Source organism: Paeniglutamicibacter selenitireducens, assembly GCF_051550675.1.
Classification (GTDB): Bacteria; Actinomycetota; Actinomycetes; order Actinomycetales; family Micrococcaceae; genus Paeniglutamicibacter.
In genome coordinates, this window is record NZ_JBPULF010000005.1 from 114,347 (window position 1) to 229,689 (window position 115,343).

Annotated in this window: 95 protein-coding genes and 3 tRNA genes (2 of these 98 running past the window's edge); 69 read left to right on the forward strand and 29 right to left on the reverse strand. The window is 66.2% G+C overall.

Features of this window, described 5'->3' with window-relative positions:
- A protein-coding gene (locus ACSYDW_RS10895; RefSeq protein ID WP_438338760.1) for a GNAT family N-acetyltransferase crosses the window boundary here: on the forward strand, window positions 1–848 show its 3' portion. Its footprint begins 70 nt before the window's first position; the window shows 848 of its 918 coding nt (coding positions 71–918); the start codon falls outside the window, past its left edge; its stop codon occupies window positions 846–848.
- Between the two features lie 218 nt (window positions 849–1,066).
- Here ACSYDW_RS10895 and ACSYDW_RS10900 read toward each other — a convergent pair whose 3' ends face one another.
- The 5 genes from ACSYDW_RS10900 to ACSYDW_RS10920 form a co-directional block, all read right to left on the reverse strand.
- The gene (locus tag ACSYDW_RS10900; protein WP_438338761.1) at window positions 1,067–4,930 is read right to left on the reverse strand and encodes an endo-alpha-N-acetylgalactosaminidase family protein; all 3,864 of its coding nucleotides are present in this window, start codon (window positions 4,928–4,930) and stop codon (window positions 1,067–1,069) included.
- Window positions 4,931–5,342: 412 nt separating this feature from the next.
- On the reverse strand, window positions 5,343–6,971 hold the full coding sequence (locus tag ACSYDW_RS10905) for a DUF5671 domain-containing protein (RefSeq protein WP_438338762.1): 1,629 nt from the start codon (window positions 6,969–6,971) through the stop codon (window positions 5,343–5,345).
- 1 nt (window position 6,972) lies between these two features.
- Complete coding sequence (locus tag ACSYDW_RS10910; protein WP_438338763.1) at window positions 6,973–7,434, reverse strand: hypothetical protein; 462 nt, start codon at window positions 7,432–7,434, stop codon at window positions 6,973–6,975.
- Window positions 7,435–7,512: 78 nt separating this feature from the next.
- Window positions 7,513–7,884, reverse strand: a complete 372-nt coding sequence (locus ACSYDW_RS10915) for a nuclear transport factor 2 family protein (RefSeq protein ID WP_438338764.1) — start codon at window positions 7,882–7,884, stop codon at window positions 7,513–7,515.
- A gap of 71 nt (window positions 7,885–7,955) precedes the next feature.
- The gene (locus ACSYDW_RS10920) at window positions 7,956–8,981 is read right to left on the reverse strand and encodes an LLM class flavin-dependent oxidoreductase (protein WP_438338868.1); all 1,026 of its coding nucleotides are present in this window, start codon (window positions 8,979–8,981) and stop codon (window positions 7,956–7,958) included.
- Between the two features lie 226 nt (window positions 8,982–9,207).
- Here ACSYDW_RS10920 and ACSYDW_RS10925 point away from each other — a divergent pair, with 226 nt between their 5' ends.
- The 14 genes from ACSYDW_RS10925 to ACSYDW_RS10990 all read left to right on the forward strand — a co-directional run bounded on the left by ACSYDW_RS10925 (window position 9,208) and on the right by ACSYDW_RS10990 (window position 23,407).
- The gene (locus tag ACSYDW_RS10925) at window positions 9,208–9,759 is read left to right on the forward strand and encodes a YceI family protein (RefSeq protein ID WP_438338765.1); all 552 of its coding nucleotides are present in this window, start codon (window positions 9,208–9,210) and stop codon (window positions 9,757–9,759) included.
- Window positions 9,760–9,885: 126 nt separating this feature from the next.
- The gene (gene dusB / locus ACSYDW_RS10930) at window positions 9,886–11,082 is read left to right on the forward strand and encodes a tRNA dihydrouridine synthase DusB (RefSeq protein ID WP_438338766.1); all 1,197 of its coding nucleotides are present in this window, start codon (window positions 9,886–9,888) and stop codon (window positions 11,080–11,082) included.
- 8 nt (window positions 11,083–11,090) lie between these two features.
- Entirely contained in the window at window positions 11,091–12,374 is a 1,284-nt protein-coding gene (locus ACSYDW_RS10935; RefSeq protein ID WP_438338767.1) for a deoxyguanosinetriphosphate triphosphohydrolase, read from the forward strand.
- Between the two features lie 140 nt (window positions 12,375–12,514).
- A complete protein-coding gene (dnaG, locus tag ACSYDW_RS10940) occupies window positions 12,515–14,389 on the forward strand; it encodes a DNA primase (RefSeq protein WP_438338768.1) in 1,875 nt (624 codons plus the stop codon).
- 64 nt (window positions 14,390–14,453) lie between these two features.
- Window positions 14,454–14,526, forward strand: a tRNA-Asn gene (locus tag ACSYDW_RS10945).
- Between the two features lie 111 nt (window positions 14,527–14,637).
- On the forward strand, window positions 14,638–16,062 hold the full coding sequence (locus ACSYDW_RS10950) for a lipase maturation factor family protein (protein WP_438338769.1): 1,425 nt from the start codon (window positions 14,638–14,640) through the stop codon (window positions 16,060–16,062).
- A 125-nt stretch (window positions 16,063–16,187) separates the two neighbouring features.
- Window positions 16,188–17,870: an ABC-F family ATP-binding cassette domain-containing protein gene (locus ACSYDW_RS10955; RefSeq protein ID WP_438338770.1), complete on the forward strand. Its 1,683-nt coding sequence runs from the start codon at window positions 16,188–16,190 to the stop codon at window positions 17,868–17,870.
- A 58-nt stretch (window positions 17,871–17,928) separates the two neighbouring features.
- Complete coding sequence (locus ACSYDW_RS10960) at window positions 17,929–19,002, forward strand: glycosyltransferase family 4 protein (RefSeq protein WP_438338771.1); 1,074 nt, start codon at window positions 17,929–17,931, stop codon at window positions 19,000–19,002.
- 168 nt (window positions 19,003–19,170) lie between these two features.
- Window positions 19,171–19,243: transfer RNA gene (locus ACSYDW_RS10965), tRNA-Asn, on the forward strand.
- A gap of 163 nt (window positions 19,244–19,406) precedes the next feature.
- On the forward strand, window positions 19,407–20,291 hold the full coding sequence (locus ACSYDW_RS10970; RefSeq protein ID WP_438338772.1) for a phage holin family protein: 885 nt from the start codon (window positions 19,407–19,409) through the stop codon (window positions 20,289–20,291).
- Between the two features lie 127 nt (window positions 20,292–20,418).
- On the forward strand, window positions 20,419–21,039 hold the full coding sequence (locus ACSYDW_RS10975) for a CDP-alcohol phosphatidyltransferase family protein (RefSeq protein ID WP_438338773.1): 621 nt from the start codon (window positions 20,419–20,421) through the stop codon (window positions 21,037–21,039).
- Entirely contained in the window at window positions 21,027–21,938 is a 912-nt protein-coding gene (locus ACSYDW_RS10980; protein ID WP_438338774.1) for a DMT family transporter, read from the forward strand. Before ACSYDW_RS10975 ends, ACSYDW_RS10980 begins: the two co-directional genes overlap by 13 nt.
- A gap of 108 nt (window positions 21,939–22,046) precedes the next feature.
- Window positions 22,047–23,216 (forward strand): glycosyltransferase, encoded by a 1,170-nt coding sequence (locus ACSYDW_RS10985; RefSeq protein ID WP_438338775.1) that lies wholly within the window; start codon window positions 22,047–22,049, stop codon window positions 23,214–23,216.
- A 117-nt stretch (window positions 23,217–23,333) separates the two neighbouring features.
- Window positions 23,334–23,407: transfer RNA gene (locus ACSYDW_RS10990), tRNA-Ile, on the forward strand.
- A 93-nt stretch (window positions 23,408–23,500) separates the two neighbouring features.
- Here the strand turns inward: ACSYDW_RS10990 and ACSYDW_RS10995 are convergent.
- On the reverse strand, window positions 23,501–24,019 hold the full coding sequence (locus ACSYDW_RS10995) for a M23 family metallopeptidase (RefSeq protein WP_438338776.1): 519 nt from the start codon (window positions 24,017–24,019) through the stop codon (window positions 23,501–23,503).
- A gap of 407 nt (window positions 24,020–24,426) precedes the next feature.
- Here ACSYDW_RS10995 and rpsB point away from each other — a divergent pair, with 407 nt between their 5' ends.
- The 6 genes from rpsB to ACSYDW_RS11025 all read left to right on the forward strand — a co-directional run bounded on the left by rpsB (window position 24,427) and on the right by ACSYDW_RS11025 (window position 29,460).
- A complete protein-coding gene (rpsB, locus tag ACSYDW_RS11000) occupies window positions 24,427–25,260 on the forward strand; it encodes a 30S ribosomal protein S2 (protein ID WP_438338777.1) in 834 nt (277 codons plus the stop codon).
- Window positions 25,261–25,389: 129 nt separating this feature from the next.
- Window positions 25,390–26,229, forward strand: a complete 840-nt coding sequence (gene tsf, locus ACSYDW_RS11005; RefSeq protein ID WP_438338778.1) for a translation elongation factor Ts — start codon at window positions 25,390–25,392, stop codon at window positions 26,227–26,229.
- 174 nt (window positions 26,230–26,403) lie between these two features.
- The gene (pyrH, locus tag ACSYDW_RS11010; protein ID WP_438338779.1) at window positions 26,404–27,147 is read left to right on the forward strand and encodes a UMP kinase; all 744 of its coding nucleotides are present in this window, start codon (window positions 26,404–26,406) and stop codon (window positions 27,145–27,147) included.
- A gap of 97 nt (window positions 27,148–27,244) precedes the next feature.
- On the forward strand, window positions 27,245–27,802 hold the full coding sequence (gene frr / locus ACSYDW_RS11015; RefSeq protein WP_438338780.1) for a ribosome recycling factor: 558 nt from the start codon (window positions 27,245–27,247) through the stop codon (window positions 27,800–27,802).
- A complete protein-coding gene (locus ACSYDW_RS11020; protein ID WP_438338781.1) occupies window positions 27,802–28,734 on the forward strand; it encodes a phosphatidate cytidylyltransferase in 933 nt (310 codons plus the stop codon). Before frr ends, ACSYDW_RS11020 begins: the two co-directional genes overlap by 1 nt.
- A 141-nt stretch (window positions 28,735–28,875) precedes the next feature.
- Complete coding sequence (locus ACSYDW_RS11025) at window positions 28,876–29,460, forward strand: DivIVA domain-containing protein (RefSeq protein ID WP_438338782.1); 585 nt, start codon at window positions 28,876–28,878, stop codon at window positions 29,458–29,460.
- A gap of 90 nt (window positions 29,461–29,550) precedes the next feature.
- Here ACSYDW_RS11025 and ACSYDW_RS11030 read toward each other — a convergent pair whose 3' ends face one another.
- The 7 genes from ACSYDW_RS11030 to ACSYDW_RS11060 all read right to left on the reverse strand — a co-directional run bounded on the left by ACSYDW_RS11030 (window position 29,551) and on the right by ACSYDW_RS11060 (window position 38,020).
- Complete coding sequence (locus ACSYDW_RS11030) at window positions 29,551–31,056, reverse strand: SGNH/GDSL hydrolase family protein (RefSeq protein ID WP_438338783.1); 1,506 nt, start codon at window positions 31,054–31,056, stop codon at window positions 29,551–29,553.
- 101 nt (window positions 31,057–31,157) lie between these two features.
- Window positions 31,158–32,681, reverse strand: a complete 1,524-nt coding sequence (locus tag ACSYDW_RS11035) for a hypothetical protein (RefSeq protein WP_438338784.1) — start codon at window positions 32,679–32,681, stop codon at window positions 31,158–31,160.
- Window positions 32,682–32,843: 162 nt separating this feature from the next.
- The gene (locus ACSYDW_RS11040; protein WP_438338785.1) at window positions 32,844–34,325 is read right to left on the reverse strand and encodes a sodium/solute symporter; all 1,482 of its coding nucleotides are present in this window, start codon (window positions 34,323–34,325) and stop codon (window positions 32,844–32,846) included.
- Window positions 34,322–34,723: a hypothetical protein gene (locus ACSYDW_RS11045; protein ID WP_438338786.1), complete on the reverse strand. Its 402-nt coding sequence runs from the start codon at window positions 34,721–34,723 to the stop codon at window positions 34,322–34,324. Before ACSYDW_RS11045 ends, ACSYDW_RS11040 begins: the two co-directional genes overlap by 4 nt.
- Window positions 34,720–35,436, reverse strand: a complete 717-nt coding sequence (locus ACSYDW_RS11050) for a LytR/AlgR family response regulator transcription factor (protein WP_438338787.1) — start codon at window positions 35,434–35,436, stop codon at window positions 34,720–34,722. Before ACSYDW_RS11050 ends, ACSYDW_RS11045 begins: the two co-directional genes overlap by 4 nt.
- 85 nt (window positions 35,437–35,521) lie before the next feature.
- Entirely contained in the window at window positions 35,522–36,532 is a 1,011-nt protein-coding gene (locus ACSYDW_RS11055) for a GGDEF domain-containing protein (RefSeq protein ID WP_438338788.1), read from the reverse strand.
- A 294-nt stretch (window positions 36,533–36,826) separates the two neighbouring features.
- Window positions 36,827–38,020, reverse strand: coding sequence for a sensor histidine kinase (locus ACSYDW_RS11060; RefSeq protein ID WP_438338789.1), 1,194 nt, complete (start codon window positions 38,018–38,020; stop codon window positions 36,827–36,829).
- Window positions 38,021–38,256: 236 nt separating this feature from the next.
- Between ACSYDW_RS11060 and ACSYDW_RS11065 the strand changes: the two genes are divergently transcribed.
- Both ACSYDW_RS11065 and ACSYDW_RS11070 read left to right on the forward strand, forming a co-directional pair.
- Window positions 38,257–38,622 (forward strand): DUF485 domain-containing protein, encoded by a 366-nt coding sequence (locus ACSYDW_RS11065; RefSeq protein ID WP_438338790.1) that lies wholly within the window; start codon window positions 38,257–38,259, stop codon window positions 38,620–38,622.
- A gap of 3 nt (window positions 38,623–38,625) precedes the next feature.
- On the forward strand, window positions 38,626–40,260 hold the full coding sequence (locus ACSYDW_RS11070; RefSeq protein ID WP_438338791.1) for a monocarboxylic acid transporter: 1,635 nt from the start codon (window positions 38,626–38,628) through the stop codon (window positions 40,258–40,260).
- A gap of 119 nt (window positions 40,261–40,379) precedes the next feature.
- Here the strand turns inward: ACSYDW_RS11070 and ACSYDW_RS11075 are convergent, their stop codons facing one another.
- Window positions 40,380–40,883, reverse strand: coding sequence for an Lrp/AsnC family transcriptional regulator (locus tag ACSYDW_RS11075; RefSeq protein WP_438338792.1), 504 nt, complete (start codon window positions 40,881–40,883; stop codon window positions 40,380–40,382).
- 185 nt (window positions 40,884–41,068) lie between these two features.
- Here ACSYDW_RS11075 and ACSYDW_RS11080 point away from each other — a divergent pair, with 185 nt between their 5' ends.
- The 11 genes from ACSYDW_RS11080 to ACSYDW_RS11130 all read left to right on the forward strand — a co-directional run bounded on the left by ACSYDW_RS11080 (window position 41,069) and on the right by ACSYDW_RS11130 (window position 57,101).
- Entirely contained in the window at window positions 41,069–42,199 is a 1,131-nt protein-coding gene (locus ACSYDW_RS11080; protein ID WP_438338793.1) for a thiamine pyrophosphate-dependent dehydrogenase E1 component subunit alpha, read from the forward strand.
- The gene (locus ACSYDW_RS11085; protein ID WP_438338794.1) at window positions 42,196–43,203 is read left to right on the forward strand and encodes an alpha-ketoacid dehydrogenase subunit beta; all 1,008 of its coding nucleotides are present in this window, start codon (window positions 42,196–42,198) and stop codon (window positions 43,201–43,203) included. The genes ACSYDW_RS11080 and ACSYDW_RS11085 overlap by 4 nt, the downstream gene beginning before the upstream one ends.
- The gene (locus ACSYDW_RS11090; RefSeq protein ID WP_438338795.1) at window positions 43,200–44,582 is read left to right on the forward strand and encodes a dihydrolipoamide acetyltransferase family protein; all 1,383 of its coding nucleotides are present in this window, start codon (window positions 43,200–43,202) and stop codon (window positions 44,580–44,582) included. Before ACSYDW_RS11085 ends, ACSYDW_RS11090 begins: the two co-directional genes overlap by 4 nt.
- 264 nt (window positions 44,583–44,846) lie before the next feature.
- Window positions 44,847–46,490 (forward strand): peptide ABC transporter substrate-binding protein, encoded by a 1,644-nt coding sequence (locus tag ACSYDW_RS11095; RefSeq protein ID WP_438338796.1) that lies wholly within the window; start codon window positions 44,847–44,849, stop codon window positions 46,488–46,490.
- Between the two features lie 183 nt (window positions 46,491–46,673).
- Window positions 46,674–47,600 (forward strand): ABC transporter permease, encoded by a 927-nt coding sequence (locus ACSYDW_RS11100; protein WP_438338797.1) that lies wholly within the window; start codon window positions 46,674–46,676, stop codon window positions 47,598–47,600.
- Entirely contained in the window at window positions 47,593–48,618 is a 1,026-nt protein-coding gene (locus ACSYDW_RS11105; RefSeq protein WP_438338798.1) for an ABC transporter permease, read from the forward strand. Before ACSYDW_RS11100 ends, ACSYDW_RS11105 begins: the two co-directional genes overlap by 8 nt.
- Before the next feature lie 5 nt (window positions 48,619–48,623).
- Entirely contained in the window at window positions 48,624–50,321 is a 1,698-nt protein-coding gene (locus ACSYDW_RS11110; RefSeq protein ID WP_438338799.1) for an ABC transporter ATP-binding protein, read from the forward strand.
- Window positions 50,322–50,884: 563 nt separating this feature from the next.
- Window positions 50,885–52,693 (forward strand): ABC transporter family substrate-binding protein, encoded by a 1,809-nt coding sequence (locus ACSYDW_RS11115; protein ID WP_438338800.1) that lies wholly within the window; start codon window positions 50,885–50,887, stop codon window positions 52,691–52,693.
- 117 nt (window positions 52,694–52,810) lie between these two features.
- Complete coding sequence (locus tag ACSYDW_RS11120) at window positions 52,811–54,328, forward strand: ABC transporter permease (protein WP_438338801.1); 1,518 nt, start codon at window positions 52,811–52,813, stop codon at window positions 54,326–54,328.
- Window positions 54,325–55,404, forward strand: a complete 1,080-nt coding sequence (locus ACSYDW_RS11125; RefSeq protein ID WP_438338802.1) for an ABC transporter permease — start codon at window positions 54,325–54,327, stop codon at window positions 55,402–55,404. Before ACSYDW_RS11120 ends, ACSYDW_RS11125 begins: the two co-directional genes overlap by 4 nt.
- Complete coding sequence (locus ACSYDW_RS11130) at window positions 55,401–57,101, forward strand: ABC transporter ATP-binding protein (protein ID WP_438338803.1); 1,701 nt, start codon at window positions 55,401–55,403, stop codon at window positions 57,099–57,101. Before ACSYDW_RS11125 ends, ACSYDW_RS11130 begins: the two co-directional genes overlap by 4 nt.
- 122 nt (window positions 57,102–57,223) lie before the next feature.
- On the opposite strand, the gene ACSYDW_RS11135 is transcribed toward ACSYDW_RS11130, so the two are convergent.
- Together ACSYDW_RS11135 and ACSYDW_RS11140 are read right to left on the reverse strand one after the other, a co-directional pair.
- Entirely contained in the window at window positions 57,224–57,688 is a 465-nt protein-coding gene (locus ACSYDW_RS11135) for a GNAT family N-acetyltransferase (protein ID WP_438338804.1), read from the reverse strand.
- Window positions 57,689–57,725: 37 nt separating this feature from the next.
- Complete coding sequence (locus tag ACSYDW_RS11140; protein ID WP_438338805.1) at window positions 57,726–58,340, reverse strand: TetR/AcrR family transcriptional regulator; 615 nt, start codon at window positions 58,338–58,340, stop codon at window positions 57,726–57,728.
- 240 nt (window positions 58,341–58,580) lie between these two features.
- Here ACSYDW_RS11140 and ACSYDW_RS11145 point away from each other — a divergent pair, with 240 nt between their 5' ends.
- Together ACSYDW_RS11145 and ACSYDW_RS11150 are read left to right on the forward strand one after the other, a co-directional pair.
- A complete protein-coding gene (locus ACSYDW_RS11145) occupies window positions 58,581–59,744 on the forward strand; it encodes an acyl-CoA dehydrogenase family protein (RefSeq protein ID WP_438338806.1) in 1,164 nt (387 codons plus the stop codon).
- A gap of 95 nt (window positions 59,745–59,839) precedes the next feature.
- The gene (locus ACSYDW_RS11150; RefSeq protein WP_438338807.1) at window positions 59,840–60,370 is read left to right on the forward strand and encodes a MaoC family dehydratase; all 531 of its coding nucleotides are present in this window, start codon (window positions 59,840–59,842) and stop codon (window positions 60,368–60,370) included.
- Between the two features lie 57 nt (window positions 60,371–60,427).
- Here ACSYDW_RS11150 and ACSYDW_RS11155 read toward each other — a convergent pair whose 3' ends face one another.
- Window positions 60,428–61,183 (reverse strand): response regulator, encoded by a 756-nt coding sequence (locus tag ACSYDW_RS11155; protein WP_438338808.1) that lies wholly within the window; start codon window positions 61,181–61,183, stop codon window positions 60,428–60,430.
- Window positions 61,180–62,859 carry an ATP-binding protein gene (locus ACSYDW_RS11160; protein WP_438338809.1) on the reverse strand — a complete coding sequence of 560 codons (1,680 nt, stop codon included), beginning with the start codon at window positions 62,857–62,859 and terminating at the stop codon, window positions 61,180–61,182. The genes ACSYDW_RS11155 and ACSYDW_RS11160 overlap by 4 nt, the downstream gene beginning before the upstream one ends.
- Before the next feature lie 181 nt (window positions 62,860–63,040).
- Between ACSYDW_RS11160 and ACSYDW_RS11165 the strand changes: the two genes are divergently transcribed.
- From ACSYDW_RS11165 to ACSYDW_RS11235, 15 genes are all read left to right on the forward strand, one after another.
- The gene (locus ACSYDW_RS11165) at window positions 63,041–64,042 is read left to right on the forward strand and encodes a Bug family tripartite tricarboxylate transporter substrate binding protein (protein ID WP_438338810.1); all 1,002 of its coding nucleotides are present in this window, start codon (window positions 63,041–63,043) and stop codon (window positions 64,040–64,042) included.
- 2 nt (window positions 64,043–64,044) lie between these two features.
- The gene (locus ACSYDW_RS11170; protein WP_438338811.1) at window positions 64,045–64,551 is read left to right on the forward strand and encodes a tripartite tricarboxylate transporter TctB family protein; all 507 of its coding nucleotides are present in this window, start codon (window positions 64,045–64,047) and stop codon (window positions 64,549–64,551) included.
- Entirely contained in the window at window positions 64,544–66,091 is a 1,548-nt protein-coding gene (locus tag ACSYDW_RS11175; protein ID WP_438338812.1) for a tripartite tricarboxylate transporter permease, read from the forward strand. The genes ACSYDW_RS11170 and ACSYDW_RS11175 overlap by 8 nt, the downstream gene beginning before the upstream one ends.
- A complete protein-coding gene (locus ACSYDW_RS11180) occupies window positions 66,088–66,537 on the forward strand; it encodes a universal stress protein (protein ID WP_438338813.1) in 450 nt (149 codons plus the stop codon). The genes ACSYDW_RS11175 and ACSYDW_RS11180 overlap by 4 nt, the downstream gene beginning before the upstream one ends.
- 210 nt (window positions 66,538–66,747) lie before the next feature.
- Window positions 66,748–67,923 (forward strand): 1-deoxy-D-xylulose-5-phosphate reductoisomerase, encoded by a 1,176-nt coding sequence (dxr, locus tag ACSYDW_RS11185; RefSeq protein WP_438338869.1) that lies wholly within the window; start codon window positions 66,748–66,750, stop codon window positions 67,921–67,923.
- A gap of 32 nt (window positions 67,924–67,955) precedes the next feature.
- The gene (locus ACSYDW_RS11190) at window positions 67,956–69,299 is read left to right on the forward strand and encodes a M50 family metallopeptidase (protein WP_438338870.1); all 1,344 of its coding nucleotides are present in this window, start codon (window positions 67,956–67,958) and stop codon (window positions 69,297–69,299) included.
- A gap of 207 nt (window positions 69,300–69,506) precedes the next feature.
- The gene (locus ACSYDW_RS11195) at window positions 69,507–69,869 is read left to right on the forward strand and encodes a cupin domain-containing protein (protein WP_438338814.1); all 363 of its coding nucleotides are present in this window, start codon (window positions 69,507–69,509) and stop codon (window positions 69,867–69,869) included.
- 231 nt (window positions 69,870–70,100) lie between these two features.
- The gene (locus ACSYDW_RS11200) at window positions 70,101–70,400 is read left to right on the forward strand and encodes a YciI family protein (protein WP_438338815.1); all 300 of its coding nucleotides are present in this window, start codon (window positions 70,101–70,103) and stop codon (window positions 70,398–70,400) included.
- Between the two features lie 138 nt (window positions 70,401–70,538).
- Complete coding sequence (gene ispG / locus ACSYDW_RS11205) at window positions 70,539–71,705, forward strand: flavodoxin-dependent (E)-4-hydroxy-3-methylbut-2-enyl-diphosphate synthase (protein ID WP_438338816.1); 1,167 nt, start codon at window positions 70,539–70,541, stop codon at window positions 71,703–71,705.
- A 43-nt stretch (window positions 71,706–71,748) separates the two neighbouring features.
- The gene (locus ACSYDW_RS11210) at window positions 71,749–72,567 is read left to right on the forward strand and encodes a GNAT family N-acetyltransferase (protein ID WP_438338817.1); all 819 of its coding nucleotides are present in this window, start codon (window positions 71,749–71,751) and stop codon (window positions 72,565–72,567) included.
- Window positions 72,568–72,682: 115 nt separating this feature from the next.
- Window positions 72,683–73,483, forward strand: a complete 801-nt coding sequence (locus tag ACSYDW_RS11215) for a hypothetical protein (protein WP_438338818.1) — start codon at window positions 72,683–72,685, stop codon at window positions 73,481–73,483.
- Window positions 73,484–73,576: 93 nt separating this feature from the next.
- On the forward strand, window positions 73,577–74,338 hold the full coding sequence (locus ACSYDW_RS11220; protein ID WP_438338819.1) for a sensor domain-containing protein: 762 nt from the start codon (window positions 73,577–73,579) through the stop codon (window positions 74,336–74,338).
- A 152-nt stretch (window positions 74,339–74,490) separates the two neighbouring features.
- Window positions 74,491–75,240, forward strand: coding sequence for a hypothetical protein (locus ACSYDW_RS11225; protein WP_438338820.1), 750 nt, complete (start codon window positions 74,491–74,493; stop codon window positions 75,238–75,240).
- 281 nt (window positions 75,241–75,521) lie between these two features.
- Complete coding sequence (locus tag ACSYDW_RS11230; RefSeq protein ID WP_438338821.1) at window positions 75,522–77,321, forward strand: proline--tRNA ligase; 1,800 nt, start codon at window positions 75,522–75,524, stop codon at window positions 77,319–77,321.
- A gap of 2 nt (window positions 77,322–77,323) precedes the next feature.
- Window positions 77,324–78,139 (forward strand): sulfite exporter TauE/SafE family protein, encoded by an 816-nt coding sequence (locus ACSYDW_RS11235; RefSeq protein ID WP_438338822.1) that lies wholly within the window; start codon window positions 77,324–77,326, stop codon window positions 78,137–78,139.
- A gap of 133 nt (window positions 78,140–78,272) precedes the next feature.
- Here ACSYDW_RS11235 and ACSYDW_RS11240 read toward each other — a convergent pair whose 3' ends face one another.
- Entirely contained in the window at window positions 78,273–79,544 is a 1,272-nt protein-coding gene (locus tag ACSYDW_RS11240) for a hypothetical protein (protein WP_438338823.1), read from the reverse strand.
- A 116-nt stretch (window positions 79,545–79,660) separates the two neighbouring features.
- Here ACSYDW_RS11240 and rimP point away from each other — a divergent pair, with 116 nt between their 5' ends.
- From rimP to ACSYDW_RS11280, 8 genes are all read left to right on the forward strand, one after another.
- A complete protein-coding gene (rimP, locus tag ACSYDW_RS11245; protein ID WP_438338824.1) occupies window positions 79,661–80,242 on the forward strand; it encodes a ribosome maturation factor RimP in 582 nt (193 codons plus the stop codon).
- A gap of 1 nt (window position 80,243) precedes the next feature.
- Window positions 80,244–81,215 (forward strand): transcription termination factor NusA, encoded by a 972-nt coding sequence (gene nusA / locus ACSYDW_RS11250; RefSeq protein WP_438338825.1) that lies wholly within the window; start codon window positions 80,244–80,246, stop codon window positions 81,213–81,215.
- Between the two features lie 205 nt (window positions 81,216–81,420).
- Entirely contained in the window at window positions 81,421–81,750 is a 330-nt protein-coding gene (locus tag ACSYDW_RS11255) for a YlxR family protein (protein ID WP_438338826.1), read from the forward strand.
- Between the two features lie 162 nt (window positions 81,751–81,912).
- Complete coding sequence (gene infB, locus ACSYDW_RS11260) at window positions 81,913–84,780, forward strand: translation initiation factor IF-2 (protein ID WP_438338827.1); 2,868 nt, start codon at window positions 81,913–81,915, stop codon at window positions 84,778–84,780.
- Between the two features lie 116 nt (window positions 84,781–84,896).
- On the forward strand, window positions 84,897–85,334 hold the full coding sequence (rbfA, locus tag ACSYDW_RS11265) for a 30S ribosome-binding factor RbfA (protein ID WP_438338828.1): 438 nt from the start codon (window positions 84,897–84,899) through the stop codon (window positions 85,332–85,334).
- Window positions 85,335–86,565: 1,231 nt separating this feature from the next.
- The gene (gene truB, locus ACSYDW_RS11270) at window positions 86,566–87,444 is read left to right on the forward strand and encodes a tRNA pseudouridine(55) synthase TruB (protein WP_438338871.1); all 879 of its coding nucleotides are present in this window, start codon (window positions 86,566–86,568) and stop codon (window positions 87,442–87,444) included.
- A gap of 70 nt (window positions 87,445–87,514) precedes the next feature.
- Entirely contained in the window at window positions 87,515–87,889 is a 375-nt protein-coding gene (locus ACSYDW_RS11275) for a hypothetical protein (RefSeq protein ID WP_438338829.1), read from the forward strand.
- The gene (locus tag ACSYDW_RS11280) at window positions 87,886–88,383 is read left to right on the forward strand and encodes a hypothetical protein (RefSeq protein WP_438338830.1); all 498 of its coding nucleotides are present in this window, start codon (window positions 87,886–87,888) and stop codon (window positions 88,381–88,383) included. The genes ACSYDW_RS11275 and ACSYDW_RS11280 overlap by 4 nt, the downstream gene beginning before the upstream one ends.
- A gap of 150 nt (window positions 88,384–88,533) precedes the next feature.
- Here the strand turns inward: ACSYDW_RS11280 and ACSYDW_RS11285 are convergent, their stop codons facing one another.
- A complete protein-coding gene (locus ACSYDW_RS11285) occupies window positions 88,534–89,154 on the reverse strand; it encodes a DUF937 domain-containing protein (RefSeq protein ID WP_438338831.1) in 621 nt (206 codons plus the stop codon).
- Window positions 89,155–89,317: 163 nt separating this feature from the next.
- On the opposite strand from ACSYDW_RS11285, the gene ACSYDW_RS11290 reads away from it, so the two are divergent.
- The 4 genes from ACSYDW_RS11290 to ACSYDW_RS11305 all read left to right on the forward strand — a co-directional run bounded on the left by ACSYDW_RS11290 (window position 89,318) and on the right by ACSYDW_RS11305 (window position 92,565).
- Window positions 89,318–90,265, forward strand: a complete 948-nt coding sequence (locus ACSYDW_RS11290) for a bifunctional riboflavin kinase/FAD synthetase (protein WP_438338832.1) — start codon at window positions 89,318–89,320, stop codon at window positions 90,263–90,265.
- Window positions 90,258–91,070 (forward strand): class I SAM-dependent methyltransferase, encoded by an 813-nt coding sequence (locus tag ACSYDW_RS11295; RefSeq protein WP_438338833.1) that lies wholly within the window; start codon window positions 90,258–90,260, stop codon window positions 91,068–91,070. Before ACSYDW_RS11290 ends, ACSYDW_RS11295 begins: the two co-directional genes overlap by 8 nt.
- 163 nt (window positions 91,071–91,233) lie before the next feature.
- Window positions 91,234–91,503, forward strand: a complete 270-nt coding sequence (gene rpsO / locus ACSYDW_RS11300; RefSeq protein WP_387533345.1) for a 30S ribosomal protein S15 — start codon at window positions 91,234–91,236, stop codon at window positions 91,501–91,503.
- 324 nt (window positions 91,504–91,827) lie between these two features.
- Window positions 91,828–92,565 (forward strand): YceI family protein, encoded by a 738-nt coding sequence (locus tag ACSYDW_RS11305; protein WP_438338834.1) that lies wholly within the window; start codon window positions 91,828–91,830, stop codon window positions 92,563–92,565.
- Between the two features lie 157 nt (window positions 92,566–92,722).
- Here ACSYDW_RS11305 and ACSYDW_RS11310 read toward each other — a convergent pair whose 3' ends face one another.
- On the reverse strand, window positions 92,723–93,517 hold the full coding sequence (locus tag ACSYDW_RS11310) for an isocitrate lyase/PEP mutase family protein (protein ID WP_438338835.1): 795 nt from the start codon (window positions 93,515–93,517) through the stop codon (window positions 92,723–92,725).
- A gap of 186 nt (window positions 93,518–93,703) precedes the next feature.
- Here ACSYDW_RS11310 and ACSYDW_RS11315 point away from each other — a divergent pair, with 186 nt between their 5' ends.
- From ACSYDW_RS11315 to ACSYDW_RS11330, 4 genes are all read left to right on the forward strand, one after another.
- Window positions 93,704–94,135: an ester cyclase gene (locus tag ACSYDW_RS11315; RefSeq protein ID WP_438338836.1), complete on the forward strand. Its 432-nt coding sequence runs from the start codon at window positions 93,704–93,706 to the stop codon at window positions 94,133–94,135.
- Between the two features lie 192 nt (window positions 94,136–94,327).
- Complete coding sequence (locus ACSYDW_RS11320; RefSeq protein ID WP_438338837.1) at window positions 94,328–95,746, forward strand: 3' terminal RNA ribose 2'-O-methyltransferase Hen1; 1,419 nt, start codon at window positions 94,328–94,330, stop codon at window positions 95,744–95,746.
- On the forward strand, window positions 95,743–98,265 hold the full coding sequence (locus tag ACSYDW_RS11325) for a polynucleotide kinase-phosphatase (protein WP_438338838.1): 2,523 nt from the start codon (window positions 95,743–95,745) through the stop codon (window positions 98,263–98,265). Before ACSYDW_RS11320 ends, ACSYDW_RS11325 begins: the two co-directional genes overlap by 4 nt.
- A 142-nt stretch (window positions 98,266–98,407) precedes the next feature.
- Window positions 98,408–100,738: an FdhF/YdeP family oxidoreductase gene (locus ACSYDW_RS11330; protein WP_438338839.1), complete on the forward strand. Its 2,331-nt coding sequence runs from the start codon at window positions 98,408–98,410 to the stop codon at window positions 100,736–100,738.
- A gap of 145 nt (window positions 100,739–100,883) precedes the next feature.
- Here the strand turns inward: ACSYDW_RS11330 and ACSYDW_RS11335 are convergent, their stop codons facing one another.
- The 8 genes from ACSYDW_RS11335 to ACSYDW_RS11370 form a co-directional block, all read right to left on the reverse strand.
- Window positions 100,884–101,996 carry a hypothetical protein gene (locus ACSYDW_RS11335; RefSeq protein WP_438338840.1) on the reverse strand — a complete coding sequence of 371 codons (1,113 nt, stop codon included), beginning with the start codon at window positions 101,994–101,996 and terminating at the stop codon, window positions 100,884–100,886.
- Window positions 101,997–102,211: 215 nt separating this feature from the next.
- Entirely contained in the window at window positions 102,212–102,436 is a 225-nt protein-coding gene (locus ACSYDW_RS11340) for a helix-turn-helix domain-containing protein (protein ID WP_438338841.1), read from the reverse strand.
- Window positions 102,437–102,903: 467 nt separating this feature from the next.
- On the reverse strand, window positions 102,904–104,379 hold the full coding sequence (locus tag ACSYDW_RS11345) for an amidase (RefSeq protein WP_438338842.1): 1,476 nt from the start codon (window positions 104,377–104,379) through the stop codon (window positions 102,904–102,906).
- A gap of 314 nt (window positions 104,380–104,693) precedes the next feature.
- On the reverse strand, window positions 104,694–106,187 hold the full coding sequence (locus tag ACSYDW_RS11350; RefSeq protein WP_438338843.1) for an APC family permease: 1,494 nt from the start codon (window positions 106,185–106,187) through the stop codon (window positions 104,694–104,696).
- A 961-nt stretch (window positions 106,188–107,148) separates the two neighbouring features.
- A complete protein-coding gene (locus ACSYDW_RS11355) occupies window positions 107,149–108,846 on the reverse strand; it encodes a thiamine pyrophosphate-binding protein (RefSeq protein WP_438338844.1) in 1,698 nt (565 codons plus the stop codon).
- 150 nt (window positions 108,847–108,996) lie between these two features.
- The gene (locus ACSYDW_RS11360) at window positions 108,997–109,680 is read right to left on the reverse strand and encodes a DUF2848 domain-containing protein (RefSeq protein ID WP_438338845.1); all 684 of its coding nucleotides are present in this window, start codon (window positions 109,678–109,680) and stop codon (window positions 108,997–108,999) included.
- Window positions 109,681–109,950: 270 nt separating this feature from the next.
- Window positions 109,951–110,748, reverse strand: coding sequence for a 2-keto-4-pentenoate hydratase (locus tag ACSYDW_RS11365; RefSeq protein ID WP_438338846.1), 798 nt, complete (start codon window positions 110,746–110,748; stop codon window positions 109,951–109,953).
- An 81-nt stretch (window positions 110,749–110,829) separates the two neighbouring features.
- Complete coding sequence (locus ACSYDW_RS11370; protein WP_438338847.1) at window positions 110,830–112,149, reverse strand: MFS transporter; 1,320 nt, start codon at window positions 112,147–112,149, stop codon at window positions 110,830–110,832.
- A gap of 854 nt (window positions 112,150–113,003) precedes the next feature.
- Between ACSYDW_RS11370 and ACSYDW_RS11375 the strand changes: the two genes are divergently transcribed.
- Window positions 113,004–114,491 (forward strand): PucR family transcriptional regulator, encoded by a 1,488-nt coding sequence (locus ACSYDW_RS11375; RefSeq protein WP_438338848.1) that lies wholly within the window; start codon window positions 113,004–113,006, stop codon window positions 114,489–114,491.
- Between the two features lie 120 nt (window positions 114,492–114,611).
- On the forward strand, window positions 114,612–115,343 hold the 5' portion of the coding sequence (locus ACSYDW_RS11380) for an NAD-dependent succinate-semialdehyde dehydrogenase (RefSeq protein ID WP_438338849.1). It continues 660 nt past the right edge of the window; the window shows 732 of its 1,392 coding nt (coding positions 1–732); its start codon is at window positions 114,612–114,614; its stop codon lies off the right edge, out of view.

Genomic DNA, 115,343 nt, shown 5'->3' on the forward strand with positions numbered 1-115,343 from the left:
CGGCGTCCCCGCACGCCCACCAGGACCGCACCATGTTCCGTGCCGACTCCAACGAGCCGTTCGGCCGCTGCCTGGTGGCCACGGACCAGGGCATCCCGGTGGCGGCGGGCGTCGTCTTCGCCTCCACGCTGCACCCGCAGCGCCTGTGGCTCTACGTGGAAGTGGCCCGCGAACACCGCCGCACCGGCGTGGGAACCGAGCTGGTGGGGCGCCTGCGCGCAGGCATCCCGGCCGGCACCACCACGGAGCTGAAGGCCCGCTACACGCGGACCGCCGGGACCGACGCCGCCGCGGCGGCCGGGTTCTGCGCGTCGCTGGGCATGGCGCAGATCCAGGAGGCGCGCGACGTCGTGGTGGAACCCGGGGGCCTGGCGCTTCCGGTCTTCGACGACGACGGGCTGACCCTTGAGGACATCGCGACCGGTTCGGTGGAGCTGACGCGGCTGGTCGTGGAGTTCTACAACGCGACCCACGCGTGGGACAGGGCCGAGATGACGCTGGGCAGCGCCCAGAAGATGCTGCTCGACGACGCCACCGGCGCACAGGGCGCGATCGTGTTCCGCGACAAGCCCAAGGCGCGCGGCGGGAAGATCCTCTCCTTCGCGATTAGCTACACCCCGGCCCGCGTGGATGCGCCGGCCGACGTGCTGCTGGGCTGGAACCCGGAGCTGTCCGAGGAGGAATCGGCCGAGCCGATCCGCGGGATGCTGGCCATGCTGGCGCACCAGTACCCGGTGAAGCTGGAGGTCGACGGGTCGATGGCCGTGCTGTCCTCGCTGGTCGATGTGCTGGCCATGGCTGGCCAGGCGACGGTCATCTCCACCACCACCATCGTGGCCACCGCATAGCCGGCAGGCACCAACGCCGATGGCGCCGGATGTTCCCCTGCGGGAGAGCCATCCGGAGCCATCGTTGTTTCTGGGCGGTGTAGTTTCCGGGCGGTGTTGTTCTCGGGGGAGGGCCAGGGAAGCGGCCGCCCGTGGCAAGGTCCCCGATATGCGAAGGGGCCCTGGCGCCCGGGATGGGTTCCCGGGCGCCAGGGCCCCGACCGAACTGCCTCGATCGCCTACTTGCAGGTGAACTTGGCGTCGGCCCAGTCCGCGTGGTCGTTGCCGTTGCCGTCCCCGGCGACGTCGGCCACCAGGTCCACGTACTCGGCGCCGGTGATGTCCGCCGCAAGGGTGAAGGTCGGGCTGGTTGCCCGCATCACCGGCGAGCCGGCGACGGTCTTGCCGTCGGCGCGCACGGTGAAGCCGACGGAGCCCAGTGTCTTCTGGACGTCGTCGATGCCGACCTGTGCGGTGAAGGTGCTGCACTTGCCGCCGGTGTAGTAGCGCACGGTGCTCGGTGCGTGTGCGCCGAGACCCTTGGGGTAGACGACCCCGTTCAGGGTGATGGCCGGACCGTCGCCTTCCCCGTTTTCGCCGTTGGCCCTGTCCTTCTCCACGGGGCCCCAGCCGTTCTCGGCGCTGACCCACTGGTGGTCGCTGGCGTAGACGGTGCCGCTTGGCGGTGCCGGCAGCGTGTACACGGCCACGTCGCCGGACACCGTGCGTTCGCCCGCCGGGTCGGCGGTGGTGGTGTAGGACGCGGTGGTGCCCACCGTGTAGTCGCCGTCGGCGGACGCCGGCGGGACCACGCTCCAGGTGGTTTCCAGCGTGGCACCGGGTGCCAGCGTGGCCGCGGTGTGTGCGGTCTTCGCCGTGGCGCTCCAGCCCTCGGGGAGATCGAGGGCTACCTCGAGGTCCTTGATCTCCGCGGGTTCGTCGCTGGTGAACGTGGTGGTGAACGTGTTGTCCTGGTCCTGCTTGATGACGTCTCCCTCAAGTGCGACGGAGACCTGTCCGCAGGCGGGAATGCTCTCCGCCTTGCCGAGGTCCTCGACCAGCAGGTTGTCCAGCGAGAAATCGGCGGCCTCCGAAGAGCCCACGCGTTCGAGTCCCACCCAGGTGTCGCCGCAGCCGCCGGCCACGATGGTGTCAGTGAAGCGGGCCGTTTCCAGCTGGCGCGGCAGCGCCTTGGCTTGGGTCTTGCGGGTGCCGTTGGCCGAGGCGTAGCCGCCGACCCAGTTGTATTCGCCCGCGAGGGCGTTTTGGTAGTCGAAGCTGACCCGGTACTCGTGGCCCGGCGTCAGGGGGACCGTGTAGTTGGAGGTGCGGTACACCAGTCCGGGGCCGCCGTTGGGTCCCTTGTTTTCCGCGTGGGACTTCAGGGACCAGGTGCCGTCGATGACGTCGTCGGTCTTCTGGCCGTTCCAGCCGGACTGCGTGTAGGGTGCGTTCAGTTCCGCCAGGTGCGTGCGGGGGTCGGTGGACCCGCCGGCGTCGCCCTTTTCGAAGGGCCCCCAGCCCTGGTCGATGTCCTCGAAGTCCTCCGAGATGACGCCGGTGGTGGGGACCTTCGAGGTGGCCACGACCCGCACGTCGTCGATCCGGACCTTGGCCGTGCCCTCGCCGGCGGCGATGCGCAGCGTGGGGGTTGCGTTCTCCTTCACGTCGACCAGCACGCGCAGGCGCTGGAAGTTGGTGCCGTGCTTCTCGTCGGCCGCCACGTAGTTGGTGGACGACGAGCTGCGGATCGTCCTGGCTGCGGATTCAACGCCCTTGCCCGACACCGACAGGGTCGTCTCCCGGGTCTTCCCCGGTTCCACCTCGACCCAGGCGCTTACCGAGTAGGTTCCCGGTTCAAGCTTGCCCAGCCGCTGGGTGATGGCCGAACGGCCTTCGCCCAGGACAGCGACGGTGTGGCCCTTGGCGGTGCGCTCGGTGGTTGCTGTGCCGGAGGGGGCCCAGGCCTTGAGGGAGCCTGCGTTGAATCCGGGATCTGAGAGGGGGGTTCCCTCGCCGAACGCGGGCTTCTGGGGCAGCGCCGGCCGGGCGTCGCCCACCAGCACGTAGGGCTGGCCGGCCTCGGCGTCCAGCGTGATCTTGCCCTGCTTCGCCCGCGGCTGGGCGACAAGTTCGCGGCCGGAGTCGGTGAGTTTGTACAGCTTGTAGCCGCCGTTCTGCCGGAAGCGTTCCGGCAGGGTCCAGGTGGAGGTTCCGCCCGTGGCGCTGTAGTGGTAGAGCTTGCTGGCTTCCTTGCCGCTGGCGTCGAAGGTGCCGTCGGCGGCCCAGGGCAGCAGGTAGGTGTCGCCGCGCAGCACCTCGGCGCCGCCGTCGGTGATGACGCGGTCCGCGGCCGAGGTTCCGGTGACGGAAATGCCGCCCGTGAAGTCGATCCGGTTCTCCTGCCAGTTCATGATCTCCTGCTGCTGCAGGTACTTGGCCGGGAGGTTCTTTTTCCAGATGTTCTCGTAGAAGGCGTTGTAGTCGGTCTGGCCGGTCCAGCCTTCCCATTCGACGATGTTGGCGTTGCCCAGCAGCGGGTGCGGGTTCCAGGTGTCCTTCTGGGAGTTCAGCGCGAAACGGATGATGTCCGAGTTGACGCCCTTGTTGTTGGAGCCGCCGTACTTTTCGTCGGTGGCCCAGTGGGACCAGGTGTTGTTGCGGTCTAGCGAGTGGGCCCACTCGGAGCTGACGCGGAAGCCGTTCTTGACGAGCTCCTTCTGCAGGCGGTCGGCCAGCCAGCCGTACTGGTAGTAGACGTCGACGTAGACCATGTCCAGGTTCCCGTCGGTCTGCTCGCGGAACTTCTTGACGCGGTCGGCGAGGTTTCCGGTGAGGATGTCCTTGCGCTGGTTGATGTAGTAGGACTGGTCCAGCCAGCTCCACCCCTTGGCCTTCGGGTCCACGAGGTCCTCGGAGAAGAACTTGGACTCCGGGTAGGCCTCGGTCTGGTTGATGTGGACGCCGTAGGAGGCGTTCCACTTCTTGCTGGCCTCCAGGAGCTGGTTGAGGTCCTTGAGGCCGCCGGCGCGGGTGTTGTAGTTATCCGCGAAGTCGGTGTTGGCGGAGTCGTGCCCCTCGCTGCCGAAGCCTTTGAGGATGGCCGACTGGCCGAGCCCGTCGGTGGCCAGCGCGATGCGCTTGGTGTCGTCGAGGGTGCGCAGGAACGGGTGGGTTGCCTGGGACGCGAAGTTGAAGGGGATGCGCTGGACGACCTTGTCTTTGACGTCGCCGCCCCGGTTGGGGAGCACCGCGATGTCCCGCAGGGCGATGGCCGCGTCCTGCCAGGTGACGGAGTCGTCCCCGTTGGCGTCCGCGGTGATCTTCACCTTGGACCACGGCAGCTCCTCGGTCTCGTTCGACTCGTTGGCGCGGTAGAGCCAGTCCCCGCTGGCGACGCCGACGCGCACGTGCGCGCCGTCCTTCACGGCCTGGCGCTTGAAGCGGCCCTGGCTCCGGTAGCCCGAGCCCGACGACGTGTCGTACAGGGAGTTCGACTCCAGCGCGGCTGCAAGCTTTCCCGTGGTGGCCAACGCGAATGCCGACTCCTTGGGTGCTGCGTCCACCGGGGTGGAATCCGTGACGTTCGTGAAGGTGTCGCCGGACTTCGCACGGTCGACGGAGAGATTGGCCGTGGCAACCTGTGCGCCGGTGCCGGCGGAGGAAACGCTGACCAAGTTGTTTCCCGGGATGCCGAGGGTGCGGATCTTGGTGGAGGTGCCGTCGGTAATGGAAGTGACGCGGAACGTCATCACGGAGTCCTCGACGCTGATGCGGGCCTCAATGACAGCGCCCGGGATCCCGGGAACGGTGATCCGGTAGTCCATCGCCGAATCGCCCGAAGGGGTCGAGGTCACATCGACCTTGTGCGTCTCGCCGTTGACCTTGATCTCGTCGATGGGGGCGGTGCTGCCGTCGATGGAAGCCGCGGTTGCCGCTTCGGTGTACTTCAGGACCTGCGGGAAATCGCGTGAGACCGTGACCTTGAGTTCCCGGGAGGCGATGGTGCCCGTCGAGCCACCCGACACCTGGGGCAGGGCGTTTGCCCCGGTCATGCCTAGGGGGACCAGCGCGGACGCTGTGATGGCACCGATGGCCGTCAAGCCGACGGCCTTTCGGAACTTCCGTGGTGAACTTCGCATCTTGCTCCTCGTGGATTGCGAACGACCCCGGCCGATGCGACGTCCCCACCCAACGCATGGCCGATCCGTATAGTGATGTTATGGATAACACGTTGAGTGTGGCATGGCTCACGGTGCGGAGTAAAGAACTTTTGAAGAAATGCCTGATTTCGGTACTTTTGTACACATTGGCCACATTGTGATCGATATCAACTGCTCGTTGGGTGATGCCGTGGCGAACTTGCCGGGATACAGGCGCCCGACGGTCCGGTGCGCGTCCGGCAGCGGGGCGGGCTCGATGCATCGCCCGACGCAAGGCGGCGCCGCCCGGGATTCCCCGAAACGGGGATCCGGACGGCGCCGAGGGGTCTGCGCGTGGTCGGTGCGGGTGCTGCTAGTCCAACTCGATGACCTGCACCGAGCCGGGACCGTCCACGAGCAGCATGATCCGGGGGCCGGATGCCCCCGACGCGGCGATCGCCGCGCTGAGTTGCTCCTCCGTGGCCGTGTGGCCACCCCCGGTGCGGGCGAGGACCCGGACCCGGGCTCCTGTCGATTTCGCGAGTGCGGAACGCAGGGAACCCTCAACCCCGCCTGCAACCAGGAGAATCGATTCCAGGGCAGCGGGCTGTCCAGCCTCCGCGGCTTCAAGCACGTTGCGGTCCGCACGCCAGATCGCGAAGTGGTAGAGCGAAACCAGGGCCGTGGCTGTGAGCAGGCCGAGCGGGGCGCGGACCGATTCGAGCAGGCCGGAGGCTAGCCGTCCGGGCTCCAACAGGAACTCGACAAGCCGATACCCGGCCACCAGCAGTGCCACCAGTGCCACCACGGCGCTGACGCCGAAGACCGCCACCAGGTAGACGCGGCGGGCGCGCGGGTCCGCGGGTCGCCCCGGCGCCCAGGCCCGCCACCACGCCAGGGCGCCGAGCAGCAGCCAGACGACCCCGGCCAGCATCAGGTTTCCGGTGGTGTTCCCGGCCAGCGGCGGGACCAGCGCGGCGAGCATGGCATTGACGCAGACCCCGAGACCGGAGGCGCCGGCGGCCAACCCGATGCCCGAGGCCACCTGGCGTCCGGCCTCCCGGGTCCCCGCCGAGCGGCCGGCGAACCAGGACGGAGCACGGCTGCAGACCAGGGCCCCGGCCAAGGCGGTGCCCAGCGCGAGAGGCGCCGGGGCCAGCAGCTGCGCCGAGGCTCCGTGAAGTGCGGCCTTGCCGAGCAGGTAGAGCAGATACCCGGTGCCGCCCAGGGCTGCAGCGCCGGCGGCCAGGACGCCCACGAGCACCAGGGCGACGTCGGCGAACCCGCCGCGCACCCGCCAAGCGCACCGGTGAACCCAGTGCCACCACCACACCGCCAGTCCGCCGGCGATCCAGGGCAGCTGCGCCGCCAGGCCCCGCCACCAGGGGCTGCCGACGGTGGGCACGGGGAATAGCGCGTCGAGCGCGGCGGCACCGATCACGGACAGCGCCGTGGCAAGTGCCGCGGCCGCCACCAGCACCCCGTACCAGCTGCCCAGGATCCCGGGCAGGTTCGGCAGGGCCCTCGGCGTGCGCGCGGTGTCGCGCCACATCTGCTGGTGCCACCACCAGGTCCCGCCCCAGGCCAGTGCGCCGGCAAGGTTGTGGGCCCAGTCGTCGGTGCGTCCGGAGGCCAGGTTTCCCGCCAGGGAAAACAGTGCGGTGCTTGCCGCGATGAGCGAGGTGGCGTACATGGCCGCGAGGTAGAGGCCCCAGGCCGGCGCCCCGGATTCGGCGGGCAGCAGCAGCCGCCGCGCCAGCCACCGCCACAGCAACAGCGCCAGCGGGCCGGCGACCGCCAGGAAGGCGATCGACCGGGCCAGGGCCGAGGTGCGTTCGGTTCCTGTCGGTTCGGCCGGGTCCAGGAGCAGAGCAAGCAGCCCCGCGGCTCCCGCGGTCGCGACAGCCACGAGCGTGAAGAAGAGGATGTAGAGCACCAGGCGCCGCACGGTGGGAAGCGCGCCGGCGGCCCGTGCCTCGGTGGTGTGCGTGGGGGTTGCCATCTCACTTCACCGCCGTGGAGCTGCAGGCCAGCAACGGCCACGGAGCGTAGTCGATGGCCCAGCCACCGTCGCGGGGGACCAGCACGAACGAGTCCTCGTAGCCCTGCTCTCCGAGCCCGAACGGGCCGCGGACCCGGGTCTCGGTGATTGAGACGAGCACCGTGGCGCCGGTGCCGGCCATCGTGGTGGATTGCAGGGCAACACGCAGGTCGCCGGTGTCCTGGATGGCCCCGTCGGGGCAGTCCTTGAGGGCCTTGGGCGTCAGCAGCTCCGCGGCCTGCTCCCGGTCGCCCGCCAGCACGGCCGTGACGTAGCTCTGCACGACGCCGGCGGGGGAGCCCGGGTCCACCGGGGCGCCGGCCCCTCGGGTCAGCACCAACACGAACGCCATGGCCACCAGCAGCACCGTGGCTCCCAGCAACGCCAGCGTGGTGCGGTTCCCGGCCTTGGGTAGGCTTTTCATGCCTCAATTATGCAGCGGAAAACCCCGGTGGGATGCCCTGCGCGGTCCTCGGTCCGGCACCTCGCGTCCCGCCGTGCGTCAGGGCGCCGGAGGCCGGATCGGGGTCCCTTGGTGGAAGAGGCAGCGAGCCGATTTCCCGCTGCGCCGCCAGAGCGAGGAACGCAGGCTCTGCCTCCCGCCGAACAGCAGGCGGTAGGTCAACAGCACGGTGTCGGGGGAGAGGGGAAGCGCCGCGCGGTCGCCCAGCCGCGCGGCTTCGGGTGCGGTTCCCCCGGCGGTGTCCTCCACGAGGGCCGCAACGATCTCCGTCCGGTGCCACAGCCTGCCGGATTGCCCGATCTCGCGGAAGCCGGGGTCAAGCAGTTCCAGCAGCAGGGCCGGGTTCCCGCGCACCCGGGGAGTGAGCAGTTCTTCCTCTCCGCGCCAGGCCAGGGCAATCAGGTCGTCCATGGGATCGACTCTACGGCCGATCCCATGGCGCGTGGGGAGCCCGGCCTCCCATGCGCTTTCCTTCCCGCCCCCTATCGGGTGTCCTTCCAGCCCAGTTCGCGTGCGATCTTCGCGATCTCTGTCATGACGTGCGCGTTGTAGTCCACGCCGAGCTGGTTGGGTAGGGCGAAGAGCACGTAGTCGGCCTCGGTGATGGCCTCGTCGTCCATGAACTGGCGCGCCACCTCCTCCGGGGACCCCGAATAGGTGGGCCCGGAGCGGGCCACTGAGCCGTCGAGGTAGCCCACCGAGTCGCCGCGTTCGCGGCGGCCGAAGTAGAGCTCGTCCATGTCGGTGGTGATCGGGAATGCGCTGCGGGTCACCGCCGTCAAGCCGCCGGTGGTGTGGCCGCTGGCGGCGTACGCCTCCTTGTACTGGCGCAGTTGGTCGGCCTGCAGCACGTGGAAGGGCCGTCCGTCGTCCTCCAGCAGCAGCGTGGAGGACAGCAGGTTCATGCCCACCGAGGCGGTCCACAGGCCCGAGTCGATCGTTGCGGCGCCCCACCAGATCCTGTTTTCCAGGCCCGGGGAGATCGGGTTGATCGGCAGCAGTTCGTCCTGGTCATCGTGGTGTCCGCCCGGCACGGGGTGCGCGATGCCTTCCCCGGCAATGGCCCGGCGGAAGAGGGCGGTGCGTTCGCGCGTCTCGTTGGCCCAGCTGTTTCCCGGTTCCAGGTCGTAGCCGAACTGGTGCTGGCCGTCGCGCGCCGGCTCGGGTGACCCTCGGCTGACGCCCAACTGCAACCGCCCGCCGCTGATGGCATCGACGGCCCCGGCCTGCTCCGCCATGTAAAGGGGGTTTTCGTAGCGCATGTCGACGACCCCGGTGCCGACCTCCAGCGTGGTGGTCTTCGCGGCCATGGCGGCCATCAGCGGGAACGGCGTGGAGATCGAGTTGCCGAAGTGGTGCACCCGGAGCCACGCGCCGTCGAAGCCCGATTCCTCGGCGGCAACGGCCAGGTCGACCATCTGGCGCACGGCGTCGGCGCCCGTGGGCACCGGGGAGCTGCCGGAGCCGCCCGAATGGCCAAAGGTCAGAAATCCGATTTTCTTCACGATCCACCCTTCATGCATGCAAAACTATGTACTTTGCCTACAGCGCATCCGGGGCCGCAGGTATTCCCGCAGGTCCGCCGGGGCCCGCCGGACGGGCCGCGACATGCCCCCGCGGGCGCCGCCGGCCGCGCAAAAGTTTTTCAACCTTGCGGACGAGCGCGGCGTGTTTTGTGTAGTCTGAACATCTATTGGGGACCTATCGGCCCGCATGACAACCTGAGGGGAAACAATGACCAAGCTCGAACCGTCATACGCCGGTACGTGGCGTCTTGACCCGACGCACACGCGTATTGGATTCAGTGCGCGCCATGCCATGGTGACAAAGGTGCGGGGCGCCTTCAACGAGGTCGAGGGCACGATCAACGTCGACGTCCAGGACGTCTCAAAGTCCGGCGTCGACATCACGATCAAGGTGGCGAGCGTCGACACCCGCAACGAGGACCGCGACAAGCACCTGCGCACCAACGACTTCTTCGACGCGCCCACGTACCCGAACATCGTTTTCCGTTCGACCCGCATCGACCAGGTGGAAGAGAACAGCTTCATCGTCAACGGCGAGCTGACCATCAAGGAAACGACGCGCGAGATCGCCGTGCCGATCGAGTTCACCGGCGTCGAAACCGATCCCTACGGGAACCTGCGCGCCGGTTTCGAGGGAAGCCGCCGCATCGACCGCCGCGAGTACGGCGTGAACTGGAACCAGCTGCTCGACTCCGGCGGCGTTCTGGTTTCCGAGCGCGTGCTTCTCGAATTCGAGATCTCGGCCGTCAAGGAAGCCTGACTGCGCGACGCGTCGGTGGCGGGGGCACCGCCGCCGACGCGCCTTCGGGCACCCGGCATCCCGGACGTGATGCACAACCCACGGCGCACCGGTACCCGATTTGCACAAGTTTGAGAGAATGGGTTAGTGACTGTAACTGCCGATTCCCCAGTAAGCCCCGCGCCCTCCGGCGCCAAGCTCGAGCTGCCCCCGCTGCAGCTGGGCAAGCACACCGTGAAAACCCCGGTGATCCTTGCACCCATGGCGGGCATCACCAACAAGGCCTTCCGGCGCCTGTGCCGCGAGTACGGCGGCGGCGTCTACGTGACCGAGATGGTCACCTCGCGCGCCCTGGTGGAACGCAACCACGAGTCGATGCGCATCATCTCCCACGATCCGGACGAGGAACTGCGCTCGGTCCAGCTCTACGGCGTGGACCCCAAGACCGTCGGCGCCGCGGTGCGCATGATCGTCGAAGAAGACCGCGCCGACCACATCGACCTGAACTTCGGCTGCCCGGTGCCCAAGGTCACGCGCAAGGGCGGCGGCTCCGCCCTGCCCTGGAAGACCGACCTGTTCACCGCCATCATCAAGGCGGCGACCACCGAGGCCGCCCGCGGCGAGGTGCCGCTGACCATCAAGATGCGCAAGGGCATCAACGAGGAGCACCTCACCTACATCGAATCGGGCAAGATCGCCCGGGACCACGGCGTCGCCGCCGTGGCGCTGCACGGCCGTACGGCCAGCCAGTACTACTCGGGCAAGGCGGACTGGGACTCGATCGCGCGCCTGCGCGAATCCCTTCCCGACATGCCGGTGCTGGGCAACGGCGACATCTGGAGCGCCGAGGACGCCGTGGCCATGGTCCAGCAGACCGGAGTCGACGGAATCGTCGTCGGCCGCGGCTGCATGGGCCGCCCGTGGCTCTTCGGGGACCTGCAGGCCGCCTTCGACGGCACCGACACGCGCTTCCGGCCGGGCCTGGCCAAGGTCGCCGAGACCGTGTACCGCCACGCGGAGCTGCTCACCGAGTACTTCGAGGACGAGTTCAAGGGCCTGCGCGACATCCGCAAGCACATGGCCTGGTACTTCAAGGGCTACCCCGTCGGCGGGGACATCCGCTCGGCCCTGGCCCAGGTGCCCACCCTCGAGGTGCTGCGCGGGCTGCTGGACCAGCTGGACCTGGAGATGCCCTACCCGGGCAAGGACGCCGAGGGCCAGCGCGGCCGGGCCGGCTCGCCCAAGAAGACCCACCTGCCCGACGGCTGGCTCGAGACCCGCGAGCTCAACGACAAGCACAAGGCCATGATCTCGGCCGCCGAACTCGACATCTCCGGAGGCTAAGCCAGTCCATGTCGCAGATCCCCGGATACACGGCGGCGGACGAGGAACGCTGGGTTCCCGAACCGCCGAAGAAGGCCTACCGCACGGCGTTCGAACGCGACCGCGCGCGGGTGCTGCATTCCTCGGCGCTGCGCCGTCTGGGCGCCAAGACCCAGGTCGTGGCGCCGTCCTCGGACGACTTCGTGCGCACCAGGCTCACCCATTCGTTGGAGGTCGCACAGGTCGGCCGCGAGCTCGGCGCCACGCTGGGGTGCGACCCTGACGTCGTCGACACCGCCTGCCTGTCCCACGACCTGGGCCACCCGCCCTTCGGGCACAACGGCGAGACAGCGCTCAACGAGATGGCCCGGGAGATCGGCGGGTTCGAGGGCAACGCGCAGACCCTGCGCCTGCTGACCCGGATCGAGACAAAGACCTTCCGGCATAACGGCGCCTCCGCCGGGCTGAACCTGACCCGCGCCTCGCTCGACGCGGCCTGCAAATACCCGTGGCTGCGGGCCGATGCCCCGGAAAAGAACGGCAAGACCACCTCGAAGTTCGGCGTGTACGCGGACGACGCCCCCGTATTCGACTGGCTGCGGGCCGGTTCCGGCGCCGCACCGCGCCAGACCTGCATCGAAGCCCAGGTCATGGACCTTGCCGACGACATCTCCTACTCCGTGCACGACGTCGAGGACGCGATCAACGCCGGCCGCTTCCAGCTGCGCTGGATCAAGGACCCCGAGCAGCGCGCCAGGGTCATCAAGTTCACCCGCCAGTGGTACCTGCCGCAGGTGGAGGAGGACGTCATCGATGCCGCCATCGGGCGTCTGGAGGCGACCACCGAATGGGTGCCGCACACCGACGGTTCGCGCCGCTCCATGGCGGCGCTCAAGGACATGACAAGCCAATTCATCGGGCGCTTCTGCCAGTCCGCGATCGACGCCACCCGCCAGCAGTACGGCGACGGCGCGCTCACCCGCTTCAACGCGAAGCTGATCGTCCCCGAGGCCACCGAGCACGAGATCGCTGCCATGAAGGGCCTGGCGACCGCCTACGTGATGACAAGCGACGAGCGCAAGCCCATCTACGCGCGGCAGAGCGAGATCCTCACGGAACTCGTCACGCTGCTGCACGAGACGGGGGACAAGTACCTGGACCCGCTCTTCGCCGCCGACTGGCGCGAGGCCAGGGACGACGCGGACCGCCTGCGCACGGTGATCGACCAGGTGGCATCCCTCACCGACGCCTCGGCCATCGAATGGCACGCCACCCTGGTGGAAGGCAAGAGCTTCAACGAGCGGCTTTTCTGACCCCGGAGGTCCCGGCGCGCTGTGGCGGATTCCGCGGGATCCGGCCGCTGCGCACGGCGTCCGGCCGGGTGCCGGCGCGCCAGTCCACACCGCCGAGCCCGCTGGCGGCCGGACCCCTCGGCGGTCACTAGACTAGGGGTATGGCCGGCCTGATTAAACGTGAAGACATCGAAGAAGTTCGCAACCGTACTGACATCAAGGAAGTCATCGACGGGTATGTGACGCTGAAGTCTGCCGGCGTTGGCTCCTGGAAGGGCCTGTGCCCGTTCCACGACGAGCGTTCCCCCTCTTTCCACGTGCGCCCGCAGGTCGGCACGTTCCACTGCTTCGGCTGCGGCGAATCAGGCGACGTGATCGCCTTCATCCAGAAGATGGACCACAGCACCTTCTCCGAAACCGTCGAGACGCTCGCCGCGCGCGTCGGCATCGAACTGCACTACGAGGACGGCGGCTCGGGCCCGCGCCGCGAAGAGGTCGGCCGCCGCCAGCGACTGCTCGATGCACACAAGGTCGCCGAGGAATACTTCCGCGAACAGCTTGCCACCCCGGGGGCCGCGGCCGGCCAGGAGTTCCTCACCGGGCGCGGCTTCGACCAGGAGGCAGCCGCCCGGTTCGGTGTCGGCTATGCGCCCCAGGGCTGGGACGCCCTGCTCAAGCACCTGCACGGGCGCGGTTTCCAGGACGAGGAACTCAAGCTCACCGGGCTGTTCTCCGAGGGCAACCGGGGCATCTACGACCGTTTTCGCGGCCGCCTGATCTGGCCGATCCGCGACCTGTCGGGAGCCACCATTGGATTCGGCGCCCGCAAGCTGTACGAGGACGACCAGGGCCCGAAGTACCTCAACACCCCCGAAACCCAGCTCTACAAGAAATCCCAGGTGCTCTACGGCGTGGACCTCGCCAAGCGCGAGATCACCAAGGAACGCCAGATCGTGGTCGTCGAGGGCTACACCGACGTGATGGCCTGCCACCTGTCGGGCATCGGCACGGCGGTGGCCACCTGCGGCACCGCCTTCGGCGCCGACCACATCAAGATCGCACGCCGGCTGCTGCGCGACGACGGATCCGGCGGCGAGGTCGTGTTCACCTTCGACGGCGACGCGGCCGGCCAGAAGGCGGCACTTCGCGCCTTCGAGGAAGACCAGAAATTCATCGCCCAGACCTACGTCGCGGTAGAACCCACGGGCGCCGACCCGTGCGACCTGCGGCAGACGCGCGGCCCGGAAGCGGTGCGCGAACTTATCGATTCCAAGCGCCCGCTCTTCGAGTTCGCCATCAAGGCGGGCCTGAAGAAGTTCAACCTCAACACCGTGGAAGGCCGCGTCCAGGCACTGCGTGTCAGCGCGCCGATCGTCGCCGGGATCCGGGACGCGGCCATTCGGCCCGCGTATGCGCGCGAGCTCGCCGGGTGGCTCGGCATGGACGTCGAGGACGTCAACCGCTCGGTGGGCGCCGCCGTGCGCCGAAACAGGATGCCCAAGGCCGAAGCGACGCACGAGCACCATGTCGAGGCAGCCCCCGAGCAGCCCGCTGCGCAGGTCTTCACCAGGCCCGACCCGAGGGACCCGGTATCGCGCATGGAACGAGAGGCGCTCGAGGTGGTGCTGCAGCAGCCAGCGCAGTTGACCCCCGAGCAATGGCAGGCCTTCTACGACGCACGTTTCATGGCCCCCGCCCATGCCGCGGTCCACGACGGGGTGCGTGCCGCGGGCCTTTCCGGCGCGACTCCCGCCCAGTGGGTCGAGGCGATCCGCCAGGAAGTACCGGAACCGCTGCGCTCCTTCGTTTCCGAGCTGGCCGTCACGCCGCTTCCGGCCAGCAGCAACGAGGCATTGCTGCGCTACTGCAACGACATCATCAACAGGCTTTTTGAACTCCAGATCACCCACCTCAAGGCGGAAAAGATGGGGGAGCTCCAGCGCATGGATCCGGCCGGCGATCCAGAGGGGTTCCAGCGGATCAACCGCGAGCTGCTCGAGCTGGAATTGCGCCGCAGGGCCCTGCGCCAGGAGTGATCCGGGCGGGGAAGCCCCGATTTTTGTTTTCACGCAAACGTGTGTAGACTATTTCTCGTTGCATTCCTCCGTAGCTCAATTGGCAGAGCATTCGACTGTTAATCGAAGGGTTACTGGTTCAAGTCCAGTCGGAGGAGCTCAAATAAAGAATCCGTATTCTCATTCGTGGGAATACGGATTCTTTTTTCATTAAAGGGTCGGTGCCCGACACCATGGCCGACCCGCCCCGGCAAACCTAAAATGGCGCCATGGAATGGTTGGCGGCGTACGACTACGTCATGGCCCGGGAGATCCTGCAGCGCGGCGTCGCGTTGGTCTACCTGGTTGCCTTCATTTCCACGCTGAACCAGTTTCGTGCACTCCTGGGCGAGCGCGGATTGCTGCCCGCACCCCGGTTGCTCGGCGGGCCCGGCGCGCGAGGCCCCTCGCTGTTCAGCATGATCGGGTACTCGGACCGGAAGCTGGCTGTCGTGTGCACCGTCGGGATCGCCGTTTCGGTGGTCCTGGCAGCTGGGATTCCCCAGGCCGGACCCCCGTGGCTGCCACTGGCCGCCTTCCTGCTGCTGTGGGGCCTGTACATGTCGATAGTGAACATCGGCCAGGTCTTTTACGGATTCGGCTGGGAAATGCTGCTGCTGGAGGCGGGGTTCACCGTGGGGCTGCTCGGCTCCCGCGAGGTCCCTCCGCCGCACACGATCCTGCTGTTGGTCGCCTGGCTGGTGTTCCGGTTGGAATTCGGTGCCGGCATGATCAAGTGGCGCGGGGACCCCGCCTGGCGAAACCTTACGGCCATGTTTTACCACCACCAGTCGCAACCGATGCCGGGGCCTCTCAGTCGGCGGGCGCACCTTGCCCCGAAGTGGTGGCACCGCTGCGAGGCGGCGGGCAACCACGTGGCCCAACTCGCTGTACCGTTCCTGCTCTTTGTTCCCCAGCCCCTGGCCTCGATCGCAGCCGGCACCATCATCGCCACCCAGTTGTGGCTGGTGGCCACCGGCAACTTCGCCTGGCTTAACTGGCTCACCATCATCCTGGCCTGCGGACGGATCAGCGACCCGGCGCTGCGCAGGATCCTTCCTGCGCTTCCGGCAGAAACCGGTCCGCGGGCCGAAGCGCCCATCTGGTGGACGGTCCTCACGCTTGCGGCGACGCTGATGCTGGTGGTGCTCTCCGTCCCGGCGCTGCGCAACCTGTTCTCCTCCCGCCAGCTGATGAACGCCTCCTTCAACCGGTGGCAGCTGGGCAACGCCTACGGGGCCTTCGGTTCGGTGACCCGGGAACGGATCGAGGTGGTCATCGAGGGTACCGAGGACGGGTCCCCGGATTCCGCGACGTGGTGCGAGTACGGGTTCAAGGGCAAACCGGGGGAGCCGACCCGGCGGCCGCGCCAGTTCGCGCCCTACCACCTGCGCCTGGACTGGATGATGTGGTTCCTGCCGCTGAACGGGTTGCACCAGCGCTGGTTCCACGCCCTGCTGGCCAAGCTGCTGCAGGCGGACGCCGCAACGCTCAAGCTGCTGGACCGGGATCCCTTTGCCGGCCGGCGTCCGAGCTTCGTCAGGGTGCTTGCCTACCGCTACCGCTTCGCGACGGCGGCCCAGCGGCGGGACACTGGGGAATATTGGGTGCGCGACGAGAGGGTCGTGGTGTTCGGGCCCCTCGCGCTGACCTGAGACGAGCGCAATGGACCCGGCCGGGCCGGGTGCCAGCCGCCCGGGAGACCAACCACACGCCACGGGCGCGTCATGCCCGCCGCAGGGCGATCCGGCATGGGGCCGGGGGTCAGTAGGATGGGAACGTGGCTCATATCGACGTATCCGACATCCAGTACTTCCTCTCCGACGGCACGCAGCTGCTTGGCGGCGTGACCTTCAAGGTCACTGCGGGGTCCAAGACCGCGCTTATCGGACCCAACGGCGCCGGCAAGACGACGCTCTTCAAGATCATTGCCGGGGACCTGAAGGCAGACGAAGGGGCGGTCAGCCGTTCCGGAAGCATGGGCATCATGCGCCAGTTCGTCGGCCAGGTCCGCGACGAATCAACGGTCCGCGACCTCCTGGTGTCCACCGCTTCGGCCGACCTCGCAGCGGCGGCGAAGGCCGTGGACGAGACCGAGGCGTTGATGCTGGAATCGGACGACGAGAAGGTCCAGATGCGCTACGCCCAGGCCATCATCGACTGGGGGGACGCCGGCGGCTACGAGCTGGAAACCGCCTGGGACAAGGTCTGCATGGCTGCCCTGGGCATCCCCTTCGACAGGGCGCAGTACCGGCTTGCCTCGACCCTCTCGGGCGGCGAGCAGAAGCGACTGGTGCTCGAGGCGCTCTTCGAGGGCCCGGACGAGCTCCTGCTGCTCGACGAACCCGACAACTACCTGGATGTCCCGGGCAAGCGGTGGCTCGAGGCAACGCTCAACGAGTCGCCCAAGACCGTGTTCTTCATCAGCCACGACCGCGAGCTGCTGAACAACGCGGCAACTCGCATCGTCACCCTGGAGCCGGGGCTCTCCGGAGCCACCGCCTGGATCCACGGCGGGGCCTTCGGGTCCTATGTCGATGCCCGCCGTGAACGCAACGAGCGCTTCGAGGAACTGCGCAAGCGCTGGGACGAGGAACATGCCAAGCTCAAGGAGCTTGTGAACATGTACAAGAACAAGGCGGCATTCCGCTCGGACATGGCCAACCGCTACCAAGCCGCCCAGACGCGCCTTGCCAAGTTCCTGGAGGTGGGCCCGCCCCAGGCCATCCCGCTGGAACAGAACGTGAACATGCGGCTCAAGGGCGGCCGCACGGCCAAACGCGCGGTCGTTGCGGAGAAGCTCGAGCTCACGGGCCTGATGAAGCCGTTCAGCAACGAGATCTGGTTCGGTGACCGCGTGGCGATCCTCGGCTCCAACGGGTCGGGCAAGTCGCACTTCCTGCGCTTGCTTGCAGCCGGTGGCACCGACCCGGAGCGCGAGCACCTGCCGGTCTCGGACTTCGAGATCGCCCCCGTACCGCACACCGGCACCGTGAAGCTCGGGGCACGCATCCGCCCCGGGTTCTTCGCCCAGACCCACAGCCGCCCGGACCTGTTCGGTCGCACGCTGCTAGACATCCTGCACCGCGGCGACGAACACCGCTCGGGCCTGGCCCGCGAAGCGGCCTCCGGCGCGTTGGACAACTACGGGCTGGCCGGGCAGGCCGAGCAGAAGTACGATTCCCTCTCCGGCGGCCAGCAGGCCCGGTTCCAGATCCTGCTCCTGCAGCTCTCCGGAGCCACGTTGCTGCTGCTCGACGAGCCCACCGACAACCTCGACCTGCACTCGGGGGAGGCGCTGGAACGGGCCATCGACGCCTTCGAGGGAACGGTCCTCGCCGTGACCCACGACCGCTGGTTCGCCAAGTCCTTCGACCGCTTCCTGGTCTTCGGTTCCGACGGCAAGGTCTACGAGTCAGTCGACCCCGTGTGGGACGAAAAGCGCGTCGACAGGGCCCGCTGAGGCACGCACCCCGCGCACCGCCCCGCCCGCCGGACCCACCACCGAAAGCAAGACCACTGTGAAATTGATTATCGACGCGCGCTTCACCCGGACCACGCACCACGACGGCATCAGCCGATTCACCTCGTGCCTGATCGAGGAAACGGCAAAGATCGCGGACGTCACGATGCTCATCAACGACCCCGCCCAGCTGAAACTGCTGCCGGATGTGCCCCATGTGCTTGTCAACTCACCGTTGTCCCCGCTTGAGCCGTTCGTTGCGCTCAAGGTCAACAAGCTCAAGCCGGACGTGGTGTTCTCCCCGATGCAGACCATGGGCAGCCTGGGCCGGAAGTACGGGCTCATCCTGACCCTGCACGACCTGATCTACTATGCACACCCCAAAGCCCCGGGCTTCCTGCCGCTTCCGGTGCGCATCGGCTGGTACCTCTTCCACCAGGTGTACTGGCCGCAGCGCTTCCTGCTCAACCGCCCCGACGCGGTGGCCACCGTCAGCCAGACGACCAAGGACCTCATCAAGAAGCACCGGCTCTCCCGCAAACCGGTGGAGATCGTCTCCAACGCACCGGCCCCCGGTGCCGTGCCGCGCGACGCATCGCTGGCGCCGGAGCCGACGCTCCTCTACATGGGCTCGTTCATGCCGTACAAGAACGTCGAGACGCTGATCCGGGCCATGGAATACCTGCCTGACTTCTCCCTGCACCTGCTGAGCAACATCGCCCCGCAGCGCGAGGCCGAGCTCGCGGCGCTGGTCCCTGAGGGCAGCACCGTGGTCTTCCACCACGGCGTCACCGACGAGGAATACCAGGAGCTGCTCAAGCGCACGACGGCACTGGTGTCGCTGTCGAGGGCCGAGGGCTACGGGCTGCCCCTGGTCGAGGCGATGAGCGTCGGAACGCCTGTGGTTGCCACGGACATGCCCATCTTCCGCGAAGTCGGTGCAGACGCCGTCTCCTACGTCGACCCCGCGAACCCGGGAGATTTTGCCGCCGCAGTCAAGGCACTGGCGGAACCTGCGGCATGGAAGGCGGCATCCGCCGCAGCCTTGGAACGCGCAGGAAGCTATTCGTGGGAGACGTCGGCCCGACAGCTGCTGGAACTGGCCGAAGCGGTGGCCAAGCAACGGCAGTAGCCCGCAACACGTCGGGGTCGATCGGCCGGAGTGATCTTCGGCATGCCGCCATGTCGTGAATCACAGCACGCCACGTGCCGATTTTCCCCGAAATCCCGGTGAAGTCGGCGGGGGTGGGTCCCGTTTTTGCATTGCCCGGGAACTCTGATATTGTTTTACCTGCTTCCTTCCTCCGTAGCTCAATTGGCAGAGCATTCGACTGTTAATCGAAGGGTTACTGGTTCAAGTCCAGTCGGAGGAGCGCAACTAAGAAATCCCCGTCCTCGTTCGCGAGGACGGGGATTTCTTGTGTCCGGGCCAACTCATACCCTGGGTGTACATCTTGAGGTTGAGTGGTTTGGGAACGTCCGAGTGATAGTTTGGTTTGAGTTGGCCAGGCCATGGCCACGCGAAATGGAGACACCATGTCTGGAACGGAATCGACAGGTACGCAGGGGTCGTACTCGTCCACGCCACGAACCATCAAGGGGCAGGTCGACGGACTGCGACACCTGATTCCAAGCCAGCTGGCTGACGAGGCGCGCATCGCCGCGACCGTCCTCAAGTCAAAGGGCATCCATGTCGGCGTCGCCGCAGGCGCCGGTATCGTCGCGCTTGCGCTGCTGGGCTTCATGGTCATCGCCCTGGTGGTGGCCCTCATCATGGGACTTGGCACCGTGATGGCACCGTGGCTTGCAGCACTGGTCGTCGCCGCGGGGTTCCTGGTGCTGGCACTGATCCTTGTGGGCTTTGCCGTGTGGAGGGTCAAGAGCACCATGCCGTTGACCCCCGACGCCGCCATCCGCGGCTTCCGCCACGACTTCGGCGTCATCAAGGACGGCAGCAGCTTCGACGTCTCGACCCTGGACGAGCCGTTGAACAAGAAGGCCGACGACCACGAAGCCGACGACGCGACGTCCGCCGAGAAGAAGCCGAAGGCCGCAAAGCCCACGCTCGACGAACTGATCATCCGCACCCGCGAGCGCCGCGAGCAGATCGCCTTGCACCGCGACGGGCTGGGACGGAAGCTCGAGGGGCCGATCCAGGTCGGCGAAAAGATTTCCGATGCCACCCACGCCGCCGGCGACGGCATCACCAAGGCAGCGGCCCAGGCACGCCACTTTGCCAGCACCGCCACGGAGAAGTTGAACGACGGCGTCGAAGCCGCGACAGGGAAACTTGCCGAGTTCAGCGGGCTCGAGGGCGAAAACGCCAAGGAAGCCCTGCGTGAGCGCTGGCAGCCCCTGGCCGTCATGGCCGGGTCGATGGCCATGTTCTTCGTTTTCCTGCGCAAGCTTCTGCGCAAGTAGGCACATGACGCGGATCCCACGGCCGGACCGAGGGGCACCGCGGTTGGGAAACCAACCAAACACCAAAATCTAGGCGGTGGCCGCAAGGACGGCGAACCGGCACCGGACAGCAACGAAGGGGGAGACAATGCGCATCATCGGAGCGGGTACACGAGACAACTTCGAGTACCGCGAACTCACCACCTTCTGGACTGTCCCGAACATCATCACCGTGCTGCGCTTCCTGCTCGTCCCGCTCTTCGTCTGGCAGACAGCCACGCTGCACTACGGCTGGGCGACGCTGACCCTCGTGCTCCTCGGAAGCAGCGACTGGATCGACGGGTACGCGGCGCGGAAGCTCGACCAGATTTCCACGGTCGGGAAGTGGCTGGACCCCGTCGCGGACCGGGTGGCACTCATCGTCATCGCCAGCACCTTTGTGGCGACGAAGATCGCACCCGCCTGGCTCGTTTTCGCCATCGTGATCCCCGACATCATCCTGATCATCAACGCCCTGGTGCTCTTCAGGGGAAGCCCCAACCTGCCGGTGAGCAACCTGGGCAAGATCCGCACGGCGCTCCTGCTCGCGGGCACCCCGCTGCTGCTGCTGGGCAACACCAACTGGGGCACCAGCACCATCCTCGGACACATCTCGACGTGGATCCTGGCCCTTGCCTGCGTGCTCCACGTTGTTGCGGCGGTGGGCTACTTCATCCAAGCCCGGCGAAAGGCCACGGCGCTGAAGAGTGGAACCGAATGGTCTGGCTAGCGGTTTTCGCGGCCCTCGCCGGGGCGTTCTTCCTGGCGATCGGCACCCAGCGCCAGTCCAGTGCTGTCCGGGCCAGTGCCGGCGGCCTCAACGTCAACGGCCTGGGCCTGCTGCGCCTGTTCAGGACCCCGCGCTGGGTCTTCGGCCTGGTGCTGCTCGGGGTCGGCATGAGCCTGAACGTGTACGCCCTGGCAAGCGCTCCGCTCACGGTCGTCCAGCCGATCGGGGCCATCGCCCTGGTGATCACGACCGTGGTGAACTCGCGCGAGCACGACATCAAGCTGAACCGCCCGACGATCCTGGCGATCATCGCGTGCATGGTCGGAAGCATCGGCTTCGTCCTGCTGGCCATCCAGGTCACGGGCGAGGAACACCAGATCACCCGGCCACAGGAAATGGTCACGCTCGTGCTGCTGGCAGTGGTCGTGGCGTTCTTCGGCGGCGTCGTGGCACTGATGCCGCACCGGGCCAACGCCTTCTTCTACATCCTCGGCGCCGGTGTGCTCTTCGGCTTTGTGGCCGTCCTGGTGCGCACGATCTCCGTGTCCCTGTTGTACCCCAACGGGTTGTTCCTGGCGAACGTATCCTGGTACTCCGTTGTCGGCGTGACGGTGGCCGGGCTGCTCGGCTCGTACTTTGTGCAGAACGCCTACTCGAAGGGCCCGCCGGATTTGGTGATCGCCGGGTTGACGGTCATCGACCCCATGGTCGGGATCGGGATCGGGATCGGCATCTTTGGCGAGCTGGATCCCAACGTCCAACCCGCGGTGGCCCTGGGCATGGTCGGTTTCGGGTGTATCGCGGTCATCGGCGTGATACTCCTGTCACGGCACCACCCCGACGTGCTGGACCGTAAGATCGAGGCCAAGCGCCGCATGAAGACTTCCGAAAGAAACTAGTTCTCAAAACCATCCTGCAATGCGCGAGACACGCCATTGCAACGACAACCGCGGCCGCCGGGCGGCCGCGTCGAGGAGTGAAACACCCCTGTGACGGGCGAGAAACCTTTGAAAATTGTGATTGCGGCGGACACCTATCCGCCGGACGTAAACGGCGCCGCCGTCTTCTGCTACCGGTTGGCCACGGCCATGACCGAGCGCGGGCACGAAGTCCACGTCATTGCGACCCGACCCGAAAAGGGCCCCACGATCACGGAGAAGCGGCCCGAAGCGACAGTGCACCGGCTGCGTTCGCACTCGGTTCCGACGCACGAGTACTTCCGGATCTGCCTGCCGTGGGAGATCAACCCGGAGATCAAGAAGCTGATCGACCAGATCAAGCCCGACGTCGTGCACGCCCAGTGCCACTACATGATCGGCCAGGGTGTCCTGGCGGTGGCCGCGAAGCGGGGAATCCGCATGATCGCCACCAACCACTTCATGCCCGAGAACCTTGACCCGTTCCTGCCCTTCCCGCAGTGGTTCAAGCGGATCGTCGCCACGAACTCCTGGCGGGACATGGGAAAGATCATGGGCAAAGCGCACGTGGTCACCACTCCGACGCCCCTTGCGGCGCGGGCCATGCGTGACTTCGCCCGCCTGGAGAAGGTGCTGCCCCTCTCCAACGGCATCAACGCGAGCAACTACGAGCTGGCCGACGGCGAGGTGATCGAGCGCAACCCGTACCCGACCATCCTGTTCGCGGGCCGCCTGGCGGTTGAGAAGAACGTCAATGAAATCATCGATGCACTGACCCTGATGAAGTCCGTGCCCGACGCGCACCTCGAGGTCGTCGGCGACGGCGAGCAGCGCACCTTCCTGGCCAAGCTGGCCAAGGAGAAGGGCGTCGAATCCCGCGTCCACCTGTTGGGGCATGTCGACGACGCGGAACTGCGCGCCGCCTACCTGCGCGCCGACGTGTTCTGCCAGCCCGGCACCGCCGAATTGCAGTCCTTGGTGACCCTCGAAGCGCTCTCGGCCTCCAGGCCCGTGGTGCTGGCCAACGCGATGGCGCTGCCGCACCTGGTGGAGAACGGGGTCAACGGATACCTCTTCGAACCGGGGAACCGCAACGACCTGGCAGGCAAGCTGGACGCGATCCTTTCCGCCAGCCCGGAGGAACGGGCGGCCATGGGCGAAGCGGGACACGCCAAGGCCGCGAAGCACAGCCACGTCAAGACCATGGACACCTTCGAGGCGCTGTACCGCGGTGCACCGGCCGAAGCCTACCTGGCCTGATCCCGGCACACCCGCCACGGATGCCCGTGATGCGAAAACAACGGCAGGCATCCACTAGGATGATTCTGGATGTTTCCGCTGGCCCCTTCGGGAGCGCCGCGCAAGCATCCCGGCCATGGGGCGGTAGCTCAGTTGGTTAGAGCAGAGGACTCATAATCCTTTTGTCGTGGGTTCAAGCCCCACCCGCCCTACAGGAAACGCCCTGGAGGCCCCCCACACGACGGGGCCCTCCGGGGCGTTTGCCGTCTCGCCACGCGGCACCCCCACAGTTGCCGCCGGGCCGGTCACTGCTTCGGCAGCAGGATGGACGGGCGCGTGTCCCTGATGGTCAGCAGCGGATCGATGTATTCCTCGAACAATCGCAAGCCCCAGTGCATGCACAGCCTCGAGCAGTGGGAACCCGTGGCGACCATCCCGATTTCATCCCCCGCGTCGACGATCGCCCCGACCCCGAGGGTGCTGCGCACGGGCTCGAAGCTGGAGCGCAGTCCGCCGCCATGGTCGAGAACCACCACGGGGCGGTCAACCACGACACCGACAAACGATACGACGCCCCCGGCGGGGGCCAGCACCGGTGCCCCGGGACCGGCCGCAAGGTCGGCGCCCCGGTGGCCGCTCAGCCAGCGCTGCGCCGGAGGGTCGAAGGGGCGGACAACCTTCGGGGCAGGGTCCACCGGCCAGTTCCACCCGCCTGCACGGTTCCCGGGCAACTGCCGCGCCGGGGAACCCGTGACGCCGAACAGGAGCGAGACCCCGAGGGTGGCGGCTGCGAGCATTGGGGAAACCTTCATGACATCGAGCATGGGACAGCAGCCTCGGAAAGTGCCGGAAGATTTCCGGCCGGGGGAGGGCCGACGATGTGATGCATCTGGCCTCCTGCTGTGCGGGGCAGTCCCGAGGGGCGCCCCGTGCTGTAGTACACTGGAACACGCGGTTCTGTGTGCCCTCAAGACCATTTGGTCCCGCGGGGTGCATGAAGCCGACTTCGCGCATGAGACATCCACAGATGAACCGCCTTCAAGGTGGCGCATCGTGCTGGGCGCCCGGCTCCGCGGTCCGACTCACGTCGGTAGGGGCCATGCGGGCCGATTTCGGCCTGTTCATGCCAGGGGTCACATCCAAATCCGGATGCGCACCATCAACCGATATCTAAGGCAGTTACCGCGGTCCAGCGATGGATCGGCCAGCTACTGCCGGAAGGAGTTGCGACATGCCAGTCGTAACCATGCGCCAGCTGCTCGACAGCGGCGTTCACTTTGGACACCAGACCCGTCGCTGGAACCCGAAGATGAAGCGTTTCATCTTCACCGAGCGCAACGGCATCTACATCATTGACCTGCAGCAGTCGCTGTCCTACATCGACCGCGCTTACGAGTTCGTCAAGCAGACCGTTGCCCACGGCGGCACCGTTCTGTTCGTCGGCACCAAGAAGCAGGCTCAGGAAGCAATTTCGGAGCAGGCTACCCGCGTTGGCCAGCCGTTCGTCAACCAGCGTTGGCTCGGCGGCATGCTCACCAACTTCCAGACCGTCTCCAAGCGCATCTCGCGCATGAAGGAACTGGAAGAGATCAACTTCGAGGATGTTGCCGGTTCGGGCCACACCAAGAAGGAGCTGCTGCTTCTCAAGCGCGAGCTGACCAAGCTCCAGACCAACCTTGGCGGTATCCGCAACCTGACGAAGACCCCTTCGGTCCTCTGGGTTGTCGACACCAAGAAGGAGCACCTGGCAATCGATGAGGCACGCAAGCTGGGTATCCCGGTTGTCGCCATCCTCGACACCAACTGCGACCCGGACGAAGTCCAGTTCCCGATCCCGGGCAACGACGACGCCATCCGCTCCGTCAACCTGCTCACCCGCGTTGTTGCCGACGCCGTTGCCGCTGGCCTGATCGCCCGCAACAACAAGGCTGCAGGCAACACCGAAGCTCCGGCCGAACCGCTGGCCGAGTGGGAGCGCGAACTGCTCGAGGCCGGCAAGGCCGAGGCTCCGGCTGCTGAAGAAGCACCGGCCGCTGAAGAAGCTCCGGCCGCTTCCGCCGAGTAGTCACCAAAAACAAAATCCCGGCGTGGATCCCCGATCGGTGATCCACGCCAGGAAAAACCGTAGGACGGGCCTGAAGCGGCCCGTCCTTCGGCGAAAAAGCTCAAAAACCACTTATGAATGGGGTTGCACGTGGCAAACTACACCGCTGCTGACATTAAGGCTCTGCGCGAGCGCACCGGCGCTGGCATGATGGACGTCAAGAAGGCTCTCGACGAGGCCAACGGCGACGCCGAGAAGGCCATGGAGCTCATCCGCATCAAGGGCCTGAAGGGCGCTACCAAGCGCGAAGGCCGCGCGACCTCGGAAGGCCTCGTTGCCGCCAAGGTCGTCGACGGCACCGTTGGCGTCATGATCGAGCTGAGCTGCGAAACCGACTTCGTTGCAAAGAACGAGAAGTTCATCGCACTGGCCGCCAAGGTCCTGGAAGTTGCCGTTTCCTCGGCAGCCTCCGACCTGGAAACCCTTCTGGCCGTTGACGTCGATGGCAAGGCACTTGCCGACGTCGTCACCGAAGAAGGCGCAGTACTGGGCGAAAAGGTTATCGTCCGCAAGCTGGCTCGTGTCGAGGGCGCATCGGTTGATGCCTACCTGCACAAGACCTCCAAGGACCTCCCGGCCCAGGTCGGCGTTCTGGTTGCAGTTGACGGCACCGGCGAAGCCGCTGCCGAGGTTGCACACGACGTTGCAGTCCACACCGCCGCAATGGCACCGACCGTGCTGTCCCGCGACGACATCGACGCCGAGGTTGTCGAGTCCGAGCGCCGCATCGCCATGGAGACCGCAGTCGCCGAGGGCAAGCCGGAAGCCGCACTGCCGAAGATCGTTGAAGGACGCCTGACCGGCTTCTTCAAGGAGCAGGTCCTCGTTGACCAGGCATTCGCCAAGGACTCGAAGAAGACCGTGGGCAAGGTGCTTGAGGAAGCAGGCGTAGCCGCTACCGCCTTCGCACGTTTCCGCGTAGGCTCCTAACTAAGTACACAGGCACGGCCGACTTGCGTTGAGCCTTGCCAACCAAGGTAAAGGGGGTGGCCACCATCTGGTGGCCGCCCCTTTTCCCTGCCAGCCAAGGGACACATCCGCAGGTGTGCCCCCAGTAAACGCATCAAAGCGGGCCATGCTGACCCGCAAGCAGGAGGAACACCCATGGACGCAACACTCGAGCAGAACGAAACCAGCACCCCGGCCCGCCGCCGGCGCGTATTGCTGAAGCTTTCCGGCGAAGTTTTCGGCGGGGGCAAGCTCGGTGTTGACCCGGTCACCGTGCGCGGCATCGCAGAGCAGATCGCCGCAACCGTCGGCAAGGTCGAGGTCGCGATCGTCGTCGGTGGCGGCAACTTCTTCCGCGGAGCCGAGCTTTCCGCGTCCGGCATGGACCGCTCCCGCGCAGACTACATGGGCATGCTCGGCACAGTCATGAACTGCCTGGCCCTGCAGGACTTCCTGGAACAGGCTGGCGTCGACACCCGCGTGCAGTCCGCCATCTCCATGGCACAGGTCGCAGAGACCTACATCCCACGCCGCGCCATCCGCCACATGGAAAAGGACCGCGTTGTCATCTTCGGCGCCGGTGCGGGCCTCCCGTACTTCTCCACCGACACCGTTGCCGCCCAGCGCGCACTCGAGGTCGACGCCGACGTGGTCCTGATGGCCAAGAGCGGTGTCGACGGCGTCTACACCGCCGACCCGAAGGCCGACCCGACCGCCACGAAGCTCGAGCACCTCACCTACGAAGAGGCGCTGATCAAGGACATCCGCGTGATGGACCAGACCGCGATGACCATGTGCAAGGACAACAACCTGGAAATGATGGTCTTCGGCATGGAGGGTGACGGAAACGTGACCCGCGCCATCCTCGGGGAAAAGATCGGCACCCGCGTCACCATCTAGTGCCCGCCGGGATCTCCCGGCGTGGCATAGGATTGTTCACAAGCCAAGAAATTACCGGTCACCGCACACGAGCTGGCCGAACTCAAAGGAGCAGAACGTGATTGAGGATATCCTCGTCGAGGCAGGCGAAAAGATGGACAGCACCATCGAAAACGCGAAGGAAGACTTCTCCGCGATTCGCACCGGCCGAGCCCACCCGGGCATGTACGCCAAGGTCATGGTGGACTACTACGGTTCCCCGACCCCGCTGCAGCAGCTGGCGTCCTTCGCCACCCCGGATGCGCGCACCATCCTGATCACCCCGTACGACGTGACCGCACTGCGCGAAATCGAAAAGGCCCTGGGCGATTCCGAGGTCGGGGCGAACCCGTCGAACGACGGTAAGACCATCCGCGTGATCATGCCGGTGCTGACCGAGGAACGCCGCAAGGAATACGTCAAGGTCGTTCGCGGCAAGGGCGAAGATGCCAAGGTTGCCCTGCGCAACCTGCGCCGCAAGGCCAAGGACGGAATCGACAAGCTCGTCAAGGACGGCGAGGTTGGCGAGGACGAGGGTTCCCGCGGCGAAAAGGAACTCGACGCACTGACCAAGTCGCACACCGACAGCATCGACGATCTGCTTAAGCGCAAGGAAGCCGAGCTGCTGGAAGTCTAATGTCCAATCCCACCGAGCCGAGCGAAGGAACCTCCGGGGCCCTTCCGGAGCCGTCGCCGGAAACCGGCGGGCTTGAACCCCTGACCCGACGTTCCGCTGGCGCCAAACGTGCCAAGGGGTCCAAGGCCGGGCGGGACCTGCCCGCGGCAATCGCCGTGGGTCTGGTCCTGCTGGCCTTGGTCCTCACCGGACTGTTCTGGTTGCCCGTTGCCTTCGTGGCGACGGTCGCAGCCTTCGCAGGCATAGGCTGCTGGGAAGTATCCCGGGCACTTGACCATGCCGGGGTCCACACGCCTTTGGTGCCGTTGGCGGTCGCCAGTCTTTCGTTGCCGTTCGCGGCGTACTACGGAGGACTGGAGGCGCTGAGCCTGGCCTTTGCGGCAAGTGCGCTCCTGGTCTTCCTCTGGAGGATCTTCGAGGGACCGGCCAAGTCGGTTGCCTCGATCATGGCCGGAATCCTGGTCCTGGTCTGGGTACCGTTGCTGCTGAGCTTTGCGGTGCTGGTGTTCAACGAGGACAAGGGCTACCTGAAGGTCACCACGGTCCTGTTGCTCGTCGTGGCAAACGACACCTTCGGCTACCTCGTCGGTGTGCTCTTTGGCAAGCATCCGCTGGCACCGAAAATCAGCCCCAAGAAATCCTGGGAAGGATTTGCCGGGTCAGTGGGTGGCGCTACGGTCGTCGGTATCCTTGCCTCGGTCTTCCTGCTTGATGTGCCGTGGTGGGTGGGCATTCCGCTGGCGGTCGCCACCGTTGCTGCGTCGACGGCAGGGGACTTGTCGGAGTCCATGGTCAAGCGCGAACTTGGCATCAAGGACATGAGCAATATCCTGCCGGGACACGGTGGTGTGATGGACAGGCTCGATTCAGTGCTTTTCGCCATTCCCGTCGCATACGTTCTGACAATTTTCCTCATGCCCGGTGTGCTGTAAGCGCCAGCGCCAAAGAATCCCTAGAATGTAATGGGGATACACAAACACGAAGACGTTGCCATGTATTGCCCGTGCACCCCAGCACAAGCATCGAAGTGCCGGCAAATTCCGGCACGCATTACCAAGATCAAGGAAAGCATTGTGAGTCAGGACAAGGCACAGCCGGCCTCCACCCCCTTTGAGCATGTGGCGGAGAAGGAATTCGGCTACAACACCAAACAGGTGGATGTGTTCCTCGCCCGCGCCCGCGCCACCTTCAACGGGGATGGGGACGACGATTCGATCGTCACCAGCCACATGGTCCGGCGGACCGTTTTCCCGGCCCAGCGGGGCGGCTACAGCGCCCGCGAGGTTGATGCTGCGCTGGACCGTCTCGAGGACGTGTTTGCCCAGCGTGAGCGCGATGCCCTGATCCAGACCAACGGCGAAGAGGCTTGGCTGCAGCAGGTCGGCCGGCTTTCGGCGATCCTCCGCGGGCGCCTGCACCGCAGCCCGGGGGAGCGCTTCCGCCGCCCGTCGCGGGCCAATGCCTCCAGCTACAACGTCCAGGACGTTGACATGCTCTGCTCACAGCTCATCGACTACTTCGAGAAGGACGTGCCGATGAGCGTCGATGCCGTGCGCCGCGCGGAGTTCCGCCGTGCCGAAGGCGACAACGGCTACGAGGAATCGCAGGTCGATGCATTCCTGGACCGCGTTGTGGAACTCATGGCCTCGATCGACTAGTTCAATCCAGCTTCACCGAGAACGCCGGGACCCCGCAAGGGGCCCGGCGTTTTTAGTGTCCCGGCGAGCATGCCCGCGGGGAGCGGCCCGTCAGGCTTCGCGCACGATCACCCTGCGGAAGGACACGGCCGGCGTGGCCGCGCCGCAGCCGAAGCCGACCCCGGTGTTTCCGGCCAGGGCCGCCGCCCCGGCAGGCAGGGACACGGCTTTCACCAGTGATCCGTCCAGATAGGCGATGCACGTGTTCCCGGTGGCCACCAGTCGGACTTCGTGCTCGCCGGGGGCAACGCCCCGCGGCTCGCCCCAGATCTCAAGATCCGACCCCGCACCCAAGAGGCGGAGGGAAAGCCGCTGCCCGGTTCCCGCAGTGAGGAACAGTCCGATGCCGGTGCCGCTTGACGGGTCGGCCCGCACCACGACCCCCGCCGCATGATCCTCGACCCCGGTGTGCGTGACGCGCAGCGCGGCGTCGACGTTCGAGGCAGAGGATTCGGCTACGGCATAACCACCGCCGGAAACGGAAACCCCCTGTTCGGAGACCGAGAACGCCGAACCGGGCGTTGTGATCCACCGCTGCCCCGAATCGGCGGTTCCCAGTGGTCCTGCGGCGCGGGCGAAGGAATCGGTGAGCGGGGTCCTGGTGCTGCGCGCCGTCGCCATGAGCGCCTGGGCCAGCAGGCGGGCGGCGAAATCGTGGCCCGCGGGTGTCAGGTGGATGCGGTCCTCCTTGAGGAAGTTCAGCGGGTCGCCCTTCGGGAACTCGACAGCTTCGAAGTCGCGGGAGAGGTCGACGAAGACGGCGGTGCGTTGGCGCTCCCGGGCGATGCCTTCCAGGACCGCACGGTACTCGTTCCAGAGGGCCGACAGGTTGCTGTCGCTGCGCTCGTGCGCGTGGATCAGGATGTGGACATGGGGCTGCGGCAGCACCGCGTCCAAGGCGTCGAGCCAGCGGACCATGTTTGCCCGGTACACGGCTGCCGGGGTGCGGTCCCGTGCGTCGTTCGATCCCACCATGTGCGTGAGGACGCTCGGCGCCAGCGACCCGACAAGGTCGAGCCGCGCGGCATCCAGGTAGGTGCTGGATCGAGCGCCCGGCAGGCCGCCGTTGTGGAAGTGGATCCCGGGCAGCGTGTTGCGGGGGCCGGACAGGTTCCCCGTCGTGGAGTCGCGGCCCGGGCCGGAGGCGTACCTCGACTGCATGGCGGAACAGAGCCTGTTGACCCACCGGTTCGCGGGAACCTGGTCGGCGCCGGCGGTGCTCGAGGAGCCCAGCGACACGACGGTGACCGGCTCGGCGGGTGCCCGCGTGTAGGCGGCGAGCAGGACACCGAGCGCCGGGTGCTTCGTGGGATCCAGGGGTTCGGCCAGTGTTTCGGCCAGGGCGGCCTGTCCCCAGGGGGTCGGCAGGCCCGCCGAAGCAGCGTCGGGGAGCCGGCCCTGTCCGGCGGTGCTTCCGGCCACCGGCGACGCCGTTGCCACCCCCAGCGCCGCGAGCAAGGGAACGGCCAGGACCGTTCGGCGCGCCGTGCCCGCCGCGAAAGGCGCCGGCTGGCGCTGGCCGGCCGGAGTCTCTCGTTTTCCTGGGTTCCCGCCCACTGTGCCACCACCTATCCTTTGATCGAGATTACACGTTGCACCTGGTGCTTCGGGCCGGCGGGGTCACGTCCCCGGGGGTCCGGCCGTGTTGGCCGTGTCCATCAGTCCCTCATCTGGATCGCTGTCCACTGCAGCGTGGAGCGTCCGGAAGCCGCACCCGTCCAGTTGGCTCCCCTGAGCGTGCAGCCTGCCTTGGAGATCCCGGTGGCGCCGGGGTTGACGCGGCCGTTGTCCGAGGTGGCCGTGACGGTCGGGCGCCGGGTGAAAAGGCCCGGCGGAAACGAGATGTGCTTCTCGGCGGAGCCGCCGTTGCCCGGCACCGAGCCGAGCCTCACGTTCCCCGCCGCCGTCGCGTAGGGCGTCCCTCCGTCGCGCTGCATCAGTCGGGTGCGCAGGATCGACCAGACAAACGGCGGGCCGTTGAGCCGTGCGGAGTACCAGACGTCGATGCCCTGGGCGGTGCGGATGAACGTCGAGGCGTAGAGGTTGTCGTGGTGCGGGCCCTTGCGCGGGATGATGGATTTCGAGCTGCGCTTCCAGGTTTCGCCGTCGTCGGAGGTGATCAGGTACAGCTCGCCCTTCCGGGCGCCCTTGCCCCCGACGAGGGTGTCGTTCAGCAAGCCCACGTACTGGCCCCCGATGCGCTTGATGTGCACGTGCCACGGCGTCTTGCGCGGCTTGACGGGTACCTGGCAGGCTGCGGGCTCGGTCCACGGGCCGGTGGGCCCGGGGGACGTCAGGTGCACCAGCGGCTTGTGCGCCGGGACGATGTCCACCGCCCACATGTGCCACGCGCCGTCCACGAACTGGAAGGAGGGGGAGACGAGCCTGCGCACCTTCCTGTCCGATCCGTAGACCTTGACCTTGGGCGTCCACTCCACGCCGTCGGCGCTGGTGCGCAGGAACATGTTTTCCTCGCGCCCGGCGGCCTTCTTGTCCAGGTAGCGCCAGAAGAGGTGGAGCCTGCCGTCGTGGAAGACGAGGTTGGGGTCCGAGTTGTAGCGGGGGCGGCCCGGCGCGTTGTCCAGCGGATTCGCCAGCCCCCGGGGAACCACCCACTTGTCCCCGTCGTGCGAGGCCAGGATGCACGGGTCCTCGTACCTGTCATGGCCGCCGGCATAGGGGGTGACCCCCATCCAGTAGCGGTACCCGTTCCACTTCTGGGGAAAGCACAGCACCGAGGGGTGCACGGCCTGCCCGGCCTTGGTGAAGGGATCGGGGGTGGGGATGGCGAGCCGGGCCCCGACGCGCCCGACCCAGTCGTTGGCGCGGACGGGTTCGGTCTCCCCGGGGTCGGCGGCCGCGGAATCGGCGGGCTCGTCCCGGTCGGAAAGGCCGGAGACAGCCTCGGACAGGGCGGCGCGGGTCAGCGACCCGGGGTCGGCGATGAAGGCGGCCGTGCCGGAATCGGAGGACTCCGCCACCAGGATCTCCCCGGTCTTGCCGTTGATGGAGGTGACGATCCGCTTCGGATCCACGGTGCTTGCCGAGGCCGGCGACACGACGGCGCCGCCGATGGCCGCGATGAGCGGGGCGGCGAGCAAGGCCCGCCGGGTCGTGCGGGAGGGCGCAGGACCCCTTCGGTCCAGATCTTCCGGGTGCGGGTTGCTACGTCGATGTCCCATGTACGGCCCCAAGCTGGTTCTCGAAATCTACCGCTGAATCACCGCCCGCGCCGTGTCCCGTTGGCGCCGGCGAACCACTCCGAATTTCTACCTACATTTAGGGCCACGCCGCACCCAGGATCAAGAGGACGGCGCGAAAACTTTCCGCGCGGCCGTGCATCGCTAGGCGAAGGGCCGGGGCGAGTCTTCCGGGACGTGGAGGCGGGCCAGGACGGCGTCCACGCGGGCCGGGATGCGGTCCTTGGTTGCCACCGACACCCCGACCATGACGATGAACGCCAGCGGCACCGTCCAGGCGGCGGGCTGGGAGACCAGGTCGTGCAGGGAACCGGGTTCGTTGGGCAGCACCGCGGCCAGCAGCAGGGCCACCCCGCAGCTCAGCGCCCCGGCGAACATGCCGGAGATCGCCCCCGCGACGGTCAGGCCCCGCCACCAGATTCCCAGCAGCAGCAGCGGGCAGACGGTGGAGGCGGTGAAGGCGAACACCGAGCCGACGGCCCCGGCCAACGCGAAACTGCCCGTTCCCAGCGCCAGCAGCAGGGGAACCACTGTGGCGATCACCGTGGAGATGCGGAAGCCGCGCACCGTCCCGCGGAACAGGTCCTGGGAGATGGCCCCGGCCAGGGAGACCACCAGCCCCGAGGAAGTGGAGAGGAACGCAGCGAAGGCACCGCCGATGATGACCGCGGTGAGAGCGTCCCCGGCCATGCCGCCGATGATGCGCCCCGGCAGCAGCAGCACCGTGGCGTCGGCATTTCCGGATCCCGCGAGTTCCGGGGTGTAGGCGCGGCCGAGGATCCCCAGGATCGTCGGGAACAGGTAGAACAGCGAGAGCAGCCCCAGGACGATCGCCGTGGTCTTGCGCGCCGAGGGGCCGTCCGGGTTGGTGTAGAAGCGGACCAGCACGTGCGGCAGGCCCAGGGTGCCGCAGAGCAGTGCCACCAGCAGCGAGAAGTTGTAGTAGAAGCCCTGGGCGGCGCCGGACCGGGCCTCGGGGTCGAAGACCGCGCCGCCCAGTGTCGCCGATTCGCCGGCCAGGTCCAGGTGCAGCAGCAGGAACACCGTGGGGACTGCCAGCGCGGCGAGTTTGAGCCAGAACTGGAAGGCTTGGACGAAGGTGATCGAGCGCATGCCGCCGGCGAGCACCGTCACGCACACGATGCCCATGACCAGCACGGAGCCCAGCCATCCCGGCAGCCCGGTGCTGATGCCCAGGGTCAGTGCGGCGCCGTGTAGCTGCGGGACGATGTAGAGCCAGCAGATCACCACCACCAGGAAGCTGGTGAGCCGGCGCAGGGGGCGCGAGCCGAAGCGTATCTGGGCGAAGTCGGGGATGGTGTAGGCCCGCGAGCGTCGCAGCGGCGCCGCGACGAAAAGCAGCAGCATCAGGTAGCCGGCCGTGTACCCGATGGGGAACCACAGGGCGTCCTGCCCGGAGGCGACGATGAGCCCGGCGATGCCCAGGAAGGACGCGGCGGAGAGGTATTCCCCGCCGATCGCGCTGGCGTTCCACCAGGGCCGCACGGTGCGCGAGGCGACGTAGAAGTCCCCGGTGGTGCGCGAGAGGCGCAGCCCGTGGATCGCGATGGTCACCGTGGCGACGGACACCAGCGCCACGGCGATGAGGGACACCGTGGGGTTCATGGCTCTACGATGCTCCGGTAGCGGGCCTCGTTGCGGGCTGCCGCCCTGTTGAAGAGGAAGGCGGAGACCAGGATCAGCGGGTAGACGCCGACCCCGAGCATCCACCAGGGCAGCGGGATGGTGGCCAGCCGGATGTCGTGGATCTGCGGCCAGGCGGCGCCCATGACGGCAAGGCCCACCAGCAGCAGCAGGAAGCCCAACGCCACGGAGGCGGAGAGCCGCAGCTGGGAGCGGATGAGAGACCTGACGTAGAAGGCGTCGGCGGCACCGGGTTCGGGGCGGCGGGGGATCGCCGGCCTCGAGCCGGCCGGGGCGCTGACCCGCACCCGGTTTCCGGCGGGCGGGGGCAGCGGGGCGGCGCTGCCGGGTTCCGCCGGGCCGGTGCCCGGGGAACTCACAGCGGCCGGACCCGGTTGGCGGCCAGGCGTTCGCGCAGGTACGGCAGGGCGCGTCGGGAGACGGGCAGTTCCGTCCCGCCGATCACCACCGCCGCCTTGCCGGTCTGCAGCTTCACGGTGTCGATCCTGTCCATGGAGACCAGGAAGGAGCGGTGGATGCGGATGTAGCCGGCGGAGGCCCACTGCTGCTCCAAGTCGTTCAGCGGCACCCGGATCAGGTAGCTGGCGTCCTTGGTGTGGAGCCGGGCGTAGTCGCCCTGCGCCTGCACGTAGCGGATCTCGTCGCGGCGGATCATCTTGGTGATGCCGCCCTGGTCGACGGTGACGACCTCCGGTTTGGCGGTTTCCTCCTCGGCCAGCTCGCACACGCGGCGCACGGATTCGGCGAGCCGCTCGGGGCGCACCGGCTTGAGTACGTAGTCGAGGGCGGCAAGGTCGAAGGCCTCGAGCGCCTGGTCCTCGTCGGCGGTGACGAAGACGACGGCCGGCGGGCGCGAGAAGCGGGAAATGACCCGGGCGATGTCCAGCCCGGAGAGCGCCGGCATGTGGATGTCCAGGAAGAGCGCGTCGATCTCGAACTCCTCGAGGGCCTTCAGCGCCTCGGCGCCGGAGTTTGCTCGGTGGATCCGGCCCACGCGCGCATCGAGCGAGAGCAGGTAGGCCAGTTCCTCGACGGCCGGCAGTTCGTCGTCGGCGACGACCACATTAATCATGCAGGCAATTTTACCCGGCGGGGCGCGGGAAGGACCCTCCGGCGCGCGACCGGGGGCACGGGCGCGGGTGCGGACCCCGGGCGGCTCAGGCGTCCGAAGCGCCGGCCTTCCCGGCACGCTTGTTGCCGTACATCATCCGGTCCGCGGCCTCGAGGGCCTCCAGCAGGCTCGTCCGCCCGGGTTCCGCGGCGGCGAACCCCAGCGAGGCCCGCACGCCTGCCTCGGCGAGGGCGCGGGCGAAGACCCCGAAGTCTTCCTCGGCACGTGCCGGCACCACGCCGTTGGACAGGACGACGAATTCGTCCCCGCCGTAGCGGGCCACGTGGCTGGCGGCGGTGCAGGCGCCCTGCAGGGCCTCGGCGGCGCGCTTGATCAGGGAGTCACCCGCCGCGTGCCCCTGCGCGTCGTTGACGGCCTTGAGGCCGTCGAGGTCGATCACGGCGACCCCCACGGAGTCCCCGAAGCCGGAGAGCCGTTCCTGGGCGTCGGCAACGATCCTGTCCCAGCCGCGCCGGTTCAGCACCCCGGTGAGCGCATCGGTGTGCGCCGCCGCCTCGGTGAGTTCGATGGTCCGGCGCTCGCGGTCGATGCCGCGGGAGAGCACCAGCTGCGTCGAGAGCAGGTCGCTGAGCAGGTGCACGAGCCGTTCGTCGACCTCCTCGTCCTCCGCCAACGGGCTCGGGCGGACGCCGCAGAGCACGCCAAAAAGCTCCCCGCGGTCATCGCCGATGGTGTAGCCCGCGTAGGCGCCCACCCGTTCGGAGGCCGCCAGGTCGGAGTAGTCGGGGTCGGCGCGCGAGTCCCTGACCACGTGGGCGGCGCCGCCGGCCATCCTGCTGCAGAAGGACTCGTCCCAGTCGACGCGGGTGCCCACGGTGAGCACCTGCTCGTGGTGCACGTGCACGTGGACCTGCTCGCCGCGGGCCACCCGGGAGACCGACCAATCGGTGAGGGGCGTGTGAACGTTGAGGTAGTCCACGACGCGCCGGGCGGACTCGGTGAACGACTGGGCGCCGTTGAGCTGCCCGCCGCCGGTGACGACCCGCAGGGCGTCGTCGCCCCGGCGTCGGCCGATCGGGGAATTGGACAGTGACATGGCGGAGGCCGGCACGGATCACGCTCGCTTTGCTCGGGTTGCCCGCTGCGGCGGTCGTGGTGGGCCCGCACGCGGTGCGCGGGCCGCGGGACACCGTCAACCGCCATACTCGGGATTGCGCACGAAATTATCACCGAAGCCGGCGCAGTTCAATCCGGCAGTCCGATTCGGCGCGTCGCGCCGGGTCGCCACAGTGACATGGGGCGTTGCCGTACGCAGGGGCAGCTGGCCGTTCCCGGGCGTCTTTCCGGGTCGGTTTCCGGGCAGGCCCCGGGTTGGTGGCGGTGGCTGCGGCTAGGCCCCTGCCGCGGGAGAGGGGTCGACCCCCGGGCGGAACTTGGGGATGCGCATGGTGATCAGCGTCCCGGCGCCCGGGGCCGTGTCGATGACAAGCCCGTGTGCGTCCCCGTAGACCTGGCGCAGGCGCACGTCAACGTTGCGCAACCCCACGTGGATGGACTCGGTGGTCCCGGCCAGCACCGAGGCGAGCGCCACGGGGTCGATCCCGACGCCGTCGTCCTCCACGGTGATCAGCGCGAACTCGCCGGAGTCCGTGGCCGTGAGGGTGATCTTGCCGCCGCCGGGCTTGGACTCCAGCCCGTGGCGCACGGCGTTTTCCACCAGCGGCTGCAGGCTCAGGAACGGGATGGCGGTGGAGAGCACCTCGGGGGCGACGGCCAGGGACACGCGGATCCGGTCCCCGAAGCGCGCCTTCTCCAGCAGCAGGTAGCGGTCGATGGCCTGGAGTTCCTCGGCGAGCGTCGTGAAGTCCCCGTGGCGGCGGAAGGAATAGCGGGTGAAGTCGGCGAACTCGACCACCAGTTCGCGGGCCCGGGCCGGGTCGGTGTTGATGAACGAGGCGATGGCGTTGAGCGAGTTGTAGATGAAGTGCGGGCTGATCTGGGCACGCAGCGCACGGACCTCCGCCTCCATGAGCAGCGCGCGGGAGGCGTCGAGCTCGGCGAGGCCCACCTGGGCCGCGACCCAGGCGGCGACCTCCGTCACGGCGCGCACGAACCCGGCCCCGGCCCGCGGGATGTAGGCGCACACGGTGCCCACCGCGGTGTCGCCGACCAGGATGGGCGCGCAGACCAGGTCCGCGCCCTCGGACCGCCGGACCTGGGTGCGCCGCGTGGAGAGGGCGCTCGCCGCAAGCTCCAGCGCCGGCGCCGTGCCGCGTTCCTCCGGGTCCGGGAGTGTTCCGTCGACGGCCAGCACCGCGGCGTTGTCGGTGATGACCAGGGCCCGGCAGGCCAGCAGCGCGCGCAGGTGCCGCCCTGCCTTGGCGGCGCCCTCCGGGGTGAGCCCCTGGGCCAGGTGCGGAGCGGCGACGGAGACCTGGTGCAGCGTCTCGAACGTGGCCTTCTCCGCATCGGAGCCCAGGTCGCGGTTGGAGCGGGTGATCCGGAATCCGAGGTATCCCACCAGTGCCACCGCGACGACGACTGTGGCGACGATCAGGGTCATTTGCAGCGCGGTGGAGAGCATGTGACAAGCCTACTGGGCGCGGAAACGGGCGTGCCGTTCGTCGCCGCGGCCGGCCGTTCGGCGCATCCGCGGGACCGCTGGGCGGCTGCCTGGCCCGGGGTACTTCTGGTGGCCCACACACAGGGCGCAGAGTGATCCCAGTCACTCGGGTGGGTGGCGCGGCTCACATCCCGCGGAGGGCGGGAAGCACGAACGGGCGGCGGCACGGCACCTGGAAAACTTCGTCAGGAGGAATCATGAGCACCACCCCGGAGTCGGGCCTTGCCGCCGACATAGATTTCATCAAGGAACAGGAGTCGGAGGAGTTCACCGAGCTGCGCCGCACCCACCGCAGCTTCGTGTTCCCCATGGCCGCACTCTTCCTGCTGTGGTACTTCGCCTACGTGCTGCTGGCCGACTACGCGCACGGGTTCATGTCCAACAAGATCTGGGGCAACTTCAACGTCGGCCTGCTGCTGGGCCTGCTGCAGTTCGTCTCCACCTTCGCCATCACCGCGGCCTACGTCTCCTTCTCCAACCGGAAGCTGGACCCCAAGGCCACCGCCATCCGCAAGCGCCTCGAGGCGCAGCAGGCAACTGCAGCACCACAGGAAGGGGAGTAAACCATGAACGTCCTATCGATCCTCGCCGCGGGGGCCGTTGCGGCGCCGGAGACCACCAAGGTGGGCAACCCCTGGGTCAACATCGGCATCTTCGGCCTCTTTGTCGCGGTCACCCTGGTCGTGGTGCTCAAGGCCTCGAGCAACAACAAGACGGCCGCGGACTACTACGCCGGCGGCCGCTCGTTCACCGGGACGCAGAACGGCACGGCGATCGCCGGCGACTACCTCTCCGCAGCGTCCTTCCTGGGCATCGTCGGGGCCATCGCCATCAACGGCTACGACGGCTTCCTCTACTCGATCGGCTTCCTTGTCGCCTGGCTCGTGGCCCTGCTGCTTGTCGCCGAGCTGCTGCGCAACACCGGCAAGTTCACCATGGCCGATGTGCTCTCCTTCCGCCTGCGGCAGCGCCCGGTGCGGATCGCCGCGGCCATCTCCACGCTGGCGGTCTGCGTCTTCTACCTGCTGGCCCAGATGGCCGGCGCCGGCGCGCTGGTCTCCCTGCTGCTGGGCATCGACGACCGCATGGGCCAGTCGCTGGTCATCGTTGTGGTCGGTGCGCTGATGATCACCTACGTCCTGATCGGCGGCATGAAGGGCACCACATGGGTGCAGATCATCAAGGCCTGCCTGCTGATCGCCGGCGCGTTCATCATGACGCTCATGGTGCTGGCGCACTTCGGCTTCAACTTCTCCTCACTGCTCGGTGCGGCCGTCGAGTCCGCCGGGACCGAGAACATCCTGAACCCGGGCATGCAGTACGGCAAGTCCGAGACCTCCAAGCTCGACTTCATCTCGCTGGGCCTGGCCCTGGTGCTGGGAACCGCCGGCCTGCCGCACGTGCTGATGCGTTTCTACACCGTCCCCACCGCCAAGGAGGCCCGCAAGTCGGTGGTCTGGGCGATCTGGCTCATCGGCGCGTTCTACCTCTTCACCCTGGTGCTGGGCTACGGCGCCGGCGCGCTGATCGGCGCCGACAAGATCAAGGCGGCCCCGGGCGGGGTGAATTCCGCGGCCCCGCTGCTGGCCTTCGAACTCGGCGGCCCGCTGCTGCTGGGCCTGATTTCCGCCGTCGCCTTCGCCACCATCCTGGCGGTTGTCGCAGGGCTGACCATCACGGCGGCGGCGTCGTTCGCCCACGACGTGTACGCCTCGGTCATCGCCAAGGGCAAGAGCACCCCGGAGAAGGAGATGAAGGTCGCCCGCCGCACGGTCATGGTGATCGGCGTCTTCGCGATCCTCGGCGGCATCGGCGCACAGGGGCAGAACGTCGCCTTCCTGGTGGCACTGGCCTTCGCGGTGGCGGCCTCCGCCAACCTGCCGACCATCCTGTACTCGCTGTTCTGGAAGAAGTTCACCACCCGGGGCGCCGTCTGGTCGATGGTGGGCGGGCTCGGCTCGGCGATCGTGCTGATCATCTTCTCCCCGGTCATGTCCGGGCTGCCGACCTCGATGATTCCCGGTGCGGACTTCTCCGTCTTCCCGCTGGCCAACCCGGGCATCGTCTCGATCCCGCTGGCGTTCTTCCTGGGCTGGCTGGGCTCCGTGTTGGACAAGAACACCGAGGACCCGGTGAAGTCCGCCGAGATGGAGGTGCGTTCGCTGACCGGAGTCGGAGCCGAGAAGGCCGTCGACCACTAGGGCCGAATTTCCCGCATCGACAGGGAATGGCGCCCCTCCCCGCACGGGGGAGGGGCGCCATCGTGCGTGGCCGGGTGTTGGCCCGATCTGTTTGGCCCGATACATCCGGAGCGGGGCGCTCAGTCCGCGGGCTCGGGCTCGCGGCGGGCGGTCCGCTCGGCGAGGTACTGGTCCATCAGGGTGGTGGTGCGGTGGGGGATGAGCTCGGCCATGGACAGCGAGGTGTCGGCGCGCTCGACCCCGTCGATCGCGAGGATCCGGCCGTTGACGCGGAAGAGCTCCTCGGCGCCGCTGGCCACCACGCGCGCCAGGATGTCCGCCGAGCCGGTCAGTCCGTGGGCCTCGATGATCTCCGGGATCTGTGCCAGCTGCTCCACGATGCCCTGCAGCAGGCGCTGCTGGATGTGGATGTGCACGAAGCTGACCAGCGGGAAGCCCAGCGCCGCGGGGTTGATGCGCTGCTCGAACGGCAGCAGCGCCCCGGAGGTTTCCAGGCGGCCCATGCGCGTCTGCACGGTGTTGCGCCCGAGCCCCAGCTCGGCGGCAAGGGCCACCGCAGTGGCCTTGGGCTGGCGGCACAGCGCAGAGAGGATGCGCATGTCTGTGGCGTCTAGTTGCTGCATATTGCGAAAGATTAGCACCGCCCGTGCGTGCCGGATAGTGCAGGATGCCCCATGTGGCGTGTATGGATTGTGCGTGTTGACTTCTGTGAGTAGCATCACAGGTACGTGGCGGCGACGAGGCCGCCACCCCCGGAAGCGCCCGTCCCACAGGAGGCGCGTTTTCCGGGCCCCCGCAACGCAGAAGGATGCCGACCGTGTCCAAGACGTTTGACGCTCCGGCCCCCGACGGGCCCGAGCGATACCTCCAGATCATCGGCCCCGACGGGGCCCGGATACCCTGTCCCGAGCTCGATGACCGGGTCGGCGACATCGACCTCCGGGCCCTCGAAGACCTCTATGTGGACATGGCCTGCATCCGGCGCCTGGACCAGGAAGGCACGGCGCTGCAGCGCCAGGGCGAACTGGGCCTCTGGGCGCCGCTGCTGGGCCAGGAAGCCGCCCAGATCGGGTCGGGCCGCGCGCTGGAGGCTGGGGACTTCATCTTCCCCTCCTACCGCGAGCACGGGGTGGCCTACTGCCGCGGCGTGGACCCGCACGACCTGCTGCGCATGTGGCGCGGGGCCGCCCCCAGCGGGTGGAACCCCTACGAGGTCAACATGGCCAACCAGCAGATCGTGATCGGCGCCCAGACGCTGCACGCCGCCGGCTACGGCATGGGCCTGAAGCTCGACGGCTCGGCCTCCGCCGTCATCACCTACTTCGGCGACGGCGCCACCAGCCAGGGCGACGTCAACGAGGCAATGGTCTTCGCCGCCAGCTACCAGGCGCCAGTGATCTTCTTCTGCCAGAACAACCACTGGGCCATCTCCGAACCCGTCACCCGGCAAACCACCGGGTACATCGCGGACCGAGCCCGCGGCTTCGGCCTGGCCACTTGGCGGGTCGACGGAAACGACGTGCTCGCGGTCATGGCCGCCACCCGTGCGGCGCTCGCCCACGTGCGCAGCGGCACCGGCCCGGCCTTCATCGAGGCCGTTACCTACCGCATGGGGGCCCACACCACGGCGGACGACCCGACCCGCTACCGCGACGCCCTCGAGCTGGAGGAGTGGGCGGCCAAGGACCCGCTGGACCGCATTGCCGCGCACCTGGATTCGCTCGGTGCGGACTTGGGGGCCCTGAAGCTGCGCGCCGGCGCGGCTGCCGATTCCCTGGCCGCGGGCCTGCGCGAGGCCATCACCACCATGCCCGACCCCTCCGTCGATGACCTTTTCGCCAACGTCTACAGCCATTCCCACTCCTGGCTCGATGCCCAGCGCGAGGAATACGGGCTCTACCTTGACAGCTTTGCGGCGCACTCGGAGGTCACCCGATGAAGACTCTCACCTTTTCGCAGGCCCTGAACTCCGGGCTGCGCGCCGCCATGGAGCACGACGAGAAGGTCGTGCTGATGGGGGAGGACATCGGCAAGCTCGGCGGCGTCTTCCGCATCACCGACGGGCTGCAGAAGGACTTCGGCGCCCACCGGGTCATCGACACCCCGCTGGCCGAGTCCGGCATCGTGGGCACGGCGATAGGGCTGGCTTTCCGCGGCTACAGGCCCGTGGTGGAAATCCAGTTCGACGGCTTCGTCTACCCGGCCTTCGACCAGATCGTCGCGCAGCTGGCCAAGATGCACTACCGCTCCCGCGGAAACGTCAAGCTCCCGGTGACCATCAGGATCCCCTTCGGCGGCGGCATCGGCTCCCCGGAACACCACTCCGAATCCCCGGAGGCCTACTTCGCGCACACCGCCGGGCTGCGCGTGGTCGCCCCGTCCACCCCGGAGGACGCCTACTGGATGCTGCAGCAGGCCATTGCCGACGACGACCCGGTGATCTTCCTGGAACCCAAGCGCCGCTACCACCAGCGCGGCGAGGTGGACCTGGACACGGCGCCGGGGGAGGATTCGCTCTACCGGGCGCGTGTCGTGCGTCCCGGTGCCGACCTGACGCTCATCGCCTACGGCCCGCTGGTGAAGACCGCGATGGATGCGGCAACCGCGGCCGAGGACGACGGGATCGACATCGAGGTGATCGACCTGCGCAGCCTGGACCCGGTGGACTTCGAGACCCTCACCGCATCGGTGCGCAAGACCGGAAGGGTCGTCATCACGCACGAGGCCGGCAAGTTCGCGGGCATCGGCGCGGAGCTGGCGGCGAGCCTGACGGAGCGCTGCTTCGACAACCTTGACCACGCCCCGGTGCGGGTCACGGGATTCGACATCCCCTACCCGCCCGCCAAGCTCGAGCACCACCACCTGCCGGACCTCGACCGCATGCTCGACGGGGTCGACCGCGCCATGCGCCGCAGCGAAGCACACCTGGGAGAGGACGGATGAGCGCCACCATGGAGAAACTTTTCAACCTGCCGGACCTGGGGGAGGGCCTGACCGAATCGGAGATCCTCTCCTGGCGGGTCGCCGTGGGAGACACCGTGGAACTGAACCAGGTGATCGCCGAGGTGGAGACCGCCAAGGCCGTGGTGGAACTGCCATCGCCCTTCAGTGGCGTCGTCACCCGGGTCTTCGAGCCCGTCGGCGCCGTGGTGGACGTCGGCAAGCCGATCATCTCCTTCGAGGTCCAGGCCCCGGCCGGGGCCACCGGCGGACCCGCGGCCGGCGCTCCCGCCGGGCGGCAGCCGACCCTGGTGGGCTACGGCGCCGCCGTCGAATCCACCGACCGGCCGGCACGCCGGACACGCTCTGCCGCCCGGTCGGCCGGAGAGCCCTCGGCCATCGCCACCGCAACCGTCATCACCGTCCCCGATGCCGCTGCCCCCGCCGATGCCGATGACGGCGGGCGGCCGCGGGGGATCGGGCACCTGCTCGCCCGGCCCCCGGTGCGCAAGCTGGCCCGCGACCTGCACGTGGACCTGCATGGGGTGCACCCCAGCGGGCCCGGCGGGCTGATCACCCGCCAGGATGTCCTGCACGCCAACGAATCGGTGCCCGACGCAGCCGCACAGGCACCGTCGGTTCCCGCGCCAGGTGTCCCGATCACGACGACCACGGACCGCGAGCGCCAGCGCGTGGTCCCGGTGCACGGGGTGCGCAAGGCGACGGCCACGGCGATGGTGGCCAGCGCGTTCAGCGCCCCTCACGTGACGGAATTCCTCAGTGTGGATGTCACAGAGACCATGGAGTTGCTGGCCCGGCTTCGCCAGGCACCGCAGTTTTCCGGCACCAAGCTCACATTCACCACAGTGGTGGCCAAGGCTGTCTCGACGATACTGTCCCGCCACCAGGGACTAAATTCCCGGTGGGATCCCGAGGCCGGTGGGATCACCGAGTTCCGCTACGTCAACCTCGGCATTGCCGCAGCCACCGACCGCGGCCTGATGGTCCCGGTCGTGCACGCTGCACAGGACTTGGACCTGCTGGACCTGGCCCGGGAGATCTCCGGGCTGACCCGGGCCGCGCGGGAGGGAAGCATCACTCCGGCGCAGCTTGCCGGCGGCACCTTCAGCATCAGCAACATCGGGGTCTTCGGCATCGATGCCGGCACGCCGATCCTGCCGCCGGGGCAAAGCGGCATCCTTGCCCTGGGCCAGGTGCGGAAGATGCCTTGGGAGTTCCGGGACAAGGTCGCGTTGCGCCATGTGGTGACCCTCTCGCTCTCGTTCGACCACAGGGTGGTCGACGGGGAACAGGGAGCCAAATTCCTGACCGAGCTCGGGACGATCCTTCAGGACCCGGGCATGCTCATCACAGTGGTCTAAGCAGGCTTCCAGGGCCCCGTTTTTCCCCGGTTTTCCGGGGAAAAACGGGGCCCTGGGTCGGAACGCCGGTGTGCGGCAGTGCACACTTTCGGTTGATTGCAGGTTTATTACGATTGGGTTCTTGCGGAGTCGTTCATTAGTTGTTTCAGAGATTTGTGGGTAGTCTCACATGTACGTGATTTGATTCACCAGCCCCTCAGGGCCGGGTAGATCCGTCACTACACTCCACTCCATTTCCAACCAACAACTCGTTGAGGAGACAGTATGCGTTTCAACCGTGCTTCGAAGGCCGTCGTGCTTTCCGCAGCTCTGGCCCTGACTTTGTCGGCATGCGGCGGCGGCGACGGTGGCGGCGCCGGCGCAACTACGGGCGGTGGCGATGCCACCAAGGTCATTTCCGCGAACACTACCGAGCCGGAGAGCGGTCTGCTTCCTGCTGACACCAACGAAGTTGGCGGCGGCCGTGTCATGGACCTGATCTTCACCGGTCTGGTCAGCTACGGTGCCGATGGCAAGCCGGTCAACGAACTGGCAGAGTCCATCGAGACCACCGACGCCCAGAACTACACCATCAAGATCAAGGCCGGCCAGAAGTTCAGCAACGGTGAAGCCGTGACGGCCAAGTCGTTCGTTGACGCCTGGAACTTCGGTGCAGCTGCCAAGAACGCACAGAAGAACTCTTACTTCTTCGAATCCATCAAGGGTTACGACAAGGTCAGCGCCGAGGGTGCAACCGTCGACACCATGGAAGGCTTGAAGGTCGTCGACGACACCACCTTCACTGTCGAGCTTGCACGCAAGGAATCCGACTTCCCGCTGCGCCTTGGCTACACCGCCTTCTTCCCGCTTCCGGAAGCCGCATTCGCCGACCCGAAGGCCTTCGGCCAGAACCCGGCAGGCAACGGCCCGTACAAGCTGGCCGAAAACGGTTGGCAGCACAACGAGCAGATCCAGCTGGTGCCGAACCCGGACTACGTCGGTCCACGCAAGCCAGTCAACGGTGGCGTGAACTTCAAGATCTACTCGACCACCGAGGCCGCTTACCAGGATCTGCTTGCAGACAACCTGGACGTGCTGGACCAGATCCCGCCGAGCTCGCTGCAGAACTTTGCCGAAGAGCTCAAGGGCCGTTCGGTCAACCAGCCGTACGCCGGCAACGCAACGCTGACCATCTCCGACTACCTGCCGCAGTTCGCAGGCGAAGCAGGCAAGCTGCGCCGCCAGGCAATCTCGATGTCGATCGACCGCCAGCAGATCATCGACAAGATCTACTTCGGCAACAAGAAGATCGCCACCGACTTCACTTCACCGGTCATCGACGGCTTCTCCGACGCCATCCCGGGCAACGAGGTCCTGAAGTTCGACGCTGCCAAGGCCCAGGAACTGTGGAAGCAGGCCGACGCCATCCAGGCTTGGGACGACTCGAAGCCGTTCACCATTGCCTACAACGTCGACGGTGCCGGCAACAAGGAATACGTCGAAGCCGCTGTGAACCAGATCAAGAACACCCTGGGTATCAACGCAGAGCCGAAGCCGTACGCAACCTTCAAGGAACTGCGCGAAGCAGTGAACAAGAAGGAAATGACCGGTGCACACCGTACCGGTTGGCAGGCAGACTACCCGTCGCTGTACAACTTCCTGGGCCCGCTGTACGGCACCGGTGCAGGTTCCAACGACGGCAACTACTCCTCCAAGGAATTTGACGCGAAGATGGCCGAAGGCCTCTCCGCAACCAGCGTTGAAGAAGGCAACAAGATCTTCAACGAGTCCCAGGAAATCCTCTTCAAGGACCTGCCGGTCATCCCGCTGTGGTACCAGGCAGCCCAGGGCGGCTGGAGCAACAACGTTGACAGTGTTCAGTTCGGCTGGAACGGCGTTCCGCTCTACTACGCAGTCACCGCCAAGTAGTTCCTGCTGAAAAGCAGTAGCTTGAAATATTAGTGTCAGGGAGTTTAGAGGGAGGCCACAACCCGGTCTCCCTCTAAACTCGTTTACCACACCTCGTGGTCTCGACGTCCCGGCTACAAGCCGACGGAAAAGAGGAACAATGAAGGCAGCCCGCCTGCCGGTGTCCATCTGGAGGACATCCCCATGATTATGTTTACCCTCAGGAGATTCCTGCAGTTGATCCCGGTGTTTATCGGGGCCACCTTGCTGGTGTATTTCCTGGTTTTCGCAACACCCGGCGACCCGATCGCCGCGCTTTCCGGTGGCAAGCCGATGGCACCAGCCGTCGAGGCCGCCTTACGGGCCCAGTACAACCTGGACCAGCCGTTCTGGGTCCAGTACGGGCTCTACCTGAAGTCGTTGGTCACCTTCGATCTCGGCCAGACTTTCTCGGGCCAGCAGGTATCCGATGTCCTGGCTCGCGCATTCCCTGTGACTGCACGCCTTGCCATTATGGCGTTGGCTTTCGAAGCCGTCTTCGGCGTTCTGTTCGGCGTCATTGCCGGCATGCGTAAGGGCAAGCTCTTTGACTCCACTGTCTTGGTCGCCTCCTTGCTGGTTATCGCCGTTCCCACCTTCGTGTTGGGCTTCGTGCTCCAGTTCGTGATTGGCGTGAAGCTGGAATGGGCCAAGCCCACGGTAGGCGTTGGTGCCCCGTGGAGCGATTTGATCCTTCCTGCCTTGGTCCTGGGTTTGGTCTCGCTGGCCTACGTGCTGCGACTGACGCGAACCTCGATCATCGAAAACAAGAATGCCGACTACGTCCGCACGGCCACGGCCAAGGGCCTGTCCCGTCGTCGCGTGGTCAGCGTACACATCCTGCGCAATTCGCTGATCCCCGTTGTCACCTTCCTGGGTGCCGACCTTGGATCACTCATGGGTGGCGCGATCGTGACCGAAGGCATCTTCAACGTCCCCGGCGTGGGAAACCTGCTTTACAGCGCCATCAGGAAGGGCGAAACCCCGACAGTCGTAGCTGTTGTCGGTGTTCTGGTACTCGTCTTCGTGCTGGCCAACCTCGTCGTGGACTTGCTCTACGCGTGGCTCGACCCAAGGATCCGGTATGTCTGAGAACCCAACCCCTGAAATCATCGAACCGACCAATGGAGGCTCGGAGACTCGACGCGCCGGCAAGGTCTCGACGCGCAAGATCGAGCATTACGTAGCGCCGTTGGAGGACACGCCGCTTCAGGCAGTCGACTTCGTCGACGAAAGCGCACAGCCGATGAGCATGTGGGCCCAGGCCTGGCGCTCGCTGCGCAAGCAGCCGTTGTTCATTGTTTCCGCAATCCTGATCCTGTTGGTGGTTGTCGTGGCAGCCTTCCCGCAGCTGTTCACCTCGCTGGATCCAACGGCGAACAATGCCTGCCAGCTGGCATTCTCCAATGAGCCGGCGCAGCCCGGGCACCCGCTGGGCTTCACTTTGCAGGGATGCGACGTCTACTCGCGCATCATCTACGGCGCTCGCGCATCGCTGTTCGTTGGCGTATTCACCACGATCTTCGTTGTCATCATCGGCGGCGTCATGGGGGCCCTCGCGGGCTACTACGGCGGCTGGCTTGACGCCATCCTGGCTCGCCTGGGTGACATCTTCTTTGCCCTCCCGCTGATCCTCGGCGCCATCATCATCATGCAGCTTCCTGCCTTCCGCGAGAACCGCAGCGTGTGGACCGTCATCTTCACGTTGGCCGCCTTCGGTTGGCCACAGATGGCCCGCATCACCCGCGGGGCCGTGATCGAGGCCCGCGGTGCGGACTTCGTGAAGGCATCGCGGTCGCTGGGACTCTCGAAGTTCCGCGCGCTGGTCAACCACGTGCTGCCGAACTCGCTCTCGCCGATCATCGTCATCGCGACGATCTCGCTGGGCACCTACATCGTGGCCGAGGCGACGCTGTCCTTCCTGGGCATCGGTCTTCCTCAGGGAGTCATGAGCTGGGGCAACGACATTGCCAACGCGCAGACATCGCTGCGGAACAACCCGTCGACGCTGATGTGGCCGGCATTGGCCCTTTCGATCACGGTCTTGAGCTTCATCATGCTCGGCGACGCCGTGCGTGACGCGCTTGATCCCAAGGCACGCAAGGGATAACGGCCATGACTGAACAAACGAAGGATCGAACTGTGAGCGAATCCGAGCTCGAGCGACCCCTGCTGGAAATCAAGAACCTGGCCATCACCTTCGACACCCCGGACGGACCCGTCAACGCGGTGCGCAACGCGCACCTGACGGTGATGCCGGGCGAGACGGTTGCCATCGTGGGTGAATCGGGATCCGGCAAGTCCACGACGGCACTTTCGGCCATCGGCCTGCTGCCCGGCAACGGCCGTGTTTCCGACGGACAGATCATTTTCGACGGCGAGGACATCACCCACGCCAGCGAAAAGCGCATCGTTGAACTCCGAGGCAACTCGATTGGCATGGTTCCGCAGGACCCGATGTCCAACCTCAACCCCGTGTGGAAGATCGGTTTCCAGGTCAAGGAAACCCTGAAGGCCAATGGCTTGGCAGGCAACAACGCCAAGGAACGCGTGGCACAGGTGCTCGCTGACGCCGGTCTTCCGGATGCTGCGCGACGTGCCAACCAGTACCCACACGAGTTCTCCGGCGGCATGCGCCAGCGTGCGTTGATCGCCATCGGCTTGGCGTGCAGCCCGCGCCTGCTGATTGCAGACGAGCCGACCAGCGCGCTGGACGTTACCGTCCAGCAGCAGATCCTGGACCACCTGGACACCATGACCACCGAACTCGGCACTGCCGTGCTGCTGATCACCCACGACCTGGGTCTGGCAGCGGAGCGCGCCGAGAAGGTAGTTGTGATGTACAAGGGTCAGGTCGTGGAATCCGGCCCAGCGCTGGAAATCCTGCGCAACCCGCAGCACCCGTACACCCAGCGTCTGGTGTCTTCCGCTCCGTCGCTGGCCTCCAAGCGTCTGCAGTCCAAGCCGCTTGAGGTGGCCGAGGACCTCAACGCCGTCGTCAAGCCCGAGCACCCCCGCAACACCGACAACGTGCTGGAGATCAAGGACCTCACCAAGGTCTTCAAGATCCGCAAGGGCCTGGGACGCAGCGAAGACTTCACCGCAGTGGACAACGTGTCCTTCTCGGTGAAGCGCGGCACCACCACGGCGATCGTTGGCGAGTCCGGTTCGGGCAAGTCCACCGTCGCCCAGATGGTGCTCAACCTGTTGAAGCCCACCTCCGGCTCGATTTCCTTCGACGGTGCGAACATGAGCAAGCTTTCCGAAAAGGAACTGTTCACCTTCCGCCGCCGGGTGCAGCCGATCTTCCAGGACCCCTACGGGTCCCTGGACCCGATGTTCAGCATCTACCGGACCATCGAGGAACCGCTGCGCATCCACGGCATCGGGGATGCAAAGTCCCGCCAGGCCCGGGTCAAGGAGCTGCTGAGCCAAGTGTCGCTGCCATCGGCAACGATGCACCGCTTCCCGAACGAGCTCTCCGGCGGACAGCGCCAGCGCATCGCCATCGCGCGTGCCTTGGCGCTGAAGCCCGAAGTGATCATCTGTGACGAAGCGGTCTCGGCGCTGGACGTCCTCGTCCAGGCCCAGATCCTGAAGCTGCTCAACGAGCTGCAGGAGAACCTGGGGCTGACCTACCTGTTCATCACGCACGACCTTGCCGTTGTGCGCGAGATTGCGGATGACGTCTGCGTCATGCAGAACGGCCGCATCGTCGAGCAGGCTACGACCGACGAGGTCTTCAACAACCCGAAGAGCGATTACACCCGCAACCTGTTGCAGGCAATCCCGGGTGCCACCCTGCTGCTCTAGCAGCAGGCAGTTGCCACGGGCCCAGGCCCGCGGCGCACCCGAGCATAGGGGACGAACCACATGGTTCGTCCCCTATGCCGTTTAAGTCGAAACGCCAGGTGGACGGAGCCGTGCCGTGAGTCTCCACACGGAACGCGGGCCGGATGGGGCGGCCGCTGACGGCGGCTTGAAGGGTCATTTCGATGACCCATGTCGCATGCCGATTTTCGACATCTGCCGCGCGAGGAAGGGGGCGCCAACCTTCATTTTGGGCCCTGTTTCCAAACTGTTATAAAGCCGACCACCCCGTGTTTCCCTACCCGTGGGTAGTAATTGGCAAACGCCAACGTGAAAGAAATCCTTGAGTTTTCGGGGCTGTAGCGTGGATCACGTTTTGAGACTTTTTGTTACGCGATCCGAGGGTTGATCTAGGTCAACAAAGTCGTTGCAAATCTGAAACGACATTTTTATATCCAAGTGGAGTGATCGACGCTAGGGTTCTTTGATGTGGGCTAGCGCACGTCGCGTGGGCCGCGTCCGGGTATTGGCTCGGCATATCGAACATCAAGCTATAAGGAGGGGAAATGCGTGTTCAGCGTATTTCGAAGGCCGTCGCAGTAGGTGCTGCACTCGCACTGGCACTGACTGCTTGTGCACCGGGCGGCCCGGCCGAACCATCGGGTTCAGCAGCACCGTCAGCAACCGGCAGCGGCACCAACAGCGTAGAACCGGCAGACAGCGGCCTTGCCGACCTGGCGGGAATCACCACCGCCGACGCAACCGTCAAGGTTTCCGTGGGTGCTCCGGAGTTCATCGGCTACAACTCGTTGACCCCGCAGACCTACAGCACGTACAACTCGGCCATCACCGACCGCGTCCTGGCTGGCTTCTCGTACTTCGGTACCGACGGCAAGATCTACCAGAACAAGGACCTCGGTTCCTACGAAAAGGTCAGCGACAGCCCGCTGACCATCAAGTACACCATCGCCGAGAACGCGAAGTGGTCCGATGGAACCCCGATCACCGTCGCCGATGCCGCGCTGGCCTGGGCAACCCAGAATGCCAACCTGAAGAACGCCAAGGATGCGCCGCTGTTCGACTCAGTCTCCGCCGATCTTGGCGACACCGTCCCCAAGGGCCCGGAAGGCGCCGCCGACGGCAAGGAATTCACCGTCACCTTCAAGAACCCGGATCCGGACTGGCAGATCCAGACCTGGATGACCACCCCGGCCCACGTTGTGGCCAAGCAGGGCGGCCTGTCCACCGCCGACCTTGTCGCAGCCATCCGCGACAACGACGCCGCAAAGCTCACCAAGGCAGCGGAGTTCTGGAACACCGGCTGGACCACCAAGCCGGGTGAGCTTCCTGCAGCCGACCTGATTCCGTCCTCGGGCCCGTACAAGCTCAAGACCTGGAACGCCGGCGAATCGGTAACCCTTGAAGCCAACGAGAACTACTACGGCGCCCCTGCCGCCACCAAGAACCTCACCTACCGCTTCCTGGCAGATGACGCCATGGTGCAGGCACTGGACAACGGCGAACTCGACGTCATTGCCCCGCAGCCGACCATCGACACCCTGTCCCAGCTGAAGAACCTCGGCGAGAAGGTCAACATCCAGCAGGGTGACACCATGACCTGGGAGCACCTGGACTTCAACTTCCGCGACAAGGCCGTCTTCAAGGACTCGCTGGAACTGCGCGAAGCTTTTGCCAAGTGTGTTCCACGCCAGGAAATCGTTGACAACCTGATCAAGCCGCTGAACCCGGAAGCACAGGTGCTCAACGCACGCGAAGTGTTCCCGTTCCAGGAAAACTACAAGGACATCGTTGGCTTCTCCTACGACGGACGCTACGACACCGTGGACGTCGAGGGCGCCAAGAAGATCCTCGAGGAGCAGAACGCCGTGGGCACCAAGGTGCGCATCGGCTACTCGGCCCCGAACCCGCGCCGTGCCAACGAAGTCGCCATGATCAAGTCCTCCTGCGACGCAGCAGGCTTCGAGATCATCGACGGCGCCGACCCGAAGTTCTTCGCCCCGGGCGGAACCCAGGAACGCGGCGACTACGACGTGGCACTGTTCGCCTGGGCCGGCTCCGGCCAGATCACCTCGGGCCAGAACATCTACGCCACCGGCAAGCCGCAGAACTACGGCGAGTTCTCCAACAAGGAAGTCGATGCGGCATGGACCCGCTTGGCTACCTCGATGGACCCGGCCGTGCACCTGACCGAAACCAAGAACATCGAGAAGCTGCTGTGGGACAACCTCTTCGGCATCCCGGTATTCGCACACCCAGGACTCTCGGCCTCCTCGGCCAAGATCAAGAACGTGCGCCACACCGCCACCCAGTCGCAGATCGTCTGGAACGCGGAGCAGTGGGTCCGCGCTGAGTAATTGCCCATCGGCAATTCCGGCGTCTTAGTGTGGGGCTCGGCATTTACGCCGGGCCCCACACGCCCTTGTCACCACCATTGACCGGGGCGGATCATGACGGAAAGGTAAGTAGTTGCAGTGCTGAAATTCATTCTCAAAAGGCTGGGGGCCTCGGTGGGCATTTTGCTCGCCGCCTCCTTCCTTCTATACGTATTGGTGATCAATTCCGGGGACCCGTTGGCGAACCTGCGGGAGAGCGTCGCCGATAACCGCGATCACCTGATGGCCCAACGAACCGCGTACATGAACCTCGACCAGCCTTGGTACCTGAGGTACTTCGACTGGCTGGCGGGCGTTGGCAAGTGTTTCGCCCTGCAATGCGACCTGGGCACCAACATCAACGGTGTGGAAGTCACCGGCCTGCTGGGCGCGGCCGCCTCATCCACCCTGCGCCTGGTCATCCTGGCCACCGTCCTGGCAGCCGTCTTCGGCATCGCCATCGGCGTGCTGACCGCAGTGCGCCAGTACTCCGGTCTGGACTACGGCGTCACGTTCCTGACCTTCCTCTTCTTCTCCCTTCCGGTTTTCTGGGCAGCAGTCATGCTTAAGGAATACATGGCCATCGGCTACAACAACTGGATCAAGGAACCCTCGGTAACTCCGCTGCAGACGGTTTTCATCGCCGTCCTGTTCGGCTTCCTTATGCAGGTCTTCCTGGCCGGCAGCGTCAAGCGCCGCATTGCGACCTTCGCCGTGTCCGCGGTGTTCGTTGGCGTAGCCATCCCGTACCTGCTGTGGCTCAATTTCTTCCGCTACCCGCAGCTCGGACTGGTGGGGATCGTCATTCTTTCGCTGGCGGTTGCCCTCAGCGGCACGGCCATGACCGTGGGCGTGCGCAACAAGGCGGTGCTCTACCCGGCCCTGATTACCGTGGGCCTCGGCATCATCCTCTACTACGCCACCTTCTCGCTGCTTGAGGCGCCCAGCACTCCGGTGTTGATCGTCGGCGGCATCCTCTCCATGGCCATTCCCGGTGCCATCGGCTACTACATGGGCGGACGCGTCCGCAAGATCGCCATGTGGGTTAGCGCCTTCACCGGCCTGGCCGTCGCCGGCCTGACGGTTATCGACCACATCTTCCGCGCCTGGCCAGGGTTCCTGGAACTCAAGCCGCGACCCGTGGGAACCATCGGCTCGCAGACCCCCGACTTCGTGGGCAGCTTCTGGGAGGTCTTCCTGGACCGCGGCGCGCAGCTGATCCTGCCGACGATCCTGCTCGCGGTGATCTCGCTGGCGAGCTACTCCCGCTACACCCGTACCTCGATGCTCGAGGTCGGCCAGCAGGACTACATCCGCACGGCACGTTCCAAGGGACTGAGCGAACGCACCGTGATCTTCCGCCATGCCTTCCGCAACGCGCTGATCCCGATCGCGACGATCGCCGCATTCGACTTCGCCGGCCTGATCGGCGGGGCCGTCATCACCGAATCGGTCTTCGGCTGGAAGGGCATGGGCGAAATGTTCCGCACCGGCCTCCACAACGTCGACCCCGCGCCGGTCATGGCCTTCTTCCTGGTCACCGGCACCGCAGCAGTTCTCTTCAACATGCTTGCGGACATCTTCTACGCAGTGCTCGACCCGAGGATCCGGGTATGAGCGGGCACCAGAACAACGAGGAACTACGAGGTTCATCGAGCATGATTTCCGAAATGGAACCCAACGAACAGCAGCTCGTCTCCCTGGTCGAGGTCGAGGACGCCCAACTGGCCAGGAAGTCTTCCCACTCCAAGAGCCAGGCCCAACTGATCCGCCGCCGCTTCCTCAATCACAAGCCGGCGATCATCGCCTCCGTGATCCTGGTCTTCATCACCGTTGTCGCCTTCACGTCCATCGGGTTCGCCGGGATCCCCGGATGGTGGAACCAGAGCTACCTGAAGTCCGGAACCATCGTCAATGGCGGCGTGCCGACCATGAGCCTGGTGCCGACCTGGCTGGGCGGCAACGGCATTGCATTCGGCGACCACCCGTTCGGGCAGGACAGCACCGGCAAGGACTACTTTGCCCTGGTCATGCGCGGCACGCAGAAGTCCATCATCATCGCGGTCGTGGTGGGTGCCATCTCGACCTTCATCGGGGCAATCGTCGGCGCACTGGCCGGGTACTTCCGTGGCTGGGTCGACGAGGTGCTGATGCGCATGACCGACCTGTTCATCGTGATCCCGCTGCTGGTACTTGCCGCAGTGCTCGGCCAGATGGTGGGCAACAGTTCCGGTTCGATCTTTGCCCTGGCCTTTATGCTGGGCATCCTGACCTGGACGGGCCTGGCCCGCCTGGTACGCGGCGAGATCCTGACCCTGCGCGAGCGTGAGTATGTGTCCGCCGCCCAGGCCATGGGATCGAAGACCAGCCGGGTGATCTTCAAGCACCTGCTGCCGAACACCGTCGGCGTGATCGTGGTGAATGCCACCTTCGCGATCGCCGGTGCAATCCTGTTGGAAACCTCGCTGAGCTACCTCGGATTCGGCGTGCGGGCACCGGAAACCTCGCTGGGCCTGCTCATCAGCGAGTACCAGAACGCCTTCACCTCCCGCCCGTGGCTGTTCTGGTGGCCGGGCATGATCATCGTGGCCATCGCCCTGAGCGTGAACTTCCTGGGTGACGGATTGCGCGATGCATTCGACCCACGCCAGACCCGCAAGGCAAAGCGCCGCCAGAAGAAGGAACTCGCATGAGCATCCAAGCACCCGTGAAAGCCGCGCCCGGCACGGCGCTGAGCTTCGAGAACCTGAACGTCGTCTTCGACACCGAGTTTTCCGAGGTCCACGCGGTCAAGGGCCTGTCCCTCGAAGTCTTCCCGGGCGAGGTCGTGGCACTTGTCGGCGAATCGGGTTCCGGCAAGTCCGTGACCTCCACCGCCGCCATGGGGTTGCTGCCCTCGAACGCGAACATCACCGGCAAGGCGCTGGTCGGCGGCATCAACGTCGTGGGGCTTCCCGAGGCCAAGATGCGCAAGATGCGCGCCACCGAGATCGCCATGGTCTTCCAGGAGCCCATGACGGCGCTGAACCCGGTGCTGACCGTCGAGCGACAGCTCACCGAGTCGCTCGAGTTGCACGGGCTGGCCTACGGCAAGGAAGCAACAGCGCGCGCGATCGAGCTGCTCGAGATGGTCGGGATCCCGGATCCGGCCAAACGCATCAAGCAGTACCCGCACCAGTTCTCCGGCGGCCAGCGCCAGCGCATCGTGATCGCCATGGCGATCTCCTGCGACCCGAAGGTCATCATCGCCGACGAGCCGACCACCGCGCTCGACGTGACGGTGCAGGCCGAGATCCTGGACCTGCTGCGCGAGCTCAAGGACAAGCTGAACACCGGCATCCTGCTGATCACGCACAACATGGGCGTCGTGGCGGACCTGGCCGACCGCGTGGCGGTGATGTTCCGCGGTTCGCTGGTGGAGACCGGCACTGTGGACCAGGTGCTCAACGCCCCGCGGCACCCGTACACGCAGAAGCTGCTGTCCTCTGTTCCCCGGCTCGAAGTCGTGGACCTGGAGGGTGGCGAGGCTCCGGCGCCGGCCCCGGTGGCGGTGCCGGAACGCAAGCTGGTGCTCGAGGCCAGGAACCTCGTCCTGGAGTACGACATGCGGGGGACCAAGTTCCGCGCGGTGGATGACGTCTCGTTCGAGATCGCCCGCGGTGAGATCCTGGGCATCGTCGGCGAGTCGGGATCCGGCAAGTCCACGGTCGCCAAGGCGGTGCTGGGCCTGCTGCCCGTGGCATCGGGCAAGCTCGCCGTCCAGGGAACCGACCTGACCAAGCTGCGTCCCAAGGCCGCACGCGCGGTCCGGGCGAAGATGGGCGTGATCTTCCAGGATCCGGCCGCCTCGCTGAACCCGCGCTTCCCGATCGGCGACTGCATCACCGAACCCATGGTGGTGCACAAGGTCGGAAGCCGCGCCGAGCGCACCAAGCGCGCCGTCGAGCTGCTGGAAGCCGTGCACCTGCCGGCCTCCGTCATCAACCGCTACCCGCACGAACTCTCCGGTGGCCAGCGACAGCGCGTGTGCATCGCCCGCGCGCTGACCCTGGACCCGGAGCTGCTGATCGCCGACGAGCCGACAAGTGCGCTGGACGTCTCGGTTCAGGCCGCGGTGCTGGACATGATCCAGGAACTGCAGGAACGCTATGAGTTCGCCTGCCTGTTCGTCAGTCACGACCTGGCCGTCGTGGACCTGCTGGCACACTCGGTGGTTGTGATGAAGTCCGGCAAGGCGATCGAGCAGGGCCGCGTCAAGGACGTCCTGCACGCGCCGCGCGAGGACTACACACGCAAGCTGCTTGCCGCCGCGCCGGTTCCGGAGCCGGGCGAGCAGGCCCTGCGCCGCGAGGCACGCCGACTGCTCATGGACGTGGAAGACGGGAACTGACCCGTTCTCCGCCGGGTCGGCGGCGAAGGCCGCCGACCCGTGAAGCAGCGCAAAAGAACAAGCTACGGCCGGATATCCTTGGGGGGATATCCGGCCGTAGCTTTAAGAATGCGGGGGAGTGGCTAGGCGAGCTCCATGATGAATTCCTTGACGACCGCTGCGCGGGCGTTGGAGAAGTCAGAGGACTCATCGACGACCTTGAAACCACGTCGTTCCAGGACCTTGATGGATCCGATGTTGTCCTGCGGGACCCGGGCGCGCAGCGGGCGCTTGGTGTACTCGGCCAGGAAGGCGTCGACCGCCGAGGTGGTGATTCCCTTGCCCCAGAAACGGCGTGCGGTCCAGAAGCTGATCTCCGGAACGTCCTCGTTCTCGAAGACCAAGATCGAACCGGCGACCTCGCCCTCGTGCCCGATGGTGCGCACGATGACCGAGGGGTCGTTGAGGATCAGGTTCCAGTGGTGGTCGAAGACGCCGCGGTCGGCCGGATTGCGGGCCGTGAACGCTGCCATGAGGTTGGCTTCGGGATCCTGCTGGTGTTCGAAGAACTGGTCAAGGTCTTCTGGCTGTATGGGCCGTAGCTGCACGGTCACTGCCTCTCTATATGTATTGATCGACTTGCCCCTAGCCTACCGGGGTGGACAAGGCTGCTGTCGCCATCTGGTTCAGCAGTTTGCGCAGGCCCTTCTTGGACGTGCGGGGCGAGTGGGCGGAGTGCGCCGTCGAATTGAGCAGGCCGAACGCAGCGTGGGCCCGGAAACGGATGACGGGTGCCGATTCCTCGGGGTGGATCAGGTGCAATTGCTCGGTCCACAAGGAGATGTATTCGCGCTGCAACTTTCGTACCAGGTGGAGCTCGGCCTCGGGCAGGGCCTCGAGGTTGCGGTCCTGGACCTGGATCATGTCGGGCCGGGAGAGCGCAAAGTCGGTGTGGAAGGCAATGAGACGGTCCAGTACCTCCGTGGGGGTGCCTCCCTCGGCACGCACCTCCTTGCCGCCCTTGAGGAGGTCCTGGCTGACCCCGACGAGCAGTGCGATAAGCACCGCCGACTTGCCGGAGAAGTGCCGGTAGACGGCGGGTCCGCTGATGCCGCAGGCCGCACCCAGGTCCTCGAGGGAGACGCCCGCGTACCCGCGGATGGCGAAGAGCCGGGTGGCTTCGACCAGGAGGTCTTGGCGCCGCTGCGCCTTGGCGCGGTCCCGGTCTGTCGAGGCGGGGGTCAAAGACGAGGCATTCATGGGTGGGTGAAGCTCCTTAGTGCCACCGAGAGCCGGATTCCGGCCGGGCCGGTGGCGCCGAATCAATTCTTTGCGAATGCTGGACAAGTGTGCGGTGCGACACTAGCCTCGGATTCAGTTAATGATCACTAACAATACGTGGTCACTTGGCAAAGCCCAAGAGCTTTACAGTCCGGTGTCGAAGAACCGACAAACCCCAGTCGATTCGCGCGCCGGCGCGCCTTAGGAAGGGGCAGGGACGTGATCGACCTTGAGCTCGACGAGGAATACCGGCAGCTTGTGGACACCGTGCGCGAATTCGCCAACGAGGTCGTGGCGCCGGTGTCGGCGCAGCACGACGCCGCGCACACCTTCCCTTACGACGTCGTGGCCCAGATGGGGCAGCTTGGCCTGTTCGGCCTGCCCTTCAGCGAGGAGTACGGGGGAATGGGCGGGGACTACTTCGCCCTGGCCCTGGCCCTCGAGGAGCTTGGCCGCGTCGACCAGTCGGTGGCCATCACCCTCGAAGCGGGAGTCAGCCTGGGGGCCATGCCGGTGTACCGCTTCGGCACCGAGGCACAGAAGGAACGCTGGCTTCCGGCCCTGTGCGCCGGCGAGGAACTGGCAGGCTTCGGCCTCACCGAGCCCGGGGCCGGCTCCGACGCCGGCGGAACCCAGACCAAGGCCGCGCTGGAGGACGGGCAGTGGGTGATCAACGGGAGCAAGGAATTCATCACCAACTCCGGCACCGACATCACCACCCTGGTGACCGCCACCGCCGTCACCGGAAACACCACGCGCCCTGACGGGACGCAGGCCAAGGAGATCTCCACGATCCTGGTGCCGCGGCCGACCCCCGGCTTCAGCGTCGAGCCGGCCTACAACAAGGTCGGCTGGAACGCCTCCGACACGCACCCGCTGAGCCTGAAGGACGTGCGCGTTCCCGAGGAGAACCTGCTGGGCGAACGCGGGCGGGGCTACGCGAACTTCCTCTCCATCCTCGACGAGGGACGCATCGCCATCGCCGCCCTGGGCACCGGGGCCGCGCAGGGCTGCCTCGACGAGGCCGTCGCCTATGCCAAGACCCGCACCGCTTTCGGCGACACCATCGGGTCCAACCAGGGCATCTCCTTCATGATCGCCCGGATGGCCGCGCGCGTGCACACCTCCCGGCTTGCCTACTACGCGGCGGCGGCACGGATGCTGGCCGGCAAGGACTTCAAGACCGAGGCGGCGATCGCCAAGATGGTTGCCGGTGAGGCGGCCATGGACAACGCCCGGGACGCCACCCAGGTCTTCGGCGGCTACGGGTTCATCAACGAGTCGCTGGTGGCCAGGCACTACCGGGACTCGAAGATCCTGGAGATCGGGGAAGGCACGACCCAGGTGCAGCTGATGCTGATTGCGCGCTCGCTGGGCTTGTAGGGCGGGGCCTTGCGCCGGGTGGCACCCGGCTTTGTAGGATACGCATACGCGAATTCCCCGCATGCGGGGGAACAGGGAACGGGAGGGACGACGCCATGGCAGAGGACGACAGCGGCCGCAGGATCGAGCAGCGCGGGCTGTACTTCGAGGAGCTCGACCTGGATGCCGTGTACGTGCATTCCCCGGGCCGGACCATGACCGAGGCAGACAACGTCCTGTTCACCACGCTGAGCATGAACACCCAGGCGCTGCACCTTGACGCTGCGTTCTCCGCGACCCAGCCCTTCGGCCGGCGCCTGATGAATTCGATGTTCACCCTGGCGACGATGGTGGGCCAATCGGTCGCCCAGCTGACCCAGGGCACCCTGGTGGGACAGCTCGGGCTCACGGACATCCGCTTCCCGCACCCGCTCTACCCCGGGGACACCCTCTACACCGAGACCTCCGTGGTGGACCTGCGCCCCTCCGGCTCGCGCCCCGGGCTCGGGGTGGCGACCTTCAACCACGTGGGCCGCAACCAGGACGGCGTGATCGTCGGGGAGGCGACGCGCGTGTGCCTGATGTTCACCCGCGAGGCGCACCTGCAACAGCGGGCCGGCTCCTGGGAAGACCCCGACTGGACCTGAGGCGGCACGGGCTGGCTCCCTTCGGCGGTAGCGCCATTCGGGGAGCCGGGACCCGGCTCACGCCCGGCGGTTCCAGGTGTAGCGGTTCTCCGGACGCCCGGCGTTCCCGTACCTGGGCGTCAGCGTCGCCTTGGACACCGAGACCAGGAACTCCAGGTAGCGCCGGGCACTGACCCGCGCCAGTCCCAGTTCGGCCGCAAGCTCCGCGGCAGAGTAGTCGGCCCCGGGCGTGCGCAGCAGCTCGGTCACGGCATCCAGCGTGGTCCGGGACAGGCCCTTGGGCGGCTGGACCGGGGACGGCCGTGCCGCCTGCGACGCGGCCGGGGAGTGGGTGGCCTGCGGCACGGGGCCCGCCTGCTGCACCGTGGAGCGCAGCCTGTCGATGCTCTGCTGGTCCAGCCCGCGCCCGGGGCCGCCCAGGCTCAGCCGCGCCGAGCGGTTCGCCACGTAGTTGTCCAGCCGGGAGCGGAACTCGGCGGAACCGAACGGCTTGACCAGGTACTCGATGACGCCGCCGGCCAGCGCGCCGCGCACCGTGGACAGCTCCCGGGCGGCGGTGATAGCGAAGACATCCAGCTGCTCGCCGCCGGCATCGGCCCGCGCCCGGGCCAGCACTTCGAGGCCGCTGAGGTCCGGCAGGTGGATGTCCAGCAGCAGCAGGTCCGGGCGCAGGGCCCTGACCATTTCCAGCCCCCCGCCTCCGGTGTGCGCGGTGCCGACGACCTCGAAGGCGCCGTGCGCCATCAGGAACCCGTGGTGCACCCCCGCCACGGCCGGGTCGTCGTCGATGACCACTGTGCGGATCGGGGTCATGGTGCTCCTAGTGCGTGGGATGCAACGGTGTGTGAAGTGTTGTGTTCGGTGGTGTGCGCCGCGGGGTGCAGGGGACGGGGGAGCGCCGGCGGGGGAAGCAGAACCGTGAAAGCGGCCCCGCCGAGGTCGGAGGTGCCGACGGTGATGCTGCCGCGGCGCCGGGTGACCACGCGGTGGACCAGGGCCAGGCCGATGCCGCGGGCCGCCGGCTCGCTGCCGCTGCCCGGGCCACCCTTGGTGCTGGCGCCCAGGTCCCAGAGCGATTCGCGCAGGCGCGGCTCGATCCCGGGGCCGTCGTCGTGGACCTCGATCAGCAGGCTCGCGTCCGCCTCCTCGCTGACCAGCAGCTCGATGCGGCCCTGGTGCACTATCGCCTCGATGGCGTTGTCCAGCAGGTTCCCCAGGATGGTGATCAGGTCCCGGCTCAGCGCCGGCTGCGAGTGGGAGAGCGCCGACTCGTCGTCGATGACCAGTTCGATGCCCTTTTCCCGGCAGATGGCGCCCTTGGCCAGCAGCAGCGCCCCGAGTTCGGGGTCACCGACGGAGGCCAGCGCCTCGGCACCCGTGGGGGATCCGGAGGTGTCGGCGATGCCGATGAAGTCGGCGGCGGCACGCACCTGCCCGAGCTCCAGCAGCCCGGAGATCACGTGCATCCGGTTGGAGAACTCGTGGGCCTGGGCGCGCAGCGCCTGCGTCGTGTCTCGCGCGCCGCCGAGGTCCCGCAGCACCCCGTGCAGCTCCGTGCGGTCGCGCAGCAGCAGCATCGAGCCCACCCGGGAGCCGCCCACGGTGCCTCCGGAGACCTTGGCCAGCAGGACGCGCTCGCCGGCCAGCACCAGCTGCCCACCCTCGGCCGGGGCGCCCTCGGGCTGCTCGGCCAGCAGTGCGGCGATCGGCGCCTCGAGCGCGTCGGCCGCCTTGCGGCCCAGCACCTCGGTGCGCAGGTCCAGCAGCCGTTTGGCCTCGTCGTTGACAAGCGTGATGGTCCCGGCGGCGTCGGTGGCGATCAGCCCTTCGCCCACTCCGTGCAGCAGGGCGTCGCGCGACTGCAGCAGCTCGGCGATCTGCTCGGGTTCCTGCCGGTGGATGCGCCGCCACACCAGCCGGGAGATGCTGAAGGCCCCCAGGGCCCCCACCACCGCGGCACCGATCAGCCAGCCCACCAGGACCGGGAGTCGCTCGAGCAAGTCGGCGGTCAGTTCCGACTCCAGGACGCCGACCGACGCGGTGCCGGCAACCTTCCCGTCGATCCTCACCGGGACCTTGACGCGCCAGGAGGTGCCCAGGGTTCCCACCTCGGTGCCCACGAACACCTCCCCGGAGAGCGGGACGGAGGGGTCCGTGGAGACCGGTTCCCCGATCCGCTCGGGGTTCGGGTGCGAATAGCGGATGCCCCCGGCGTCGGTGACCACCACGTATGTGACATCCGAGGCCTGCCGGATGAGTTCGGCGATGGGCTGGATGGTGTGCGCCGGGTCCGCGTCGTCGAAGGCTTCGATGACGGAGGGCAGCGTTGCCACGGATTCGGCAACCCCGATCATCCGGGCCCGGTGCGAGTCGCGGATGGAGTCGGCCTGCAGCATTGCCGCGACGATGCCCGCCACCGAGATCACCAGGAAGACGATGCCCACCTGGAGCAGCATCAGGTGGGTGCGAAGCGACGGGGTGCGGAACATCACACCATTTTCGCATGTCCGCAAGCCCTGGGGCCCGCGACCAAAACGACCAATACCACCACTACCACCACATGCTTCCGGCCGGCGCCGACGGCTTTGTAGCCTCGAGCTCGCACCGATGGTGATCCGCAACACACCCCCGGTGCCCCCATTCGCACCCATGAACAAGGAAGTTCCCACAGTGAAAACCAGAATCTCCATGACCCGGCGTTCGGCGCTTGCCGCTGCGGTGGCCGCGGCTGCCCTGACCCTCTCGGCCTGCGGCGGCTCCGCCGGCTCGAGCGAGGCTGCGGACGGAATCAAGAAGCTGAACATCATCGTCCCGGCAAACCCGGGCGGCGGCTGGGACCAGACCGGCCGCGCCATGCAGGCGGACCTGCAGGCCAACAAGCAGGTCGGTTCGGCCAGCGTGGTGAACATCGGCGGCGCCGGCGGCACCAACGGCCTGGCCAAGCTGGCCACCGAAAAGGACCCGAACACCCTGATGGTCATGGGCTACGTGATGGTCGGATCCGTGGAAACCAACAACTCGGCCTCGCGCCTCGAGGACACCACCCCGATCGCCCGGCTGACCGAGGAACCGCTGGTCGTGGTTGTACCCGCATCCAGCCCCTACCAGAGCATCGACGACCTGGTCGCCGACATCCAGGCCAAGGGCAAGGGCGTTGCCGTCACCGGTGGTTCGGCAGGCGGCGCCGACCACATCCTGATCGGCCAGATCCTGAAGGCCGAGGGCATCTCCGCGGAGTCGCTGAACTACATCGGCTACTCCGGGGGCGGCGAGTCGCTGGCGGCACTGCTGGGCAACAAGGTGCAGGCGGGCATCTCCGGGGTCGGCGAGTACGCCGAACAGGTCAAGGCGGGCAAGGTCCGTGCACTCGCCGTCTCCGGCCCGACCGAGGCACCGGCCCTGCCGGGCGTGAAGCCGCTGAAGGACCAGGGCATCGACGTGGTGCTGACCAACTGGCGCGGCATCGTCGCCCCGGGCAACATCGACGCGGCGCAGGCGGCCAAGCTCACCGAGATGGCCACCGAGCTGAACAAGTCCGAGGCCTGGGCCAAGACCCTGAAGGACAACAACTGGGACAATGCGTTCCTGGCCGGCGAGGAGTTCAAGACCTTCCTCACGGAGGACATCGCCACGGTCAAGACCACCCTCACCGAGATCGGCCTGGTCAAGTAACCGTGCAGACCGCGCAGAAGAACCTCGGAGAAGTTCTCTTTGCGTTGGTCTTCGTCGCCCTGGGTGCAGCGGGAGTCGTCTTTGCCGGGACCATCGAGGTCCCGGACCTGGAGTTCGGCATGGGCCCGCGGGCCTTCCCCTACATCGTGGGCACACTGCTGCTGGTCCTCGGATCGGGCCTGGTCTACCAGGCCCTCCGGGGCCGGCTCGGTGCTGCCGAGGACGGCGAAGACATCGACGCGGACGCCAGCACCGACTGGGCCACCATCGGCAAGCTCGCATTCTTTGTCATCATCCACATCATGCTCATCGAACCCGCCGGCTGGCCGGTGGCCGCCGCGGCGCTGTTCATAGGCGCCGCCTGGTCGCTCGGTGCCAAGCCGTTCTGGCGTTCGGTGCTGATCGGCACGGTGCTGGCGCTGGTGCTGCAATACCTCTTCGGCGGGCTGCTGGGCGTGTCCCTCCCGCCGGGGCCGCTGCTGGAAGGCGTTGAAATCCTGCATGGATAACCTGAACCTGCTGCTCGAGGGCTTCGCCACGGCGGCCCAACCCATCTACCTGCTCTACGCGCTCTTCGGCGTGTTCATCGGCACCGCCGTCGGCGTGCTGCCGGGCATCGGGCCCGCCATGACCGTGGCGCTGCTGATGCCCATCACCTACTCGCTCGAGCCCACGGCCGCGATGATCGTCTTCGCCGGCATCTACTACGGCGGCATGTACGGGGGATCGACGACCTCGATCCTGCTGAACACCCCGGGGGAGTCGGCCTCCATCGTCACGGCGCTGGAGGGCAACAAGATGGCCAAGGCCGGGCGCGGGGCAGCGGCCCTGGCCACCGCGGCGATCGGCTCCTTCATCGCCGGCACCATCGCCACCGTGCTGCTCACCTTCCTGGCCCCGGTGATCGTGGACTTCGCGATCAACCTCGGACCCGTGGACTTCGTCGCCCTGATGGTCGTCGCGTTCCTGACCATCGGCGCCCTGCTGGGCTCCTCGATCCTGCGCGGCATGGCCTCGCTGGCCCTGGGCCTGTTCATCGGGCTGGTCGGCGTGGACGACACCACCGCCCAGCAGCGCTACACCTTCGGGTTCGCCGGGCTCACCGACGGCATCGACGTGGTGCTGGTGGCCGTGGGGCTCTTCGCCGTGGGCGAGGCGCTCTACGTGGCGGCGCGCATGCGCAAGGGGCCCATCGAGGTCATGGGCATGGGCACCTCCTCCGGCAACAGCGCCCGCTGGATGGGCCGCGAGGACTGGAAACGGTCCTGGAAGCCGTGGCTGCGAGGAACGTTCATCGGGTTCCCGATCGGCACGATCCCCGCCGGCGGGGCCGACGTCTCCACCTTCCTGTCCTACGCCACCGAGCGGAAACTGGCCAAGGGGGAACGCCGCAAGCAGTTCGGGCGCGGCGCCATCGAGGGCGTCGCCGGGCCCGAGGCCGCAAACAATGCGGCGGCCGCCGGCGTGCTGGTGCCGCTGCTGACCCTGGGCATCCCCACCACGGCCACCGCGGCGATGATGCTCACGGCCTTCCAGCGCTACCAGATCCAGCCGGGCCCGTTGCTGATGGAAACCAACGGGGCGCTGGTCTGGGCGCTGATCGCCAGCCTCTACATCGGCAACCTGATGCTGCTGGTGCTGAACCTGCCGCTGGTGGGCCTGTGGGTGAAGATCCTGCAGATTCCGAGGCCCTACCTGTACGCGGGGATCCTGGTCTTCGGTGCCCTGGGCGCCTACTCGCTGAACTTTGCCACGCTGGACGTGGTGATCCTGCTGGTCATCGGCGTGCTGGGCTTCTTCATGCGGCAGTACGGATACCCGGTGGCGCCCATGGTGGTGGCCATGATCCTGGGTCCGATGTTCGAGGTGCAGCTGCGCCGCGGCCTGCAGATCTCGCAGAACGACCCGATGGCCCTTGTCTCCACGCCATTCACCTGGGTGGTCTACGGGGCACTGGTGCTCATGTTCGCCGCCTCGTTCCTGATCAAGCGGGCGCAGCGGCGGATGGAAACCCTGCAGGTTGAACCGGTTGCCGAGGAGGCAAAATGAGCGGGAAGTACGAAGCAAGCGCGACGGGCCAACCACGCGGGGAAGACCAGCACGGCGGGACAGTGGTGCTGGGCTACGTCCCCACCGGGCTGGGGGAAGCGGCACTGGAAGCGGCGATCACCGAGTGCCGGCGCCGCGGAGCCAGGCTGCTGGTCGTCAACTCGACCCGCGCCGACCGCACCGTCGACCCCAACTACGCGTTCGCCGGGGACTTGGAACAGCTGCACGCCGCGCTCGCGGGCAGCGGGATCCGGCACGAGGTGCGGCAGTTCACCTCCAGCCAGCTGGCCTCCGACGACGTGATAGCCGCAGCGGAGGAGTCCGGGGCCGAACTGATAGTGATAGGGGTACGGCGGCGCTCCCCGGTGGGCAAGGTGCTCATGGGGTCCGACTCCCAACGGATCCTGCTGCAGGCCGAGTGCAACGTACTGGCCGTCAAGGCCTGATACCACTCGGCGCCGGGCGCCCCCCAGCGGCACGGCCCGCGTCCTGCACCGCCCCCAAGGTGCAGGACGCGGGCCGTGCCCGTGCCCGCCGGCCTCCGGAACGCCACGTTCGGCCGTGGCTCATTGGGAGGGCACAGGAACAGCGACCATAATGGACTGGTGAATACCGTGCAGCCCTCCACGACCTTTGTCCCGCCAGCGCCCGGCAGCATCCGGCGCGTCACGCTGATCGGGTCCACCGGCTCCATCGGCACCCAGGGCCTCGAGGTCATCGCCGCGGCCCCCGACCGCTTCGCCGTTGCCGCCCTGTCCGGCGGCCACAACCTCGACCTCTTGGCGCGCCAGGCCGTCGCCACCCGCGCCCCGGCCGTCGGCTCGGCGAACCCGGACCTCGACGCGCTCGCCGGTGCCATCGCCGCTGCAGCGGATGCCGCGGGGACCACCGGCTACGCACCGGTGCTCTTCGCCGGCCCCGACGCCGCGGCGGACATCGCCGCGTTCCCGGAGGCGGACGTGGTCCTCAACGGCATCACCGGCTCCATCGGCCTGGCCCCGACGCTCGCGGCGCTGAAGGCAGGGCACCTGCTGGCGCTGGCGAACAAGGAATCGCTGATCGTCGGCGGCCAACTGGTCAAGCAGGCAGCCGCCCCCGGGCAGCTGGTGCCCGTGGACTCCGAACACTCCGCGCTGGCCCAGGCGCTGCGCTCCGGCACCCCGGACGAGGTCCGCAAACTCATCGTCACCGCCTCCGGAGGCCCCTTCCGCGGCTGGAGCCGCGAGGCCCTGCGCGACGTCACCCCCGCGCAGGCGCTGGCCCACCCCACCTGGGACATGGGCAAGGTGGTGACCACCAATTCGGCGACGATGGTCAACAAGGCCCTGGAGGTCATCGAGGCACACCTGCTCTTCGACGTGCCGCTGGGGCGCATCGAGGCCGTGGTGCACCCGCAGTCGATAGTTCACTCGATGGTGGAGTTCATCGACGGCTCCACCATCGCCCAGGCCTCCCCGCCCGACATGGCGCTGCCCATCGCGCTGGGCATCGGCTGGCCGCACCGAGTCCCGGGCGCCGCAGCCCCCTGCGACTGGTCGGGCGCCGCGTCCTGGACCTTCGAGCCGCTGGATGCCGCGGCGTTCCCCGCGATCGAGCTGGCCAAGGCGGCGGCCTCCGCCTCGCCCACCCACATGGCCGTCTACAACGCCGTGAACGAGGAAGCCGTCGAGGCGTTCCACGCCGGGTCCATCCGCTTCACGGACATCGTCGAGACCGTCGAGGCCATCCTGCAGACCTACACCCCTGAATCCGGCACCCTGGACCTCGACGCGGTGCTTGCCGCCGAGGCGTGGGCACGAAACGCCGCCACCAAGCGTTTGGAAGCACTGTGAGCATTCTTCTTTTCATCCTCGGCGTCGTCGTCATGGTCATCGCCGTCGGCGTGTCGATCGGGCTGCACGAGGTCGGGCACCTGGTGCCGGCCAAGCTCTTCGGCGTGCGCGTCCCGCAGTACATGATCGGCTTCGGCAAGACCCTGTGGTCCTTCAAGCGCGGGGAGACCGAGTACGGGTTCAAGGCCGTCCCGCTGGGCGGCTACATCTCCATGATCGGCATGTACCCGCCGGCCAGGAACAAGGGCGCCGTCGGGGCCACCGACGCCCCGGTGCTGCGCAAGTCATCCACCGGCATGTTCCAGCAGATGGCCGACGAGGCCCGCAGCGCCGCGGCCGAACAGCTGCAGCCCGGAGACGACAACCGCCTGTTCTACAAGCTGCCGGTGTACAAGCGCATCATCATCATGTTCGGCGGCCCGTTCATGAACCTGCTGATCGGCGTGTTCATGATCGGACTTGTCACCGTCGGGTTCGGTGCCCCCGCGCAGACCAGCACCGTCGCGGAGGTCTACCAGTGCGTGGTGCCGCTGGGCGAGGAATCCCAGCGCGACCCGGCCGTGAACAACGGCTGCAAGCCAAGCGACGCACCCGGCCCGGCCTACGCCGCCGGCCTGCGCCCGGGCGACACCATCACCTCCTTCGACGGGGCTCCGGTGGGCACCACGGAATGGCTGGGTCTGACCCAAGCCATCCGCGAACGCGCCGGCGAGACCGTCCCGCTGACCTATGAGCGTGACGGTGTCTCCCACTCCACCACCATCACCCCCTACAAGACCGAACGTCCCGTGCTGGACGCCGAGGGCCGCGCCGTCATGAACGCGGACGGAACCCCCGCCACGGTGGCCGTGGGCTTCATCGGCATGGGCTCGAAGGTGGACAACGTCCCGCAGCCGGTCGGCGACGTGCTGCCGGCGGTGGGCCAGCAGATCAAGGGCGTTGCGGGCGTGGTGCTGGACCTTCCGGCCCGCGTGTTCGCCGTCGGCCAGGCGGCATTCTCCGACGCCCCGCGCGACCCCAACGGCCCGATCTCCGTGGTCGGCGTGGGACGCATCGCCGGCGAAATCAGCGCCATGGAGCAGATCGGCTTCGAGGACAAGGCCGCCTCGCTCATCTCGCTGGTCGGCGGGCTGAACATCGCCCTGTTCGTCTTCAACCTGATCCCGCTGCTGCCGCTGGACGGCGGGCACATCCTCGGCGCGCTCTTCGAGTCGGTGCGCCGCGCCCTTGCCAAGCTCTTCCGCCGGCCCGATCCGGGACCCGTGGACATCGCCAAGATGTTGCCGCTGACCTATATCGTCGCGACCGGCATGCTGATCATGGGCGCCGTATTGATTTACGCGGACATCGTCAAGCCGGTCAACCTCTTCGGTTAGGGCCTGCAGCACCAAGCACGGCGGTTCCCCGCCCCGGGTTTCCGGGGCCGGGGAGCCGCCTTTCGCGTTCCGCCGCCCGGCCGTGCATCAATTCACCCGGCCGTGTTCTTTCGCTTTCCCCCCCGTCGATGTTTCGCCCCATTGTCCTGCCCGGTTGGCAGGCACAAACTGTAAGCGGAACAAAGGGGGAGGAGGTGAAGAAACAACATGAGCAAGGTAGAGCACGAACACTTCGGGACGCCGACCGAGACCCGGGAATTCCCGAACGGCAAGGCCGAGATCCTTGAGATGGCAGGGGGCACCGTAGGGCGCCTGACGCTTGAACCGGGCTGGCGCTGGTCGAACGACGTCAAGCCGATCGCCGGGACAGACAGCTGCCAAGCCCCGCACTTCCAGTACCACGTCAGTGGCAAGCTCGCGATCCTGATGGACGACGGGCAGGAGATCCTGGCGGGTCCGGGCGATGTCACAAGCCTGCCGCAGGGCCACGACGCATGGGTCGTCGGCGACGAGCCGGTGGTCACCGTCGACTGGTACGGGGCATCGCACTATGCCAAGACCGCGGAGTGAGGCCTGTGCATCGCGCAACCGCCTTCCCGCGCCCGCGAATCCCCTCCGGAGATCCGAGGAGGGGACACGGGCCGGGCCGCGGTATTCGAACACCCGAGGCACACAAGGCGGAGGGGACGGGACTGCCGGGCTGGCGCCGTCCCGTTTCCCCGACGCAGTGTTGCACCTTCCCGAAGTGTGTCCGGACACCCTGGAACCGATTTCCCAGCCAAGCGCATTAGGCTGTAGCCCATGAGTGTTTTTGCTGTTGAGTATGTATACGCCGCCAATACCGAGGCAACGCGCGACGAGCACCGTCCGGCACACCGTGCGTTCCTGGCCGACCTCAAGCCGGAGAACGGCTCCATCACGCTGGTGGCCTCCGGCCCGTACGCCGACGGAAGCGGCGCGCTGCTGCTGATCTCGGCCCCCGATGAAGCCACCTTGGGCGAGGCCCTGAAGAACGATCCCTTCAACGTCCACAAAACCCTCGCCGCATTGCGCATCACCGAATGGGTTCCCGTCACCGGTGAGCTCAGTCACCACGCCTAGGCGCAATCCTCGCCATCACCGGCTCCACAGGGCTGCGAAGCCGACGTCGAATCCTTCGCCCCTTCAGCAGGTGCGGCCAGCCCCCGAGTTTGCGGGGATAATGGAAGAACTTCCACACACAACTCCACGGAGGAAATCTTGACCCCGGTCAGCCTCGGAATGCCATCGGCACCACCACCGGTCCTCGCCCCGCGCCGCAAGACCCGACAGATCAAGGTCGGTTCGGTTGGCGTCGGCTCGGACAGCCCCGTCAGCATCCAGTCGATGACGACGACCCCGACCACGGACATCAACGCCACCCTGCAGCAGATCGCCGAACTCACGGCCACCGGCTGCGACATCGTGCGTGTTGCCTGCCCCTCGGCCGACGACGCCCTGGCCCTGCCGATCATCGCCAAGAAGTCGCAGATCCCGGTCATCGCCGACATCCACTTCCAGCCGAAGTACGTCTTCGCCGCCATCGACGCCGGCTGTGCCGCGGTGCGCGTGAACCCCGGCAACATCCGCAAGTTCGACGACCAGGTCAAGCAGATCGCCGAGGCCGCCAAGGCCGCCGGCACCTCCATCCGCATCGGTGTCAACGCCGGTTCGCTGGATCCGCGCCTGCTGGCGAAGTACGGCAAGGCCACCCCGGAAGCCCTCGTGGAATCCGCTGTCTGGGAAGCCTCGCTCTTCGAGGAACACGACTTCCACGACTTCAAGATCTCCGTCAAGCACAACGACCCCGTCGTCATGGTCCGTGCCTACGAGCTGCTTGCCGAACGCGGCGACTGGCCGTTGCACCTGGGCGTCACGGAGGCCGGACCGGCCTTCCAGGGCACCATCAAGTCGGCAACCGCGTTCGGCGCGTTGCTCTCCAAGGGCATCGGCGACACCATCCGCGTGTCCCTCTCCGCCCCTCCGGTGGAGGAAGTGAAGGTCGGTGCACAGATCCTGCAGTCGCTGAACCTGCGCCCGCGCAAGCTCGAAATCGTGTCCTGCCCGTCCTGTGGCCGCGCCCAGGTTGACGTGTACACGCTGGCCGAGCAGGTCACCTCCGGCCTCGAAGGCATGGAAGTACCGCTGCGCGTCGCCGTCATGGGTTGCGTCGTCAACGGCCCGGGCGAGGCCCGCGAAGCCGACCTGGGTGTGGCTTCCGGCAACGGCAAGGGCCAGATCTTTGTTAAGGGTGAAGTCATCAAGACCGTGCCCGAAGACCAGATCGTTGAGACACTGATCGAAGAAGCCATGCGCTTGGCAGAGGAAATGGGGGACCTGGATGGCGAAAATCCTGTCCAAGGTGGCCCCGTGGTTACCGTCAGCTAGACGAAACCCCGGGGGCGGAGAGCAACTCTCCGAGGGTATCCGCGTGCTTGACGATGCGGATACCGCGGCTCTCCGCGCCCTCGTGTCGATCGACCCCGTCAGCAACATTTTCCTCGACTCCCAACTCGCCCTGACCGGGTCCGCTCGGCCCGGTCTGGGCGGTTCGCTGATCCTCGGCCGCTTTGAAGGCGCGCTGCTGCGATCGGCATGCTGGGTGGGTGCCAACGTCGTGCCCGTCAACATCGGTGCCGACGAAGCCGAGGAATACGGCCGCGTGCTGTTGCGCCTGGACCGCAGCTTCGCTTCGTGCTTCGGACCGTCCGAGGCCGTCATGGGCATCTGGAAGGTCCTGTCCACCGGACCCCGCGAAGCCTTCAACGTCCGCCCGCACCAGCCCCTGATGACGCTTGCCGGCAAACCCGCCATCGCCCCCGCAGCGGGGTTGCGGGCCAGCCGGGACGACGAGTACGACAAGGTGCTGCCGGCCTGCGCCACCATGTTCGAAGAAGAACTCGGGTATTCCCCGCTGGTTCACGGCGGTTCGTTCTACCGCTCCCGGATCCGTGCGCTGATCCTTGCCGGGCATTCGGTGATCGACACCGATGCCGAGGGCGAGATCCGTTTCAAGGCCGAACTTGGGACGGTGACTGATCGGGCCACGCAGATCCAGGGCGTCTGGATGAACCCGGCCTACCGAGGGGGCGGGCTCGCCGCCGGCTACATGGCGGCCGTCGCGGAATACGCGCTGCACATTGCGCCAGTGACAAGCCTCTACGTCAACGACTACAACTCGGCGGCGATCGCGACATACCTGCGGGCGGGGTTCGACGAAGTCGGCGAATTCGCCACTATCCTGTTTTAAAGGCCATGCGTCCCCACGATCCGCTCCAGGGGACGGCGGCCCGGCTCCCGCCGGGGAGCAGCAGAGAACCAACCCGGCCTATACGCGGCCATGCCGCCGAACGGACAAGATGCACGTGAAGCCGAAACCACCCCGAGGCAAGAATCCCTCCCGATCCCTCCTCCTGGTGGCCACGGGCCTCGGGCTGGCCCTGGCCCTGGTCGGCTGCACTTCCGATTCAGGGAACCGGACCCCGGGCAGCGCACCGGGGCAGGCAACCACCCCCGGAACCGGTGCCCAGTCCCCAAGCCCGACCGTCGCGGGCGAGCTCGACTACGTTGCCGGCCCCGAACTCGAGGCAGCCACGAGCACCTGGGCCACGACGCAGGAAGGCGCCGTCTTCACCTCGGACGCCGCGCTGCGCGCCCAGATCCCGGCGGCCGAGAAGTGGCTCAAGGACATCGATGTTGACCCCAAGGAATGCGGGCTCTACGGCATCGGCAGCCTCAAGGACCAACTCAACGAGGCCGTCATGGCGGCCGTGACGTTCCCCGAAAACGTCGGGGCCGACATCACCGTTGCCTCCTACGAGGACCTGAACGCCTTGGTCGCAGACGTGGCGGCGCAGCAGCACCTGGACGAATCCTGCGGCAAGTACACGATCAGAAGCCCGCAGCAGGAAATCACCACCAAGCTCTCGGACCTCAAGGTGGCCACCAGCGCACCGTACAGCGCCGGAACGCTCATGGTGACGGTCAACGGGAGGAACACCAGCAAGCAGGTTTCGGTGCGCGCCATCGACGGACACGTGATGGTCACCGCCACACGCAAGGCCGCAAACAACCCGGACGAGGCGACGGCGCGGGCCGCCGCCGACGTGGAAGCGATCTTGGCGGTGCTGCGCGAGCGTGAAGCCGCCGCCGGCACCAAGCCCTGACACCTCCAAACCCCGGATCGACGCACCCTCGATCCGATCCATAGCCACCTCTCCGGGCCACGCGCCCGCACCACCCACCCGAGGATTTCCACCATGAGCAAGAACGCACTGCTGCCCCTGACCCTTGCCGCGATGCTGGCCCTCGCCGGCTGCGCCTCGGGCGGGGCACAGGCCGGTTCGCCCTCGTCATCGGCCGGTGGCAAGTCAACTGCCGCGGCAAGCCCCTCGGCGGGCAGCCCGGCCAAGGCGGCGCAGGGTACCCAGCTTGATGGGCAGACGCTGGCTGACATCGCCCAGGAAATCGCCGGTGACAGCGCGGATGCGCAGGTCGCCGACGAGGCTTCCATGCGCGCACAGCTCCCGGCCACCCAAGAGGCCATGAAATCCATGAAGATCGAACCCGCCGAGTGTGCCTCGATGGCAGCGGGCGATCCCACCGCGGAATTCGACAAGATGAACATGGTCTCGCTGGTGCTCCCCGGCGCCACGCTGGCGGAGAACGTCCAGGTGGGCATCGCCTCCTACGCAGATCCCGCAGACGCCGAGGCGAACATTGCCCAGAACCGCAAGACGCTCAAGGACTGCCCGAAATTCACCATGGTGTTGCAGGGTGAGAAGGTCGCCACAACTGTCACCAAGCTCAATGCGGCAACCCGGGCCGCGGTGACCGAGGCCAACCGCAGCGTCGTTTCGGTGTCGGGCGCGCAAATCCCGACGGTGGCCGTCAGCGCGCTCGATGGGCACAACCTGGTATCGGTCTCGGTCACCGGCGGAACCGACCAGGCCGAGGACATCGCCCAGGCGGAAGACCTCGTCAATACGGTGCTGGCGGCGATCGAGGACAAGGCCTCCTAGCGCTCCGGGCCAGGGAGCCCCGGTTTCGAGGGCGCCGCGTGTGCCAACGCCGCCGGGGAGGGGCGTTGTGTAGGGTGAAGAGGGAGCCGGGTTTCCGGCTTCGGAGTCCCGGGTGCGCTCGCGCAAACCCCCCTACCTGTTTGGCGGTAACGATGAAGAAAACTGCATTTTGGACCCTGCCACTGGCCGCGGCACTCGCCCTGACGGGCTGCTCCGCCCAGGAGGAGGCTGCCGCACCTAGCCAGGGGTCAACGGACCAAACCGCCGCCGCCTCGAGTTCCTCCGCAGCGCCGGCGGCCACGGCCAAGCAGCTGTCGGCCGAGCAGGTCGAGGCCGTGGTCAGCGCGCTCAAGGACGACGAACCCACGGCAGGCGCCCAGGTCCTGAAGGACGCCGAGCTGAAGGCCGGGGCAGCCCAGATGGAGCAACTTGTCGCGGGGATGAAAGTGGAGCCTGAGGTCTGCGGTTCCTTTGCCGCCTCCGGCATGTCGGAGATCCTCGACTCGGTGAACATGGCATCGCTGGTGGTTCCCGCATCCTCAAGCGCCGAATCGACAACCGTGAGCGTGGCATCCTACGCTTCGGTGTCGGACGTCCAGGACCTGGCCGCCAAGCAGCAGCAATCCTTCAAGGACTGCGCCACCTTCAACCTCGAAATCCAGGGAAGCAAGACCTCCGCAACGCTGACCGACACCAAGGCCTCGACCGACGCCGACTCGACCTTGGCCAGCCTTGGTGAGATCAAGTTCGGCGGGCAGAGCATGAAGACGCTGAGCGTCTACGGGATGGACGGAAACAACACCGTCGCCGTCACCCTCAGTGCACCCAAGGACATCGACGCCGCGGTGGCGAAGGCCGAAGAAACCATCAACGCGGCACTCAAGATCATCGACAAGCAGTAGCCGCAGTGCCCGGCGGAACCCGCTTCCGTCCCGCCGGGCCAGCCGTCACCGTGCCGCCCGTGTCGCCCCGGCCAACGTAAGATGGAGACAGTGCCCCACAGGCACCACCATGTACGCAACGCCCGAACACCCCACGCCGCTCCCGCCCGCCGGGAGCCGGTGCCGGGAGCGGGAGGCCTGATGGTGGACCGCCGCGGGCAAAAGTCTTGTGCCTTTCGACGAATCGCGCACACCCAACTACGTTGTGGTCCGGAGACGGGCCGCGGAAATGGAAAGTTAGCGTGGTCCTGAAACTCTCCACACTGTTCCTGCGCACGCTGCGCGAAGATCCGGTCGATGCGGAGGTCGACAGCCACAAGCTGCTCGTCCGCGCCGGATACATCCGCCGTGCGGCCCCCGGCATCTACACCTGGCTGCCGCTGGGCCTTCGGGTGCTGAAGAAGGTGGAAAACATCGTCCGCGAGGAGATGAACGCCATCGGCGCCCAGGAAGTCCACTTCCCGGCCCTGCTGCCACGCGAACCATACGAGGCCACCAACCGCTGGACCGAGTACGGCGACGGCCTCTTCCGCCTCAAGGACCGCAAGGGCGCCGACTACCTGCTGGCACCCACCCACGAGGAGATGTTCACCCTCCTGGTCAAGGACCTCTACAGCTCCTACAAGGACCTGCCGGCCTACCTCTACCAGATCCAGAACAAGTACCGCGACGAGGCACGTCCCCGTGCGGGCCTGCTGCGCGGCCGCGAATTCATCATGAAGGACTCCTACTCCTTCAACATCGACGACGAGGGCCTGGAAGAGGCCTACCAGGCCCACCGCGGCGCCTACCTGAAGATCTTCGCCCGCCTGGGCCTGGAGATCCTGCCGGTCTTCGCGACCGCCGGCGCCATGGGCGGCTCCAAGTCCGAGGAATTCCTGCACCCGACCCCGATCGGCGAGGACACCTTCGTGCGTTCGGCCGGCGGCTACGCGGCAAACGTCGAGGCAGTGACAACCGTCGTCCCGGAAGACATCGACTTCACCAACGCCCCGGCCCTCGAGGTCAAGGACACCCCGGACACCCCGACGATCGATACCCTCGTGGACTGCGCCAACGAGGTAGCCCCGCGGGAAGCCGGCCAGTGGACGGCTGCGGACACCCTGAAGAACGTCGTGATCGCGGCGACGCTGCCCACCGGCGAACGCCAGATCGTGGCCATCGGCCTGCCCGGCGACCGCAACGTTGACCTCAAGCGCGTTGAGGCAAACATCGCGGCCCACCTGGAAGTCGGCGGCGAGGTCGAGATCGAGGCGGCAACCGAGGACGACCTGAAGAAGAACCCGACCCTCGTCAAGGGCTACATCGGCCCGGGACTGGGCTTGGACGCCGCGGTGCTCGGCACCGAGTCCGCCTCCGGGATCCTCTACCTTGTGGACCCGCGCGTTGTCTCCGGCACCAGCTGGATCACCGGCGCCAACGAGTCCGGCAAGCACGTCTTCGGCCTCGTCGCGGGACGCGACTTCGCCTGGGACGGCACCATCGAGTGCGTCGAGGTGCGCGCCGGCGACCCGGCACCGGACGGATCCGGCCCGCTGGAAACCGCCCGCGGCATCGAGATGGGCCACATCTTCCAGCTCGGCCGCAAGTACGCCGAGGCCCTGGACCTGAAGGTCCTTGACCAGAACGGCAAGCTCAAGGTCGTCACCATGGGCTCCTACGGCGTGGGCGTGACCCGTGCCGTGGCGGCCCTGGCCGAGTCCAACCACGACGACAACGGCCTGGTCTGGCCGCGCAACGTCGCCCCCGCCGACGTCCACCTGGTGGTCACCGGCAAGCAGGCGGAGCTCTTCGAGGCCGCCCAGAAGATCGCCGACGAGCTGCACGCAGCCGGCGTCGAGGTCATCTACGACGACCGCCCGAAGGTCTCCGCCGGCGTGAAGTTCTCCGATGCGGAACTCATCGGCGTGCCGACCATCGTGGTCATCGGCCGCGGCCTGGCCGACGGCGTGGTCGAGGTCAAGGACCGCGCCACCGGCGAACGCGCGGACGTGGCCGTCGACGGCGTTGTCGCCCAGCTGATCAGCACCGTCAAGGGCTAAGCATGCTGGAGGCCACCGGCCTGCTCGAGGGGTCCGGCCTGCAGGGAATGCAGGCCGGGACCCTCGCGCTGATCGTGCTGGCCGGCTTCGCCGCGGGTTGGGTGGACGCCGTGGTGGGCGGCGGGGGACTGCTGCAGCTCCCCGCGCTGCTGCTGGTGCCAGGCATGAGCCCGGTGCAGGCGTTGGCCACCAACAAGTTGGGCTCGATCTTCGGGACAACCACCAGCGCCATCACCTACTACCGGCGCGCCCACCCGGACCTGAGGACCGCGATCCCGATGGCCCTGGTGGCACTGGCCGGGTCCTTCGGCGGGGCGATCCTCGCGACGATGCTGCCCGCGGAGGTCATCAAGCCGGTGATCATCGCGGCGCTTGTCGCAGTGGGCCTTTTCACGGTGTTCAAGCCGACCGCGGGGGAGCTGACACAGCTGCGCTACACCGGGCGCCGGCACCATGCCATGGCGCTGGCGATAGGCCTGGTCATCGGTTGCTATGACGGGCTGATCGGCCCGGGCACCGGATCGTTCCTGATCATCGCGATGGTCGCGCTGCTGGGCTACAACTTCCTGGCCGCCAGCGCCAAGGCGAAGATCGTGAACATGGCCACCAACCTGGGCGCGCTGGCGTTCTTTGCCCCCACCGGCCACCTGTTGTGGGGGATCGGCCTGGTGCTGGGCGTGGCGAACATGTGCGGCGGCTACCTGGGCGCGCGCATGGCGGTGTCCAAGGGCAGCCGGTTCATCCGCATCGTCTTCCTGAGCGTGGTCGCGGCGCTGATCCTCAAGCTCGGCTACGACGTCTTGTTCCCGGCGGCCTGAGGCCGCGTCCCGCGACGCGGCCGGATGACGGATGATGGCGATGTTGCCCTGCAACATCGCCATCACGCGTTTCACGGGGTCCTCGAGCCACGAGCGGGTGATGCCGCCGGCGGCCCGGTGGGCGGGGCGGACCCTACGGAGTCCGCGTCGGGCTGCCCGACGGCGACACCTCGGCGGGCTTGCCCTCCACCTTGGTGAAGTCCGGGATCCGCCCGGTCACCTGGCGGGTATACAACCCCTGGTCCCAGGCGCGCTGCAGCAGGTACGCGCGGGCATCGCCCTCCTGGGTGGCCGCGGCATCGCGCAGCAGCAGCGCCAGCTGCTCCTCGCCGGTGCGGGCCGCGTCCATCGGGTTCTCCGCGGCGTCCCCGGGCAGCTGGTAGGCCGGCTGCCGCAGCGGCTCGCACGTGCCGACGACGCTGAACTGGTCCTCGAGCTCCGCGGCGAACGCGACAAGCTTGGCCGAGCGGGCCCACGCGCCGTCGCGGACGCTGCCCGCGGTGCGCGCCCCCGCGACATCGTAGGCGTAGCCCAGGCGGTAGGCGGCGTCGGCGACCTGGCCCAGGACCGTCCCCGACTCCGCGGCCGGCTCCCGTGTTCCTGCGGCGTCCGGCGACGGCGACGCGGATGCTGCCGCTGCCGGCGCTGCCGGGGCCGCCGGGCAGCTGGAGAGCATGAAGCGCGGCATCGCTGCCGGCCCGTTGGCGGCATCCGTGCTCGGGGCTGCCGCGGACGGCCCGGTCGATGCCGATGCCGTTGCAGCGTCGGTGCCGGCCGCCGGCCGGGGCACCGGAAGCTTGTCGACTTGTTCCTGTGTCCCGCCGGCGGCACCCAGCAGGTTGCGCGCCTGAAGGGTCAACTCGAACCCGGCGCCGGCGAGCGAGCGGGCTTCCTGCGCCGGGGCCGCCATGGCGGCATCGACGAGCGAGACCCCGGCGGCGGCCAGCCGCTGGGCGAAGGCCTTGGCCTCCGCTGCGGATCCGGCGGCCGGGGAGGCGGTGTCGGGGGACGCGGTCGGCGATCCCGACGCGGTTTCGGGGCCCGCGGAACCGGCAGCGGCGGCAGGTGTGAGTAACCCGACATGCCCCTCGAGCATCCCGCGCGTGGCGACCCACGCCGAGTGCAGCTTGGCGGAGGATTTCGGGTCCGTTGCGGAGCTCGCAAGCGCCGCGGAATCCAGCAGCGGGAGCAGCGCGTCGGCGGGCCCGGGGGCAGCCTTGGACTGCTGTTCGGTGCCGAGGATTCGCTGCCACACTAGGGAATCCTTGGCCATGTAGGCGCCGGCACCCACCGTTGCGGCGGCGATCGCCAGGACCGAAACCACCCCCACGGCCAGGGCGGCGCGGGAGCGCGGCGCGGCGGGTGCGGGGGACTGCTCTGCGGGGGGCAAGGGGTGCTGATCCATCCCCTCGATCATCCCATGTGCCGGGCAATTGGCCATTTCAGGGCCCCGGCGGCAGACGCGGCGGCCCAATTGTCGATACCCTAGTAAGCACAACATCGAATAGTGGGAGGACTTTCATGACCGGCAAGCCGGCAGACATCCAGCTCGAGGCGGCCCGCCTCACGGAACTACTGGAGCCCACCGTCGCCTCCCACCAGCTGATCCTTGAAGAAGTTCAGGTCCGCATGGCCGGCGACCAGCGCATCGTCCACGTGATCGTCGACCTCCTTGAAGGCACCGGCGGCGTTGAACTGGATGCCGTCGCGGAGGTGTCGCGCTCCATCTCGGAAGCCCTCGACGCCGACCCGTACGACACCGCAGAGCCCTACGAGCTCGAGGTTTCCTCGCCCGGCGTCTCCCGCCCGCTCACCCTGCCCCGCCACTGGCACCGCAACGTCGGCCGCATGGTGAAGGTCAACCTGATCGGCGAGGAGAACATCTTCGGCCGCCTCACGGCCGTGGACGACGCCGGAATCACCGTGGTCCCGGAGATCGCGGTCAAGAAGGGCATGAAGCCCAAGGTCGGAGAGCCCCGCACCCTCGAATTCGCCTCGGTCCGCCGCGGCAACGTGGAGGTGGAGTTCGCCCGCGCCGAGGCGGCGGACCTGCAGGAACTGCTTGAACTCGATGACGAAGACGACGAAAACGTGGAGGCCTGAGTTGGACATTGATATGAGCGCGCTGCGCATGCTCGAGAAGGAACGCGAGATCCCCATCGACGTTCTGATCCCCACGATCGAGCAGGCCCTGCTGATCGCGTACCAGAAGTCCCCGGGGGCCATGCCGCAGGCACGCGCCCAGGTTGACCGCCGCAACGGCCACGTGACGATCTTCGCCACCGAAACCGAGGAAGACGGCACCGTCATCGGCGAGTTCGACGACACCCCGAACGGGTTCGGCCGCATCGCCGCGTCCACGGCACGCCAGATCATCCTGCAGCGCCTGCGCGATGCCGAGGACGACAACGTGGTCGGCGAGTTCAAGAACAAGATCGGCGAGGTCGTCTCCGGGCAGATCCAGCAGGGCAACAACCCGATCATGGTCCAGGTCAACCTGGGCACCGTCGAGGCATTGCTGCCGCCGCCGGAGCAGGTCCCGGGGGAGAAGTACCCGCACGGCGGCCGCATCCGCTGCTACGTGGTCGACGTGAACCGCGGCCCCAAGGGCCCGGCCGTCACGCTCTCGCGTTCGCACCCGAACCTGGTCCGCCGCCTCTTCGAGCTCGAGGTCCCGGAAATCGCCGACGGCGCCGTGGAGATCGTGGCACTGGCCCGCGAAGCCGGCCACCGCTCCAAGATCGCCGTGCAGGCCCGCATCCCGGGCGTCAACGCCAAGGGTGCCTGCATCGGCGAGATGGGCACCCGCGTGCGCGCCGTGATGACCGAGCTGAACGATGAGAAGATCGACATCGTCGACTACAACGAGGACCCGGCGAAGTTCATCGCCTCGGCGCTGTCCCCGTCCAAGGTCGTCTCGGTGACCGTCACCGATGCCGCGACCCGTTCGGCCCGCGTCGTCGTCCCCGACTACCAGCTCTCGCTGGCGATCGGCAAGGAGGGGCAGAACGCCCGCCTGGCAGCCAAGCTCACCGGCTGGCGCATCGACATCGTCTCCGACGCCGTCGCTTCGTAGCACCACCCGATTCCGCCGTTGCCACACGGGTGGGCCGTTCGCGGCCCCGCCCGCGCGGCAGCGGCGGTTTTCGTTGGCCCGTGGCCGGGCCCGCCGCCGGCGGCCCGAACGTGTTCCAGGCCACGGCACACGGGATGCGGAAACGCGCTAGACTTGTCTGTGGTCCACTGTGCAAGTGGTAGTTCAAATGCGGGAGAAGATCGACGTGTCAGTGCAGCATCAGCCGCAACGCACGTGCATCGGATGCCGCAAGGTGGTGGACCAAAACGAGTTGCAGCGTTGGGTGCTTGAACTCACGGACGGCCGTGCCGTCCCCGTTCACGATTCCACCCGGCGTCTCTCCGGACGCGGTGCCTGGTTGCACCCGGCCCCGGAGTGTGCCGAACGCGCCATCAAGCGCGGGGCATTCGCACGGTCCTTCAGGACCAAGGTGGATGTCTCGATGCTGACGGTGGCGCCGACGGCCAAGGTGCGGACCCAAGCCCGGGAAAGCACCTTCACGACAGTCCAACCTGAAAGCGGGTCAGAAATCTGATGGAAACCCGATGAGTTCCAAGCGATGAGCGCCTAACGATGACTACATCAGTTATGCGTCGCAGCGCCTGTGGCATCCGCTGTGGATGCTGGGCAAGACAGCAAAAGACGGTTCGTGCTTTGACTTTCTAAAAGTGAGCGCGGGCCTTCAGACAGGAGAAATGTGGCCAAGGTCCGCGTACACGAGCTCGCCAAAGAGCTCGGAATCACTTCAAAGGATGCAGTAGCCAAGCTGCAGGAAATGGGCGAGTTCGTCCGTTCGGCATCCTCAACCATCGAGGCACCGGTTGTGCGCAAGTTGCGCGCCGCGTTCCCGAACGCTGCCCCGGCAGCACCCAAGGCAGATGCAGCACCGGCCGCCAAGGCCCCTGCAGCTCCGGCAGCACCCGCAGCCGCTGCCCCGAAGCCGGCCGGCTTCAAGCCGGGCCCCGCTGCACCCGCAGCCCCGGCGGAAGCAGCACCGGCCCCGGCCGCCGCTGCACCCGCAGCCCCGGCTCCCGCCGCTCCGGCAGCCCCGAAGCCGGCAGTCGCCGCCACCGAGGCACCTCGCGCCGGCGCCAAGCCGGGCGGTCCCCGTCCGGGCAACAACCCGTTCGCTTCCCAGCAGGGCATGCGCGCTGCCGGTGAGGGCGAGCGCCCCGCCGGTGCACGTCCGGGTGCCAAGCCGGGCGGACCGCGTCCGGGCAACAACCCGTTCGCTTCCCAGCAGGGCATGCGCACCGAGCGTCCCGCCGGCTCCGGCGGCCCGCGTCCGGGCGGCCCCCGCCCGGGTGGCCCGCGTCCCCCGGCCGGTTCCGGTGGCCCGCGTCCCGCAGGTGCGGGTGCCGGTGGTCCCCGTCCCGCAGGTGCAGGCGGACCGCGTCCGGCCGGTGCCCCGGGCGCAGGCCCGCGCACCCCGGGTGGCGCACGCGCCACTCCGGGCATGATGCCCAACCGCACCGAACGTCCGGCCCCGGCCGGCGCACGTCCGGGTGCAGGCGGCCGTGGCGGCGCAGCCCGTCCGGGCGGCGCACCGGGTGGAGCTCCGGGTGGAGCACCGGGCACAGGCGGCGGCGGTTACAAGGGCGGCGGCGGTCCGAACCGCGGTCGCGGTGGAACCCAGGGTGCCTTCGGCAAGGGCGGCGCAGGCCGCGGCAAGCAGCGCAAGTCGAAGCGCGCGAAGCGCCAGGAACTGGAGCAGATGAGCGCTCCGTCGCTGGGCGGCGTGAGCGTGCCCCGCGGCAACGGATCCACCGAGGTCCGTCTGCGCCGTGGTGCCTCCATCACCGACTTCGCCGACAAGATCAACGCCAACCCGGCGGCACTCGTCACCGTGCTCTTCCACCTGGGAGAAATGGCAACCGCCACCCAGTCCCTGGACGAGGCAACCTTCGAGGTGCTTGGCACCGAGCTCGGCTACACGGTCACCGTGGTCTCCCCGGAAGACGAAGAGCGCGAACTGCTCGAGTCCTTCTCGATCGACCTCGACGCCGAAATCGATGCCGAGACCGACGACATGCTCGAACCGCGTCCGCCGGTGGTCACCATCATGGGCCACGTCGACCACGGTAAGACCCGTCTGCTCGATGCCATCCGCAAGTCCAACGTCATCGAAGGCGAAGCCGGCGGCATCACCCAGCACATCGGTGCATACCAGATCCACCACATGCACGAGGGCCAGGATCGCCCGATCACCTTCATCGACACCCCGGGCCACGAGGCGTTCACCGCCATGCGTGCCCGTGGTGCCAAGGTCACCGACATCGCCGTGCTGGTTGTTGCAGCCGACGACGGCGTCATGCCGCAGACCGTTGAAGCGTTGAACCACGCCAAGGCCGCCGGTGTTCCGGTTGTCGTGGCAGTCAACAAGGTCGACAAGGACGCAGCGAACCCGGACAAGGTCAAGGGCCAGCTCACCGAATACGGACTGGTTCCGGAAGAATACGGTGGCGACACCATGTTCATCCACGTGTCCGCACTGCAGAAGATGGGCATCGACGAACTGCTCGACGCCGTGCTGCTGACCGCCGACGCCGCGTTGGACATGCGTGCCAACCCGGACAAGGCAGCCCGCGGTATCGCCATCGAAGCGAACCTGGACAAGGGTCGCGGCGCCGTGGCCACCGTGCTGGTCCAGTCCGGCACCCTGGCCGTCGGCGACACCATCGTCGCCGGCACCGCACACGGCCGTGTGCGCGCCATGTTCAACGAGAACGGCGAGAACCTCGACGTTGCCATGCCATCGCGCCCGGTCCAGGTCCTCGGCCTGTCCTCCGTGCCGCGTGCAGGCGACACCTTCCTGGTGACCGACGACGAGCGCACCGCCCGCCAGATCGCCGAGAAGCGCGAAGCCGCCGACCGCAACGCGGCCCTGGCCAAGCGTCGCAAGCGCATCACCCTGGAAGACTTCGACCAGGCTGTTGCCGACGGCAAGATCGACACCCTCAACCTCATCCTCAAGGGTGACGTTTCCGGTGCCGTGGAAGCCCTGGAAGACTCGCTGCTCAAGATCGACGTGGGAGAAGGCGTGCAGCTGCGCGTCATCCACCGCGGCGTGGGTGCGATCACCCAGAACGACGTCAACCTTGCAACGGTCGACAACGCGATCATCATCGGCTTCAACGTCAAGCCTGCCGAGCGCGTTGCCGAACTGGCCGACAAGGAAGGCGTTGACATGCGCTTCTACTCGGTCATCTACGGCGCCATCGATGACATCGAGCTGGCCCTCAAGGGCATGCTCAAGCCGGAATACGAGGAAGCCCAGCTGGGCACCGCGGAGGTCCGCGAGGTCTTCCGTTCCTCGAAGTTCGGCAACATCGCCGGCTCGATCGTCCGCTCCGGCACGATCCGACGCAACTCCAAGGCACGTGTCCTGCGCGATGGCAAGGTCATCGGCGAGGGTCTCCAGGTGGACTCGCTCAAGCGCTTCAAGGACGACGCCACCGAGGTCCGCGAAGGCTTCGAATGCGGCATCGGCCTGGGCTCGTTCAACGACGTCAAGGAAGGCGACACGATCGAGACCTACGAGATGCGCGAAAAGCCGCGCGCTTAGTCTTGACCAAGCGCGTTTGATCGACGCTGGGCGGCCGCAACCGAACCGGGTGCGGCCGCCCAGCCGTCGAAGCGCACCATCCAGTACTTCCCAAGTCTTCAACAGAAGGAGCGACCATGGCTGATTCGGCTCGTGCCGCAAAACTGGCCCAACGCATCAAGGTGGTTGTCGCCCAGGCCCTGGGCAAGGCAGTCAAGGACCCCCGCGTGGAGGCCATCACGGTCACCGATGCACGGGTGACAAACGACCTGCAACACGCCACCATCTACTACACGGTCTTCGGCGACGACGAGGCCAAGGCCGACGCGGCTGCCGCCCTGGCGAAGTCCAAGGGCGTCCTGCGCAAGGAAGTCGGCAAGAACCTCACGGTCCGCCTGACCCCGACCCTGGAATTCGTCGCCGACGAAATCCCCGTCAACGCCTCGAACCTCGAGGCACTGCTGCGCGTGGCCAAGGCCAAGGACGCAGAGGTTGCCGCACTGGCCGAAGGCAAGTCCTTCGCCGGCGACGCCGACCCGTACAAGCGCGACGAGGAAGAAGAGGACGAGGCCTAGGAGCCGACTCCGTCTTCGCGAAGCGGGCAACCCCTCGGGGAGGCCCCTCGCCGGGCACACGTGAAGAGGCCTGCGACGGCCAGCCACCCAATGGCTGGACCGCCGCAGGCCTCTTGGCGTCTCCGGTCACACCGGAACGCCTCCTGCGCGAACCCTGTCGCGCAGGCCCCCCAACTTTTCCGAACGCTCGCCCCCCAAACATAAACGTGCACCGCTGTAAGGCGACCACGCTTGGCGAGGGTGCGGTGGGCTAGGGGAACCTGTGGCCGGATTCGGGCCGTGGAGGGCCGTCCGGAAGCAATGAAACAACGCCGCGCCCGTGCTCGGCTGCGGGGATGTGCGGGGTGGCGGTCCGCCCGGACGGTTTCGTGCCGGGCACCCAGGCCAAACGGAATTGCATGTTGGATCCTTCCCCCAGGAAAAACTCTTGATCCAGACCGTGCGGTGCGTCGGTGCTTTCGCTACCGCCCAGTCGCCGTGCATGCCTGCTGCTTCGGCCGGTGGCCGACACAACCAGTGCTTCATGCTTGACGTTTTTTGAAGCCTGCACCAAGTGCGGGCCGATACCGTGCTGACGGTGTGGGAACGGTCCAACAGCGGTGGTGAACCGCGGTAACCGATCCGGACGTGTGCCAATAAAGTGAAGATTATTGGTACATCCAAGGCGAGTCAATGGCGTTTTAATAGCGTCTACCAGGCGGTGAGAACGGCGAATTGGCAAACCCCCGTTCCATTTGGGACGAAACACACAGCCAATCGCCAGAAAAGATTTTGGGACCTGTGTAACCACTCACAGAAGACCGTAAATAAAGGGCAACGTAGGGTTTTGCGTGGGCTACATCGATGCTCCACCCATCAGGAGGAGGGGAGTCGCTCCACCCCGACCGCTGCGGGGGCGTCCCGAAGCGGACGGTGCATCCCGCCGGATGAGTCGTTGCACACGTGGGCGCCCTTTGGGACCCGGGAGGGGGCAGTCGGCGCGGCGGCCCGGGACCGGAATCCGGCGCTTTCGGCGGGGTTGCCGAAACAACTTTCCGGCACGGGTTCGTTGGTACGGAGCCAGCGAGCGCCCTTGTCCCGCGGGACGTTTCGAAAAGGGTGAAGACCCTCCCGACGAGTATCCTCCGGGACCCCGTCCGGGTCTGACAACAAGGGCGGTGGGCGAAAAGCGGCGGCGAACCTGCCTATACTTGAGGGCGTGAAAACAGCCCCGCAGAACCCCACGGAACCGATCGGCTCAGGCCTGGTCATCATCGACAAGCCGCAGGGTTGGACGAGCCACGACGTGGTTGGCCGCACCCGCCGCCTGGCCGGCACCCGGAAGGTGGGCCACGCCGGGACCTTGGACCCGATGGCCACCGGCGTCCTGGTGCTGGGCATCAACAAGGCGACCCGCCTGCTGACCTACATCGTGGGCGCGAACAAGACCTACACGGCCACCATTCGCCTGGGCGAGTCGACGATCACCGACGACGCCGAAGGCGAGATCGTGCAGAGTCGCATTGCCGCGGCACTGACCGAGGAACAGATCCGCGAGGCCGTCGCCAAGCTGACGGGCCCCATCGAGCAGGTCCCTTCCTCCGTGAGCGCCATCAAGGTCAACGGCGAACGAGCCTACGCCCGCGTGCGCGCCGGCGAGGACGTGAAGCTTGCCGCCCGCCCGGTGACCATCAACCGCTTCGAGATCCACGAGATCCGCCGCGAACGAGCCGGCAAGGTGCTGGACATCGACGTGACCGTCGAATGCTCCTCGGGAACCTACATCCGCGCCCTGGCCCGCGACCTGGGTGAGGACCTTGCCGTGGGCGGCCACCTGACGGCACTGCGCCGCACCGAGGTCGGCCCCTACACGCTGGACCGCGCCCGCACGCTCGAGCAGCTGGCCGAGAACTTCGAGTACCTGCCGCTGGAGGACGCCGCAGACGCGCTGTTCACGCGCCGCGACCTCACCGAGCATGAGCGCGCCGAGCTTTCCTACGGGCGCCGCATCAGCCGCAACGAATCCGACGAGGTGACTGCCGCTTTCGCACCCGACGGCACGCTGGTGGCGCTGTTGAAGAACCGCGGCAAGGAAGCCAAGCCGGAGCTGGTCTTCGCCACGGCCTCCTAGGCCCTCTCCACGCACCGGCGCCACGTCGGCCCCGCATTCGCTGTCCTACCCAGGAGTTAGGTTTTTTGCCGTGATAGTTGACGGTTTCTTCATCGCCGGCGCGGTCTTGTGCGCCGTGACGCTGGTACTTGGCGTCGTCGCCACCATCATCCGCGAGTACCCGGACGACTTCGCGCTGGTCTCCGTGGCCGTGCTGGAGGTCTTCCTGGTGGTCTACGGCATCGCGGCGGCCGTCCGCCAGGCCGGCGGCCAACCGATCTCCGGGGAGCCCTGGGAATTCTGGGGCTACCTGCTCACGGCCCTGCTGATCCCGGCGCTGGCGTTCATCTGGGCCGTCACGGACAAGTCACGCTGGTCGAACACGGTGCTGGCGGTATCGGGCGTCATCGTCTTCGTGATGCTTTTCAGGATGGAACAGATTTGGGACGGGGCAATCGCGGCATGAGCGAAACAAGCAAGCAGGGCACCAAGCGCTCACGCATCGTCGATGCCGCGCAATCCCGCGGCAAGGACCCGCGTCCGGCGGGCACCAACGGCGGACGCAGCTCCGGGCTGGGGCGTATCATCATTGCCGTCTACGGCGTGCTGGCCCTCTCGGCAACGGTGCGTGCCGTCTACCAGATCATGATGGACTTCGGCGGGGCCCCGCTGGCGTACCTGCTGAGCCTGCTCGCGGGCATCGTCTACATCGTCGCCACGCTGGCGCTGGCTTCCAAGCGCCCCGGCAGCTGGAAACTGTCCTGGTACGCGGTGATCTTCGAACTGGTCGGCGTGCTGGTTGTCGGTACGCTCAGCTACGTGTTGCCGGCACTCTTCGCGCACCCGGCCGTCTGGTCGCACTTCGGTTCCGGCTACGGCTACGTGCCGCTGGCTCTGCCCCTGGTCGGGCTCTGGTGGCTGCGCAAGCACCGCCCGGCAGCACACGCCGAAGGAAGCTGACCGGTACACCGAGGCGGGCCACAGGACACGAGAGGCCGCGCACCAACCGATGAATGACATCGGATGGTGCGCGGCCCCTGTCGTTTCCGGAAGCTGCCGTTTCCCCGGGCCCGCCGGCCCCGGGACGGGGGAGCGACCGGGGGAGGGGCACTACTTCTTGCCGAAGAGCCCGCCGAGGATTCCGCCGAGGTCGAGACCGCCACCCTGGGCCGAGGAGGGCTGCTGGCTGTCGCCCCCGAGGAGCCCGCCCAGCAGGCCCCCGAGATCCACGCCGCCGCCCTGTGCGCCGCCCTGCTGGCCGCCGCCGAAGAGCCCGCCCAACATGCCGCCGAGGTCGAATCCGCCGCCACCGCCGTCGTTGCCCGACGAGGTGGCGTTCTTGGCCAGGAAGCTCATCACCAGCGGGGCGAGCAGCGGCAGGGCCTTCTGCACGAGGCCGCCGAGGTCGAACCCTTCAGGGGTTGCCCCGTTGAGCTGTGCGGCGAGGACCGCCTGGTTGTCCCCGAGGACGTGGTCAACGATCTTCTGTCCGTCGTCGGTGTCTACCGCATCGATGTCGACGCCGCCCTCCACCAGGGAAGCATCGTGCTGGGAAATGGCGGCCTGCAGCGCCTCGGCCCCCTCCGGCGATGCGGCGTTGTTCTGCATGCCGGCCAGCAGCGAGGGAAGCGCGGCGGAGACGGTGGTGCGCGCCGTGTCGGAGTCGACTCCGAGCTTTCCGGCGATCTGGTCCATCGGCAAGAGGTCCAGGATGTCGTTCAGGTTGACCATTTCAGCTCCTTGGGATCGGTGAATCTGGTGATTCAATCTCATCCTAGGGTTCATCGTTCGGGTTTGACCCCGTGGGGCCAAGAATCGGCAGTTCGGGCCATCGTCGTTCATAATGGATAGGGCAGTGAAACCTACGGCCAAACACCCCAACGGAGGAGCGAGCGTGCACTATTGGAAAGGCCTTGAAGCCGTACCACCCGGCATCGGCCCATCGGTAGTGACAATCGGAAACTTCGACGGAGTGCACCGCGGCCACCGCGAGGTCCTTGCGGCGGTTGTCACCGAGGCCCGTGCCCGGCACGCCAAGGCCGTCGCCATCAGTTTCGACCCGCACCCGGCGCAGGTACACCGCCCGGACGAGGCCCCCGAACTGATCATGGGCATCGCGGACCGCATCGAGACCCTCGCGGACGAGGGCCTCGACGGGTTGCTGATGATCCGCTACACCCTGGAATTCGCGCAGGCCACGGCCGAGGAGTTCGTTTCCAAGGTGATCGTCGGCGCATTGGGCGCCTGCACGGTGGTGGTGGGCCACGACGTGCGCTTCGGACGCGGCAACGAGGGCGACTTCGCCAAGATGTGCCAGCTCGGGGAGCAGTACGGCTTCGAGGTCATCGGCATCGACGACATCGGCGAACACCGCCGCTGGTCCTCGACGTGGGTGCGCGAGGCACTGAGCCGCGGGGAGGTGGCCGTCGCCGCCCAGATCCTGGGACGCCCGCACCGCATGCGCGGCGAGGTGGTCCACGGGGCGGCCCGCGGCCGCGACCTGGGGTTCCCCACCGCCAACCTCGACTCCGCCGCCACCGGGATCATCCCCGCCGACGGTGTGTATGCCGGGTGGCTCGTCGACGAGGCGCAGGTCCGCTGGCCTGCCGCAATTTCCGTCGGGTCCAACCCGACGTTCGAGGGCGTGAGCCGCCAGGTGGAGGCGCACGTGATCGACCGCCCCGAGGAGGGCGTGGAGGACTTCGACCTCTACGGCCAGCAGGTCGTCGTTGAATTTGTTGAGCACTTGCGTCCCATGGTTGCCTACCGCGGGATTGAAGCACTGATCGAACAGATGCGTGAGGATGTCGAGCGCACCCGTACGGTCCTGATTCATGCCTGAGACTTCCAAGCCGCATCCCACCCAGACACCGCGTCCCATCCCGTCGCTTCCCGCGCGGGCCTTCACGATGAGTGCGGCCCGGCGCAACGAACTGGCCACCGCATTCCGTGCCGGTGGAAAGCACTATGACGCGGTGCGGCCGTCCTACCCGGCGGCTGCCCTCGACTTCATGGTGCCGCCGCGCGCCCGCGACGCCGTCGACGTGGGGGCCGGAACCGGCATCTTCACCGCCATGCTCCTGGGTCGAGGCCTGCGCGTGCGCGCCGTCGAGCCCTCCGCCGACATGCTGGACGTGCTGCGGGCCCGGCTTCCGGAGGTCATCGCTTCCGAGGGCACCGGTGAACGCACCGGCATGGAGACCGACAGCGCGGATGTCATCACGTACGCGCAGGCCTGGCACTGGGTCGACCCGAAGCAGGCCAGCAGCGAGGCGGCGAGGGTGCTGCGCAGCGGCGGTCTGCTCTCGCTGGTCTGGAACCAGCTTGACGTTTCGGTGTCTTGGGTCCACCGCCTGGCACGCATCATGCACGCCGGGGACGTGCACCGCCCGGACTTCCAACCGCCGCTGGGCCAGGAGTTCTTTGCCCCCGAACCGGGGCAGTGGACCTGGGAGCAGGAACTGACCGGCGGGCAGATCATCGAGCTGGCAAAGTCCCGCAGCTACTACCTGCGTGCCAGTGCGGCTACCAAGGCGCGGGTCGAATCGAACCTGTCCTGGTACCTCTACGAGCACCTGGGCCACGCGGAAGGCGCACCGATCACGGTGCCCTACCTGACGCACGCCTGGCGGGCCCGCCTGCGCTGAACGGGCCGGGCAACTCCGGCCCCGCTGTGCCGTTGCTCTCCCGGGTGCCACACCGCGCGCGGTCTTTGCTAAACTGGTTGACGGTGTTCGCTGCAGTCCGCGGTTGCGTGACACCTGCCGGCAACGGTGATCTTTGAAACGCGGTACAACTCTAGGAGTTATTGTGGCATTGGACGCCGCTGTCAAGCAGGAAATCATGAAGGCCTACGCAACCAGCGAAGGCGACACCGGTTCACCCGAGGTTCAGATCGCCGTGATGTCACGTCGTATCTCCGACCTGACGGAGCACCTGAAGATGCACAAGCACGATCACCACACCCGCCGCGGCCTGATGGCCCTGGTTGGTCGTCGTCGCCGTATGCTTGCGTACCTCAAGGGCACCGACATTGCACGCTACCGTGCACTGATCGAGCGCCTCGGCCTGCGTCGCTAGTCTTTAGCACAAGGTTTGATTGAAATTCCCCGGTTCCCGTCAATGGGAACCGGGGAATTTTTGCTTCCAAGCCAGGGAGCCGGGCGGTCCGGTGGCCCACGAACTCCAGGGCAAGCCGGTTCCGAATTCGTGCATGAACGGCGGCACCAAATCGGGTCGAAGGCACAATTCCCGGACTTGTGCCTTGCTGTATGGAGCCTGTGCAGTTCTCTTGAAGTTTGCCTGAGAAGGTCAAAATGCAAGACATGCCACCGCCGGCAATGGAATACTCCAATGGTCAAGTAAATCGGCGTCGAAAGGCGGCCCGAGCACGCAGGAGACCGAATGAGTGACCACCCAGCACCAGTCCGAAACACGAAGAAGCGCCTGTTCTGGATCATCCCCGTCGTGATCGCGCTGGTCGTCGCGGCCGTGTTCATTGGCAGCCGCATCTACGCGGATGCCGTGTCCGCCCAAGCCGATGACGTACCGACGATTACCGCTACCCCGAGCAGCGGGACCGCGAGCGATGCAGGATCCACAGGATCGTCGTCAACCCCGAGGGACTTCTCCGGAACCTGGGCCGTCGGGCCGGGTTCCTATGCCGGCTACCGCCTGGATGAGGTCCTCAACGGATCCGACGTGACCGTCACGGGTCGCACCGAAGACGTCAGCGGATCATTGACGGTCAAGGACAACGCGCTCACGGCCGCCGACCTGACATTGAACGTGGCCACCATCGCCACGGACTCGGACAGGCGAGATTCATACTTCCGCACCTCGGCGATCGACACCTCGCAATACCCCGAAGCGACCTTCACGCTGACGAAGCCTGTCGAGTTGACGGGCGCGGCCGACGGCGGCACGCAGACCTTCTCGATCACCGGGGACCTGACAATCAATGGCCAGACGAAGTCCATTACCGCCGATGTGCAGAGTGCCTTCAGCGAAGGAGCTGCACAACTGGTGGGACAGATCCCTGTCACGTGGGCCGATTTTGGCGTTGAGGCCCCGAACCTGGGGTTCGTCTCCGTGGAGGATTCCGGTTTCATCGAGTTTTCCCTGGACGTAACCCAGGGATAAGCGCGGCAGCCTCTCTGGCCGGGTGTATGACCTCATCTTCTGGTTGCTGACACCCCGCGCTCGATCCATGGCGCTAGAGGGGCCACGGATCACTCCGCGCGGCTCCCGTGCTTCGGGACCGAGGGCGGCGCCCGCACCTTGTGGGAGTCGGGGCGCCCTACCCGGCGAACCCGTCAGTGCCCCGGGCGAATGCAACGAGCCGTGCTTGCATGTCCCAGTACGAAGTGGCTGGAGGCACCGGTTGGCCCTCGCGCAGGCTGTTGGCGATGCCGACGGCTGCGTCCACCGAAGCCCGGTACGGCAGGGACCCGGAGCTCACGCGCCGGACACCCAGCGCTCCCAGCTCGGCAACAGACAACGAGGGATGGGCCAGCACGTTGAGCGGCAGCTCGGTCCCGGCGGCAAGGCTTCGGATATCGTCCGCGGAGCCGAGGCCCGGGACAAAGATCCCGTCGGCTCCGGCTTCTGCGTAGGCGGAGGCCCGAAGCAGGACGGCGTCCACAGTGGGCTGTTCGCCAAACCAATAGTTGTCGATCCGGGCATTGACGAATACCCCCGGGGCCTTCGCCTTGACCGCGGCGATCTTGGAGACCTGGAGGGCTGGATCGACCAGGTGCCCGGACCTGCTGTCCTCCAGGTTTATTCCGGCAACTCCGAGGGCCGCCAACTCCGCAACGAAGTCCGCGACTTCGGCGGGGTCATCCGAGTAGCCGTCCTCGATGTCGGTTGTGATGTGTACCGGCAGGCGGACCAACTGTGCCGCAAGGGCTGTCGTTGCCGCCCTGCTGGACCTGTCGCCGTCAGGCATCCCGGCGCTGGCGGCTATGCCGAAGCTGGTGGTGCCGATTGCGGGGAAGTCGGCCGCCGCAAACGCCAGGGCCGAACCGACATCCCACGCGTTGGGCAGCACCAGCGGCTCGTCTGCATGGTGAAGTTCAAGAAACGTGGCCATCGTCATTCCCCTCCCGAGCCCACCCGAAAGGGCGGATTGCTTTCAGGATTCGATCCTAGTGGGACGGGCTAGGGATGATGGCGGAGGCATCGGTTTTCCTTGGGCTGGGCCTGGTCTGCAGCCTTCCGCCGCTGCCCCGGCGACTCGAAGTGGGGCGACACCGCGATGTGTCCTTAGGATGGTGCCATGACTGATGCCGAAGTGACCCGCCATGTAGTGAAATCGTTCTTGGAGGAGGTTCGTTCGGGCCGCAGCCCTGAGCGGGCCGGTGAGTACATGGCGCCCCGGGTTCTTGCCCACCAGGTGCAGTCGGAGGATCCGAGGACCGTTGAACGCAGCCCGGAGGACTACGCGGAGCATGTGCGGGAAATGATCGAATCCTGGGGTGGATTCACGCTTGAGGTTGAGGAGTTCATGGTGGAAGGGAAACGGGCCCACGTGCGTTTCTCGCAGATCGGACACCATGTGAGAACCGTGGACGGCTACGCTCCGACCGGGAACAAGGTTCGGCAGATCAACTCCGTGGTCTACGAAGTCGAGGGTGGGTTCATTACCCAGTACTGGATGCATATCGATAGGGCCGGTGTTGCTGCGCAGCTTGCGAACGCCGGCATTTGAGCTGGCCGGCGGAACCCGACGAACTTGTGACTCCGCCGGCCCGCCATCGTGTTTGAAGCCGGGGGCCTTGCAGCGTTGATCGGGCCCCTGTTTTCTGCATCAGGCCGGCTGCCACAACCGGTTTTCTAGAGTAGGGTTTGCCTAAATGACCTAGTAAACGACCGGTTTTCAATGCCAGTGGGAGGAGAGCAGTTGCTAATCACCATCACGCTCGAGCCGGAGAACGGCTCCCAACTCGACGCCACGGCGCTCTCGCACCTGCTGCGCAAGCATCCTGGTCGGCTGCAGACATTCGAGCTTTCCGTCGGCAACGCCCACGTGTTCTACCCCGAGTGCACCCCGGCGCGGACCACCGCGGCGCTATTGGTTGAGGTCGATGCCGTAGGCCTGGTTCGCAACAAACGGTTCCGGGGCGACAACGGGGTGTTGGACTACTACATCAATGACCGGCCCTACACCGCGTCCAGCCTGCTGTCGGTGGCCCTCGGCAAGGTCCTGCGCAGCGCCATGACGGATACCAACGAGGCCCACCCGGAACTGGCAGGAGCCCCGCTTCCGCTGAGGATCGAAGTGCCGGTGGTTTCCACCCGCGGCAACGACGGCATCGACCTAGTTCGGCGGTTGTTCGCCCCGCTGGGATGGACGATCGAGCAGCGGCCGATTGCGCTGGATGAGGCCTACCCGGAATGGTCTGATTCCCGCTACAGCGGCCTGGTGCTCACCGGTTCCGTTCCCCTGTATCTTGCCCTGCGGCAGCTCTATGTCCTGCTCCCGGTGCTCGATGACGGCAAGCACTACTGGGTCAACGACGACGAGGCCGAGAAACTGGTCCGGCAGGGGGAGGGCTGGTTGCCCGAGCACCCCGAGCGTGCACTGATTTCCCGCCGGTACCTCGCACACCAGAAGGACCTGGTGGCCGTGGCCGACAGCTTGATCGCCGAGACAACGGCGGACGCCAGTGACGACGCCGTCGATTCGGCCCCTGCCCCGGGCAGCGTTGCACCGCCGCTGCGCGTGCAGCGAGCGGACGCTGTCATCGCTGCGCTCAAGGACTGCGGTGCGCATCGGGTCGTCGACGTAGGGTCGGGTCCCGGCGCGCTGCTGCGCCGATTGCAGAAGGACGGGTTCTTCACCCGGATCCTCGGCACCGACGTGTCAGCCCGCGCGCTGGAACAGGCAGCCAGGATGCTGAACCTGGATGAGCTCGCCGATGCGGACAGGGAACGCATCAAACTGCTGCATTCGTCGGCGGTGTACCGAGACGAGCGGATCTCCGGTTTCGACGCGGTGGTGCTCATGGAGGTCATCGAACACATCGAGCTGAGCAGGCTGCCGGCGCTGGAAGACTCGATCTTCGCCGGGGCGGCACCGCAAAGCATTGTGGTGACGACCCCGAATTCCGAATTCAACAGGTTGTACCCATCGCTGGCGGCGGGAACCATGCGGCATGAGGACCACCGCTTCGAATGGACTCGGGCGGAGTTCGCCCAATGGGCGGAAGCCGTTGCCGCACGACACGGCTACGGCGTGGAATACCGCCCGGTGGGCGACGAGTCGGCGAGCGCCGGCCCTGCCACCCAGATGGCGATCTTCAGAAAGGCGGGGGCATGAGCGAACTGAGGATTCCCGAAGCCGGACTGGTGCTGCTGGTCGGCGCATCCGGGTCGGGCAAATCAAGCTTCGCGGCGAAACACTTCGGGGAGTTCGAGGTGCTTTCCAGCGACACGTTCCGCGGATTGGTCGGGAACGACCCGAGCGACCAGTCTGTGACACCGGCGGCCTTCGAGGCCTTGGGCTTCGTTGCCACCAAGCGCCTCGAGGCCGGCCTGCTGACGGTGGTTGACGCCACCAACGTGCAGCAGTCCGCCAGGGAGAAGCTGGTGGAGGTTGCGAAGTCGCAGGACTCGCTCGTTTCGGCCATTGTCCTGGACCTGCCGGTCAAGGTGTGCCTTGAACGCAACGCCGCGCGGGGTGCGGGAGCAGTGGCGCCTGCGGTGGTCGACCGCCAGCACCGGGCCTTGAAGAAATCACTGCGTTCCCTGCGACGGGAGGGTTTCTCCCGGGTGCACGTGCTTTCCTCCCCGGATGAAATAGACAACGCGGTGGTCCGCCGCCACAAGCTGCTCAACGATTTCCGCGAGGAACACGGTCCCTTCGACGTGATCGGCGATGTCCACGGCTGCCTGCACGAGCTGGTGCTGCTGCTCGGGTCGCTGGGCTACGTGCTGACGCGCGACGGCTCGGGACGGCCAACGGACGCAGAACACCCCGAGGGTCGGCGGGTCATCTTCGTGGGTGACCTCGTCGACCGTGGACCCGATTCGGCGGGTGTGCTTCGCCTGGCCATGGGGATGGTCGGCAGTGGCCACGCGCTCGCCGTGCCCGGCAACCACGAAGACAAGCTGGTGCGGGCGCTGCGCGGCCGCAAGGTCACCCTGGCCCACGGGCTGGAGCAGACCATGGAACAACTGGCCGGACAGGAAGAAGGGTTCAGGCGCAGGGTCGCGGACTTCTGCGACTCGCTGGTGTCCCACCTGGTGCTGGACGGCGGCAAGCTGGTTGTCGCACACGCGGGATTGATCGAGAAATACCACGGCCGTGCCTCCGGTCGGGTGCGGGCCTTTGCCCTCTATGGGCAGGTGACCGGCGAGGTCGACGAGTTTGGCCTGCCGGTGCGCTACCCCTGGGCCAACGACTACCGCGGGGATGCGGCGGTGCTCTACGGGCACACGGCTGTCACCGAGGTGGCATGGATCAACAACACCGCCTGCCTCGACACGGGCTGCGTATTCGGGGGAGCGCTCAGTGCCATGCGCTATCCCGAACGCGAGGTCGTCCAGGTGCCGGCGTTGGCACGGTACTGCGAACCCGGCAGGCCGCTGGGATCCCCACGCGGGCCCGAACGGGAGCCGGGCGTGTTGTCCATGGAAGACGTCTCCGGTGTGCAGTTCCTGAAGGCCGAGGGCCTGGGCACGGTGAAGATCACCGAGGGCCAGGCCGCGGGCGCGCTGGAAACCATGAGCCGGTTCGCCATCGACCCGCGGTGGTTGCGTTACCTGCCACCCACCATGTCTCCGGCCGAGTCTTCGTCGCAGCCGGGCTACCTGGAACACCCGCACGAGGCGTTTGAGTACTTCCGCCGCCAGGGCGTCACGCAGCTGGTCTGCGAGGAGAAGCACATGGGATCGCGCGCGGTCATGCTGCTCTCCCGCGATCCCGCTCGCTTCGATGCGCCGCAGGGCTGGCTGGGAACGCTGCACACCCGCACCGGGCGGCAATTCCTGGATGGCGAGCACGAACAGCTGGTGCTGAAACGGGCCCACGAGGCCGCGGACCGGGCCGGGCTGTGGGATGAACTAGGCAGCGACTGGCTGATGCTCGATGGCGAACTGATGCCGTGGTCGCTGAAGGCAGAGTCCCTGATCAAGGACACCTATGCGTCCGTTGCCGCGTCCGCGGTTGCCGCGACCGATGCTTCGGTGGCGGTGCTGGACCGGGCGGCAGCCAACGGCCTCGACGTCCAGGAGGTGCTTTCCCGTACATTGACGCGCCGGTCGAATGCGCGGGCCTTCCGCGAGTCCTACCGGCGCTACGTGGGTTCGGCCGACGACCTGCGCTTCGCGACATTCCAGGTGCTTGCCGCCGAGGGACAAAGCTTCGAGACCCGTGACCACGGATGGCACCTGGAGATCGGCGATCGGCTGGCCGCGGCCGGCCCCGAACTGTTCGCCGGCACCCGGCACCTGCGCGTGGACCTGGACCAGGACTCCGACGTCGAAGCGGCGGTGCAGTGGTGGCAGGGGATTACGGCTGAGGGGTCGGAGGGCATGGTGGTCAAGCCATGGGAGAACCTCACCCGCACGAAGCGCGGCTGGGCGCAGCCCGGCATCAAGGTGCGCGGCCGGGAGTACCTGCGGTTGATCTACGGACCGGACTACCTGGAGGAAGCAAACCTTGAACGGTTGCGCCAACGTGCCACGGACAGGAAACGCAACCGAGCCCTGCACGAGTACATCCTGGGACTTGAGGCCCTGCGGCTGACGGCCTCGGGAGCACCGCTGTGGAAGGTCCACCGGATGGTCTTCGGGGTACTGGCGCTGGAGTCCGAACCCTTGGACCCACGCCTGTAGCAGGACCGGGAGCAACCCGTGGCGTGATCGAGGTTCACCGCACCGGCTGGCCAACGCCCCTGCCCCACGGGTACCCCCGAGGCGGCGACGGGCATAGGCTACGGTCAAGCCGCGTGTTTCCAGCACGCCCGAGCATGGAAGCGTGGATGCCTTGAACGCCTTCGATGACAACCAGGAACAGGACACCCGGGATCCGGGGACGGGCGCCGACCCCAAGGACGCGCCAAGTTTCCGGCCCTACCACCATCCCGCCGCCGGCTGGGGAGCGGCGATGAGCGTCGGGCGCATTCTGGCCCGCGAGCGCGAGCTGGTGGACGGCCCGAAAGCCATCTTCAGGATGAACCACGAGGGCAAGGGGTTCGACTGCCCCGGGTGCGCCTGGCCCGACGACACCAAGGGCCTGCACCTGGACATCTGCGAGAACGGCATCAAGCACGTCACCTGGGAGATGACCCACAAGCGCGTGGGGCCGGAGTTCTTCGCGGCCCATTCGGTCACCGAACTCTCCGGGTGGAGCGACCGCGAACTCGAAAGCAAGGGACGCCTGACCGAACCGATGGTGTACGACGCCGCGAGCGACCACTACGTGCCCATCAGCTGGGCCGACGCGTTCGAACTTGTCGGTGGCGCGCTCCGCAGCCTGGAGGATCCCAACCAGGCGGCCTACTACACCTCCGGCCGGCTGGGCAACGAGGCCACGTTCCTCTACCAGCTGATGGCCCGCGAGCTGGGCACCAACAACCTGCCGGACTGCTCCAACATGTGCCACGAGGCCAGCGGCCGTGCGCTCCAGGCGTCACTGGGCACCGGCAAGGGCACCGTCGACCTCGAGGACTGGGAAGCGACGGACGCGCTGTTCATCATGGGCGTCAACGCCGCCTCCAACGCGCCCCGGATGCTCACGTCCCTGGCCGAGGCCCACCGCCGCGGGGCGCAGGTGGTGCACATCAACCCCATGGTGGAGGCCGCCGCCACCCGCACCATCGTCCCGCACGACCTCCTGGACATGGCGATCTTCCGTTCCACGAAGACCAGCACGCTGAACCTCCAGCCGCGCATCGGCGGCGACATGGCCCTGCTGCGCGGCATGGCCAAGGCCGTCCTGGAATTCTCCGCCACCGACCCCAAGGCCCTGGACCGGGAGTTCCTCGAGCGGCACACCGCCGGGTTCGAGGAGTACCGGGCCCTCTGCGAGGCCACCGGGTGGGAAGAACTTGAAGTGCAGTCCGGGCTGTCCCGCGACGAGATCCTCAAGGCGGCCCGGGTGTACCGGGACGCCGACCGCAGCATCATCAGCTGGTGCCTGGGCATCACCCAGCACGAGCATGGCGTCGACACCGTCCGCGAAATCACCAACCTCCTGCTGCTGCGCGGGAACCTGGGCCGTGAAGGGGCCGGCCCCTCACCCGTGCGCGGGCACAGCAACGTCCAGGGCAACCGCACCTGCGGCATCGACCACCGCCCCACCGAGGCATTCCTGGCCCGCCTGGACGAGGTCTGCGGCATCGAGGCACCGCGCGCACACGGCATGGACACCGTCGCCACCATCGAGGCCATGCATCGCGGCGACATCAAGGTCTTCGTCGCGATGGGCGGCAACTTCGCCCTCGCCGCGCCGGACACCCCGTACACCTGTGCGGGGCTGCGTGCCTGCGATCTCACGGTGCAGGTGAGCACCAAGCTCAACCGGAGCCACCTGGTCCACGGCCGCCGCGCCCTGATCCTGCCGTGCCTGGGCCGCACCGAGAAGGACCAGCAGGCCGCCGGCCTCCAGAGCACCTCGGTGGAGGACTCGATGAGCATGGTGCACCTCTCCGTGGGCATGAAGAAACCCGCATCCCCGAAGCTTCTCTCCGAGCCGGCCATCGTCGCCGGGATGGCCAGGGCTGCCCTGCCCGGAAGCGCCACGCCCTGGGAATGGTACGTCGAGGACTACGACCGCATCCGCGATACCATGTCCCGGGTCTTCGACGGCTTCGAGGACTTCAACCGCCGGGTCCGGCTTCCCCTGGGCTTCCGCATCAAGCAGCCGGCCCGGGAGCTGGTCTTCCTCACCCCGTCCGGGCGTGCCGAGTTCTCCGGAGCCGAGCTGCCGGACGTGGTTCCGGCCACGGGGACGTTGGTGCTGGGAACCATGCGTTCGCACGACCAATGGAACACCACCATCTATTCCGACGACGACAGGTACCGCGGAATCAAGAACCTGCGCACCCTGGTGTTCATGAACCGGGAAGACATGGCCGAACGCGGCATCGGCGAACTCGACCCCGTGGACATCACCAGCATCGCCAAGGACGGTTCCACCCGTTCCCTGAACGGCTACCTGGCCATCCCGTACGAGGTCCCGCGCAGCTGCGCCGCCGGCTACATGCCGGAGATGAATGTCCTGTGCGCGATTGGCGACTACAGTACGCAGAGTGACCAGCCGATCATGAAACACGTCCGGGTCACGATCACCCGAAGCCGTTCCTGAAACCGGTTTCGGGGGCAGAAGCAGGCGCCCGTTGCACGGACCTGAGCCGGGGGCGAATCAACACGTGCCGCAGTTGGCGCAGGACATGGCATGTCCTGGCGGCCCAGGTAGGTACCACGTGACTCCGGCTACCGGTGGCGACCTGTCACGGTTCGCAGACCTGGCGGGCCGTGAACATCGGAGCGCCGACCGTGTGCTCGATGTTCCGGATCTCGGTGGCGGTGGCTTCGTGCCAGCCCTGCCCGAACTGGGCGGGGTCGAACCGCGGGTTGGCGGAGGCATCCAGGAGCTTGACGTTGAATTTCGTGTTGTTGCCTCCGAACTGGCTCACGATCGCGCTCCTGCCGGACCGGACCCCGTGAAGACAGGCCCCGTCGCTGAAGAGGAACGCATCGAAGATCGTCACCTTGCGGCCTTGGACTGAGGTCACGATGACTTCGCCCCAGTACGTGTCGTAGTCCTTGTCGTAGGTCAGATTGCGGACGTAGGTGCGGTTCTTGACGGCGCCCTTCATGGAGCCGGGCGATGCAACCTCGGTCCACGGCAGCAGCACGTCGGGGGTCCCGCAGGCGACGGCGCCGGCGGGCTTCCTGGCATAGTGGAAGCGGATGCCCTTGGCCGACACATCCCAGGCCAAGGGCCGCGGGAAGTTGCCGGCGGCGGGGTTCAAATCTCCGACGCACTTTCTCTTTGAGGAGGCGAAGTTGTTGTTCACCGCCATCCTGGTGGTGATGTCGTTTCCCGAGACGAAGGTGGACATACCAACCTTCTTGCCGGTCTTCAGGTCCAGCGTGAAGGAACGAGCGTTGCTTGTGGCGGTGCCGCTACACGCGTATGTCGAGTACCGCATGGTCACCGATGCGTATCGGCCCTTGTAGACGCCCATGCTGCCGGGCCAGGCGTTGAAGGTGGCGGTCTTGCTTCCCTTGCACTTCCCCTGGCGTTTGGCATTGAAGGTCTTCAGCTCGGCTGCGACGGACTCCATGGCGTAGGTGGTGAATTTCTTGCGGTTCGTGGCACTGGAGAACTGAAGGGCGGGGAGCCTGGTTGTCCTGACGGATTTGTTCGGCTTGCCGGTGGTCGTGGTCTTCTTTGCGCCGACGGTGATCCTTGGCGACTCGGCCGCCGCGGCCAACAATGAAGCAGCCTGGCCGGCCTGGACGTGGGCAGCCTGCTGAACAGCGAGTTCTGGTGGCGCCAGGGCCAATGTCCCAAAGACCAAGGCACCCGATGCAACTACGGAAACGATTCTCTTCACGATTCCCCCAGGGTGGGTGAGTAGCGGAAAACGCCATTGGCACTCAGGCAAGAGACCCATTGTTTGCTTGGCTCGGTGATTCGCCTGGGTGAACAACGTCCGGTGAGGATTCAGCTTGGTTTCGGTGGTGAGGATCCCTGCGCTTGAGGAAAGCCCGCCACACACGTGAGTATCGGCAGGAGCGCACCAGTCATGTTGTGGCCGCTTTTATCGTCTCAGGTTCTCACACCGTGGGCGGCTGTCGTTGCCGAGTGCTGCTCGGCCACCAGGTACTCCTCCACCGCCTTCTCGGGTACGCGGTAGGACCTGCCGAAACGTACGGCCGGCAGCTCGCCGGCATGCACCAACCGGTAGACCGTCATTTTCGATACCCGCATGGCCACGGCGACTTCGGCCACCGTGAGGTAGTGTGCTTCCTCGAACCTCTGCAGATCAATCATTGCGACCCCAATCGATTCGTCCATCGTCCCCGCGACGGAGCAGTTAACTTGCATACCTTCAACCACAAGTACAACGTTGTGCACTAGGTAAGCACAAAGAGTCCCCGGGCACTAGAGGGGGAGTGCCGCAAGAAAACCGGGTCGTGTCTCGGACGCGGGTCGAATTGTCCTTCCCATTCAACGCCCAACAGGGCATCGGGCGAATGATCGTGAATTTTCCTTTGGACTGGCCCGCCACAAAGGGCCCAAATGTTGGTCACTGCGTGCTCGAAAAGAGCAATCGTGTTGCTTTCCAAAGGACCAGGCAGGGCACTGAGCTGATCCCGGGTGGCTTGGGGATATTGCACCCGCTGCCTCAAACACCGCACAGAGCCAACTTCTATGGATGACATTGCATTCGTGTCCGGCAAGGTCACCGAATCGACTTCGTCCGCTGGACCTGCCCGGCGTTTTCATGGTCACAAGGGCTATCCATCGACGTAGCGTGGACGTTGACCACTGCCGTTCACCGTGTCGTTGATTCCCGGTAGCAGGGACGTGAAATCGGTCGAGTAGATACCGTCCTCGATCGCCTGGGCGACCGCAAACACGCGTAGGTCATCGAAAGCGCGCGCCACCACTTGTACACCTGTCGGTACCCCGCTCGAGGATGTTCCGCTGGGAACGCTGAGCACGGGGAGCTGGCCCAACATGTTGAACGGGTAGGTCATGAACCAACCCTCGGCGATTTGGGTAGGTACTGGCTCACCGTTGATCTCCAGATCAGGGTCCAGCGGCGACCGGTCGGCGCGCACGGACGGAACCGCCGTCGTGGGACAGAGGAACGCGTCGTAGTCTTCAAGGATCGGGCCGAGGTCCCGATACATTTCCCGGTGAGTTTCGGTGGCATTGAAGAGTTCGGACGCGGTGAGCAGCTTGCTCTTGGCGATCACGTCGGCTGAGTAGTCGGCGAGCTCCCCGCGGTCTCGCTCGAAGTCGGGCACGAAACGGGCTGCTGATCCACGGCTGGACATCGAGGCTGCCCAGGCATCGAACACTTTGGTGCCCCAGCCCAGTGTCACTTCCTCGACCAAGCACCCTCGAGAACGGAGCCCCTCGACGATGTAGAGCAGGTTGTCGCGGACCTCGTGGTCTACGGGGAAGTACCCCAGATCGAGCGAGTAGGCGACCCGCCAGCCGCTGATGTCGTAGGTCCGCGAGTAGTCCACGACCTCGGCCAGCGTGCCAATGTCATCTACGTGCCGGCCGGAAATCTGCGACTGCATGAGGCGGATGTCGTTGACGGTGCGTGCGAGCGGGCCATAGTGCATATAAGGATCGAAGATATCGGGGCGATCGTTGGGGTTCCGCCCGTAAGGGGCCTTGTAGCCGTAGACACCGCAGCATGATGCGGGGATGCGGAGGGAACCGCCATTGTCATTTCCGTCGGCGATCGTGGTCATTCCTGCAGCAAGTGCAACTGCCGACCCCGCGGATGACCCGCCTGGCCCGAAGTCCGTGTTCCAGGGGTTTCGGGTGACGCCCCACAGCGGTGTGTAGCAGTTGGCCGCCTCGGCGAATTCGGGCAACGTCGTGCGACCAATCACTACGGCGCCGGCACGAAGAAGTCGCTCGACCCCGGGATGCGTATAGGTGGCCCGGTTTTCCGCATAGAGCCTGGATCCGTATGTGACAACGTGCCCGGCAATAGGAACATTGTCCTTCACCGCGAGGGCGATGCCCTCGAGCGGCCGGGCCGTTCCGTCGCCGTAGCGGCTGTCTGCGGCGTGGGCTTCCCGCATGGCCTCCTCAGCGTAGACAGCGGTGAACGCATTCACCTTCGGGTTCTCCGATTCGATTCGTGCCAGCAGCGCGCTCATCAGCTCCGATGGCCGCAGCGTGCCCGCGCGAAATCGTGCCAGGGCTTCCGTCGCGGAGATGTACACCAGCGGATTGTCAGGCATGGGGTTTTCTCTTTTCTTTCTTCCGTGCTCGATATTGTCGACGGTTCATGGGCGATTATGCGAAGGTCGTTCCCGCGGACTCTCGTGGTTCAGATGGTTCCGCAGAACCGGGCCTCATACAACCACGTGAGCGGAGCCGATGCCGGCCCGGCGATTCACTCCTGTCGGTTCAACCTGTCGTAGCGGTGACCCCACGCGGTCAAATCATCTGCCCCAGCATGTTCGACCGCCCGGGACCGTGCACCGCGCGATCGGCACGGTGCGCTAAACGTCCCAAAAGGTTTCGTGAAGTGGTGCATCTGAGCCGACGAGTTTCATTGTGGAATTCTTTCGTGCCGCACCGCATCGGCATCGATATCGTCCCCATCTGTCTCGACCGTGATGGCGAGGTTCGCGTAGATCTCAGGCCGGCGCTTGCGAAGGTACAACCCGCGGGCCAGGCCGCCGCCTGCGGTCACGATTGTGATGATCGTGACGAGAACGTTCACGGCAGGCACGCCACCGGAGTAGAAATGGAAGTTGCCAACGACGAGTATGACGCCGACGACGAGCGCCATGAAGGCCAGGCCCGGGGCAATGAGGGTGCGCCAAACTCCCTCCTCCGGGTGTGTCCTCCGCAGATAGATGATGCACGCCAATGCGCAGAGGGCCCAGAGCGTCATGATCGCAATGAATCCGATGGCACTGCCGACCAGTACCAGTCCGGTGTAGGGGTCGACTGACCAAGCAGTGCAGCCTATGAGCACGATCAATGCAAGGCCGCTTTGGAAAAGGCTCGCGACCCAGGGGGACTTGGTCTTCGGATGGGTCATCCCGAACGAACGTGGCAACATTCCTTCACGGCCCAGTGCATAAACGTACCGGTTGGAAACATTGTGTAGTGCGAGCACCGCTGCAAACGCGCTGAGGATCAGCAGGATGTTGACAATCTCGAACACAAACGGGTTCATCAGGCGCTCGAAGAGGTTCAGCACCAAGCCCTCGAGATCTCCCTCGGCGGCGCCTGCGATGTCGCCTGCGCCGTATGCGGTGACGATGGCGAAGGTTATGAGGCTGTAGAAGAGGCCGACGAAAGCCACCACGATGTATGTAGCACGGCGAACCGTACGGGAGCCACCCTTCACTTCTTCCGCATAGATTGCCGTCGATTCGAAGCCGATGAACGCGCCGAAGATGAGCGCGAACATTGCGAGGCTTTCAGGGCGGAACACCGTGGTAGGCGCGAACGACTGGAGTGGTAGCGGCCCGGAGCTCGGCGTGGTGAACACTGCAACCACCAGGACAACCAGCGAAAGGATCTCGAGCACCAGCACGATTCCGAGAACTTTTGCGCTCGCAGTGATTCCCTTGAGCCCGAGGAACCCGATGACGACCAGGACGGCGAGCCCGTAGGCCCACCAGGGCAACGAGATGTTGAACCAGCGTACGAAGCAATCCGCCGTGTAGATGGCGAGCAGACCGTAGGTCAGGGCCTGCAGCGCGTTGTAGGCGAGGACTGCGAGCATTGCCGACATCGTACCGATCGGCTTGCCGAGCCCGCGGGCGATGATCGTGTAGAAGGCGCCCGAGCTCCGCAGGTACTTCAGGACGGTGGTGAGACCCACCGCGAACAACATCATCACGATACCGACGACGATGTAACCGCCCGGCAGCGCGTTGCCTCCGATAAGGAAGTGCAGGGGCATCACAGCTGCAACCAGAGTCAGTGGTGCCACGGAAGCAAGGGCGGTGAGGACAAGCTCCGGCAAATTCATTGCACTACTGGCTAGTGAATTGCCTGGCGCATTCACAACTGCGGGTTTGGGCATGGGGGAGTTCCTTTACTCGAGGCTTGTGCGTGATTCGATCTGGTTCCGGTTGCTTCAGTGCCGTCACGACGGTCGGTCTTGTTTGTGGGGGCTTGGCACCTGCAGAGGTCCAAGGGCGTCAACGTGGAACCTGTGGAACGCCGACCGTAGGATCAAGTGTGATTGTGTTGTGCGCGTCACACCATGGACCGGTTGGTGGAAACCGCGTTAGTGCTTCATAGATTTGTCCAAAGCCGGCGAAGCACGAGTTTCTGGACAACCAAGCCGGATGGCCCCACACGGCTTCGTTGCACAACTAAGGGTTCCTCGGGGATTCCATGTTGGACAGGTGCGATGGATCCATGCCCGAGCAGAGTGTTGACCGGGAAGTGGGATGGCGGCATCTCTGACCTGCGCTGTGGGATTGAATGGGAGCCAACCAACGGTTCACTGGTTGGAGCGCGAAACCGCTGCCGACCGAAATGCCCGGAAGTCCGACTGCCCCTCAAAACACACTCCATTGCGTCTTCACCGTTCGTGGTGGACTGTGAATCCGTCGCCCAGCGCTGGAGAATCGAGCTGATGCTCGAGAGGCAGGCGACAGTCGCCGTCACGGAGACGACAGACCACCAGGGTTCCGGAAGCCCAACACCTGCTCGTTCTGACAGCCATTGAATGGTCTATCGTCAATGCGGTCCGCACCGCAATCCAGGACAGCCGCGAAGCAGTGCACACTCGGCCCACGGCTCATGGCAACTAGGTCATTCCCCGTGGGCAACGGCTGGGCCCGTCGCTGCTTGGACGACCCCGGGCCCAACGCCCAGACCCCGTTTGCAGCATGGATACGGAGAGTCCCATGGTCGGGGTCGTCCTTCAGGGACTGCTGTCGCTTCCGGCGCGGGCCGGCGGACGGTGTTTCTTGCTGTTGAACCTGCGGATGAAATTCTCCTTGGCGTTGATCGGGTCGCAGCTTCAAGGAGTTCTAGTGGTGGGTTGGCGCGAACATCCTGAGGAGGGTTTCGACAACGACCACATTTGGCCCGTCAGCTTGGAAGCTTGCACGCAGGGCTTCCTGCACGTTCTCCGGCGAGGTGCGGATGGCGGGGATTCCGAATGACTCAGCAAGCTTGACGAAATCGGGTCTCGCCAGCTCTGTGGCGGTTGCCTTGCCGAACGCATCTATCATGTATTCGCGCAGAACGCCGTAGCCTCCATCATCGACGATCAGCCACGTCACGGAGACATTGTGCTGTTTGGCCGTGGCCAATTCAGCAACGGAATACATGGCAGACCCGTCTCCTGAAACGGCCAGCACCCTGCCTGCAACTCCTTTGAGGTCCAGCCCGACGGAGGCGCCGATTGCTGAGGGGAAGCCGTAGCCAAGCCCGCCGGCACCCTGGGCGGAATGGAACTGCCCTTCCTGGGCGTTCCAGCAGCTCCAACCCCAGTAGGCGGCTATCGTCATGTCCCAGAATGTCTGCATGTCGGACGGGACAGCTGCGCGAAGGTCGTCCATGAACTGCATTTCCTTGCCGAGGTCCTGGGCGTTCAGTCGCTGCCTGACTTTGGCCAGCGACTGGCTGACTTGCTGCTCCGGCGTCTGGTCGTTCCAGGTGCGGCTGGAACTGACCGGGCCCGTGTCGTTGTCCGCCGCGAGGGCTGAACTGATCGCTTCCAAGGCCTGGCGTGCGTCGGCCCGGATTCCGAGGGCCGTTCGATTGGATTCTAGGACGCGCGGCTCGGCATCGATCTGGATGATTCGACCGCGGGGCTCGAACGTGAAGTAGTTGGAAGTCACTTCACCCAAAGAGGACCCCACGACGAGCAACACGTCGGAGTCTTCCAGCAGGTCCGTCATGTGTCTGTCCTCGATCCACGACTGCAACGACAGGTCGTGGTTCCACGGGAACGCTCCGTTGCCCCCGGGTGTGCAGATCACTGGGCTGCGCAATTGTTCGGCAACGGCGAGCAGCGCCTTCTCGGCACGGCCGCGCCGAACACCGCCGCCGGCAATAATCGCCGGTCGTTGGGAGCCGTTGAGCAATTTCACGGCCTCCGCTACCAACTCGGCGCGCGGCGGGTTGTCGGCGGCTTCAGCTAAAACGTCAATGACGGGCGGGGTGGTCACCGGGTCCAACAACACATTCTGCGGGATCTCAATCCACACGGGACCTTGAGGTGAGGAGATGGCTTCCGCCCAGGCATCCTGGATGGCCGAGGGGATGCCCGATCCTTGCTGGACCAATCGTTGGCTCTTGGTCACGTTCGCGGCAGAGGCCTTCTGGTCATCGAGCTGATGCAGCATACCCTTCCGGCGGGCACCCAGGCCTTCGGTGGGGATTTGGCTGGCAATGACCAGCAAGGGAACTCCGGTGGCCTGGGCCTCCTGCAGCCCGGCCAGCGATGTCAGGGCGCCGGGGCCAGTGGAGAGAAAGAGGACACCGACCTCACCCGTCGCCCGGGAGTATCCGTCCGCGGCGAAGGCCGAATTGTTCTCAACGCGGGATGACACGAACTCGAGGCTTCCACGCCCCATGGCATCGAAAAGGCCAAGTGCATGTTGGCCGGGTACGCCGAAGACTGTCCGGGCACCAAGCGCTTCCAGCGTCTCGATGACGAGGTCGCCACCATTGCGTAGGTCGGTGCGTGGATTGGCTTCAGCCGTTGCGGGAGGATTCATGGTTGGGGTCCTAGCTTTGTGGATTTTCGCGATCGCGTGGGTCGAGATGCGTTTGTCGGGTGCTTGCCGACGAGTCGACAACAAGCACGCAAGAGAAACGGGTGGTGGCGCAGGATGGCAAGACTTCCTGGGGGCTACCTCCGTTGGGCCTTAGGCAATCGGTGTCGCCATGGGTCGGACGTCGTATGTCAGGGAAATAGCGCGGCCGAGCACCGGGTCAGAAAGCTCCGCCCGCCATGCATCACCGAACTGGTTGACACCCTCCAGCATGTTGATGGTCCCGGAGAGCAGCACGGTGCCGGGTGCATGGAGGTTCCTTTCCTTCAAGACGGCTACCCAGTAGGACGGGGGAAGGAGATCGGCAAGGAAGCCGATTTGTATCTTTTCCTCCACCCCGTCATTGGTCACCCATGTGTTGAGGGTCAGCTGGTCGAGGTGGTTTTCCACTTCCTGAAGGGGCCATGCCTCGCGAGCGAGGACGTTGGGACAGGCGTTCTTCGACCAACCGATGTCATGGACCTCGAGTTCGTGGTCGGTGTGGTCCGATGCGAGAGTGAGTAGGGCCTGGCCTTCGTTTGCCAGGACGAGGGCCCATTCGGCTTCTCCGTAAGTCCTGCCGTGTTGGACGGGAACGGTGGTGCCTTGTTGCGCGAGGTATGGCGAAACGGGATACATCGTCGGCGTGACGCTCGGGGCAGGTACCCCGAGTACGGCAAGTTCCCTGACGTGTGCGGCGACTTGGTCCTGGCGGCGCCCGGCATATCCTGCGTTGAGCAGATGGACGACGTCGACGTCTATGGATTTTCCGTTGGGAAGTGCGAATGACAGGGACAACTGGACTCCTGGAAAGGTGTGGGGAAATGGTGATTGAGGAAAGGAACGTGAACTGGCGACCGACGGTAGCCGGGGTGCTGTTGGGTGGGCTAACCCACGGGGTTGTCTCACGCACGTTGCCCGTCCCGGTCCGTTGGAATGTCAGGGGCGGGCGACGTGCGCGGGAGAACCTTATGCAGAGGGCGGCCCCGCGGATGACTCCCAGAGCGACAGCCGGTGCCACGAGATAGCGCGTAGCTCGCGACTCAGAAGGCGTTGGGTCTGGGTTCCCTAGACGAAGTGCAAGGAAACGGCGCCGAGCTCACCGAAGTTCGCAACGACTTCGTCGCCTCGTCCAACTGGAAGGATCGAAGTCAGGGTTCCAGTGTTGTGGATGTGTCCGGCCTTCAGTCCGCCATGCACGGCATGTGCGTTTGCAAGCCATGTCATGGCCTCCAAGGGCCCGCTGAGCACGCTCGAGCCGACGCCGGTCCGGACTACTTCGCCGTTGAGGGACACCTCGACCTCGATGGTGCTGAGGTCCAGCGAGCGCCAGTCGTTGCACGGGGCGCCGACTACCAGCGCCCCGTCTGTGCCGTTGTCAGCGATTACCGAGTACGGCTCTTGGTCGCTCCAGTCCTTCAAATGCCCCGCGACGACCTCGATACTTCCGCAGACGCTTTCCACGGCCTGCGAGACTTCGTCTTCGGTATACGGCATGTCCCGGGGAGGCAGATCGCGGGCGAGGCGAAATGCTACCTCGGTTTCGATGACGGTCGGTGGGAAATCCTCGCTCTGGAGTGTGGCAGGGCTGTTGTGAACCAGGTGTTCAAAAAGTCGTGCGCAGTAGGGCTCCGAGATTCGCAGCATGCGCTGGATGATGGGGTTGGTTGCCCCGCAGAACCACCCTGTGACGGGCCAGTCGAGCTTGTCCGCGAGCAAGTCCGAGATCGCGTACCCTTCCTCTAGATTGCGGGGCTGGCACTCGATTGGAAGGCCGTCTATGACCCTGGTGTTGTGGCGGGCTTCAACGAGAATGTCGGCGGCCTCATGTAGTTTGCTGAGGCGGCCATCCGGGATTGTCTGCATTGGAATAATCTTTCTTTCGGGTATGGGTTTCCGCCGACGGACGGACGGATGCGGTTGGTTGTCGAACTTGGCGTCTGCCGGTCAAAGTGCCGGGCTGTGGGGGGCCCGCTGCTTGGACACTGCAGCTAGTATTTCGGCAGCTTCTTCCTTGGTTTCCACACTGGCGGGGGAGCCGAGCAACGGGCGGCGGGCAGTTTCACGCATGGTCTTGATTGCGATCGTTGCGCCCAGCGACAGGATGGCAAGGTAGAAAGCACCCGCGAGATGGTTGCCCGTGCTTTGGCTGAACCACTCGATAATCAACGGGGCTGTGCCGCCGAAGATAGACGACGCCAGGTTGTAGGAGATGCCCAGGCCGGAGGAACGCTGGGAGGTAGGGAATAAGGCCGGAAGCGCTGCTGCGAGGGAACCTTGATAGCAGGCGACCGGTACTCCGATGAGAACCAGTGCAAACATGACGCTGGGAATCGTTCCCGCGTTCAAGAGTGCAAATGCTGGAACGCCGAGCAGGATGATCCAGACCGCGGCGATCCACAGCACAGGTTTGCGTCCAATGCGGTCCGACAGCTTGCCGATCAAGGGCATTGAGAAAGCCATGACGAGCAAGACGGGGATGGAGACCAGGTTGCTTGAAACTTCGTTCAGGCCCTGCATTCCGGCAAGATACGTCGGCATGTAGGAGGTGAATACGTACCCTGCAGCATTTGCCGCGGCGGCAAGCGCCAGCACCTGGAGCATCGGCCGCCAATTGTCGCGGACGATCTGGAAGGGGTTGAGCCGGCGCAGTGGTGCGTCCTGATTTTCTTGTTCCTTGGTCAACACCTCAAATGCAGGAGTTTCGACAACTTTCATTCGGATGTATATCGCTATCAAACCAACAGGTCCGGCGATGAGGAAGGGAACCCTCCATAGGCCGTCAAGCATGGCCTGCTGTCCATACGCAACTTGCAGACCTGTGACGACAAGGGCGCCGGCCACGAACCCCAGGTAGCTGCCGCCGTCCAAGAACGCGGCGAAGAAGCCGCGCTTCTTATCGGGAGCGTGTTCGCAGACGAAAGTCAGGGCACCAGTGAGCTCGCCGCCGGCGGTGAAGCCTTGGATGATTTTTAGCGAGATCAGGAGTATCGGTGCGAGCAGCCCGATGGACTGGTAGGTGGGAAGCAAGCCAATCGTGAATGTCGCACAAACCACGACCGAAAGGGTGATGAAGAGGGTGCGTTGCCTGCCGATCCGGTCGCCCAACCATCCAAAGAACACCCCGCCAAGTGGGCGGAAGACGTAGGTCGCGGCGAAGGTGCCCAGCATGAACAGAACCTGCGACTCCCTGGAGGCTTCCGGAAGGAAAATCGGGCCCAAGGTGATGATGAGGTATCCGAATACCCCGACGTCGTACCATTCCATGAGATTGCCTACGAAGGTGCCACGCACTGCACGCCGCAGGGTCGTTTTGTCCACGATGTTTACACCCTGGAGGTGGTTATGAGGTGAAGCTAGCGGTTGCACGAAACAATCTCCTTGTGCGATTTGGTGTGGGTGATTATGGGGTGCTGCATGCCCCGAAGGGGGTGGAATGGCAGCAGTGGGAAGCAGCCGGGCTTGAAGCGGATCGGCCTTCGCACAGCCGCTGTCATCTCCGATGCCTCACGGTTGGTCGTGCTGGTGTGGACTGCCTCAGGGGTGACCGAGACGTTTATCGGCCCGGTCCGGTGCTGCCGGACCGTGAAGGCCCGGCGCATCGATCCAGTCATTATGGACACTGGGAAGCGCCGATTCGGCGCTGTCAGGCGAAATGAGAATTCGCTGCCCGGAGGCCGTAGCACCGACCTGCCCAACAGGCTTCGTGGCGATGCGAGTTGTCTTACCTGAACGAATGCCCGTGAGCGGGAAAACTTGAATTCGCGGATTCAAGCTTGTCTGACGGCCGTGCGTTCAGGTGCCGTAGCCCAGTCGGTTTGGTGGGTGCCAGGACATCAGCGTTAACCCTCCACCGAGAGGCGCATCCTGAACCCGGCGAATCCGGGTGCTGCCCTCCATAGTCATGTTGCCTCCTTGGAGGTTTTGTCGTTTCTAGGTTCCTGCCAATGGCTTTTGCCGACTCGAGCGGGAAACGAGCTGATGGAACAAGTTTGGCGGTGTTATGGTCGTCACACCATCAGCGGAGTGGTGAAAATGGCCATCCGGATTCACTATTTCGTCCAAGGATCGACTCGCATTTGCTTGCTACTCTGACGAAAAGCCCTAGAAAGGTGACGAAAATGCCTGTGACCGTGGCCGATCTCATTGCACGTCCTGAATTCAACCTGAACTGCGTGGCAGGCCATGCCGCCCTCGGCAACCAGGTCGGTTGGGTTCACGTGTCCGAGGTCCTGGATCCCACCCCTTGGCTGCAAGGCGGCGAGTTCCTGATCAACTCAATGCTGGAACGTCGTGAGGGCGCGGCGCTGGAGCACTACTTCGACTCCTTGCTTGATATGGGTATTGCCGCCCTTGGCTGCGGCATTGGCGTAACCTATCCAAGGGTTCCCCAGAGCTGGCGGGACCTCGCCGATAGCCGTGGCATTCCCTTGATCGAGATACCGCTCGAGACTCCATACATCGCGATCTCACAGTTCGTCGTCAGCCGCCAAGCCGATGAACAACGCAAGCAATTCGAAATGACTCTTGCGATGCAGGCGGAACTTGCAACCACAGTGGTGACGGAGCAAGGCGCGCTCGAAGTGCCGCGCCTGCTCGCCCGGATGCTGAGTGGTTGGGCGGCAATAGTCGAAGCTGACGGCTCGGCCAGTACGTTGGCCGGTGCCGGCGCCCGAGAATCACTCGCGGCGATCGCCCCCGATATCTCGCGTTACCACCGCATGGGTGGACTCTCCGCAGGGTCTGTCATCTATGCAGACAGGGAAGCCCTGATCTACCCCCTCGGTGCGGGACCGGTCAAGCGTCTTCTGGCCGTCGGGAGGGGGCAGCGTTTCGACCCGTTCGAGCGCGTGATTGCATCCACTGCGGCGTCCTTGCTCACCCTTGCCGCTGCACGCAGCAGCCGCATTTCTCCGCAAGAGCGTCGTTTGCGGGAGCTGCTGCTGCACGAGATGAAACTCGGAGACCTCGGATCGGTTTACGGCATAGAACCACATCGTCCGGTGGAAGTGGCGGTAGTGCTTGGACTGGCGACCAGAAGTGATCCGGACCTCGACTATGCGGAAAGCACTCTCGGGGACTTGCGTGTGCGAGCCGTATCCGCGGCCATGGGGCCGGACCGCACCGTTTTCATCGCCCAGCATTTGACGGACGGTCACATTGACTGGGCGGAAGCAGGAATGCCGTCACCCGGCCAAGCCATGGGTCTTCGCCGCGGGTTGAGCATCGCGGAACTTGAACGGTCACTCCGCGAGGCCGACACTGCCGCCCGGCATGCCAGATCCATGGGGGAGGCAGTGGTTGACTTCGAGGAACTCGGCGGGCTCGCTCGCGTCCGCTCAACCTTGGATGAGTTCGCACTCAATGCAACCGCTGCCTTCCGCGACGAGGTATTTGCTCATGCGGATACGGAGACGATAGCTGCATTGGAGTCCTACCTCTCGCACAACGGTGGCCTGGCTGCTGCGGCGGATTCGCTGGGAATCCATCGGCAAACCTTGCGCAGCAGACTTCAACGAGCCTCCGAAATGTTCGGCATCGATCTCGAATCGCCCGACGATAGGGCTGCACTGTGGCTGACCATCCGCGCTCGCGGAGCGGACGGATAGACCCAGACAGCATGGTTCCACCGCTGCGGCTGGATCCTGCAACGGAACGCGCCACTTCAGGGCAAAAGGTGCTTTCAAAACGGAAAACACCGCACCAAATACAGAAAAGGAAGCACAACTTTGACTCCCACCACCCAGCCACCCTACCGAGTCCTCAACCCGGCCACCGGTGAAATCACCAAGGAGTTCCCCGTCGCCACGGACGGGCAGATCGCACAAGCCGTCACGGATGCCCACGAAGCATTCCAGCTTTGGAGGGATGTTCCCATTGAAGTGCGGGCGAAAATGGTGGCTCGCGTTGGCGAATTGTTCACCGAGCGGGCCGTTGAATTGGCAGCGATCATCACGGAGGAGATGGGGAAGCCGACTTCCGAGGCCCGGGGCGAAGCCGAGTTCTGCACAGAGATCTTCAACTACTTTGCCACCGAGGGCCCCAACCTCGCCGCGGACCAGTCGATCAAGCCCATCGGTGGCGGACGGGCAGTCATCGAGAAGCGTCCGGTAGGCGTGCTGCTGGGCATCATGCCGTGGAACTACCCGTACTACCAGGTGGCGCGCTTTGCAGCCCCGAACTTGATGCTGGGCAACACCATAGTTCTCAAACATGCGGAAAACTGCCCAAGGTCGGCACTGGCCATCCAGCAGATCATGGACGACGCTGGTTTGCCACCCGGCGCCTACGTGAATATCTTTGCCTCACACCCACAGATCGAGGACGTCATCGCGGATCCGAGGGTCCAAGGTGTGTCGCTGACCGGCTCCGAGCGGGCCGGTGCAGCGATCGGTGCGATCGCCGGCCGGAACCTGAAGAAAGCCGTCCTTGAGCTTGGCGGATCCGATCCATATGTGGTT

What these genes read in the sequence shown, in the direction of transcription:
- ACSYDW_RS10905 (WP_438338762.1), bottom strand. Translation starts at nt 6,971, where the DNA reads ATGGCAACCCCCACGCACACCACCGAGGCACGGGCCGCCGGCGCGCTT.
- ACSYDW_RS10910 (WP_438338763.1), bottom strand. Translation starts at nt 7,434, where the DNA reads ATGAAAAGCCTACCCAAGGCCGGGAACCGCACCACGCTGGCGTTGCTG.
- ACSYDW_RS10915 (WP_438338764.1), bottom strand. Translation starts at nt 7,884, where the DNA reads ATGGACGACCTGATTGCCCTGGCCTGGCGCGGAGAGGAAGAACTGCTC.
- ACSYDW_RS10925 (WP_438338765.1), top strand. Translation starts at nt 9,208, where the DNA reads ATGACCAAGCTCGAACCGTCATACGCCGGTACGTGGCGTCTTGACCCG.
- ACSYDW_RS10935 (WP_438338767.1), top strand. Translation starts at nt 11,091, where the DNA reads ATGTCGCAGATCCCCGGATACACGGCGGCGGACGAGGAACGCTGGGTT.
- dnaG (WP_438338768.1), top strand. Translation starts at nt 12,515, where the DNA reads ATGGCCGGCCTGATTAAACGTGAAGACATCGAAGAAGTTCGCAACCGT.
- ACSYDW_RS10950 (WP_438338769.1), top strand. Translation starts at nt 14,638, where the DNA reads ATGGAATGGTTGGCGGCGTACGACTACGTCATGGCCCGGGAGATCCTG.
- ACSYDW_RS10970 (WP_438338772.1), top strand. Translation starts at nt 19,407, where the DNA reads ATGTCTGGAACGGAATCGACAGGTACGCAGGGGTCGTACTCGTCCACG.
- ACSYDW_RS10975 (WP_438338773.1), top strand. Translation starts at nt 20,419, where the DNA reads ATGCGCATCATCGGAGCGGGTACACGAGACAACTTCGAGTACCGCGAA.
- ACSYDW_RS10980 (WP_438338774.1), top strand. Translation starts at nt 21,027, where the DNA reads ATGGTCTGGCTAGCGGTTTTCGCGGCCCTCGCCGGGGCGTTCTTCCTG.
- ACSYDW_RS10995 (WP_438338776.1), bottom strand. Translation starts at nt 24,019, where the DNA reads ATGCTCGATGTCATGAAGGTTTCCCCAATGCTCGCAGCCGCCACCCTC.
- rpsB (WP_438338777.1), top strand. Translation starts at nt 24,427, where the DNA reads ATGCCAGTCGTAACCATGCGCCAGCTGCTCGACAGCGGCGTTCACTTT.
- pyrH (WP_438338779.1), top strand. Translation starts at nt 26,404, where the DNA reads ATGGACGCAACACTCGAGCAGAACGAAACCAGCACCCCGGCCCGCCGC.
- ACSYDW_RS11020 (WP_438338781.1), top strand. Translation starts at nt 27,802, where the DNA reads ATGTCCAATCCCACCGAGCCGAGCGAAGGAACCTCCGGGGCCCTTCCG.
- ACSYDW_RS11035 (WP_438338784.1), bottom strand. Translation starts at nt 32,681, where the DNA reads ATGGGACATCGACGTAGCAACCCGCACCCGGAAGATCTGGACCGAAGG.
- ACSYDW_RS11040 (WP_438338785.1), bottom strand. Translation starts at nt 34,325, where the DNA reads ATGAACCCCACGGTGTCCCTCATCGCCGTGGCGCTGGTGTCCGTCGCC.
- ACSYDW_RS11050 (WP_438338787.1), bottom strand. Translation starts at nt 35,436, where the DNA reads ATGATTAATGTGGTCGTCGCCGACGACGAACTGCCGGCCGTCGAGGAA.
- ACSYDW_RS11055 (WP_438338788.1), bottom strand. Translation starts at nt 36,532, where the DNA reads ATGTCACTGTCCAATTCCCCGATCGGCCGACGCCGGGGCGACGACGCC.
- ACSYDW_RS11060 (WP_438338789.1), bottom strand. Translation starts at nt 38,020, where the DNA reads ATGCTCTCCACCGCGCTGCAAATGACCCTGATCGTCGCCACAGTCGTC.
- ACSYDW_RS11065 (WP_438338790.1), top strand. Translation starts at nt 38,257, where the DNA reads ATGAGCACCACCCCGGAGTCGGGCCTTGCCGCCGACATAGATTTCATC.
- ACSYDW_RS11070 (WP_438338791.1), top strand. Translation starts at nt 38,626, where the DNA reads ATGAACGTCCTATCGATCCTCGCCGCGGGGGCCGTTGCGGCGCCGGAG.
- ACSYDW_RS11075 (WP_438338792.1), bottom strand. Translation starts at nt 40,883, where the DNA reads ATGCAGCAACTAGACGCCACAGACATGCGCATCCTCTCTGCGCTGTGC.
- ACSYDW_RS11080 (WP_438338793.1), top strand. Translation starts at nt 41,069, where the DNA reads ATGCCGACCGTGTCCAAGACGTTTGACGCTCCGGCCCCCGACGGGCCC.
- ACSYDW_RS11085 (WP_438338794.1), top strand. Translation starts at nt 42,196, where the DNA reads ATGAAGACTCTCACCTTTTCGCAGGCCCTGAACTCCGGGCTGCGCGCC.
- ACSYDW_RS11090 (WP_438338795.1), top strand. Translation starts at nt 43,200, where the DNA reads ATGAGCGCCACCATGGAGAAACTTTTCAACCTGCCGGACCTGGGGGAG.
- ACSYDW_RS11095 (WP_438338796.1), top strand. Translation starts at nt 44,847, where the DNA reads ATGCGTTTCAACCGTGCTTCGAAGGCCGTCGTGCTTTCCGCAGCTCTG.
- ACSYDW_RS11100 (WP_438338797.1), top strand. Translation starts at nt 46,674, where the DNA reads ATGATTATGTTTACCCTCAGGAGATTCCTGCAGTTGATCCCGGTGTTT.
- ACSYDW_RS11105 (WP_438338798.1), top strand. Translation starts at nt 47,593, where the DNA reads ATGTCTGAGAACCCAACCCCTGAAATCATCGAACCGACCAATGGAGGC.
- ACSYDW_RS11110 (WP_438338799.1), top strand. Translation starts at nt 48,624, where the DNA reads ATGACTGAACAAACGAAGGATCGAACTGTGAGCGAATCCGAGCTCGAG.
- ACSYDW_RS11115 (WP_438338800.1), top strand. Translation starts at nt 50,885, where the DNA reads ATGCGTGTTCAGCGTATTTCGAAGGCCGTCGCAGTAGGTGCTGCACTC.
- ACSYDW_RS11125 (WP_438338802.1), top strand. Translation starts at nt 54,325, where the DNA reads ATGAGCGGGCACCAGAACAACGAGGAACTACGAGGTTCATCGAGCATG.
- ACSYDW_RS11130 (WP_438338803.1), top strand. Translation starts at nt 55,401, where the DNA reads ATGAGCATCCAAGCACCCGTGAAAGCCGCGCCCGGCACGGCGCTGAGC.
- ACSYDW_RS11140 (WP_438338805.1), bottom strand. Translation starts at nt 58,340, where the DNA reads ATGAATGCCTCGTCTTTGACCCCCGCCTCGACAGACCGGGACCGCGCC.
- ACSYDW_RS11150 (WP_438338807.1), top strand. Translation starts at nt 59,840, where the DNA reads ATGGCAGAGGACGACAGCGGCCGCAGGATCGAGCAGCGCGGGCTGTAC.
- ACSYDW_RS11155 (WP_438338808.1), bottom strand. Translation starts at nt 61,183, where the DNA reads ATGACCCCGATCCGCACAGTGGTCATCGACGACGACCCGGCCGTGGCG.
- ACSYDW_RS11160 (WP_438338809.1), bottom strand. Translation starts at nt 62,859, where the DNA reads ATGTTCCGCACCCCGTCGCTTCGCACCCACCTGATGCTGCTCCAGGTG.
- ACSYDW_RS11175 (WP_438338812.1), top strand. Translation starts at nt 64,544, where the DNA reads ATGGATAACCTGAACCTGCTGCTCGAGGGCTTCGCCACGGCGGCCCAA.
- ACSYDW_RS11180 (WP_438338813.1), top strand. Translation starts at nt 66,088, where the DNA reads ATGAGCGGGAAGTACGAAGCAAGCGCGACGGGCCAACCACGCGGGGAA.
- ACSYDW_RS11190 (WP_438338870.1), top strand. Translation starts at nt 67,956, where the DNA reads ATGGTCATCGCCGTCGGCGTGTCGATCGGGCTGCACGAGGTCGGGCAC.
- ACSYDW_RS11195 (WP_438338814.1), top strand. Translation starts at nt 69,507, where the DNA reads ATGAGCAAGGTAGAGCACGAACACTTCGGGACGCCGACCGAGACCCGG.
- ACSYDW_RS11200 (WP_438338815.1), top strand. Translation starts at nt 70,101, where the DNA reads ATGAGTGTTTTTGCTGTTGAGTATGTATACGCCGCCAATACCGAGGCA.
- ACSYDW_RS11220 (WP_438338819.1), top strand. Translation starts at nt 73,577, where the DNA reads ATGAGCAAGAACGCACTGCTGCCCCTGACCCTTGCCGCGATGCTGGCC.
- ACSYDW_RS11225 (WP_438338820.1), top strand. Translation starts at nt 74,491, where the DNA reads ATGAAGAAAACTGCATTTTGGACCCTGCCACTGGCCGCGGCACTCGCC.
- ACSYDW_RS11235 (WP_438338822.1), top strand. Translation starts at nt 77,324, where the DNA reads ATGCTGGAGGCCACCGGCCTGCTCGAGGGGTCCGGCCTGCAGGGAATG.
- ACSYDW_RS11240 (WP_438338823.1), bottom strand. Translation starts at nt 79,544, where the DNA reads ATGGATCAGCACCCCTTGCCCCCCGCAGAGCAGTCCCCCGCACCCGCC.
- rimP (WP_438338824.1), top strand. Translation starts at nt 79,661, where the DNA reads ATGACCGGCAAGCCGGCAGACATCCAGCTCGAGGCGGCCCGCCTCACG.
- rbfA (WP_438338828.1), top strand. Translation starts at nt 84,897, where the DNA reads ATGGCTGATTCGGCTCGTGCCGCAAAACTGGCCCAACGCATCAAGGTG.
- ACSYDW_RS11280 (WP_438338830.1), top strand. Translation starts at nt 87,886, where the DNA reads ATGAGCGAAACAAGCAAGCAGGGCACCAAGCGCTCACGCATCGTCGAT.
- ACSYDW_RS11285 (WP_438338831.1), bottom strand. Translation starts at nt 89,154, where the DNA reads ATGGTCAACCTGAACGACATCCTGGACCTCTTGCCGATGGACCAGATC.
- ACSYDW_RS11295 (WP_438338833.1), top strand. Translation starts at nt 90,258, where the DNA reads ATGCCTGAGACTTCCAAGCCGCATCCCACCCAGACACCGCGTCCCATC.
- ACSYDW_RS11305 (WP_438338834.1), top strand. Translation starts at nt 91,828, where the DNA reads ATGAGTGACCACCCAGCACCAGTCCGAAACACGAAGAAGCGCCTGTTC.
- ACSYDW_RS11310 (WP_438338835.1), bottom strand. Translation starts at nt 93,517, where the DNA reads ATGGCCACGTTTCTTGAACTTCACCATGCAGACGAGCCGCTGGTGCTG.
- ACSYDW_RS11315 (WP_438338836.1), top strand. Translation starts at nt 93,704, where the DNA reads ATGACTGATGCCGAAGTGACCCGCCATGTAGTGAAATCGTTCTTGGAG.
- ACSYDW_RS11325 (WP_438338838.1), top strand. Translation starts at nt 95,743, where the DNA reads ATGAGCGAACTGAGGATTCCCGAAGCCGGACTGGTGCTGCTGGTCGGC.
- ACSYDW_RS11340 (WP_438338841.1), bottom strand. Translation starts at nt 102,436, where the DNA reads ATGATTGATCTGCAGAGGTTCGAGGAAGCACACTACCTCACGGTGGCC.
- ACSYDW_RS11345 (WP_438338842.1), bottom strand. Translation starts at nt 104,379, where the DNA reads ATGCCTGACAATCCGCTGGTGTACATCTCCGCGACGGAAGCCCTGGCA.
- ACSYDW_RS11350 (WP_438338843.1), bottom strand. Translation starts at nt 106,187, where the DNA reads ATGCCCAAACCCGCAGTTGTGAATGCGCCAGGCAATTCACTAGCCAGT.
- ACSYDW_RS11355 (WP_438338844.1), bottom strand. Translation starts at nt 108,846, where the DNA reads ATGAATCCTCCCGCAACGGCTGAAGCCAATCCACGCACCGACCTACGC.
- ACSYDW_RS11365 (WP_438338846.1), bottom strand. Translation starts at nt 110,748, where the DNA reads ATGCAGACAATCCCGGATGGCCGCCTCAGCAAACTACATGAGGCCGCC.
- ACSYDW_RS11370 (WP_438338847.1), bottom strand. Translation starts at nt 112,149, where the DNA reads ATGGAATGGTACGACGTCGGGGTATTCGGATACCTCATCATCACCTTG.
- ACSYDW_RS11375 (WP_438338848.1), top strand. Translation starts at nt 113,004, where the DNA reads ATGCCTGTGACCGTGGCCGATCTCATTGCACGTCCTGAATTCAACCTG.